The organism is Verrucomicrobiia bacterium, from assembly GCA_035765895.1.
Taxonomy (GTDB): domain Bacteria; phylum Verrucomicrobiota; class Verrucomicrobiia; order Limisphaerales; family DSYF01; genus DSYF01.
This window is the reverse complement of record DASTWL010000008.1, coordinates 1-87193: the sequence shown is the minus strand read 5'-3', so window position 1 is coordinate 87193 and position 87193 is coordinate 1. Positions and strand designations below refer to the sequence as shown.

Below are 87193 nucleotides of genomic sequence, written 5' to 3'. Positions count from 1 at the left end.
GATGACGCAGTGCGCGCCGGTGGTGAAAAATTCGGTCCAGACCGGATGTTTTGTCACCGCGAGATCAAATTGCAGCGAGGCCTGGGTTTCTCCCGGCGTGGCCAGACGCAGACGACCGTGCTCGCTGAACGCGACCAGTTGCACCTGACCGGGGGTCTCGTCGAGTTCATACACGCCCAGGCTGTGGGCCCGGAGCTGGCTACCCATGGTCTGCAACACATGCGCAAGCAACTGCTCCGGCTCGGACTCGCGCGACAACGCCGAGAGCGTGCTGGTCAGTGCCTCAACCTGGCCGCGAGCCAGGTGCTCGGAAGCCCGCAGCGCCTCGGCCGCCTGCTTGCGTTCCGTGATGTCCATCACCGCGCCCACAAATTCCACGTCCCCGGAATCGGCATGCGTCGGACGGGCGACGACGTGAACGTGTTTGATCCGGCCATCCGGCAGCAACAGCCGGTGTTCGAGGTCCAGCGCGCTCCGGTCGCCGGCCGCCTGCTCCAATTGGGCGCGGACGAACGGAAGATCGTCCGGATGCACCCGGTCGAAAACCAGGGACAGCGCCGGTTTGGCCGACGCCGCATAGCCGAGAATGCAGAAGGTTTCCGCGGACCAGACCAACTCGCCCGTGGCGATGTTCCACCCAAAACTGCCGGAGCGGCTGAGTTTTTGTGCCTGGGCAAGATAATCCTCGCTGCGGCGCAGGCGACTCTCGGCCCGTTGACGCTCCTCAACTTCACTGGTCAGTGACAGGTTCGCGGCGGCCAGCTGGTCGCGGGCTTTTTGCAGCACCGCCTGCCGCGCTTTGAGCTGCCGGACCCGCCACCCGTAACCGCCGGCCAGCATGGTCAACGACACGCCAATGCCCAGCGCCATGAACCAGCCCGTCTGATAGAACGCGGGCAGGATCTTGAAATCCACGGCATCGCCCGTTTCGTTCCAGACACCGTCGCCGTTGTCGGCGGTCACACGGAACTGATACGCGCCCGGCCGCAAATTGGAATAAAACGCCTGCCGCCGAGTTCCCGCATCCACCCAGCCCGCATCGGAACCCTCCAGCCGGTATCGGTAATGAACTTTGGCAGGGTTGTTGAAACTCAACGCGGCGTAGTCGATTTCGCAATCCCTGCTGCCCACCGGCAACGTCAGGCCGGCGAAGGCCGTGTGCCCGACGCCGCCAACGATCAGTTGTTGAATCCGCACGGGCGGCGGCAGTTGATTCCGCGGAATGTGCCGGGGATCCACCACCGCGAGGCCGGCCGTGGTCGCAAACCAGAGCCGGCCATCCGTGCTTTTGGTGGCCACGTTGCAGCCGATGCCGCGCACACCCACGGGAATGTGACGCACCTGGCCGCGCAGTCCATCCGACAGGCTCAGGGTTTCGCCGGTAATTCGCACCGCGGGGTCAGCGAGGGCGGCGCTCAGGTCACGGGTTGCCACCCGGAACAGACCACCCGGCCCGGCGAGCCAAAAACAGCCTTCATCATCCGGGAGCAACGCATAGATGTCATCGAACGGCAGACCGCGCCGGCGATCCAGAGTTTGGAAATGGTTTTGTTCAAAACCGCTGAGGCCGCCTTTGCCAGCCACCCAAAGCTGGCCCGCGGCATTCGTGGCAATGGCCGTGACCGGCCCGGTAAAGAGGCCGTCCCGCGCGGAAAAGATTTGAAAACGACCATCGACATACCGGGCCACCTCGCCCGTCGTCAACCCCAGCCAGACCTGCCCGGCCGGATCCGTGAAGGCAACCGAAACCCATCCGTCGGCTTCGCGGTGCAGCTCGGGGAATTTTTGCACGATTCCGCTGTGGAGCCGGAAAACGCCGGCATAGCGATCGCACAGCCACACTCCGCCGGCCCCGTCGCGCGTAATGGCGATGACCGTTTGCAAATCGGGCACCTCATCGAGCAGTTGCATCGGCCCGTTGGCATTCGTGCAGACGGCCACCCCAAGCCCGGTTCCCGCGAACAGCGCGCCGCCGGGATCCGCATACAGGGTGTAAAGGTTCAGCGTGCCTCCCTTTCCGCTTTTCAAGTCGAGCCACGCACGATCTTGGAATTCGCGGGCGCCGGGCTTGATTTGCATGAGACCGCGGGGCGTGGCTCCTGCCCACACGGTGCCATCCGGGGCCGCCTGCAGGCAGAGATTCTGGTCAAACGGCACCCCCTCGCGCATCGAGAGCGAGGTGATCTTGCTTTCACTGAAGGCGTCCAGTCCCGCCGACGTGCCGCACCAGATTACACCTTCCCGGTCTTCGAAGAGACAACGCACGTAATCACTCGAAAGGCCGTCCTTTTGCGTGAACTTGTCCACGTCATCGCTAAACTGTCCAATGTCGTGCTGGCTGAGCTGAGCGGTGTCCCGGACCCGCCGCAGGCCGTCGCCCAGCGTGGCAATCCAAAAGCTGCCATCCCGGTCAAAGGCGATGGCCTGGGATCCCACGTGAATTTCCGGAAACGTCCACTCGATGTGGCCGGCGCCTGGCACGAACGGACGAACCGACCGCATGGTTTGCGCCCCCCAAATCTTGCCATCCGGCGCCTGGGCCAGCATCGCGCTGGTCAGCGCGTTGGTATCCGCCATCTCGAAACGGCGCTCGCCCGGCCGGCGAAACGCCACCGCACCGTGTCCCCGGTGAGTTGTATCTTCCAAGGTCAGCCACCAGACATCACTGCGATCCAACAACAGGGCCTGCACCCGGGCGGCGGGCAAACCCAAATCGGCCGACGCCGGCTCCCATTGCTCGCCCGTGAATCGATACAAGCCCAAGGACGTTCCCGCCCAGATCGACCCGTCGGACGTCCGCCCAAACGCATTGACCCACGCCCGTTCCTCGGGATTGCGCACCGGAAAGGCGCGCGAATGGCCGTCGTGCAGCCACGTGATCCCGCCCAAGCCGCCCACCCACAAACTGCCATCCGTTCCGGGCAGCAACGCGTGCGGGACCACCGGCAGCCCGGGCTCGCCAGGCAGCGGTTCCCACGGCACGAAGCTGGCCCCGTCAAATCGGAACAATCCGTTGTCGCAGGCGACCCACAGATAGCCATCTTGCGTCTGACAAATCGCGTTGACCTGATTGATGCCGCTCGCGATGCCCCACGAACGGTGGGAGAACTGCGAGATGGCCTTCAAGGGATCCAATGCTACGGCCCGGCCGGCCGGGAAAACCAGCAACAGGGCAACCACCCAGGGCCGGAGCCCGAAGGCGACGCGGCGGGCGCAGCGGCGCGCCATCAACCGGGCACGGGCCACCCAAAAGAATTCCGGCGGAGATTGCATGTGTCGGTGGGTTGGAGAACTCAATGCGGCTTCGCGTCGCAAGCCCGGCGCCCAAACGATGCACCCAAGGCCTGCGCATGGCATCTCAGAACGGAATCCCAGAATCGTCAAGCGCAGACCACCCGAAAACCCGGCCAAGGCGCAAGGCGACCCGCGCCACCTGCCCCCGACGCGCGGGCTGGACGAAAAATCCTTCGGAGCGGAGCGTCCGCCCCGAGGGTTGGAGTCTCCGCTCCCAGGGCTGGAGCGAAATTTCTTGGGGTTGAAGCAAAAATCCCGCGGGTTTTTCGGGTCAGCCCCGGCCGGTTGGCCCGCCAAATCGCCGCTTTTCTCTCTGCGGAAACGGGTTGTGATGATTTTGGCCAGTGGCAACCGTCAGGCGACGACTTCACCCGGGTTCTCGTGCAGGACGGCGAGCAGGTCTTCCAGCCGGCAGGGCTTGGCCAGAATGGCATCGACGGTGTCGGGCCGACGGCCGGACCGTAGCACGCGCTCAGGAAAGCCGCTGATCATGACGATCCGCTGCGTTGGGTTGAGGGTCTTGATGGCTGCGGCCAGTTCGTCGCCGCGCATGTGGGACATGTTGTAATCCGTGATGACCACATCAAATCTCCCCCGCTGGTAATGCGCCAAGGCCCCGGCCCCATCGGCCGCTTCCGTGACTTCGCCACCCAAGGAGGTCAGCAGAAACCGCAACGTGTCGCGCACGCTGGCTTCGTCGTCCACCAGCAAGATTCGTTTGCCATTGATGAAATTCATGATTCACGCTCCGCCGACCTCACCCCATTGCCAGACCGCCCCAAAACCTTCCGACTGAGACAAGCAGGCGCGTGGCTGACTGGGTGGACAGCACTTTTTCCCAGCTTTGAAAGAGGCAAAAAACAGTCCATTTTCGCGGCTGCAAATCCGCGTCGCCATCTCCGTCGCGCCGTGCCCGCTCTTTATAGACGCAACGGGGCGCATTTTTGTTCCATCGAGACCGCAAAAAAATTTGCGGGCGGTCCCGGCCCTCACGCGAGCCAGTCCGGATTATGCGCGGTTCCGTCGAAGTTGGTGGAGGTTTTGAAGCGTTCGAAGTTTCCCGTGGCGGCGTCCTTCGCCGTGCGGGCCAGCAGCGCCGCGCGCTGTTCGGAAGTCAACGGTTTGAAGGAACGCACCGCCGCCAGCGCCTGGTCGAGCCGGTCCCGCGATTCCATGCCGGTGATCACCACCGACGTCGGCAGGCTCAGTGCATAGTGCAGGCACTCGGTGGCCGTCACCGTGCCGCTCCGGAGAATTGCCCCGCTGCCGAGGGGTTTCATCCCGAGCACGCCGATGCCGTCCTTGACCAGCCCGGGCACCACTTGTTCGGCAAAGCTGCGAAAGTGGGCGTCCATCACGTTCAACGGCATCTGCACGGCATCAAACTTGAAGTCGTGCGTCGCCGCCACCGCAAGCATGTGCCGGTGAATCGCCGGATCCTTGTGACCGGTGAAGCCGATGTAGCGGATTTTACCCGCCTTTTTCGCAGCCTGAATCGCTTCCATGGAACCGCCCGGCGCAAACACCTTTTCCGGATCATCGGACCGGATGACCTCGTGCTGCTGCAACAGGTCAATGTGATCGGTCTGGAGCCGCCGCAACGATTCGTCAATTTGCCGCGCGGCGCCGGCCCGGGAGTGGCTGTCGATCTTGGTCATGAGGAAAACCTTGGCCCGGTAGCCGTCCCGCAGCGCCTTGCCCATGCGGACTTCGCTCCCGCCGTCGTGGTAATCCCAGCAGTTGTCGAGAAAGTTGATGCCCTCATCGACGGCGGCGCGAATCAACGCGATGCCCTCGGCGTCATCGCGCGGGATGCCGATGTGGTAACCGCCGAGGCCGATGGCCGAAACCTTCTCGCCGCTCCGGCCCAGGGTCCGATAAATCATGCCGGCCGATTTCGCTTCATCGGCCAGCAGGCCTCCCGTCAGGCCGACCGCCACACCCGTAACGGCCAGCGACCGCACGAAGTCACGCCGGCTGACGCCCGGCATTGGTGAAGTCGAAGCTGCGCTTTTCATGGCGTCCAGCTTCGCACACGCCGCGCCCCGTGCAACCGGCTATTCGGCACGCGGCCGGCGAAGGCAGCTTGGCGGGTGGCAGCTAAAAACAAAAAAACGGCGCGGCCTGCTGGCCGCGCCGTGTGATTCAGAACGCCGCCCACGCGGCGTGAAAGTTACTTGATCGGCACCGTCGCAATCGTCTGGAGAATGCGGCTGGCGATCTTGTAGGGGTCGCCCTGGGAGTTCGGACGGCGGTCTTCCAAGTAGCCCTTGTAGCCGTTGTTCACAAAGCTGTGCGGCACGCGGACAGACGCGCCACGGTTGGCGACACCATAGTTAAACTTGTCGATGGACTGCGTTTCATGCAGGCCGGTCAGGCGCAGGTGATTGTCCGGACCATACACGGCGATGTGCTCGTTCTTGTATTTGTCGAACGCCGCCATGAGGGCCTCGAAGTATTCCTTGCCGCCGACTTCGCGCATGTGCTTGGTCGAGAAATTCGTGTGCATGCCCGAGCCGTTCCAGTCCACATCCTTGCCCAGCGGCTTGCAGTGCCAGTTCACGTCCACGCGGTATTTTTCGCACAGGCGCAGGAGAATGTAGCGGGCCACCCACATCTGGTCCGCGGCCGTGCGGGAACCCTTGCCGAAAATCTGGAATTCCCACTGGCCCTTCGCCACTTCGGCGTTGATGCCTTCATGGTTGATGCCGGCGTCGAGGCACAGGTCGAGATGTTCCTCCACAATTTGGCGGGCAATGTCGCCGACGTTCTTGTAGCCGACGCCGGTGTAGTATTCGCCCTGCGGATACGGAAAGCCGGTTTCCGGGAAGCCGAGCGGCTTGCCGTCTTGGTAGAGGAAATACTCCTGCTCAAACCCGAACCACGCGCCAGCGTCATCATGAATGGTCGCGCGGGAATTGCTCGGATGCGGCGTCTTGCCGTCGGGCATCATGACTTCGCACATGACCAGCGCGCCGTTCTTGCGGGTGCTGTCCGGGAATACGGCAACCGGCTTGAGCATGCAGTCGGAGCTGCGGCCCTCGGCCTGGCGCGTCGAGCTGCCGTCAAAGCCCCACATCGGGAGCTCTTCCAGCTTCGGAAAGCTCGCGAATTCCTTGATTTGCGTTTTGCTGCGGAGATTGGCGACGGGTTCGTAACCGTCGAGCCAGATGTATTCGAGTTTGTATTTCGCCATGTGCGTGGGTTTGTGTAATTACGTTTAGCGACGCCGGCCGGGCTTTCATGAGCCCGATTCATCGTCGGCCGCGTATCTGAGCAGGGAGGGTGCCACGCAGCAAGGATTTTGCGGCCCAAACGCCCACGAGCCGGCGAAAGGCCCGATTGGCGCGGACTTGGCAACGCACAAAATAATTCACGGTTACGCCGGCGCCGGAAAAAACTGTTCATCTCTGCCCACCACGAACAAAAAGGAGCAGCCGGGTCAGGCCCGCCACCATCCGCCTTTTCAAAGCCGCCGCCCTGCGCGATAGTGGCGCACCATTCCAGCACCATGCTCAAAGTAAAGGACACCCGGCGCGCCACCGTCAACCTGAGCTTCGACGGCCGCGTCTTCAAGGTTTATCACGGTCCCGACGCCCGGACGCGCTTCGCGAACGAGTTGCGGGTGCTGCGGTTTCTGGAAGCGCGCGGCTGTCCGTTCGTGCCGCGCCTGCTGGAGGCGGACCCGGAAAAACTGCGCATTGTGACGACCAGTTGCGGTTCCCGCGTGGAACGTCTCGACGCGCAGAGGACGCAGGAGCTGTTTGCCGAACTCGAAACCTACGGTGTGCGGCACGACGACCCCGAAATGCGCAATGTCACCTACCGGCAGACCGACGGCCGGTTTTGCATCATCGATTTTGAGTTTGCGACGATTCTGCCGGGCTTTGAATAATTGCCGCCGGCATGGACGACGCCTCTGCAAATTCCGCCCCCGCCACCCTGCTCCACTGGTCCGGCTGGACCGACCGCGGCAAGGTGCGCCCGAACAATGAGGATTCCTTCCTCGGCCTCCAGTTCGACGCCCGCGAGGTGCACCGGCTGGGAAAAATCGGCGAAGCCTCGCTGGCCCGGCAGGATTTTGTCTTTGCCGTCAGCGACGGCATGGGCGGTGCGCTGGCGGGGGAATACGCGAGCCGGATCGCGGTGGAGAAAATCACGTCGCTGCTGCCGCTGTCCTACCAACAATCGGCCGCCGGCATGCAAAGCGGTTTTCCCGACGTGCTGGCGGAATTGTTCGGCGAAATCCACAAGGCACTCGCCTACTTGGGGAGCTGTTACGAGGAATGCGCCGGAATGGAGGCCACGTTGAGCCTGTGCTGGTTCACGCCGGGCTGGATGTATTTCGGCCACATTGGCGACAGCCGGATTTATTATCTTCCGGCCCGCGCCGGCGGCCTGAAACAACTCAGCCACGATGACACGCACGTCGGCTGGCTGTTCCGCAACGGCACGATCAACGAGCGCGAAGCCCGCACGCATCCGCGCCGCAACGTGCTGCAAAAGGCGCTCGGCGGCGGCAACCAGTTTGTGGACCCGCAGGTCGGCGCGGTCGGTTGCGAGCCCGGCGACCGCTTCCTGCTGTGCTCGGACGGCCTGATGGAAGGGCTCTACGATTACGACGTGCTGGAACTGCTGAACACACCCGCGCCCGAGCTTGCTTCCCTCGCGCCCGCGCATCGCCTGGTCAAGGAATCCGTCGCCCGCAGCGGCCGCGACAACACCACGGCCCTGGTCATCCAGGTCGCCTGAACCACACGGGGATCCTGCCAAAACGAACGCGCCCACCGGAATCGTCCGATGGGCGCGTGATGAAACCGGCCGGGCGTCAGTGCACCGCTTCGTGATAGCCCTCTTCGCCGTGCTCGGCGAGGTCGAGACCGAGCGTTTCCACTTCCGCACTCGGCCGCAGGCCGATGACGGCCTTGACGATGTAGGCAATCACGATCGTCCCCACAATGGCCAGCGCGAGTGTCACGCCGATGGCCTTGAGCTGTTCAAGCCAGAGCGTCCTGCCCACGATGTCCTTGAGGTTCGTGTTGAGGTTGCCGTTCACCGTCGGGGTGGCGAGGAAGCCCGTCAGCAGCGCGCCCAGCGTTCCGCCCACGGCATGCACGCCGAAGGTGTCCAGGGCGTCGTCGTAACCGAACCAGCTCTTGACCTTCAAGCAGAAGAACCACGGCACCAAACCGGCGGCAATGCCGATGATCAAAGCGCCCTTCGCATCGATGAAACCGCACGCCGGCGTCACCACCACCAGGCCCGCCACGGCGCCGGAGCAGAAGCCGAGCACACTGGGCTTGCCGCGGGCAATCCATTCCGCCAACGGCCACACAAAGGAGGCCACCGCGGTCGCAATCGTCGTGGTCATGAAGGCGTTGGCCGCGATGCCGTCCGCCGCCACGGCGGAGCCGGCGTTGAAACCATACCAGCCCACCCAGAGCATGCCGGTGCCGATGGCGCACAACACCATGCTGTGCGGCGGCATGGGCTCCTTGCCGAACCCGAGGCGTTTGCCGAGGATCAAGCAGAGGATCAGCGCGCTCCACCCCGAGCTCATGTGCACCACGGTGCCGCCCGCGAAGTCAATCGCCTTGATTTTCGCATCGGCATTCCAGACGCCGTTCATGAGTCCGTTGACGCCCCAGACCATGTGCGCCAGCGGGAAGTAAACCACCACCATCCACAGCGCCACGAACAGCAGAATCGCTGAAAACTTCATGCGCTCGGCAATCGCGCCGAGAATCAGCGCAGGCGTGATGATGGCGAACATGAGCTGATACATGGAGAACACGTTGTGCGACACCCAGTAGGCATAGTTGGTGTTGGGCAGCGAATCGACCCCATGCAGCCACGCGAACTTCAGATTGCCGATGATCGGGCCCGAACCGTCCGCAAACACGAGACTGTAGCCAAAAACAACCCAGAGAATCGTGACGAGGCCGGCAATGCCGAAGCATTGCGCGACGACGGACAGGATGTTTTTGCGGCGCACCAGACCGCCGTAGAACAGGAACAGGCCGGGCAAGGTCATGAAGAGAACCAGCGCGGCGCTGGTCATCATCCACGCGTTATGACCCGGACCTGCCGTGGCCGATGTCGGCGTGGCCAGGCCGTTGGGAATCTTGCCGTCCTTGTCTTTCAACGCCGTGGTGGGATCGCCGTTGTTGACGTAAGCTTCCAGGGACGAGACGCGTTGCTCCAGCGTGGGGGCCGGAGCGGGCGCCGTGATGGCGTCATCCGCCCGCAGGGACGGTGTGCCCAGGGCTGTGACGATGGTCAGCAGGGTGAGAACGAGGATTTTCTTCATAGTGGTGAGCGTGGTGTGGGAATGAAATCTGTTAAACGGCCTCTTCACCCTTTTCTTCGGTGCGGATGCGCACGGCTTCGTCAACCGAGGAAACAAATACCTTACCGTCGCCAATCTTCCCGGTCTTGGCGGCTTTGACGATGGCCGCCACCGCCTGGGGCACATCGCTGTCCGCCAGCACCAGTTCCAATTTGATCTTCGGGAGGAAATCCACGGTATACTCGCTGCCGCGGTAGATTTCGGTGTGACCCTTTTGCCGGCCGAACCCTTTAACTTCGGTCACGGTCATGCCGGTAATGCCCACCTCACCAAGGGCGTCCTTCACTTCTTCCAATTTGAAGGGTTTGATAATGGCTTCGATTTTCTTCATGTCGTTGTTTTTTGCCGACGCTGCGTCAGCGATTGGTTTTATTTGCGATTCCGCTGAATCGCTTTCATGACAGGTTATGCAACTACGGTGCCAAGCATGCCCGCATATCACACAAGTAATTCACAATTAACATATTACAATCTTTTTATGCCAGCTGGCAACTAATTTACCAGCTGTTTATTTGGTTCTTTTTTCTCAGCGGGTTTCAAAAACAACACGAAGTGTCTGAATGAATTTCAACAGCCCTGCACCGTCATGCCAGTAATCCCCACCTCACCGAGGACGTCTTTCACCGCTTCTAGTTTGAAGCGTTTTATGATGGCTTCGATTTTCTTCATGTCCTTGTGGTGTGCCGACTCGGTCGGCGATTGGTTTTGGCACGTCGTCCAGAATGCGCCCGGCGCCCTTTTGCAACTACGATGCCAACGGCAGGAAACAGAACGGCAATTCAATTGAAACCAATAGATGCGCAACGGGGAAACTTTCATTCACGGCCCCTTTATGCCCTCGTTCGCTCCGTTCATTTTTTGTTAATCCTCCGGCTGGCGGGTTTTTCTGCAACCCGACTGCTTTCCCGCAGCAGTGTGACCCCGCACCCCGCCGCAAACTCGATTGAGACCGCCTCGCTAAGCGAAAGAGCCCCGGGCGAGTTGCTGATGAAAGGATACCGCAGGACGGTTGAAGCGTCGGAGCGCCGGCAAGATTAGTTTGAACATCTCCCGTGCTGAACTTATCTATGGGTCCGTGCGTCGGTGGAAAAATATCCTCTTTGCCCTGGCAGCCTTGGTCTGGCTGCCAGCTTCGGCGCACTGTCAGATCGAGGCATTGACCGGGCTGGAGTTTTTGCAGTGCGCGGAGACGACACAAACAGCCTGCCACCCCGGGCATGATTGCAACCGGCAAGGCTGTTGCAAGATTGAGCAATCCCACTACCGTTCCGAAGAATTTCGCGTCGCCCTGCCCGTTCCACTTCTCGTCACCCTCGCGACACCGCTGACGGTGCCGGACGCAAGTCTCGCGCCTCAAGAAATCCGCCCCGGCATTCTCACCGCAGCCCCGCCGCAACTGGTCACCTCCCGACATTTCCTCGTCCGCACCGCCCTGCCCGTTCGGGCGCCCGCCTTCGCTTCCTGATCGTCCCTTTCCGGACGTTGCCCTGGCCGTGGTGTGAGTTCGCACCCGTGGTTTTGTTTTCCCATTGGTTCGTCTCGTTTGTTGCTTATGAAGTTCAGGAAGTTTTGTCGTTATCCACTGCTCCTGGCTGTGGCGCTGGGTGGCGCCCACGCGCTCCCGGCGAAGGTTCAGGAAACCGTCCTCGCCGGGACAAATACGCCGGCGAACGTGCTGACTTTGTCCGCCGCCGTTGACCTGGCGCTCACAAACAATCCCTCCCTCCGCGTGCTGCGGGCGGAAATCGCGGCCGCACGCGGCGAAGTCACCACCGCAAAAACCTGGGCCAATCCCGAGGTGTCGGCGTCACCCGGCTTCAAGTCTGCGCGGAACCCCTCGGACACGATGTTTCACGGCGATTTCGGCGTGGAGCAAACCTTCGAATGGCCAGGCAAACGCGCGTTGCGTCGCGCCGTCGCCGAAACGGCCGTCAGCGCGCGGCAACGGGCGCTCGACGGCTTCCGCTCCCAGCTTGCCGTTCAAGTGCGACGCGCCTATTGGACGCTGCTCGCCGCCCGCGAAGGCGTGGCGTTGCGGGAGCAGCGGTTGACCCTCGCCCGGTCATTCGTGGCCGCGGCGAAAAAGCGCGCCGAAGGCGGATTCGCGCCCGGGTTCGAGGTCACCAAGGCGGAAGTCGAGGCGGTCGCCGCGCAAAAATCGCTGCGTGAAGCGCAAGCGCGGCAGGATGCGGCGCGCGTGACCTTGAATGCCTTGCTCGGCCGCCCGCCAGACGAGCCGCTGGCCGTCACGGGCCCGCTCCCCCGAGCGGTGATGCAGCCCGACCCGGTCGGACTGCTCGCCAAAGCGTTGGGGTCGAATCCTGCCATCCAAATTCAAGCGGCTGAAGTGGAGCGCTCCGGGTTGAAACTGCAATCCGTCCGCAAGTCGCGTCTGCCGGATTTCAAAATCGGGCCCAACATCGAATACACCCGCGACGAGCAAATCGTCGGCTTGGGCATCAGCCTGCCACTGCCGTTGTGGGACAAAAAGAAGGGCGAGATCGCCACCGCAACAGCCGCGCAGGAAAAGGCGCTGGCCGAACTCGAAAACCTCCGCCGTGAAATCCGGCGGGACGTGACCCTGGCGGCGCAAAACTTGACCGCAGCGCAGGAATCACTTGCCTTCTACACGCCCGCGGTGCGCGACAAATTGCGGGCCGCGTTGGATGCCGCCGAAGCCGGCTATGCCGACGGGCGCACGCCCCTGCTGTTGTATCTGGAGGCGCAGCGCACTTACTTCGACACGCAGGCGGACTATTTTGACGCGCTGCAAAAAGTTTTCGAGGCCCGCGCCGACCTGGAATCCGCCGTGGGCCAGCCGCTCGACGAACTGTCCCATCCTTGAACCGAACGGAAAGGCACTTTTCCATGAAACGACTGCTCCTTGTCCCTCTGCTCGTCGTCACCCTCACGGGTTGCGACAAAAAGATCGAACCCGCCGCAGAAGCGAAGCCGGAAGCTGGCCACGACGAAAACATCGTCGCGCTCACGCCCGAAAATCTGAACCACATGGACTTGAAGATCGAGTCCGCCGCCTTGGGCCAGCTCGGCATGACGCTCAAGGCCGCGGGCCGCATCAGCGCGAACTTGAACAAGACGGCCAAGGTCACTTCGACGTTTGAAGGCCGCCTGACCAAACTCAACTTCGACCTCAACGACCACGTGCAGGCAGGCGAGATCATGGCCTTGGTCGAGTCGCCGGAACTGCTCGGCCGGCCGCTGGAAATCAAAGCGCCGCAGGACGGCGTCATCATCGAGCGCACGGCAACCACCGGCGAATTGGTGGACAAGGCAACGTCCATTTACACCCTCAGCGATCCGACCCAGTTGTGGGCCATTGCCGAAGTGAAGGAGCGCGACATCGCCGCCGTGAAAACCGGCCAGGATGCCATGTTCACCGTGCTCCCGTATCCGCAGGAACAATTCCACGGCAAAGTCGTGCTCGTCGGCAACCAGGTGGAATCCGGCTCGCGCACGTTGGAGGTCCGCATCGCGGTGGACAATGCCGATGGACGCTTGAAACCCGGCATGTTTGCCGACGTGGAAATCACGACCACGATTCTGAATGATGCGCTGTTGATTTCCGACACCGCGCTGCAGACCGATGGCGCTGACCAGATCGTCTTCGTAGCGCAGGACGGCAACAAATTCGAAAAGCGGGTTGTGAAACTCGGCGAGGAACAACAGGGCCGCGTGCAAATTCTCGCTGGCTTGAAGCCCGGCGAAAGAGTGGTGACCGACGGCAGCTTCATTTTGAAATCCGAAATGCTCAAGGGCGAACTCGGAGAGGAATGACATGATCAACTCCATACTCAACTTCTCCGTCCGCCAGCGCCTGCTCGTCGCGCTGGCCGCGCTGGCCCTGGCCGGCTTTGGCTGGCTCTCACTCAAGCAGATTCCCATCGACGCATTCCCTGACGTAACCAACGTCCAGGTGCAGGTGCTCGCCACCGCGGGCGGGATGTCTCCGCCGGAAGTCGAAAAGCTCGTCACGCGTCCGATCGAAATCGAACTCGGCGGATTGCCGCGGCTGACCGAGATTCGCTCCGTTTCCAAAATTGGCCTCGGCGCGATCACCGTCGTGTTCGCGGACGGCGTGGATGATTATTTCGCGCGTCAACTGGTGTTCGAGCGCTTGCAAAGCGCGCGCGACAAATTGCCCGCCGGCGTGGACGCCGAGCTTGGCCCGATCACCACCGGCCTCGGCGAAATTTATCAATACACGCTCGTCAGCAAAGACCAGCGCTACGACGCGACCGAGCTGCGCACGCTGCAGGATTACGTCGTGCGCCCGATTCTGCGCACGGTTCCCGGCGTGACGGATGTGAATTCGTTCGGCGGAATGGTAAAGCAATATCAGGTGATCGTGAATCCCGACCGACTGACTTCCTACCACATCACGTTGCCGCAGGTTTTCGAGGCGCTGGAAAAGAACAACGAAAACGCCAGCGGCAATTTCATCGAACACAAATCCGAGCAATACGTCGTGCGCGGTTTGGGGCTGGTGAAAAATGTGGACGACATCGCGAACATCATTGTCGCCACGACGCCCGAGCATGTGCCCGTGTATGTCCGCGACGTGGCGGAGGTGAAAATCGGCGCGAAACTCCGTCAGGGCGCGGTCACGGCCAACGGCAACGGCGAAGCGGTGGCCGGCATTGTGCTGATGCTCAAAGGCGCCAGCGGCCGCGATGTGGTGAACGCGGTGAAAGCCAAATTGCCGGCGATTCAAAAAGCGCTGCCCAAAGGCGTGGAACTGGTGCCGTTTTATGATCGCACGGATTTGGTGAAAAAGGCGATTCACACTGTCACGAAGGCGTTGCAGGAAGGCGCGATTTTCGTGCTGCTGATTTTGATCGTTTTGCTGGCCGATGTGCGAAGTGCCATCATCGTGACGCTGGTGCTGCCGCTGGCGGCGTTGTTCGCGTTCATCATGATGCGCTGGCAGGGCATCAGCGCGAATCTCATGTCGCTTGGCGGTCTCGCCATCGGCATCGGCATGATGGTGGACGGCGCGGTGGTAATGGTGGAAAACATCCACCGGCATCTGACGGAAAAACCCGCGCCGAACACGAGCAAAACCGAAGTCGTGCTCTACGCGGCGAAGGAAGTGGGCCGGCCGATTGTGTTTGGCATTTTCATCATCATCGCGGTGTTTTTGCCGCTGTTTACGCTGCAAGGCTTTGAGGGCAAAATGTTCAGTCCGCTGGCGTTCACAATTTCATTCGCCTTGCTTGGCTCGCTCATTTTGTCGCTCACGCTGGTGCCGATGCTGGCGACATTTTTCCTCAAGCAGGAAGTGCACACGCGGGAACCCATTCAAATTCGCGGATTGAAACACGGTTACCGCGCCTTGCTGGAGCCGTGCGTGCGGCGGCCGTGGCTGGTCGTGATTCCAGCGGTGCTAGCGCTGGCCGGAGCGCTGGCGCTGGTGCCGCGCATCGGCACGGAATTTTTGCCGTCGCTGGATGAAGGCTCAATTGCCGTGCAAACCTTCCGCATTCCGAGCATTTCCCTGACGAAATCGCTGGAGCTGCAAACTCGGGCGGAAAAAATCCTGAAACAATTTCCCGAGGTTATTGACGTGGTTTCCAAGACCGGCCGGGCGGACATTGCGTCGGACCCGATGGGCGTGGAAGTCAGCGACGTGATCGTCACGCTCAAACCGCACGAAGAATGGACCGCCACAAAATCGAAGGAGGAACTGGTGGAGAAAATGCGCGTCGCGCTGGCGGAATTGCCGGGCGTGGCGTCGAGTTTTTCGCAGCCGATTGCACTGCGCGTGGATGAACTGGTCAGCGGCGTGAAATCGGCCATCGGCCTCAAAATTTTTGGTGACGACCTGGACGTATTGAAAGCAAAGGGCGAAGCCGTCGCGCGCGTGCTGAACACCCTTCCCGGCGCCGCCGATGTGAACGTGGAGAAAGTCAGCGGCCTGGCGTATTTGCAGGTGGAAATTGACCGCGCCAAAATCGCCCGCTACGGCATCAACGTCGCGGACATTCAGGAAGTGGTGGAAACCGCCATCGGCGGCAAGGAAGCCAGCAAGGTTTATGAAGGCATGAAAGTGTTCGGCCTGAACGTGCGCTTCCCGGAATCCGCCCGCAACGATGTCGAGCCGATTCGCAACATTTTGATCGCGTCGCCACAGGGCGCGCTGATTCCGCTCGGCCAGCTCGCGCATGTTTACGTCACCGAAGGCCCGGCGCAAATCAGTCGCGAACAGGCGCAGCGACGCATTGTGGTGGAATGCAACGTCACCGGCCGCGACCTCGGCGGCTTCGTGAAAGAAGCTCAACAGAAAATTGACGCGGCGGTTCCGTTGCCGCCGGGATATTACCTCACTTGGGGCGGCCAATTTGAAAACCAGCAGCGCGCGATGAAGCGTTTCGCCATCGTTGTGCCGATCACGATAGCCGCGATTTTCCTGCTGCTGTTCAGCTCGTTCAATTCCGTGAAACAGGCGTTGCTCATCATCCTGAACATTCCGTTCGCGCTGATTGGCGGCATTCTCGCGCTCGTCCTCGGCCACTTCAACTTGAGCGTCAGCGCCAGTGTCGGCTTCATCGCGCTGTTCGGCGTGGCCGTGCTGAACGGCGTCGTGATGGTCAGCTACTTCAACGAACTGCGGCGGGAGGGCATGAACGTGGAACTCGCCGTCGTGAAAGGTGCGGTGTTGCGGCTGCGTCCCGTGCTCATCACCGCCAGCGTCGCCGCGCTCGGCCTGGTGCCGATGCTGTTCGCCACCGGACCGGGCAGCGAAATTCAAAAGCCGCTCGCGGCCGTCGTCATCGGCGGAATCATCAGTTCCACGCTGCTGACGTTGTTCATGCTGCCGACGCTTTACCAAGTGTTTGAACGGGAGGCGGTCAAAGATACGATCGCGCATCTACCTGAACCCCCAGCGACGACGGAGCTATGAAGCTGGACTTGTGGTTCAACAATTCAAAAAGCGAACGGCAAATCGCGCCGATGTTTTTTTCGTTCAACGCAAAGCTACCAAAGAAGCCAAGGCGCAAAGGGGCAAATGCGAACCGCTGATTGGCGCTGATGCACGCTGATTCAAAACGTCGCGCCGAAGTCAGGCGGAAACAGAAAGGGCTGAAAGCCCGACAAATGACAGCCCAGGGCAACGCCCTGGGCCCATCGTCAAAAGAGATTTCAAGCCCAGTAAGGGAGGCATTCAAAGTCGTGGATCAACCGGCTCACTCTCCAATGCCAACACCCCAAAGACGGCCTCATGCACACGGCGCAACGGTTCTTTACGCACGAACCGTTCGAGCGATTCAATGCCGAGAGCGAATTCGCGAAGAGCCAGCGAACGCTTGGTAGAAAGTCCACGAGCACGAAGGCGCTCGAGATTTTTGGCCGCCGTGTATTCCGGGCCGTAAATGATGCGGAGGTATTCCCGGCCACGACATTTCACTGCGGGTTGCACCAGTCCGCGTCGGCTCCTGGCGATGAATTCCAATGGTTTCACGACCATGCCTTCGCCGCCGCGTCCGGTCAGTTCCTCCCACCAGCGGACGCCTTCGGCTTCGCTGTCGGGATTGGTCACGTCAATGACGCGAAACGGCGTGGCGATTATGATGCCGCCCGCGAGTCGCGCCAGCGTCTGCATGTGCCAGTCGTGCGGCCTATCAGTGTGGACTCTCCCTTCTGTGCCGAGCAGGTGAAACGGCGCAAGCTTCAAATCATTCACCGAGTTCACCGGCCAGCAGTAGCGGCGATAGGCTGCGATGTAATCACCCACCATTTGCCGTCGCGCGGTTGTGTGTGCCAGCAACTCGCCCACGTCGAGGCCACGCGCAGCGGCTTGCTCAAGTGCCACAACCTCGGCGGCGAGCGTTGCCTGCGCTGACGCGCCGACGGCGGCGTATTGCTGTTTCACCAGTTCCTGCGCCTTGGCCGACCACGGCATCAATTCGCAATCAAAACAAAGCCAATCCGTTTGAAACTCAGCCCAGAATCCGGCGGCTGTGGCCGCACTGCGGACACGCTCAAGGAACTCCGATTCCAAAATGGTATTGTCAAAAAACCTCCGTCCGGTGCGTGTGTAGCAAATGCCGATGCCTTCGCCGGTCACGCCAAAACTTTTTCGGGCCGCGTCTTCGTCGCGACAAATGATAACCACAGCGCGCGATCCCATGTGCTTCTCCTCGCAGACGACGCGCGGCACACCCGCGTGACGAAAATAGGCGAACGCTTCCGCCGGGTGTTCCAGTAATCCGGGCGCACAACTCGTCTCGCTCGGCGACATCGTGGGCGGCAGGTAAATCAGCCACTTGGGATTCGCGGCAAAACGGCTCATCACCTCCAGAGCGGCAGCGGCGTTCTCTTCGCGGATGGTCACGTTGCCGTGCAGGCGCGTGCTGACGATGCGTTTGCCCGTCACGTCCGCGAGGTCGAGCAAATCATCGTGCTGCTGCTGCGCGGACAAGACCGGCGCTTGATCTTCCGGCGGCAGGAATGGTTTGCGAGATTCGGCGTAGGTTTGCTTGGCGGGGACAGAAACAAGTTCCTTTTCGGGATAGCGCAAGGCCGTCAGCTTTCCGCCGAAAACGCAGCCGGTGTCAATGTTGATCGTGCGATTCAGCCACTCCGGTTCAGGCACAGGCGTATGACCATACACGACCGCCGCCGTGCCGCGATATTCGGCGGCCCAGTTGTAGCGCACGGGCAAACCAAATTCATCCGTCTCACCGGTGGTTTCGCCGAACATGGCAAACTCCCGCACCGCGCCCGAGCCGCGTCCCTGCATTGCCTCCTTCATGCCCGCGTGCGCGACGACGAGCTTGCCGTCGTCGAGAACGTAGTGGCTCACGAGGTCATCAATAAATTCCGCAACGCACTTGTGGAAATTCTCCGGCTCGCTGGCGAGTTGCGCCAAAGATTCCGCCAGGCCGTGAGTGATCTGCACGTCGCGCCCGCGTAGCTTGCGCATGAGTTTCATGTCGTGATTGCCGGGCACGCACAAGGCCGCGCCGCTCGCGACCGCGTTCATCACCAGCTTCAGCACTTGCGGGATTTTTGGGCCGCGATCCACAAGGTCGCCGACGAACACCAGCTTGCGCCCCTCTGGATGCCGTAGCAGCGGACGTGAGTCCGCTCCATCTTCCGCCACCGCACCCGCAAGAGTGAGCCGACTCACGTCGGCTGCTACTTCATATCCCAGCTTCCCCAGCAATTCCATCAACTCATCAAAACATCCATGCACGTCGCCGATGATGTCGAACGGCCCGTGTTCGTGCTTCAAATTATTCCACAACGGCTGACGCTCGATGATCGCCGCTTCGATTTCCTCCAGCGACTTCAACACATGAACATGGCGGAAACCTTCGCGTTCCAACCCACGCAGCGACCGATGCAACTGTTGCGCCTGCTGCCGAATGACGTGCGGGCCAAAATCGCGGTCGGGGCGCGCTTTGTTGCGGTCATGCGCCACATGCTCTGGCACATCCAAAACAATGGCGACCGGCAGACAATGGAACTCGCGCGCAATAGCGACGAGTGATTTGCGCGATTCCGGTTGCACGTTGGTGGCGTCAACCACGGTGAGCTTTCCCGCCGCGAGCCGCTTGCGAGCGATAAAATGCAGCACTTCAAACGCATCTTTTGTCGCCGCCTGACTGTTCTCGTCGTCCGATACCAGCCCGCGACAATAATCCGAGGACAAAATCTCAGTCGGTTTGAAATGCTTCCGCACGAACGTGCTCTTGCCCGACCCGGACACGCCAATCAGCACGACGAAGGAAAGTTCTGGAATCGTATATTTCATCGCGTGAAAACAGCCATCTGCGTTGGCGAACCAACCACCAAATCTTCCGGACCGACCGGCAAGAAGCGCACGCTGTAAGCAAAGCGGGTCGCAACGCCATTCGCCCAAGCCTGAAACTCCGAACGCGTCCATTCGAAGCGGTGGTCGCGGTGGCGGAACGTGCCGGCGGGCAGCGTTTCCCATTTCACGTTGTATTCGCGATTGGGCGTCGTGATAACGATGTGCTTTGGTTTGGCGCACTCGAACAGCACGCGCTCGAATGCCGCCAGACGTGCGGCGTCGAGATGCTCAACAACTTCCACCACCGCGGCGGCATCGAAGCCAGCAAGTCGTTGGTCGCGGTAAATGAGCGAGCCATGCAGCAGACGGATGCGTTCCTTTTGCATGGGGGGCAGGCGGTCGTAGTGCAGCCTGTCGCGGGCAATTTCCAGTGCCCGATGCGACACGTCCATGCCGGCAATTTCGGTGAACTGCCTTTCCTTCAACAGAGCTTGTAGCAAACGACCCTCGCCACAACCCAGGTCAAGCACGCGCGCCGCGCCGGCGCTTTTCAAGGCCGCGAGCACCGCGCCGAGGCGTTGCTCGTTGAGGTTGATCTTCTGCTCGACCGCTTCTTCTTCGAGTGCCTTCGTTTCCGCAACGTCGTCGGGATGGAGTTCGTTCTCGTCCACGAGTTGAGCGAGCGCATCGTCCACTAGGCTGCGCTGGTGTTTGAGGTAACGGCGCGTGATGGCTTCGCGTTCCGGATGCGACGCCAGCCAGCCCTCGCCGTGGCGCAAAAGCTTTTCCACCTCGTCATCGCCGACCCAGTAATGCTTGTCGTTGTCCAGCACCGGCACGAGGACGTAAAGATGCGAGAGCAGTTGTTGCAAGGGCAGACGCGCGGACAACTCGACTTGGAAGTAAGAGCTTTCTCCCCAGTCAGAAAATTTCTCATCCAGTGGCAACCGGCGAGCGGTTATGGTGTAACCCAGCGGCTCAAACAGTTTCCGCAAAAACTCTTCACCGCCCCGGCATGGCAGTGCGAAGAAAGTCACGCACAGCGGCAATGGAGCGTCGGCGAGTTCGGGACGCTCCTTGCTTTTGCCCGCCAGCGCGCTGCCAAAAACTTCTGCAATGGCCACGCTCAAGAACGATGAAGCAGCGTAGGGACGGTCGTTGACATATTGCTCTAACGCGCCGCCTTCGCCCTTCGGCCCGCGACGATTCCGCACCAGCCCGACAGGGTCAACTTCGACGAGCAACGCAATCATGCATCGTTCCGGCGTGGCTTCGGAGTAAAAGACATGAGCTTTGCCGAACGAGAGGCTGAATGACTGCGGACGCGCCGGGTTTTTCCGGAGCAAGAAACCGAGATCGGTGGCTACCTCGCGGGTGGAGGTCAAAGTCATCAGCATGGCCAAAGGCTACTCATTCGCGTTATTCTTGACCATTCCGAATCCCGATAGTGTCGCCCTTGCAGGGCTCGGAATTTTGTTTGACGATAAACTCAGGGCGTTGCCTTGGGCTATCATCTGCCGGGCTTCCAGCCCTGGGGAGTTTGCGTTCATCAGCGGTTGAATCACCCCACCGTTCCTTCACTCACAGCCATTCACCCACCCGATGTGGGGTAAGAATGTTTTGCGTTCGCTGCGTTCTCTTGCGGCAAATTCGTTCGCGTAGTTGGCGTGGTTTGCGGTTTCCTTCGCGTCTCCGAACCGCTGGCGACGACGGAGCTTTCCTGAGACAATTGCACCGGGGCTCCCCGGTCCGGGCGCACTTGTGGATTACAGCGTTGGCGGTTTAAACATGTTCCGGCACCATTGGCAAAACCACCATGCCGCACGTTGGAATGGAAACCTCACTGCTGATCGGCGCGGCCGCGCTCGTCGCGGCGACGCTGGCAGCCGTCACGGGCTTTGGCGGCGCGGCGGTGTTGCTGCCCGTGCTGGTCATGGCGTTTGGCGTGCGGGATGCCATTCCCATCCTCACCGTGGCCCAACTCATTGGCAACGGCAGCCGCGTGTGGCTCAACCGGCGCGAGCTGGATTATCGCGTCGTGGGCTGGTTCGCGCTGGGCGGCGTGCCGCTGGCCGCATTGGGCGGCTTGCTGTTTGCGCACGCGCCGATTTCCGCCCTCACACGCTTGCTCGGCCTGTTTCTTCTGTTGATTGTGGCGTGGCGCCGGCTGCGGCCGCAGACCCATTTTCGTCCGCCGCTGCGCTCGTTCGCTTTCATCGGCGCGGGCGCCAGTTTTCTTTCGGCATTGCTGGGCAGTGTGGGGCCGCTCATGGCGCCGTTTTTCCTCGCTTACGGTTTGGTCAAAGGCGCGTATATCGGCACGGAAGCGCTCTCAACCGTGGTGATGCACGTGACGAAGCTGATTGCCTACCGCGACGCGGCGGTGCTGCCGGAAAGATGCATCCTCATCGGCCTGGCGATGGGACCGATCATGTTCCTTGGCTCCTGGCTCGGAAAGCGCATCGTGGACCGGCTGCCCAAGCAGGTCTTCGTCATCCTCATTGAAGCCACCATGACCGTGGCCGGACTGTTGTTCTTGATCCGCGGCAGGTGATGCCAATTTGTTGCGCCGGCTTTGACCGATCACCCTGGCACACGCCGTTCATGACAAATGAAGCGGCGGCGCCGCATCCGGCCGCTGCGCGGAACATCCAACCCGTTCACCATAACCGCTGTGGTTTGATCAGCCTGCCAGAATCATCGAGCAACCGGTTGTCAGAATAGCCGATGTAGCCGTGAATCCGGCAACGTATGAATACGCTGTTGGTGTCGGTCTTGCCCAAACCCGGCGTCACCATCTCGTAGCTGCAATGCTCCGAACTGAAGGACAACCAATTCGCTCCGGCCGTCGTGCAGGGTCGGCAGGACAGATCAAAATCCTCGTGGTGGCCAGTTCGTTCGACAGGGAAACAAAATCCGATGGCAGATGGCCGTCATGCTCGTCGGGCCACAACAAGCTCGCCGCGCAAAGAATTGAGTGCATCTGATTGCTGCAATTCACCGCCTCGACGTGACGCTTGGCGGCTGGAAGGACGGCGACACCAGCCAGCACGATCAGAACAACCAACAGTGTGGTGATGATGAGCCTTCGCTTATTCATGCCGCATGTGGATCGGGCTAAGGATCAGCGACTGCCGCCGGAAACGCCCGGGCGGTGGCAACATTCGCTGAGGCATTGTCCAAGCACCCGCCGTTTTGCGTCGGTCCAGGGATAGAATCATCTTGAGCGAAGAGGGAAAAATGGTCGGAGCGACAGGATTCGAACCTGCGACGTCTTGCTCCCAAAGCAAGTGCTCTAGCCAGGCTGAGCTACGCTCCGGACCGGGCGCAGTATCCGGGGGTTCGGCAGCCTCCGCAATGCGAAATTCCAACGCAAATCCCGGCGCAGGCCCCCGCCGCACAGTGGCGCCGCCGAGTGGCGCACCCGGTCCGATTCTGACCGACTCTGGCGTTGACCGCACCCGGACCGGGTTTACTTTTCCGCCATGGATCATTCACCCGGTTTTCTGAAGCTGGTCAACGAGGAGCGCCTGTTTGTGAAGGAGATTTCCGTGGAAGAGGCACAGCGCCGTCTGGCGGCCAATCCGAAGTGCGTGCTGCTGGACGTGCGCGAGGATCACGAATGGCAGAAGGGACACGCGAGCGAAGCGGTGCATCTCGGCAAGGGCATCCTGGAGCGCGACCTGGAAAAGCAATTTCCCAATCCGGACACGGAAATTCTGATGTATTGCGGGGGCGGGTTCCGCTCGGTGTTGACCGCTTCCGCCGCGCGCCGTTTGGGGTATTGGAATTGCGCTTCGATTGAAGGCGGCTACAAGGCCATGGTCGCCGCCCACTGGCCCATGCGTTCCGACGGATGAATGGCCGCGGCGCCGACGGTGTTCACCGCAGGTTCTTCAGATACCAGTCCATCGCGGGTTTGAGTCCGGCCGCGAGGTTGAACGCCGGCTCATAGCCGAGCAGCCGGCGCGCCTTCGCGATGTCGGCCAACGAATGCCGCACGTCCCCGGCCCGAAATTCCTGATGCGCTGGCTGCGCGCCGGCCACCGCGACGCCGCGCGTTTCCAGTTCCGCCTTCAGGGCGGCGAACAGTTCGTTCAGCGAGGTTCGCTCGCCCACGGCCACGTTGTAGATTTGATTCAGGGCGGCCGGATTGTCCGTCAACGCCGCGCGCACATTCGCCTGCACCACGTTGGCCACGTAGCAAAAATCGCGGCTGGTGTGGCCGTCGCCGTTGATGAAGACCGGTTCCGCCCGGACGAGCGCCGCGACCCAGCGCGGAATGACAGCGGAATAGGCGCTGCGGGGATCCTGCCGCGGGCCGAAGACGTTGAAGTAACGCAGCCCGACCGTCGCCATCCCGTAGGCCCGGGCAAAGGTGCCGGCATAGATTTCATCCATCCACTTGGCCGCCGCGTAAGGCGAAAGCGGCTGGCCGATGTGGTCCTCCCGTTTGGGCAGTTCGACGGAATCGCCATAGACGGCGCTGCTGGACGCGTAAACAAACCGGCGGGCACCGGCATCGCGGGCGGCCACGAGCATGTTGAGAAAACCGGTCACGCTGCTGGCGTGCGTGCGGAGCGGATCGTGCAGCGACCACGGCACGGAGCCGAGCGCCGCCTGGTGCAGGACCAGTTCGACGTCCGCGCAGGCGCGCTGACAGTCTGCCGGCTCGCAGATGTCGCCTTGCTGCAGTTGAAAGCGGGCCCACTGTGCGGCCGGGAGCGCGGCGCGCACTTCATCGAGGTTCGCGGGTTTGCCGGTGGCAAAGTTGTCGAGCCCGACCACGTGCTGGTTGAGCCGCAGCAGACATTCCACCAGGTGCGAACCAATGAAGCCCGCGGCGCCGGTCACGAGCCAGCGGCGCGGCGCGGCGGACAATTGTTGCTGCACCGTTTCCCAAGGGGTTGCCATGTGCCGTCAGTTTAGGGTTCGCGCGGGCGATTGCCAGCCTGCGCTGTGCGAACAGCAGGGTTGCGCTCACCGCGCAACGGGCCGATGATGGGCCTGTCCGGTCAATGCCGAATTCTGATCTGATGCCGTATGAACGAACTCGATCAACTCAAGCAGTTCACCACCGTCGTCGCCGACAGCGGTGACTTCGCCACGCTGAAACAATATGCGCCGCAGGATGCGACCACGAATCCGTCGCTGATCCTGAAGGCGGCCACCATGCCGGAATACGCGCCCGTCCTCGAAAAGGCCATGGCCGATGCCCGGCAAACGAACCTTGCGGGCGACGCACTGGTGAAGGAAATCGTGGACCGGCTGCTGGTCTTGTTTGGCGGGGAGATTCTGAAGATCGTGCCCGGCCGCGTTTCCACGGAAACCGACGCCAACCTGTCCTTCGACACGGACGGCCTCGTCAAGAAGGCGAATAAATTCATCGCGTTGTATGCGCAGCACGGCATCCCGCGGGAACGCATCCTGATCAAGATTGCCTCCACCTGGGAGGGCATTCGCGCCGCGGAGGTGCTGCAACGCGACGGCATCAACTGCAACATGACGCTGCTGTTCTCCCTGGCCCAGGCGGTCGCCTGCGCCGAGGCCGGCGCCCGGTTGATCTCGCCGTTTGTCGGCCGGATTCTCGACTGGTATAAGGCCAAAACGAATCAGGCTTACGCGCCGGCGGACGATCCGGGCGTGACCTCCGTGAAGGAGATTTACACCTACTACAAAAAGTTCGGTCACCCGACGGAGGTGATGGGCGCGAGCTTCCGCAACAAGGGGGAAATTCTCGAACTGGCCGGCTGCGACCTGCTGACGATCAGCCCGGCCCTGCTCGGCGAATTGCAGCAGGGCTCCGGGACCGTGGCGCGAAAGCTGAGTCCCGAAACTGCCCGACAAAGCGACATGTCCCGGCTGGTCGTCACGGAGAAGTCTTTCCGCTGGCTGATGAATGAGAACGCCATGGCGACGGAAAAGACCGCCGAAGGCATCCGGCTGTTCGCGGCCGACACCGTGAAGCTCGAACAATTCATCGCCAAGCAGCTCTAACCGACCACCGATTGTGCTTGTCCACCGCACCGGATTACGGCATTACGCGCCGAATCAATTCGCCCGGCACCGGAAGCATTCCCGAGTCCCCACCATTGCATGGATTCCGACGAACGTCAGATTTGCGATTATTTGAGAAGCTGGCCCCGGCACTATCTGTCCGCGCGTGAAATCGCCCGGCGCGCCGGCGGCAAGCGGCGGTTTCGGGAGGAACCCCAATGGGCCTATCCGGTCATCTCCCGCTTGCTGGAGGAAGGGCTCATCGAAACCGATGGGCTGGGCCATTACCGTCTCAGGCAGGCCGCCCAGGAGCACAGCCAGCGGCCGCGCAAATGGGTGTCGCCCCAGGTGCGGAAGATTCTCGAACGCAGCGGCCGGGACTTTGCCGAAACGCTTGAAATCCCGGACGATGACGACCTGACCTCGCTCACCCAGCCACCAACACCACCGAACCCCACCATGCCGCCATCCTCATCGACCGGCAAAAGCTAACCTGAACCGCGCCGCCCCAGCCCGACTCGGGGCTTGAGTCAATGCATCCGGGGCGCAACTCTCAGCGGGTAACGGTATTTAACCACACAGCGCTCGGTGAGTTCCCCATCCCAGCAAACCATTGGCTGGTTGCGCCGCCTGACCATTGGCCGCAACCCGCGCGTCACGTTGGTTCGCGGCCTCGTGCTGGCGGCCGTGACGATTCTGGTCTTCAAGGGCTGCGTTCTGCCCATCCGCGTGCAGGGCGGCAGCATGGAGCCGACATATCACAATCACAGTGTCAACTTTCTGAACCGGCTCGCCTACTGGCGGCACGAGCCGCTACGCGGGGACGTGGTCGGCATCCGGTTCGCCGGGAAAAGCGTGATGCTGCTGAAACGCGTGGTTGGCCTGCCGGGCGAAACCATCGCGTTCCAGCGCGGCCGCATCGTGGTGAACGGCACACCGCTTGACGAACCGTATTTGAAGCTGGTTTCGGACTGGGAGCGGGCACCGGTCACGCTTGGCGCGGATGAATATTTCGTGGTGGGCGACAACCGCTCCATGCCGATGCAGGATCACACGTTTGGGATTGCCAAACGGGAGCGCATTCTCGGGAAAATCATGTTATGAAACTGACCTTGCGGCTGGTCCTATTGGCGGCGTTCATCGGCCTCGGCGTGTGGCTGTGGACCGTGCTCTTCCCGGGTCCGGAAACCATCATTCGCAAACATCTCACCAAGGTGGCCGCGCTGGTCTCCTTCACATCGCAGGAAGGCCAGCTGGCGCGCATCGCCAACGTGCAGCAACTGGGCGGTTACTTTGCGCCCGGGGTGGAAATCAGCGTGGACACGCCCGGGCACCCGCGCCAGACCTTCAGCGGCCGCGATGAATTGACCCAGGCGGCGCTCGGTGCCCGCACGACGTTGCCCGGGCTGCAGGTCAAATTCGTGGATCTGAACATTCAACTCGCGCCCGACCGGACGTCGGCCACGGTCGATTTGACCGGGGAGGCTCGCCTGGCCGGCGATCGTGATTTCTTCGTGCAGGAATTGAAGTTTTACTTCCGCAAGAGCGACGGCCAATGGCTCATTGTGCGGGTGGAGACGGTGCGCACGCTGACCTGAATGATCTTCGCCGTCCTCACCGCCGCGCTGTTTGCCACCTCGGTCATCTTCGGCCACCGCGCCGCGAAGCTGGCCGGCTCGCTGGAGGCCAACTTCTGGCGCGTCATTCTGGCCACCGTATTTCTCAGCCTGTTTGCCTTCACGTTTGGCGCCGGGTTGAGCGGCGGGGTGGTCGGCTGGTTCGCCCTGAGCGGGGCCATCGGGGTCGGGCTCGGCGACTTTGCCATTTACCATGCCCTGCCGATGCTGGGACCGCGCATCGCCTCGCTATGCGTTCAATGCCTGATGGCCGTGTTCGCCGCCTTGATTGAATGGCTGTGGCTCGGCACGACGTTCTCCCTGCTCCAGGGCGTGTTAAGCATCACCATCCTGGCCGGCGTGGTCACCGCGCTGGGCACGCTCGACGAAGTGCGGTCGCACGCGCGCACGCTCGGGCCGGGAATGGCCCTGGCCGCCTTTGGCGCCGCGGCAACCGCGGCCGGCGCGGTGATCAGCCGCAAGGCTTATGAAATCCTGCACGCCCACCAAACCAACCTGGATGGCCTGACAGCCGGTTTTCAACGCATGTTGGGCGGCCTGGGGGTTTCGCTGCTGTTCTACCTGGCGCTGCGGCTGCGCCAGTCCAGGAACCGCTCCACAACGGCGGGGCCACTGTTGGCGATGGCCACTCCCGAACGCCGCCGGGCCTGGGGCTGGATCATCGGCAACAGTCTGGCCGGGCAAACCCTCGGCGTCAGTTGCATGCAATGGGCGCTGGCGCGCATTCCCGCGGCGCAGGTGCTGGTGATCGTGGCCACCACGCCCATCCTCGTTATTCCCATGGCGCGGGTTTTTGAGGGCGAACGCGTCCGCCCGCGCGCCGCCGTCGGGTCCATCCTCGCCGTGGGCGGCGTCGTGGGGTTGATTCTCACGCGGCATCATTGATGATTTTCGAGTTGGCGTTCGCCCGGGACGCTGAAACCATGACGGGGCTGTTCATGGCCGCAAACGAACAATTGAACGGAGCTGTCGCCGCGCTCGGAATCGAAAAATATCGCCGGCACATTTTCCTCTGCACGGATGCCGCGGAGCCCAAATGCGCGCCGCGCGAGCAGACGTTGACCTCGTGGAATTTCCTCAAGGCGCGGCTGAAGGAGCTCCAGCTCGACGGCCCCGAACCGCTGGTCTTTCGGAGCAAGGCCAGTTGCCTGCGCGTCTGCACCCAGGGACCGATCGCGGTCGTTTATCCCGAGGGAATCTGGTATCACACCTGCACGCCGGCCGTGCTGGAGCGCATCATCCAGGAGCATCTCATCGGCGGGCGGCCGGTGGCGGAACACGCCTTCGCGCGGAACCCGAATTTTTAATCCCGGCCGGAAGCGCCCTGCTCCTTTCGCTTGGCCCTTCCGCCGGTTGAACGTATGGTGTGCCCGTGACCGTTGACCAGTTTCAAACCGAAATGGCCGCCGCGCTCAAGGCTTACGACAAGTTCATCGTCTGCCTCGAGAAGTCGTCGGGCGAATTCGAGGAGTCATTGCGCTCCCTGATGAAAAAGGCCATTCGCGCGTATGAAACCCGCGGCGAGGGCATGCGGCACGGCATCGCGCTGGATGGTCAAGTGACGGTGATTTTGAGCCAGAGTGATTCCCCGCGGCCGCTGTGCGGGATTTATTTCAACCTGCATTCCCCCTACCAGAAACAAGCCCTGCCCAAAACGGTCAAACCGCTGAAGGAACGCGGCGAGGAAGATTGACCAGCCGCTCCGGCTGGCGCGCCCGCAGCGACATCACCGGTCACGCACCTCATCCCCGGGTTTGGCTTCGCCGTCCGCAAGATCCGCGACAATGTTGTCATCCTTTTGCGGGCCGGTGATTTTGACGGCGCCCACTTTCAAGCCGTCGCGGTAAACAAACAGCTTCTGCCCCACGGCCGGCATGCGCGTCACGGGGAAATTCAACACGGCAAAGCGCCCCACGACGTTGAAGGCAATCACCTTGCCGGCCAGCATGTCCGAAGGCTTGACGATGGGAGCGTTACCGGCCGCGGATGGACCGGTCCCCGGCCCGTCAGCAAACTTTGGCGCTTTGCTGGCGCAACCAGAAACCGCCGCCAGTGCCGCCACCGCAAGGAGTTGAATCGTCAAACGCATGACGGGAGCAAAGCCCCTCGCCGCGCGCAGGTCAATCCACTTTTGGCCAAACCATGGCTCACCCTTGCCTGGCCGGCTCCGTGATGACCGTGTCGTCATGCTCGTAAGCCGGGGCGCAGCAGCAAAGCAGGCGCAAGGTTTCGCTCCCGGTGTTCCACAACTTGTGCCGCCGGCCAGGCGGGATGGCGATCGCATCACCCACCCGCACGTCGCGTTCCTCGCCTTCCATCCGCAGGCGCCCCGTGCCACTCGTGATAAAGTAAATTTCCTCGGCGCGGGGATGATAATGTTCCTGCGTGCTGCCACCTACGGGCAGCCGGGCTTCGGCCAGGCTCTGGTGACGGATGACGGAATTTCGATGGGCCAGCAACTCCCGGATTTCTGAACCGTCCCTGGTGATGAAGGCGGGAACGTCGTTCAAGTTCTTGATGTCCATGCCCACAGTGTCCGGCGAATCGGACGGCGCGCAAGGCTGGCGTCCCACCGCCCCGGAGCCGGGCAATGCCGTCGGTTGACCGGCCCGCAATTTTTCCGCACCCTTGCGGCATGGGAAACACCTTTGGCCAGCTTTTCCGCGTCACCACCTGGGGCGAATCGCACGGCGGCGGCGTGGGCGTGGTTGTGGACGGCTGCCCGCCCCGACTGCCGCTCACGGAGGCGGATATCCAGCCAGACCTCGACCGGCGCCGGCCGGGGCAATCCAAAATCGTCACCCCTCGCAAGGAAACCGACACCGTCACCATCCTGTCCGGCACATTCGAAGGGCAAACACTCGGCACGCCCATCAGCCTGCTGGTGAAAAACGAGGACCAGCGTTCCGAGGCTTACAACGAAATGGCGACCAAGTTCCGGCCGTCACACGCGGATTACACGTATCAGGCCAAGTTCGGCATCCGCGCCTGGCCGGGCGGCGGCCGCACCAGCGCCCGCGAAACCATCGGCCGCGTCGCCGCCGGCGCAATTGCAAAAAAAATTCTCCACCAGCACTTCGGCATCGAGATCCTCGCCTACGTGCAATCGGTGAAGGACATCGCTGCCGCCATCGATCGCGAACACGTCACGTTCGCCCAGGTCGAGTCGAACATCGTGCGCTGCCCGGACGCCGCCGTGGCGGAACGGATGATTGCGCTGATCGAAACGATGCGGAACGAGGGCAATACCGTGGGCGGCGTCGTTGAGTGCGTGGCCCGCAAGGTGCCCGCCGGCTGGGGGGAACCCGTGTTCGACCGCCTCGAAGCGGACCTCGCGAAAGCCATGCTGAGCCTGCCGGCCACCAAAGGCTTCGAGATTGGCTCGGGCTTTGGCAGCACGCTGCTCACCGGGCGCGAACACAACGACCCATTCCGCAACGTCGGCGGCCACGTGCGCACCATGAGCAATCGTTCGGGCGGCGTGCAGGGCGGCATTTCCAACGGCGAAACAATTTACTTCCGCACCGCGTTCAAGCCCGTGGCCACCGTAATGCATGAGCAGGACACGGTGGATGTGTCCGGCCAAAATACCACCCTCAAAGGCCGCGGCCGGCACGATCCGTGTGTGCTGCCGCGCGCCGTGGTCATGGTCGAGGCCATGACCGCGCTCGTGCTGGTGGATCACGCCTTGCGCCACCGCGCGCAATGCGGCACCTAGTCACTATGGGCGCATTCCCCGTCAGCCTCGAAAAGGAAGGCCAGCTTGCGCAACGCATGGCCGCGCTGGGCGTGCACGAAACGGACCTCGAGGAATCCTTCGTCCGCTCCGGCGGCCACGGTGGCCAGAACGTGAACAAGGTGGCCACGTGCGTCATGCTGCTCCACCGCCCGACCGGCATTCAGGTCAAATGTCAGGACACGCGCCAGCAGGGGCTCAACCGCTTCATCGCCCGCAAGCTGCTGCTCGATAAAATCGCCGGACGCCGCCAGGCTGCCGCCGCAGCCCGGCAGGCCGAACGCGAAAAACTGCGCCGCCAGAAACGTCGCCCCAGTCTCGCCGCGCGCGCCCGCAACGTGGAAACCAAACGCCAGCACGCCACGAAAAAGGCCTTTCGCCGCCGCATCTCGGATGAGTGATTTTCGCGGCCGGAACGCGGCGCCCGTTGGATCCGGACCGGCCGGGCCGGCACCGTTTCGAATTTTCCGGGAGTATGTAGATAACGCAAATTAGCACCTCAGGCCGCAGCCCCCGAAGGTTGTTATCCGAAATCTTCGAGCATTTGAACTATCCAAACGATCCACAATGCCAACGTGGCGGCTCGTTTGCGTTAAATACATACTCCCGAAAAGTTATTCGCTGGGTCCGTGAATGTCCCACCCCTTCAGCGAGACTGGTGGCGTTATGAACAACAACCGCATTGCCACCGAACAGCTCGAACTCGGATTGAACGGCGCCCGCCGGACGACCCTGCCCGGCCGGACGCCAAACCGCGCCGAGCGGGCCGCGTGGTGGTTCGCCCGGATGCGCGCCGCCGTGGATGGCGCCCTGGTGTGGACGCCCAAACCGCTGGCCCGGCCGCAGCAAATCTGGTTCGCCCAGTAGGCACCGGACGAAGACGTGCCGGCCCGGGCATGGAGGCGCTTTTTCTAGCGCCCGAAGCAGCCCACCACAAAATCGCGAATCAGATTGATTTCGACCGAGCCGGCGATGGTGTGTTCCTTGGCCAGCTCGTGCCATTGAATATTCAGCCCGGCACCCTGGAGCGTCTGAACCTGGCCACGCACATCGTCAATGGGCAGCAATGAATCGTGCGTGCCGTGGGTAACCAGCAACTTCTGTTCGCGGGCGACGGGCGACAATTCCTGCACGAGCTTTTCGGGTTCGCACACAAAGCCGCTGATGCCCACGACACCGGCGAGCCGTTGCGGATAGCGGCAGGCAACATCGATGGACATCAGGCAGCCCTGCGAAAAGCCGCCAAGGATGGTTTGTCCGCTGGGGAAGCCCGCATCGCGTTGCGCATCCAGCATTTTGAAGAGCAGCCCCCGGCTGCGCTCGACGCCCGGCACGAGATTGCCTTCAAAATCGAACCAGGAAAAGCCGCTGAAGTAATGGTCCGGCGCGTTGACGAGCAGGTAATTCATCCACGGCAGTTCAAAGACCCCCGGCATCCAGCGGTAACCGTCCACGCTGTCACCCAGCCCATGCAGCATGATCCACAAGGCCCGCGAAGACGGGTCGGCAGCCGGAATGAAGGTGGTGTCGAGGGTGGAGCGTGTTGACGACATGGGCCCAGTCAAAACCACGGCACGTCAAACTGCAATCACTTCATGCCGCGCCCGGCAGGCCGCGAAGAAATCCGTGCCGCGCACCGGTTCAAAGCCAGACCGCCCGCGCGCCCTCCGCCATGCTGTCGCAGGTGATCACGCGCGGGTGGTGCGGATAATGAAAAAGCGTGAGGATGTTCATCCCAATGTCCTTGTAGGGATCGGGAATCACCCGCACCACCAGCCCGACGCCGCACCGGTCCAGCATCTCCATGTTGCGCCCGATTTCGTCCGTGCACGCAGTGCTCATGGCGGCGAGGTGCGTGAGATCCACCAATAGTTGGAAGCCCGGCTTCAGGTGGGCCAGTTCGGCTTCGAGATCAGCGCGGCATTGGCGCAATTCCTCCCGCGTCACCGTCCCGATGTAACCAAGGAACAGCAGTTGCCTGGCCTGATTCGCGGTCACCAAAATCATGCCCGAACCTAGTCCATCCGGCCGGCAAATCGACCAGAATTGTGCGTCGAAATTTCGCCGTCTGCCCGCGCTCGACCGCACACAACATCCCTTGTCGCGGCCGGGCGCGCCATAACAAGGTGGACTGTCCGGGCAGGGTTCGGTATTCGTGAGCGACAAGTTTGGTATATGAAAAAGACCCAGCCCTCGTTGACCCAGCGCCCCGCCTGGAAAGCCCTGACGAAACATCAGGCGCAAATGCGTCGTGTGCACTTGCGTGAACTGTTCGCCCGCGACCCGCAACGGGGCGAACGTCTGACCGCCGAAGCCGCCGGCTTGTTTCTCGACTACTCCAAAAATCGCGTCACCAGCGAAACGATCAAATTGCTTCTGCGCCTCGCCAAAGAATCGGATTTAAGCGGCAAACTGCGCGCCATGTTCCGCGGCGATAAAATCAATGTCACCGAAAACCGCGCCGTCCTGCATGTCGCGTTGCGCGCGCCGAAAACGGCAAAAATTTTCGTGGACGGGCGGAACGTCGTGCCGGAGGTCCACGCCGTGCTCGACAAGATGGCCGCCTTCGCCCGGCGCGTTCGCAGCGGCGCGTGGAAGGGACACACGGGCAAGCGCATTCGCAATCTCGTGAACATCGGCATTGGCGGCTCGGACCTCGGCCCCGTCATGGCGTATGAAGCGCTCAAACATTACAGCGACCGCCGGCTCGTGTTCCGCTTCGTTTCCAACGTGGACGGCATCGATTTCGTCGAGGCCACGCGCGATCTGGATCCGGCCGAAACGCTGTTCATCGTTTCCTCCAAAACATTCACCACGCAGGAGACGATGACCAATGCCGGCAGTGCGCGTGACTGGTTGTTGAAGGGGCTGGGCGGCAATAAAAAAGCCGTGGCCAGGCACTTTGTCGCCGTTTCCACCAACGCGGAAAAAGTCTCCGCCTTCGGCATCGACACTGCCAACATGTTCGGCTTTTGGGACTGGGTGGGCGGACGTTACTCGATGGATTCGGCGATTGGTCTGTCCACGATGCTGGCCATCGGACCGGAGGATTTTCGCGCGCTGCTGAAGGGCTTTCACGCCATGGACGAGCATTTCCGCACGGCTCCGCTGGAACGCAATCTCCCCGTGCTGATGGCCCTGCTGAGCCTCTGGAACACGAATTTTCTGGGCGCCGAAACCATCGCAGTGCTGCCTTACGAAAACTATCTGAAACGTTTCCCCGCGTATCTCCAGCAGTTGACGATGGAGAGCAACGGCAAATCCATCACGCTGGCCGGGCGCCAGGTGAATTACCAAACCGGCCCGGTTTACTGGGGCGAGCCCGGCACAAACGGCCAGCACTCGTTCTACCAGTTGATTCATCAGGGCACGCGGCTCATTCCGTGCGACTTCATCGCCTTTGCGAAGGCGCTCACGCCGCTCGGGCGCCATCACGATCTCCTGCTGGCCAATGTCCTGGCGCAGGCCGAAGCGCTGGCGTTCGGGAAAACCACCGCCGAAGTCAAAGCCGAAGGCACGCCGGCCTGGCTGGTGCCGCATCGTGTGTTCGAAGGCAATCGCCCATCGAACTTGATTCTTGCCGACCGGCTCACGCCGGAAATCCTCGGCGCGCTGGTGGCGCTTTACGAACACATCGTGTTCACCCAAGGCGCCATCTGGAACGTCAATCCGTTCGACCAATGGGGCGTGGAACTGGGCAAGGCCCTGGCGCAACGCATCGTGCCCGAACTCGAAAGCAAAACCACGCCGCCGCTGCAACACGACAGCTCCACCAACAATCTCATCCGTCGCTATCGCAAGCTGAAAGCCGGCCGCTGAGAACGCGGACCGGCGCCAGGCCGGTTGACTCCAGCCGCGCACACGCCATGGCCGGAATGTTCAACTTGACGAGACAAGGTGAAGTCGGGTTACCTACGGGCGCCGTCCCGCTCGGGTCGGCATGGGGCGGGTTCATCCACACCGGCTCCGACAGTGCTGAAGCCAATGTAGCTCAGTGGTAGAGCAACGGTTTCGTAAACCGTAGGTCGTCGGTTCAATCCCGACCATTGGCTCCACTCTTTCCACCACTGCAACAAGAGGTTGGGGCGACCCTGCCCCGTGGCTGCCGTTTTGGCCAACCCGGGGGCGGTGCTGATCAGCGACATTTTGCACAGGCTGGACGCGTGAAACGGCGAATGAACCGCGGCGCGGTGAAGCCGCCGCCGTCGGCAATAACGGGCGCGGCCGAGGCATCGCAGACTTGGGAGCAGGCAATACCACCGCGAGTCACCGATCCTCGCTCGGCTCCCTGCGGCGCATCTCCGTTTCGCGCACGCTCCCATTGGCATCTGGCTTCAGCCTGGCATAAGTGGTTGAAACTGTTTTTCCGCCGTCGTCCATGAATCCACCCGGCTGAAGCCGGGTGCCAATGAAATTGCCGGGGGGAGCGACTGTGCAACACACTGAGATGCGCCCGTTCCCTGCCCCCGGCCAGACCGTGTTCGACCCAGCCGCGTCTCGCGCGGCTTCTTCCATCTGGCATCAACCCCATCGCATCTGAACGTCGTAATTCTCCCTTCAAAATCGCGGCCACCCGAATTTTGCCAGCGGTGCGAACAAAATGTGGCTCCGGGCACGCGGCCGTGGTTGGACTGAGAACTGCTTTTCAATTTTGCAGGCAAGGGTTCGCCCGCCGGCGGGCCGCGCCGCAAATACAGAGCAATGCATGCCAATCGATCTTCGTCTCCGGCTTCGCCGTCACCGTCTTCACGTCCGGAAATGGCCACACGCCGTCGTCAGCGGCTGCGCGTGCTGGCCGAGAGTCACTGGATCAGTTCGTTTCTGAGCCTGTGCGGGCGCAAAATACATCCGCGGGACCGCCACCGGTGGGAACGTCTGTGCCGCGATTACACCCGCGCGTTGCATCGATGGGAATCCCCCGCTCCGGTTTGAACTGAACGGCAACGACCGCCATTGCGCGACCCGCTTGCCCGGGAAGCGCAACGCGACTAGCTTCGCGGCACCATGGCTCAAGGTTGCCGCTTCGCGAAGTTTCCAATCATCGCCGCCATCCGCCGTCTCCTTCGTTTGCTTCCGCCGCGGCGCAGTTGGATGTTGCGCGGGCTGGCCACGCTGGGCGTCGCGCTGACCGCCACCGGCTGCGGCGGCTATGTCGCCCGGCGCATGGTGCAGGCCCCGAACACCTATCCGTCGTGGCTGGCTCCGCAAGCCCGCGTCTTTCTCGCTTTTGACGACAAATTGCTGACCCATTTCCCACCGCAGGAAATCGAAGTCGGTCCACCGCCCGCACGCCTGCAATACCGCATTGTCCCGCCGGCCGATTACCGGCTGACGGTCACCAGCAGCAACTGGACCGCTGCCCGGCATGAGCGGGCGCAATACAATTTCGACGCCGAGGTTCCCGGGGCGGCGAACACCTGGAGCCGGTCGCCGCGCGGCACGGTGGTGCTGCTGCATGGTTACGGCGAAGCACAGTTCGCGATGCTGCCGTGGGCCCTGCTGTTGGCGGAACATGGGTGACAAACCGTGCTGGTGGATTTGCGCGGCCACGGCGCCTCGAGCGGCGAACGAATTTTCTTCGGGGTGCGGGAAGCCAATGACTTGCGCGAATTGCTGGACGAACTCACCCGGCACGCGGCCGCGCCCGCACCCGTGGCGGTGCTCGGGGAATCCTACGGCGCCGCGCTCGCGCTGCGGTGGAAGGCCACGGACCCGCGGGTCGGACGCGTCGTCGCCATCGCGCCATACGCCATGCTGTCCAATGCAGTGCTGAACATTTGCGCGGAGTATGCACCGTGCCTGCCGCGCATTTTTCCCAGGGCCGGCCTGAAACAACTGCCGCGCATTCTCGGAGTCGGGCCGGCGGAATTGAATCCGATCGATGTGCTGGCGCGCGACCCCGTGGCGGCGTTGTTCATCGCCGGCGCCGAAGACGACATTGCGCCGCCGGCCGACGTGTGCGCCTTGTTCGCCCGGGCCGCGCCGCGCAGCACGCTGCTCACGATTGCCGGGGCAACCCACGAAACCGTGCCGTATCACTTCGATGAACTCGTGCAGCCTGTGTTGGATTGGCTGGCGGACCAGCGAACGTCAAAGCCCAACGACAGATGAACCGGCGCGAGCGGCCGGCCAGGAAAAGCACTCGGCCGATGTGGCTATCGGGCATCCGCTGGGTCGCTTTTGCTTCCCGCCTGAGTCACATCGGCCTGAGTCAACATAAGCCCGCGCCCTGGTTCGGCAAGTTCAGCCGCGCACAATGTGTCACTGCGGCAGACGGACACCGAAGCGGCTCACGTCCGGCAGGCTGAATGGATGCGTGAAAGCGCGCGTGCAATGGCACGGCTCAAGGTCGTCGGCGTCCGCTGCCTGCAAACCGGTTTGTAAATCACCCGTGTGCGTGCACGGCGCGGTTTCAAAGTGTTCCCCACCGCTCACCCGGATGACGAGCGCAACGGACAATTCTGGCATCATGATTTCACCGGGTTTCATGCCACAGGTTCGTCTGCGCGCGATCGGTTTTCAATGGTGCCCGGCCAACTACCAGCGCGGCTAAGGACGTCATTCAAGTGGCCTGATGCGCACCCGGAGACGGGCGGTGATTGGGCAACTCGCGCAATTTGGCGCCCCCCCGCCGCTCATTCAAGCTTGTCAGACGACGGCTCCGAATTAGGCTCCGGAGCAAACCGTCGTTACCCTGCCTGAAGCCATGAATGCCCTGCCCGTTTTGATCCGCGAGCTGCGGGCGGAATCACGGCACGATTTCACCTACTGGCTGCGCGTGCTGGGAGCGGGGGCAGTCCTGGGGGCGGCGATTTTCCTGACGCTGGGACACCGGCTGCGCGCCGAGGACGGCGGCCGGTTGTTCACCGCACTGCACGGCACGTTGCAATTGGCGATTTGGGTGCTGGTGCCGTTGCTGACGGCGGACTGTGTCAGCCGCGAACGCCGCGAAGGCACATTGGGACTGCTGTTTCTCACCCCGCTGCGGGCGCATGACATCGTGATGGCCAAAGGCCTGACGCACGCGTTGCGGGCGGCATCGCTGCTGGCGGCGGCCGTGCCGATCGTCACTCTGCCGCTGCTGATGGGTGGTGTGAGCTGGCAGCAGGCGGCGAGTTCGTTGCTGTTGAACGCCGGGGCCATTGTGCTGGCGCTCACGGCCGGCATGCTGGCATCGGCCTTGAGCCGGTCGTGGGTGCGGGCCCTGATTCTGGCGTATCTGTTCGCCGGCGGCCTGGCCTTCCTGTTCTGCGTGGGACTCGGCGGCGCACTCACCGTGTTCCTCCCGGGCAATCCTTTTTGGAATTCGGAAAGCTGGGCGGAGGTGGGCGCACAGGTTGCCGCGGGGCTGAACCCTGCACTGTTCATGAGCGGGTTTTACTATCGCAGCGGTTTTGGGCCGGTGATCGGCGCGACTTCGGTGGCGACGTTTCGGTCCATTTTGTTCACCAGCGGAAGCGCGTTGCTGATGGCCTTGTTGGTGCTGGGCCTCGCGCTCCTGACGGCGGCGCGACTGATGGCGGGCCGCTGGCAGGAAACGCCGCCGCCGCCGTGGCTGGTCCGGTGGCGCCAGCGCCTGTGCACGCCGGTGGTCATGCTCGGCCTGCTGCGACGCTGGATGAAACACAAGCTGGAGCACAATCCCGTGGGCTGGCTGGAGCAACGCACGTGGAGTGGACGGCTGGTGGTGTGGGGCTGGCTGGCCGCCATGATCTCGACCTACAGCCTGCTCCTCACAGACTCGAATTTTTACACCCGCTCCTTTGCCACCTGTCATGACATCCTCGGCTGGACGTTGGTAGTCAGCATGGCCATCAACGCCTCGTTGAGCTTCCGGCGCGAACGCGAGTCGCGGGTGTTGGAACTGCTCCTGGTGAGTCCGCTGCGCGAAGGGGAAATCATCCTCGGCCGGCTGCGCGGCTTGTGGGGCCAGTTCCTGCCGGCAATGGTGTTCCTGCTGCTGGGCTGGACCTACCTGTCCACCGCGTTGCACCGGATGGACGATGATTTTCCGACGATGCTGCGGCTGGCGGTCCGCTTCATCACGGTGCCGGTTGTGGGCCTCTACTTTTCGCTGGTGTGCCGCAATTTTCTCACGGCGCTGCTGCTGACGCTGCTGGTGGGCCTCGCGGTGCCGCTGGCGCTGCGGTCCCTCCTGGTGCAGCTCGTGATTGTCTGCTTTCTCTGGGTGCGGCTGCGGATCCGGCTGGAGCGCCGGCAATTTGCGACGGAAAGCGCTTGAGCCACCGCCCGGTTCGCGCACAAATTTGCGCATGACCTTGCTCCCCATCGTAGGACGCGAACTGCGCGTGGCGGCTTTTCGCCGGAGCACCTGGTGGTTGCGCGCGATCGTCGCGGGCTTCGCCGTCATGGCGTGCCTGCAATGGTTCAACGCCCGGCTGGTCGCGGTGAGTCCTGCGCAGGTGGGCCGCGGCTCGTTCAACATGCTTTCCATGCTGGGCCTCGTCCTGGCCTTCAGCGCCTCCCTCCTCACCGCGGACTGCATCAGCCGCGAACGCCGGGAGGGAACGCTGGGGCTGCTGTTCCTGACGTCGTTGAAGGGGCTGGATGTCGTGCTCGGCAAATACGTCGTGACCGGGCTGGTGGCCTTCTACGCCCTGCTGGGTCTGGCGCCGCTGCTGATGCTTCCGCTGGTGGCCGGCGGCGTGACCGGCGGCGAAGTGGCGCGCATGGCGCTGGTTCTGTTGACCACGCTGTTGCTGGCGCTGGCCGTGGGACTTTTGATTTCCGTGCATTCGCACAGTCAATTTCACGCCATGATCGGCGCGCTGGGCGTGCTGACCGGCCTGACCCTGGGACCGCTGGTGTTGGGCGCAGCGACCTTCCTGTGGCTTCGCGTGCCGTTGTTTTTCTTCAGCCCGATCGGCGCGTTCCTTTCCGCCCGGGCCGCAAACTACACGGCCGATCCGCTGACGTATTGGAGCGCGCTGGGTAGCACGTTCCTCGAAACAATCCTGTTCCTGCTCGCCGCCCACCACGCGCTGGCACGCAACTGGCGGAAGATTCATCTGACGCGGGCCTTGAAGGCCAGGGCGCCGGCGATGCGCCGGCTGGTGGGCGCCACCCGCGTGGTGCTGCTCAACCGCGCGAACCGGCGCCGCGCCTTCGCACCGGTGGCGCGGGCAATGTTGCGACTGCCCGGCCAGCGCAAACTGGCGTGGCTGGCGGCGGGCATTTCCTTTCTTGGTTCGCTGGCCAGCGTGTTTGCCATCCTCCGGTATGGTTCCGCGCTGGCGGGCGCCGGCTTTGCGCTCGCGTTTGCGCTGACCAGCCAGGGGTTGTTTGCCTTCGTGGCGAGCCGGTTCCTGTTTGAAGCCCGGCAGAGCGGCGAATTGGAATTGTTGCTGGTAACGCCGGTCGGCGCGCGCGGCATTCTCCGCGAACAACGGCTCGCACTGGTCCGGTTGCTCCGTGGGCCGCTTTACCTCGTGCTCGGCGGCGCCATTCTGGTCATCGTGGGGTTCATCCAGGCGTCCCCGCACCACGAAATCATGCAACTGCTGTCGGGTGGCTGCGCCACGGCGGACACGGTGCTGGGCATTCTGGCGGTGGGCATGGCAAGTTTGTGGCTGGCGACGCGTTTGCACAGCTCCTTTGCCATCGTTGGCGGCGCGGTGGCCCTGGTCACCGTGGCGCCCTTTGCTGTCCTCTGTTTGCTGCCCACATTGCTCTCAGGCAGCGCATTGGGACTTCAGATTTGGACGTTCCTCGCGCCGCCGCTGCTGGTGGTGAAAGATGTCCTGTTCATCGGTTGGGCCAGTGAACGGCTGCATCGGGAATTTCGCACGCGCGACCGGCGCTGGCGGGAACGCCTGCTCAACTGGATCCGCGCCTCCCCAAACCATCCCCCACCCGCCCTGCAACACAACTGCCCATGACGTTTCTGCCCATTGTTGACCGCGAATTGCGCGTGGCCGCCCGCCGCCGCAGCACGTATTGGCTGCGGTCCGGCATTGCGCTGGCCGTCATCATCATCGGCACCTGGATTTACGTGATGTGGCGGCGCGAGCCGCCGGCTGCCCTGAGCATGGTGATGTTCGTGGCGCTCACCATCATTGCCCAACTGTTCTGCCTTGGCGCCGGCGCGCGGGCCACGGCGGATTGTCTGGCCGAGGAGAAGCGCGACGGCACGCTGGGCCTGCTGTTCCTGACGGACCTGCGCGGCTTCGATGTGGTGGCGGGCAAGCTGGTGGCCAGCTCGCTGAACACGTTTTACGGGCTGGTGGCCATCCTGCCGATGCTGGCCATCCCGCTGCTCATGGGCGGCGTGACCGCGGTGGAATTCTGGCGCGTCACCGCGGTGCTGCTGAACACGCTGTTCTTTTCGCTCGCCGCCGGCATGCTCGCCTCCGCATTGACGAAATCCGCGCGCAACGCCGCCGGGTTGTGCATGTTCATCGTGCTCGGCTTCGCCGGGCTGCTGCCACTGATGGGCGCCATCCTCGCCGGCTATTACAACTGGCAGCAGCCGCCGCAGATGCTGCTGATTCCCAGCCCAGGCTACGCGTTCTTTCTCGCGTTTGCCGCCACTTACCGCGGACATGCCGGCGAATTCCTGAACTCGCTTGCCTTCACCCACGGGCTCGCCTGGCTGTTTCTGGTGTTGTCGTGCGCGATTGTGCCGCGTTCGTGGCAGGACAAGGCGGCCACGGTCGCCCGCCTGCGCTGGCGCGACCGCTGGCTGCGCTGGACGCTCGGTGACAGCAAGGAACGCAAGGCCTTCCGTCAACGGCTGCTGGATGTGAACGCGTTCTTCTGGCTGGCAGCGCGCTCGCGCTTGAAACCCGCGCTGGTCTGGGCGGTCATTGGCGTGCTGGGCTGCGGCTGGATTTGGGGCTGGCTGAAGTTTAAGGACGACTGGACGAACCCGGCAACTTACATCGCCACCGCGATTCTGCTGAACACGATTCTCAAGGGCTGGTTTGCCGGCGAAGTGTGCGCGCAACTGGCCGAGGACCGGCGGATCGGCGCCCTCGAACTGCTGTTGTCCACGCCGCTGGACGTGGCGGACATTTTGCGCGGGCAGTTCCTCGCCCTCTGCCGCCAATTCCTCTGGCCGGTGGTGACGGTGATTTCCCTGGAGGTGGTTTTCCTCATGGTGGGGCTGACCAGCCGCGACGTGCGCGGCGACGAAGGCAGCTGGTTGCTCACCTGGTTGTGCGGCCTGATCATGCTCGTGGCCGACCTGGCGGCGCTGTTCTACGTGGGGCTGTGGCAAAGTCTCACCGCGCGCAACGCCAATCGCGCCAACACCGCCGCGGTCGTGCGCATTCTCGCGCTGCCGTGGATTCTTTACGCCGGCTTCCTGATGTTCATCGCCATCGCCAGTTTCTCGGGACCGGGCCCGAATGTGGCCGAGGGATTTTTCATCATCGCGTGGCTGGTCATCGGCCTGGCGGTGGATGCGCTGTTTGGGATGCACGCCAAGTCCCGGCTCGAAATGGAATTCCGGGCGCGGGCCACCGCGCGCTACACGCCGCCGCCCTCGTTGTGGCAGCGCCTGTTTGGTTCCGGCACGAACACGCCAACGGATTCCTGAACCGCAATTCGAACCGCCCGCCATGACGTTTCTGCCCATCGTTGAACGGGAGCTCCGCGAAGGCGCGCGGCGCAACGCCAACCGCTACATCCGGCTCGTGGTCGCGGCGGTGGCGATGTTGATCAGTGGCGTGGTGCTGCCGTTCATGATGTTCCTCTCCCGCGGCGCCAGCCAGGGCTCCGCATTCTTCAGCATCATGACGGGCTACGCCTTCACCCTGTGCCTGCTGGCCGGCGTGTTTGTCACCGCGGATTGCATCAGCGAGGAAAAACGCGAAGGCACGCTCGGCCTGCTGTTCCTGACCGATTTGCAGGGCTACGATGTGGTGCTGGGCAAGCTGGCCTCGCAATTCATCCACCTGGGTTACGGCCTGCTGGCCATCATTCCAGCGGCCGCCCTGCCCCTGCTGCTCGGTGGCGTGACCGGCGGCGAACTGTGGCGCATCAGTCTCGCGCTGCTGAACCTGCTGTTCTTTTCGCTCGCCACCGGCCTGCTGGCCTCCACGTTGAGCCACCAGGCGGGCCGCGCCATGCTGCTGGCCGGAACGATCCTGGGATTTCTCTGCGTGGTGCTGCCCATGGCACAGAGGGTGGTCAACCAGATCGGCGGGACGGCCGTCACCGCATGGCTGCATGGGTTCAGTCCGGCGGACGCCTACTGGGGCGCGATGTCCGCCCGTTACGCGCGGCAACCGCACGCGTTCTGGCAGGCGCTCGGCGTGTCGCACGGCATTGCGTGGTTGATGATTGGCCTGGCGAGCTGGCGCCTGCCGCGTGCGTGGCAGGATCGTCCGCAGGCCACGCACCGGAGCAATCTCCTGGAGCGACTCGGCCTGCGCGCCGCGGGAACGCGCGTGCAACGCCGCCGCGAACTGCTGGGTCGCGAGCCGCTGCGCTGGGTGATCGGCGAATCGCTCTTCGCCCGCGGCGCGGCGTGGGTCATTGCCGGGTTGTGGGCATTGGGCATGGTGGCGATAGGCTATCTGCAATCGTGGGAAACACTGATGATCGTGGCGATCTACGGCCGGATGCTGTTCTTCCCCGTGAAGCTCCTTTTCGCGGTGCAGGCGACGCGGTTCTTTGCCGAAAGCCGGCGGACGGGCGCCTTTGAACTGTTGCTGGCCGCGCCCGTCAGCTCGGCCGACCTCGTCCGGGCGCAATGGGCGATGCTGAAACGGGTTTTCCTGCCGCCGTGCCTGCTCGCGGCGGGCAGTTCGCTGCTGGCCGCGCTTTACATTTTGCTGCGGCATGCCGATCCGCTGAATGGCGTGCTCCCCGGATTGGGAGTGATGGGGGTGGTGGGCTTGTTTTACATGCTCGAGGGCGTGCTCGACTTCTTTGCGATGGGCTGGCTCGGAATGTGGCTGGCCCTGACCATGCGCAAGCCGCACCTCGCCGCGGGCGCCACCATCCTGTTCGTGCTGGTCCTGCCATCCGTCGTCTGCGGCGTGGGCTTTCTGGTGGACATCGTCTTAATTGCCGTTTTCGGCTCGAAACTGCGCGCGGATTTCCGGCAACTGGCGCTGGCGCGGTCCGCGGTGCCCGCCCCGTAAAGGCCGTCTTTCGGCCCCAGAACTTCCTTGTTTTCAAGGGCTGGCAACGTCAGATTGGGCCGACAACTCGGAGATGGCTTCCAAACGATCATGAACAACTTGTCCATCTGGCAAAGACTCAACCTCGCGGTCGGTTTGCTGATTTTCCTGCTGCTGCTGGGCAGCGGTTTCGCCCTCTGGATGGAGCGCGCCGCCGCCCGGGCGGAAGAACAAAGCACCGCGCTCGGCCGGGTGGAGGAACAGGTGGCAGCCGGCCTGCGCGGGCTCGTTGATGTCAGCCGCGCAGCGCTGTTGCAGCGGGATCTCGATACGGACGGCAAACGCACCCACGAACAGGAACGCGCCCTGAATGCCACCCTCGATCAAATGCAGGCGGCGTATCAGCCTTACCCGCCGGTGCTGGCCGGTCTGAAACGCGCACGTGACTTCGCCCAACAGAACCTCACGCCCTTCAACCGGCAGGTGCTTGCCCTCTGCGCCACCGACCCGACGAATGCCGCGGCGTATTACGCCAAAAATTTCCCGGTCCTGCAGGAGCAGCAGGACAAACTGCTGGCTGAACTCGGCGCCAACGCCGAGACCGCGGCCAGCGAAGCGCTGGGCACGTCGCATAATTACATCAACTGGCAGATCGGCATCGGCCTGGCGCTCCTCATCGCCGCCTTTGTGCTGGCACGATTTCAGTCGCGCAGCGTGACCACGCCGATGCAGGTGCTCGTCGGGGCGCTGGAACAGATGCAGCGCGGCGACTTCACCCGGCGCATCGACCTGCAACGGCAGGATGAATTCGGCGTGGTGGGCAACGGCCTCAACAAGCTGGCCGATGAGCTCTCCGTGCTGGTCGGACAGGTGCAGCGCTCGGGCATTCAAGTGAACAGCACCGCCACGGAAATCGCCGCCACGGCCAAGGAACAGCAAAGCACCGCCAACGAAATCGCCGCCACGACGGCCGAGATCGGCGCCACCTCCAAGGAGATCTCCGCCACCTCCAAGGAGCTGGTGAAGACGATGAACGAGGTGAGCAACGTGTCCGAGGAAACGGCCGAGCTGGCCAGCACCGGCCAGAACGCCATTGGCAAAATGGAGTCCACCATGCGGCAGATCATGGACGCCTCGGGCTCCATCACGTCCAAGCTCGCGGTGCTCAGCGAAAAAACCGCCAACATCAACACCGTGGTCACCACCATCACCAAGGTGGCGGACCAGACGAATCTGCTTTCGCTCAACGCCGCCATCGAGGCCGAAAAGGCCGGCGAATACGGCCTCGGCTTCGCCGTGGTGGCCATGGAAATCCGGCGGCTCGCGGACCAGACGGCCGTCGCAACCTACGACATCGAAAAGATGGTGAAGGAAATGCAGTCCGCCGTGGCCGCGGGCGTGATGGGCATGGACAAGTTTTCCGAGGAAGTCCGGCGCGGCGTGGAGGAAGTCCGGCAGGTCGGCACGCATCTGGCCCAGATCATTCACCAGGTGCAGACCCTGACGCCGCGCTTCCACACTGTCAATGAAGGCATGCACGCGCAGGCCACCGGTGCCCAGCAGATCAGCGAAACCCTGGCGCAATTAAATGAAGCCGCGCAGTTGACGGCCGAGTCGTTGCGCCAGTCGAATCTCGCCATCGAGCAGCTCAACGAGGCGGCGCGCGGTTTGCAAAATGCCGTCGCCCGCTTCAAATTAAAAGGCACGGAGAGGTCGAATGGTTGAGCCAAGGCAGCCCGACACGGGGTTCGCGGGAGACACGGCAGCTTGCGTGTCTCCGGTGTGTGGCGTCGCCGCACCGCCGCCGGACGGAGGGCGCTGAATCATGTTATTCCTGCTGTTCCAAATTGGGACGGACCGTTACGCCATTGAGGCGCAACGTGTGGTCGAGGTGATTCCGATGGTCAGCTTGAAGCCCATTCCGCGGGCCGCGCGCGGCATCGCCGGCCTCTTCAACTACCGCGGCCAGGCCGTGCCGGCCCTGGACCTGTCAGAACTGACCACCGGCCAGCCGGCCACCGAACGCCTGAGCACGCGCATTCTGATTGTGCGCACCCGCGCCAGCGCCGAACCAACCCCGCTGCTGGGGCTCATTGCCGAACATGCGACTACGGTGCTGCGCAAGGAACCGTCTGATTTCATCCAGCCCGGGCTGCCGCCCGGTTCAGTGCCGTATCTGGGACCGATTCTGATGGATGAACACGGCGTCATTCAGTGGATTCAGGAGCAGAAATTGCTGCCTGAGGAACTGCAACGGCTGTTGTTTGCCCCGGCAGCCGCCGCGACAAATGCACCGAATTGAACAACGCCTGCGGGAAAGCATGGGGTTGGACGCCGAGTCCATCGGCAGTTCCTCGCTCCAGCGCATTGTCCGTCTCCGCATGCAGGCCGCGGCCGTCGCGTCGGTGGCGGAATACGAACATCTGTTGCACACCTCCGCGCAGGAGTGGAATCAACTGGTGGAGGCGGTCGTCGTTACGGAAACCTGGTTCTTCCGCGATCGGCAGGCCTTCGGCGCGCTGACCGGCATGATCCAAACCGACTGGCTGCCGGCCCACCCGACCGGGCGCGTCAACATCCTCAGCCTGCCCTGCTCATCCGGCGAGGAACCGTATTCCATCGTCATGGCCCTGCTCGACGCAGGCATCGCCCCCCACCGGTTTGCCGTGAGCGGCGTGGATCTCAGCGAGCGCATGCTGCAAAAGGCCATGGCCGGGCTTTACGGGCGCAATTCCTTCCGCGGGCAGGATGTGAAGTTTCGCGACCGCCATTTCCTCCCCGAAGGCGACGGTTACCGGGTGAAGCCCAACATCCGCGACAACGTGATTTTCCAGCAGGCCAACCTGCTGGGCGACACATTCACGCTGAACAACCTGCGCTTTGACTACATTTTCTGCCGCAACCTGCTGATCTATTTTGATCGTGCCACGCAGCGGCAGGCCTTCACCCGGCTGGAGAAACTGCTGGCACCGGGCGGAACCCTGTTCGTCGGTCCCGCCGAAGTGCCGCTCGCACTGGAAAACCATTTCACCACCGTCAACCTCCCGATGGCCTTCGCCTGCCGCCGGACGGACGAACACCAGACCCAACGGCCGCGCCCGACGACCGCGCGGCATGACCGTCACGGCATCCATCACAAGCCGGCCGGCTTCAAGCCTGCGCCCGCCGCGCCGCCGGTGCCCGCGCCGCCCCGGCCGGCGCCGGCCACGGCCGCCAGTCTGGATTCCGCGCGCGAACTGGCCGATTCGGGCCAGCTGGCCGAAGCCGAACGGCTGTGCCACCTGCACCTCGAACGGCATGGCGGTTCCGTGCAGGCCTTCTACCTGCTCGGCGTGATTCACGACGCCAAGGGCAGCCCGACCGCCCGGGAATTTTATCGCAAGGCGCTGTATCTGGACCCGAACCACTACGAGTCGCTCCTGCAAATGGCGCTGCTCGCGGAGAAGGAAGGCCGGACGGGCGTGGCGCGCAACCTGCGCCGCCGGGCCCAGCGCCTGCAACTCGAAACCTGACGTGCCGTGACTGAACGCTCCGAAACCGAACTGCCGCTGACGACGTCCACCGCGACGCCGGGCCTGCCGGTCAGCGTGGACGATTGCTGGAGCCGGATCGGCGTGCGCGGCGACGGCTCGTGTCCGGAACTGGCGAAACACACGCATTGCCGCAATTGCCCGGTGTATGCGCAGGCGGGCGCCCTGCTGCTCGAACGAGCCCTCACGCCGGGCTACCGGCAGGAATGGGCCGCGCATTTTGCCCGGCCCAAATTCACGGTCAGCCCGGGCACCCTCTCGGTCGTGTTGTTCCGCATCGGTCCGGAATGGCTCGCGCTCCCGACGGTGGTGTTTCAGGAGGTCGCCGAACAACGCCGGCTCCACTCCATGCCGCACCGGCGGAAAACGTCGCTGCTCGGCCTCGTGAATGTGCGGGGCGAACTGCTGTTGTGCGTTTCGCTGGCGCGCGTGCTCGGGCTCGCCCACACCCCTGCGCCCAACCACGGGCAACTGGCGTATCAACGGCTGCTGGTGACCAGTTGGGAGTCGCAGCGGCTCGTGATTCCCGTCGATGAGGTGCATGGCATCGAGCGCTTCGAGGCCGACCAGTTGCGCGAACCGCCCGCCACCCTGTCCAAGTCCGGCACCAGCTACACCAAGGGCGTGCTCACGTGGCACGGGCGCCTCGTAATTTACCTCGACTCCGCCCTGCTCTTCCCGGCGCTCAACCAAAGTCTGGCATGAACAAGCGCGCCTCAGAGGACTTGAGCAACTTCTCGATGTTCGACCTGTTCCGGGTCGAGGCCGAATCCCAGTGCGCCACGCTGACCGAGGGGCTGTTGCAAATCGAGCGCGGCGACGCCTCGCCGGTCATTTTGGAAAACCTCATGCGCGCCGCCCATTCCATCAAGGGCGCCGCCCGCATCATCAACGTCGCCGTCGGCGTGCGCGTGGCCCATGCGATGGAAGACTGCTTCGTGGCGGCCCAGCGCGGCGCCCTGACCCTCGGCCGCGCGCACATCGACCGGCTGCTGAAGGGCGTGGATTTGCTGTCCCAGCTTGCGATGACGGATGAACCACGGCTGGCGACCTGGGAGCAAAGCCATGCCGCCGAAGTGCAGCAATTCTTGTCCGACCTCAGCGCCGCCGCCACTGCCACCCCACCGGCCCCGCGCGAAGAACCGGCCGCACTGCCTCCCGCTCCTCCGGCGGTCCCGCCGGCCGCACCGCCACCTTCGGCAGCCCTGCCCAGCCCGCCACCACCACCTCCCCAACCACCGGAGCCCGCACCGCCGGCACCGGACGTGGTGGAGGCGGAAGCCGTCGCGGGCACGCCGAAACAGGCGGGCAATCACGAGCGCGTGCTGCGGTTGAACGCCGAGAACCTGAACCGCCTGCTGGGCCTGGCCGGGGAGTCATTGGTGGAGGCCCGCTGGATTCGTCCCTTCACCGATTCCATGACGCGGCTGAAGCGGATGCAGACGGATTTGTTCGAAGTCATCGAAGAGCTGCGGGAATCGCTGGCCGACCAGCCGCTGCCCGATCGCGCGGCCGAGAAGCTTCACACGGCACTCCAGCGCGCCACCGAATGTCGCAGCTTTCTCGGCGACCGGCTGCTGGACCTGGACATGTTCGACCGCCGGTGCGTGAACCTGACCCATCGTTTGTATCTGGAGGCGTTGCGCACCCGCATGCGGCCGTTCGCGGACGGCGTCAGCCATTTTCCGCGCATGGTGCGGGACATCGCGCGCAGTTTGAACAAGGAGGTCCGCCTCGAAATCACCGGCGCGAACACCCAGGTGGACCGCGACATTCTCGACCGGCTTGAAGCGCCGCTGGGCCATCTGTTGCGCAACGCCGTGGACCACGGTTGCGAACCGCCCGAAGTCCGCCGCCGCGCGGGCAAGCCGGACGAATGCGTCATCCGCCTCGAAGCGCGCCACGCCGCCGGCATGTTGTTGATCACCGTAAGCGACGACGGCGGCGGCATCGCCACGGAACGCGTCCGCGACATCGTGGTGAACCGCAAGCTGCTGCCCCCGGGCGCCGCCAGCCGCCTGACGGAGGCGGAGCTGCTGCAGTTCCTCTTCCTCCCCGGCTTCACGTTGAAGGATGCCGTGACCGAGATCTCCGGGCGCGGCGTCGGGCTGGATGTCGTGCACAACATGGTGCGGGGCGTGCGCGGCAACATCCGCGTTTACACCGAGCCGGGCCGCGGCACGCGGTTCATGCTCCAGCTCCCCATCACGCTGTCCGTCTTGCGGACGCTGCTGGTGGAGGTGGCGGGCGAACCCTACGCGCTGCCGTTGTCGCAGATCGTGCGGACGCGCCACCTGCGCCGCGACCAGGTTGAAAGCATCGAGGGGCACCTCACCTTCCGCTTCAACGACGAGGCCATCGGGCTGTTGTCCGCCCAGCAGGTGCTCGATTGCGGCGAACGCCCGACGCTGCCGGCGGAAATTCCGGTCATCATCCTCGGCGAACGCAAGAGCCGTTACGGCTTGGTGGTGGACAAGTTTCTGGGCGAACGCGAGCTGGTCGTCCAGCCCCTCGATCCGCGCCTCGGCAAGGTGAAGGACATCAGCGCCGCCGCGCTCATGGAGGATGGTTCGCCCGTGTTGATCATTGACGTGGATGATCTCGTCCGCTCGGTGGAGAAGTTGATTTCCTCCGGCCGGCTGGCCGGCGTGCCGCAGCAGGCCCTGATGTCCACTCAAACCCGCCGCAAACACGTCCTCGTGGTGGACGACTCGCTGACCGTCCGCGAGCTGGAGCGCAAGCTCCTGTCGGGCCGCGGTTATGCGGTCGAGGTGGCCGTGGACGGCGCCGACGGTTGGAACGCCGTCCGCGCCGGCACCTACGACCTGGTGATTTCGGACGTGGACATGCCCCGCATGGACGGCATCGAACTGACGGAACTCATCAAAAAGGATCCGCAATTGCAGTCCATCCCCGTAATGATCGTGTCCTACAAGGATCGCGAGGAGGACCGCCTCCGCGGCTTGCAGGCCGGCGCGGACTATTATCTGACGAAGGGCAGTTTCCACGATGAAACCTTGTTGCACGCCGTGACCGACCTGATCGGCGAACCCGAAGAATGAGAATCGGCATCGTCAACGACACGCTGTTTGCGGCCGAGGCCCTGCGCCGAACCGTGCTCAGCAACGGCCGTCATGAGGTCGCCTGGATCGCCCGCTCGGGCGCGGATGCCGTCGCGCGTTGTGCCCAGGACCGGCCGGACGCCATCCTGATGGATCTCGTCATGCCCGACATGAACGGCGCCGAAGCCACGCGCCGCATCATGGCCGCCACCCCGTGCGCCATCGTCATTGTGAGCGCGAACATTCATGACGACACGGCACAGGTGTTCGAGGCCATGGGCGCCGGCGCGCTGGACGCGGTCAGCGTGCCCGTGCTCAATCCCGGCGGCAGCCTCGACGGCGGACAGCCGTTGCTCCAGAAGCTCGACAAGATCAGCAAGCTCGTGACGCGCGTGGCCGCCAACGGCAACACCAAGCCGGCCGGACCACGCGCCCGGGAATCCCTGGTGGTCATCGGCGCCTCGGCGGGCGGGCCGGCGGCGATTGCCAGCATCTTGCAGGCGCTGCCGGCGCACTTTGCCCCCGCGGTGGTCATCATTCAGCACGTGGATCCCCAGTTCACGGCAGGACTGGCGTCGTGGCTCGGCCAGCACTGTCATCTCCCCGTCCGCCTCGCGGAGGAGGGCGACCGTCCGGAACCCGGAACGGTTCTGGTGGCCGCACGGGAGGAGCATCTGGTGTTCACCAACGCCACGCGGCTGGGTTACACGCGGTCGCCCGTGGATTATTCCTACCGGCCATCGGTGGACGTGTTTCTTAAGAGCGTCGCACATTTCTGGAAGGGTGAAGTGGTTGGCATCCTGCTCACGGGGATGGGCCGGGACGGCGCGGAAGGCCTGCGTTTGTTGCGGGAGAGCGGCCACCACACCATTGCCCAGGACCGCCAGAGCAGCGCGGTCTTCGGCATGCCCAAGGCCGCGGCGGATTTGAAGGCGGCCAGCGAAATTTTGGCGCTGGACAAAATCGGTCCGCGTCTGGCGAATATATTCCAGCCCGGATAAGGCAACGATGAGCGACCATTCCACAGAAATCCAGAAACAGCCGGCGGCGCCGCGACCCAACAGCTTTCTGCCCGATTACCATTTCATGGTGCTGCTGGTGGACGACCAGGCGATGGTCTGCGAAGCCGTGCGCCGGGCGCTCGCCAGCGAGGCGGACATTGATTTCCATTACGTCGCCAACGCGCGCGAGGCGGTGAGCACCGCCGTGCAAATCAAGCCCACGGTCATCCTGCAGGACTTGATCATGCCGGGCACGGACGGGCTTACACTGGTGGGCCAGTTCCGCGCCAATCCCGCCACCAAGGACACTCCCATCATCGTCCTGTCCACGAACGAAAACGCCCAGGTCAAGGCGCAGTCCTTTTCCGTCGGGGCCAATGATTATCTCGTCAAACTGCCCGACAAGGTGGAGCTGGTGGCGCGCATCCGTTATCATTCCAAGGCCTACCTCAACCAGCTTCAGCGCGACGTTGCCTACCGGGCCCTGCGGGAAAGCCAGCAGCAGCTCATCGAAAGCAACGCCCAGTTGCGGTCCCTCAACCAGCGCCTCGAGGAGGCCACGATCGCCAAGTCCGAGTTCCTCGCGAACATGAGCCACGAAATCCGCACGCCGATGAACGGCGTCATCGGCATGACGGCGTTGCTGCTCGACACCGACCTCAGCGACGAGCAGCGCGAATACGTCGAAGCCACGCGGGCCAGCGCGGACGCCCTGCTGACCATCATCATACATTCTCGACTTTTCCAAAATCGAATCGGGCAAGCTGGAACTGGAGCATCACCCCTTTGAACTGCACGCCTGCATCGAGGAGGTGCTCGAACTGCTCGCTCCCAAGGCCGCGGAAAAAAACGTCGACCTGTCGTATTTTGCGGATGACACCATTCCCAAAATCCTCGTCAGTGACGTCACCCGGCTGAAGCAAATCCTCGTCAACCTGATCGGCAACGCGGTCAAATTCACCGCCCAGGGCGAGGTGGCCATTGAAGTGAAGCCCGCCGCGCACGGCCTGCGCCGGCTCGACCCCGGCCGGGAACCCGACACCGACTTCATCCGTCATCCGCAGCAATGGCTGCTGCATTTTTCCGTGCGCGACACCGGCATCGGCATCCCGCTCGACAAACAAAGCCGGCTGTTCAAGTCCTTCCAGCAGGTGGACGCCTCCACCACCCGGCAATACGGCGGCACCGGCCTCGGCCTGGCCATTTGCAAACGCCTGGCCGAACTGATGGGCGGCAGCATCTGGGTGGAGAGCGACACCGGCAAGGGCGCCACCTTCCACTTCACCATTCTCGCCAACGCGGCTTCGTCCACCCTCCAGCCGCACTGGCAGCAGCCGCAGCCACAGTTGTCCGGCAAACGCGTCCTGATTGTTGAGGACAGCGCCACGCTCCAGCGCATCATCCGGCACCGCCTCACGCAATGGGGCATGAACGCCGAAAGCGCCACCAACCACCGCGAAGCCCTGGCCGCCCTGTCCTCGGGCAACGAGTTTGAAGTGGCCGTGATCGACCTGCAGCTGCCGGAAAAGGACGGCCTGCTGCTTATCAGCGAAATCCGCGCGCACGCCAATGGACGCTTCCTGCCGATCATCCTGATTTCCTCGAGCCGCCTGCGCAGCGACGATCCCCGCCCGAGCCGCGCCGGCGTTTCGGCCGTGATCAGCAAGCCCATCCGCCCCGCCCAGTTGCTGGAAGCCTTTGCCCAGGCCTTGAACCTGCAACTGCAACGTGAGAAGAAGACGGCCAGCACGCCGTCCCTGGACGCCACCCTGGCCAGCCGCCTGCCCCTGCGCATCCTGCTGGCCGACGACAACCTCATCAACCAGCGCGTCGGCCAGAGCGTGCTCAACAAGCTGGGCTACCGGCCGGAGCTTGCGCTCAACGGGCTGGACGTCCTCAAGGCGCTCGAACAGGAACCGTTCGACCTGCTGTTCCTCGACGTGCAAATGCCCGAAATGGACGGCCTGGAAGTGGCCCGCCGCATCAACGAGCAATGGCCGATCGAACGCCGTCCGCGCATCATCGCCATGACTGGCAACGCGCTCATGGGCGACCGGGAAAAATGCCTCAATGCCGGCATGGACGACTACATTTCCAAGCCGATCCGCATCGCAGAATTGCAGGCCGCCATCGAGCGCTGGGGCCCCACCAAGATCAAGCGCACGGCCGACACCACGAGTTTCCTCCGCCGCACCCCGCCCGCGCCGGCCGACCTGCTCGACTCGAACATCATCGCCGAATTGCGCGAGATGCCGCCCACGCAGGGCGTCAGCATGCTGCGCGAGTTGATTGACCTCTTCCTGGAATCGGCGCCGAAACGCATCGAACAGATTCGCGACACCGCGAAAGACCCGACGGAACTCGCGTTTCACGCCCACGCCCTGAAGAGCATGAGCCTGAATCTCGGTGCGCAAAAGATCGTGGAACTGACCAAACGCCTTGAGGAGATGGGCCGCCGCAGCGACACGCACGAGGCGGCCACCGTGGTCACCGAACTGCAAAATGCGTTCGTGCTGACCCGCGCCCAGTTGGAGGCCATCCGCGAAACCGCCTGAAAGCGGGCCGCTCAGGCCTGCTCAAACCACAGTTCCCCGGATTGTGCCACGGCCTTGAGGCGGTCGCCCGGTTTGACTTCGCCCTTGAGCAGCTTGGTCGCCAGCGGATTGAGCACCAGGTCCTGAATGGTCCGCTTGAGCGGACGCGCCCCAAACTGCGGGTCGTAGCCTTCCTTCGCGATGAGCTTCTTCGCGCCGGGCGTGAGTTCGAGCGTCACCTTTTGCTCCGCCAGCCGCGCCGCCACCTGCCGCAACTGCACGTCCACAATCTCCCCGATCTGCGCCTCGCTGAGGCTGTGGAAGATGATGATGTCGTCCACGCGGTTGAGAAATTCCGGCCGGAAGTTCGCCTTCAATTCCATTTTGACCACGCGTTCCAGCTCGGCCTCGTCCTTCACGGAACCGCGGTTGCCCGCGTAAAATTCCTGGATGACCGGCGAGCCGATGTTGCTGGTCATGATGACGATGGCGTTCTTGAAATCCACCGTGCGCCCCTGCCCGTCCGTCAACCGCCCGTCGTCCAGCACCTGCAACAGCACGTTGAACACGTCGTGGTGGGCCTTTTCGATCTCGTCGAACAACACCACGCTGTAGGGCCGGCGCCGGACGGCTTCGCTCAACTGCCCGCCCTCCTCGTAGCCCACGTAGCCGGGCGGCGCGCCCACCAGCCGCGACACGGCGTGCTTCTCCATGTATTCCGACATGTCGATGCGCACCATGGCGTTCTCGTCATCGAACAAAAATTCCGCCAGCGCGCGGGCCGTCTCGGTTTTGCCGACGCCCGTCGGGCCGAGGAAAATGAAGGAGCCCACCGGCCGGTTGGGGTCCTGCAAACCGCTGCGCGAACGGCGCACCGCATTGGCCACGGCCTCGATCGCCTCCCGCTGGCCAATCACGCGCTCCTGCAACCGGGTTTCCATGTGCACCAGCTTTTCGCGTTCGCCCTGCAGCATCCTGGACACCGGAATGCCCGTCCACGCCGCCACAACCTCGGCGATTTCCTCATCGGTCACCTCCTCGTGTAGCAGCCGGTGGTCGCTGGGCTTCTCCTTCAACGCCTTTTCCGCCGCCGCCAGCTTCTTTTGCAGCTCGGGAATCTTGCCGTATTGAATCTGCGCCGCCGCATTCAGGTCGCCCTGGCGCTGCGCCTTTTCCAGCTCCAGCTTTGCCTGCTCCAGCTGGCTGTTGATGATGCCCACCGCGTTGATGGACGCCTTTTCGTTCTGCCACTGCGCCTTCAGCGTCCCGGCCTTTTCCTTCAAGTTCGCCAGATCATGTTCCAGCTTCTGCAACCGTTCCTGCGACGCGGCGTCCTTCTCCTTCTTCAACGCATTCTGCTCGATCTCGAGCTGCATCACCTGCCGCTCCAACTGGTCAATCTCCGTCGGCAGCGAATCCAGCTCCATGCGGAGCCGCGACGCGGCCTCGTCCACGAGGTCGATGGCCTTGTCGGGCAGAAAACGGTCGGTGATGTAGCGATTGGACAACGTCGCCGCCGCCACGAGCGCGCCGTCCTGGATGCGCACGCCGTGATGGACTTCGTAACGCTCCTTCAAGCCGCGCAAAATCGCGATGGTCGCCTCCACGCTCGGTTCGCTGACCTGCACCGGCTGGAATCGCCGTTCCAGCGCCGGATCCTTCTCGATGTATTTGCGGTATTCGTCCAGCGTGGTGGCGCCGACGCAGCGCAGTTCCCCACGCGCCAGTTGCGGCTTGAGCATGTTGCCGGCATCGACCGCACCCTCGGCCTTGCCCGCGCCAACGATCGTGTGCAGCTCATCAATGAACAGGATGATTTTTCCCTCGCTCGACGTGACTTCCTTGAGGAACGCCTTGAGCCGGTCCTCGAATTCGCCGCGATACTTCGCCCCGGCGATCATCGCGCCGATGTCCATCGCCACGAGCCGCTTGTTCTTGAGCGACTCCGGCACATCCCCGCTCACGATGCGCCGGGCGAGTCCCTCCGCGATGGCCGTCTTGCCCACGCCCGGCTCGCCAATGAGCACCGGATTGTTCTTTGTCCGCCGCGACAACACCTGCATCACGCGCCGGATTTCCTCGTCGCGGCCGATGACCGGGTCAATCTTGCCCTGCCGCGCGAGGGCCGTGAGATCCTTGCCGTATTTCTCCAGCGCCTGGAACTTGTCCTCCGGATTCGGATCCGTGACCCGCTGATTGCCGCGCAATTCCATCAGGGCCTTGAGCACCGCGTCGCGGTTCAGCCCCACGGCGGCCAGCGTCTTCTTCAACGACCCGCCGGCGGTTTCCACGATGCCCAGAAGCAGATGCTCCGTGCTGATGTAATCATCCTTGAGCTTGCGCGCCTCCGTCTCGGCGGCATCGAGTGCCTTGCGCAACGTCTGTCCCGCGAACGTGTCCGCGCCGCCCTGCACCTTGTGACGGCGGGCGAGTTCCTGGTTGAGGTCCGCGGTAAGTTTGGGGGTGGCGACGCCGAGCTTCTCCAGCAATTCCGGCACGAGACTCTCCGGCTGCTGGGTCAACGCCAGCAGCAGATGTTCGGAATCCAGTTCCTGATGGGAGAATTCGCGCGCGAGGTTCTGCGCCGCCTGCAACGCCTCCTGCGCCTTGATGGTGAGCCGATCCATTTGCATAGCTGTTAATCAATTAAATCCAAACGCCAAAAATTCAAGGGACGATGCCGGACAGGATTAACAAGATGATGCTGGATTGAATGAAGCCCGGTCCCAACCGGGAAATCCTGTCCATCCTGTTAATCCTGTCTTTTCCCGGTGTCAGGCCATCAACCATCAGCCAAAACCCCTCAACCGTTTTCAGCCACCGATGAACACGGTTGAAACGCGGATTTCCTCGCCGCATGCATCCATCGATCATCAACTTTTATCCATCGACCAGACAATCACGCTCCATGCCAAAGATTCGAAAGCCTAAAGGGCTGAAAAAGGGTGTGCTTTCCCCAGAAAGTGTGACAGCGAGTGTGCCAAACACTGTGCCACGCCAGCGAAAAGTGGAACAAGATGCCCCAGTTTGATAGCGGAAGCTGATAGCGGAAGCCCAAGGCTGGCTGTGACCAGCCAACCTTGGGCGCTTGAAATCTAACAGTGATTACTGTTTGCCAATTTGTGCCTGTGCGCGCAACAAACCAACCTCGACAGTATCGTAAAGACTCTTCCAGCACAGTAGACTCTTGCCCACAGCGTTTGGTTTCCGTCCGTATTCTTCAGCGTAGGCAAGTAACGTCTTAACCAAGTCATTGCTGATGGCTCGGCAAACCTGCATTGGGTCAGCAACTTTCCATTTTGCAACTTCTCCAGAGTAATCAACCAGTGGACGCATCGCTGCAACGATGGGATACAGGTAGCCGGTTGGCCAACCAGACTTAACGGTCTTTCCTGTGATCGGCAATTCACGCGGGCCTGACAACTCCTTCATCGCACGACCACGAGACTTGCCGTCCTTTGTCCCGTTTTCCTTCTCTTCAGTTGCTTTCAGAGCTTGGAGTCCGCCAATGCGACGGCGAGCCTCGTCGGCCTCCATCTCGATTTCTTCGCTGAACCGGAGGAGGTCCGGTGCAAGATGAATGATTTTTCCAAAACCCTTCTTCCATGCGGTTGAATCTGGTGATTTGGAGTGAGCCTTCTGCCATTCATCATGGTAGAGCTCAACGCAGCTTGCTCTCGATGTGTATGCCTTCATCGGGTGGCTGCTGCCATCGGCATACGTCGGGTGAAACAGCGTGCAAACCGCCAGAACTTCTTCGACGGTCATCTTCTTGTTCTGCTCGTTTTGCCGGAATGCAATCAAGTCTTCTATTTTCGCTTTGCGCAGGTGATGCCGAATATCGTCGAAGACTCCTTCAAGCGCATATATAGCAGAATCACGAACCGCAGCGACCGAATTCCTTGCGGAGATAATGTCCGAAGCGATCTCGTCGTAACCAGCAAGCACTTCGACATGCACAAAAGCATTTGGCGCCTCAAGACCAGCGTCGAGCCGCTTTTGAACAACTTGTTCGATCGCGCGGAAAGTATGGCCTCCATCAATAACGCCGTGGCGCTTTGGATCTCGAAGCAGGATCGTGAAGGTTTTACTTTGCGAGTCGTAGCGAAAGCCGTTCGACAGCACTGTAATTCCACGATTGAGCGGATGCATGGTGTCGGGACGCTCGTCCAGCGTGCGAATGATGTCTTTTGCAATTGAAGACCCCATTTTCTGCTCGCGCACGTTTGCCCCCAGCCATTCCTTGAGACCGCAATCAAATACCGTGTTAACCGGCAGGCAGAGGATTGCCCTAGATTTTGACTTTGGTTCGATTGGGTCGACCAAGACACGGACTTGGTCAGGATGAGCGGGGATCTGAACGGAGGTGTCGCTGCTAACTACACTAGTATGTGGACTAGTCATTTTGACATTCCGCGGTTTCGCTGCGACTAGAAGTTTTTCAGGCAAGCAACACTTAGCTCACTCTGACACAAACCGCTTACTCTAATCGAGGGTTGCGCACTACTTGCCGACGGGGCATTCGCACTGCAACTGGAAGAACACCTACCCACATCATTCAGATCGTGCAACAACAATATTGAAAAAACTGGCGCTCATCTACGTCGCAGGAATCCGTTCGCATTCGCGGCATTGAGGGCAGAAGCGGTCAACGTGCGGCTCGCCACTTCGCAGTCGCATTCCGTGTTCCCCCCGCAGCTTGAACGAACCGCAGGCCACTTTCACCGCAAAGGCGCGGAGGTGAATTCAATCTCTGCGTTCTCTGTGCCTCTGTGGCCAATCCCACCCACCCCTGGCCCCTCCAAGGAGGGGAACTGCTCTTCCGCGTCCCGGCGTCTCCGCGGTTGATTGATGTCACCCGCCCGGCCCGAAGTGTGACATCTTCTTGGGTTATGGCACACAAGCTGCGATTGAGATTGTTCAATAAGTGCTCAATTGAGCGCCCGGCCAAGCGGTTGGGCACAGTAAAACAACAGAAAGAAGTCATCGCCATGGGTCTTGCCGCCTACATTCAATCCATCATCAATGACCAGGGGCCGAACTCCATGCTCCGGGGGCGGCTTGAATTGGCACGAGATCAAGCGCGGACATTGGAAGATCAGGTGGCGCAACTGCAGGCAGGATATGGCAGCGCATATCGCGCTCTCGCGAACAATTCGGTTTCGACCTCGTTTGTCGAGCACCGGGGCGCACTGTTCAAACGGACCGGCAGCGGCAGTTATGAGAAGCGGGTGTTTTGCCCCAGTTGCAAGTTACCAATGACCTCCATCAAGCGGGTGCTTCCCTATTCCTGCAACCGCTGCCAATACTCAGCGGAGTTTGCCGGAATCGATCTCCAAGCAGTCATGATGACGCTTTGAGCGCGGGAAACTGCTCCGCGCCTCAGCGTCTCTGCGGTGAGTTGAAGACTCCCCCGCCTTGGGCTGAGTGCTTTGAACCCCGTTGATGTTCATCCGTGTCCACCTGAGTTCATCTGTGGTTTAAGATTCTGCCACTTCACCGGCATCCGTTCGCATTCGCGGCATTGGGGGCAAAAGAGGTAAACGTGCGGCTCGCCCGCTTCGCGGTCGCCTTCCGTGCTCCCCCACAGCTTGAACGAACCGCCAGGCGACTTTCACCGCAGAGGCGCGGAGGTGGATTCAACCTCTGTTCCTCTGTGGCCAATCCCACCCACCCCTGGCCCCTCCAAGGAGGGGAACTGGTCTTCCGCATCCCGGCATCTCCGCGGTTGATTGATGCCACCCGCCCAGCCCGAAGTGCGACATCTTTGTGGGTAATGTCACACAATCTTAAGCCGCCGTCAGAGCGGCGCGGGCGTCTTCGAGGGCGTTGGTCTTCTCCAGGAAATAGTCGTAGCCACCGGCATAAATCGAGACCTGGCCGGCGTTCACGTGCAGCACCTTCGTCGCAAGCTTGCGGATGAAATGCACGTCGTGGGAGATGAAGACGAGCGTGCCTTCGTAACGCTCGAGCGCCAGCGTGAGCGATTCGACCGTGTGGATGTCCAAGTGCGTCGTGGGCTCGTCCATGAGCAGGAGATTCGGCGGGTCCACGAGAAACTTCACGAGATTCAAACGGCTCTTCTCGCCACCGCTGAGCACCTTGGTCTGCTTGAAAATGTCGTCCTTGCGAAACATGAAGGAGCCGAGCACGGCGCGCGCTTCGTCATCCCGCATCATGGGCGCGCTGGCGATGACTTCGTCCAGCACGGAACGCTCGGGGTCGAGCGTGGCAGCGCGATGCTGGCTGAAGTAACCGATCTTCGCGTTGTGTCCGAGGTCGCGCTCGCCCTGCTGGAATTCCACGACACCCGCCAGAATCTTGAGCAGCGTGGACTTCCCCGCGCCATTGGGCCCGACGAGCACCGTGCGCTCACCGCGTTCGATCTGGAGATCAAGCCCCTGATAGACCTTGGTCGCGCCATAGGCCATGTGAATGCCCTTGAGCGTCGCGGCGCGCTGGCCACCGCGTGGCGGCGGCGGAATCTGGAAGCGGAACGGTTTGCGCGGCGCGAGCGGCTTCTCGATGAGTTCCATGCGCTCGATCTGCTTGAGCTTGGCCATCGCCTGAGACGCCTTCGAGGTCACCGAGCGGAAACGGTCGGCAAATTCCTGCAACGCCTTGATCTCCTTCTGCTGGTTGTTGTAGGCGGCCAGCTGCTGTTCGTAACGCTCCTCGCGCTGGCGGAGGTAATCGGAGTAATTGCCCGTGTAAGCGATGAGCTTCTTCTCGGAGATCTCGTGCACCTGCGTGATGATCTCGTCCATAAACTCGCGGTCATGGGAAATGAGCAGCACGGCGCCGGAATAGTTCTTCAGGTAATTTTGCAACCAGAGCAACGCCATCAAATCGAGGTGGTTTGTCGGTTCGTCGAGCAGCAGGAGGTCCGGCTCCATGACCAGCAACCGTGCCAGACGCGCCCGCATGATCCAGCCACCGCTCATTTCCCTGGCCTTGCGGTTGAAGTCTGAATCGCGATAGCCCAGGCCACGCAACATCTTCTTCGCCTTTGTCTCGACTTCCGGATCATTCAACTTGTCGTGTTTCGCGTGTGCTTCGAGGTATTCGGGTGACGAAACATCGCCCGCCTTCTCCAGTTCATGCAGGCGCGCCTCGAGTTGCGGCAATTCCTCCACGCGGCCCGTGGCGACATCGAGAATGGTTTCGTCGCCGTGCGCTTCACCTTCCTGCGGGAGATAACCGACCATGGTCCATTCATCGCGTTCCACGACGCCGGCGTCGGGTGCGCGCTGCCTGAGGATGATGGAGAAGAGCGTCGTCTTGCCCGCGCCGTTCGGGCCGACGAGTGCGACGCGGTCGCCGTAGTTGACACCAAAGGAGGCATTCTCGAAGAGCGTGCGCCCGCCGAGCGTCATTTTCAGTTCACGAATGTTGAGCATGGAAACAAATTGTTCGCCGGCCAAATGGCCGTCACTGAACGGAGGGAGATTGGATACAACCCCGCAGGAGCCGGGGCGCTGAATACTGCCTGCGGCGACGAGTGGGAAAGACTATTGGCAAATCAATCGGCGTCAATGGCCCATTTGCATGTCTGCACTTGCCTCAGAAGCTGACGCTGCCACACTTCGCCGCCTTCGATGCATTGGGTTGTCGCCAGCCTCGTCGCCGCGTTTTTTCTCGGCCTCTATGAACTTTGCACCAAGCACGCTGTCCACCAGAACGCCGTGCTGCCGGTGTTGTTTCTCGCGAACGTGGTCAGCGCCGGATTGTGGGGCACGCTCATCCTCCTGCAACGCGCCCAGCCGCAGCTGCTGCCGGCGATGTTCACGGTCGCGCCGCTGTCCGCACCGCAGCACCTGCAACTGGCGTTGAAATCATTCATCGTGGCGTGCTCGTGGGTGGCCACCTATTTCGCGTTGAAACATCTGCCACTCTCCATCGCCTCGCCCATCCGCGCCACCGCACCGGTGTGGACGCTCTTTGGCGCCCTGCTCATCCTCGGCGAACGGCCGACGGCGCTGGAAATGGTGGGCATCGCGGTGACGCTCGGTTCGTTCCTGGTGTTGTCGGTGGCGGGGCAGCGTGAGGGAATCCATTTTCACCGCAACAAGTGGGTGGGCTGGGCGGTGCTCGGGATGCTGCTGGGCGCGGCGAGCACGCTTTACGACAAATACCTGCTGGGCCGGGCGGGCTTTGACGCGCCCACGGTGCAGGCGTGGTTTTCGATTTACCTGGCGCTGCTGTTCCTGCCGCTGGCCATCGGCTGGAAGCTGCGCTGGTGGACCCGCCACGAATTCCACTGGCGCTGGAGCATTGTCGGGCTGACGCTGGCGCTGCTGGTGTCGGATTACGTTTACTTCAGCGCGTTGCGCGATCCGGCGGCGTTGATTTCCCTCGTGGCCAGCCTGCGGCGCGGCAACACGCTGGTGGCGTTCACGGGCGGGCTGCTGTTCTTCGGCGAGGTGTGCAACCGGCGCAAGGTGCTGGCCGTGCTGGGTGTGCTCGCGGGCATCGTCATCACGCTGCTGGGATGAAATCCGACAAGCGCAAACCGGGGTTGCGCCCATGGCGCGAATTTTCACGAATTGATTTTGCATTGGCCACCATTGGCGCCGTTCGCGTAAAACTTTTCCCCCATTGCGGCTGCGGCCCGTAAATTTGCATGAACAAACCAGCGGTCATTGAAGCCATCGTCGCCCGGCTGGGCGAGGAGTTGCAGGTTTACCTCAACGCCGCCCACGCCTCGCGCGCCGAGGCGACGCATGAATCCAGCAAGGCCGAGAACAAATACGACACCCGCGGGCTCGAAGCCTCGTATCTCGCGCGCGGCCAGTCCCGGCAGATCGCCGAGCTCGAAGCCGCCGTGCAGGAGTTTCAGAAGCTCGGGGCGCGTGCGTTCCAGCCCGGCGACCCAATTGACGTCGGGGCGCTGGTCGAACTCGAACAGGGCCGCGAGCGGAGCTTTTACTTCATCGGCCCGCGTGCCGGCGGCACGGAGGTGGCCTTCGGCGGGCACGAGATTCTCGTCATCACGCCCCAATCGCCGCTGGGTGCGCAACTGGCGGGCAAAAAACAGGGCGACGTGCTCAAGCTCACCCTGCCCGGCTCGCAGAACAAATACCGGGTGGTAAACGTTTCCTGATTGATCTGGCCCCGGGAATCGGGAGGCATTTCGGCCGGCAGGTTTGCAACTGAACAACCGCCCGGCTCCACCGGCGGTCAGCACGGGTTCCTTGGCGGGAGCGCGAATTCAGCCCTTCCTGATTTCTTGAGTTTCAAATTTGAAAATATTTTCAGAACCCGGTTGCGATGCGCCGCCGGTTCAGGCAAAACAGCGGCCCGTGTTGGCCGCATCATGAGCAAGAAAACGAAAAATTCATCCAAGCCGAAGAAGAACGACGAAGCCGCGTTGCTGGAACTGCTGAAGCGCGTGCTGCCCAAGGCCGCGCCCGATCCGGAAATCGCCGGACGGATCTACGAGGCGGTGGAGCAGGAGCTGAAGGCCAAGTCCCGCGTCACGGCGTTTGAAAAGTTTTGCGACCGCGTCGAGCTGCCCGATCTGGAGGAGAAATCGATCGATGACGTGCGCCTGCAACTCGCCGCGTCGTTCGGCAACGGTGACATCACCGTCAAGCCCGACCGGAAGGAAAAGGCGCTGGCGGTCGAGGTGGCGCTCCCGGATGGCTCGCAATTCCAGGGCCACATCAAGGTGCGTCCGTTGGGCGAAGACGGCGACGGCGAGCCGGAGGTGACGCTGAAGTTTGTCCCCTTCCCCGTGAGCCTGCCCGGCGATCCGGAACTGGTCTGGCTGCTGGCCAAACGCGAGAATCTTTCCGCCGAGGAAGCCGGCATCGCGGTGGCCAAGGTGGAGGAAGAGTTTTGGGCCTCGAAGCAGGGCCAGAAGCTCCTGCGCGACCGCGTGGAACGGAGCTTCCCGGAATTTGTCGCGCGGGTGCCGGCCGGGATGTTGAGCGAGGCGGGCTTGAAACGACATTACAAGACGCCGGAACCGGTCAAGGTGCTGCGGCCGCTCAAGGCGCAGAAACCGGCCGCCGTCGCGGCCTGAGACGGCGCGGAACCGGACATTGACGCGCGCATCATCGACACACGACACTGACGCATGGCCACGGCACTACAAATCGAAAAACTCACGACCGGCAACGGTCCGGCCGCGCGCCGGGGCGCCGCGGTCACGGTGCATTACACCGGCTGGCTCACCACCGGCGAGAAGTTCGACAGCTCGGTGGACCGCAACGACCCGTTCCAGTTTGTGCTTGGGGCGGGCCAGGTCATTGCGGGCTGGGATCAGGGCGTCGCGACGATGCGCGTGGGTGACAAGGTGAAACTGACGATTCCTGCCCCGCTGGCCTACGGCGAACAGGGCTACCCCGGCTGCATTCCCCCGAACGCGACGTTGATCTTCGAGGTGGAATTGCTCGCGGTGGACTGAAGACGGCCCGCGTTGCCGCGGACGTCCGGAAACGAACAACCTCTCCCGGCTCAAGCTCCGGCCATCCACGACCAGGCAGTTCGAGCCTTCCCCGCATTCAGTAACTCGTTTTGTCGAGCTTCACCTTGCCGCGGAAAATCCAGTAAATGCTCACCGTGTAAGTCAGCACAATCGGCACGCCGATCAGGGCGATCGTCAGCATGATGCCAAGGGTCTTGCGCGAGGAGGCGGCGTTGTAAATGGTCAGGCTGTTGGCCGCGTCGGGGTTGCTCAACACCATGTGCGGGAACATTTCCAGGCCGAACAAGGTCATGAGTGCAATCATGGCCGCACAGGAGGAAAGGAAGGCGTTGAAATCCCGGCCGTGATGAATCTCCCGCGGGATGTTCGCAATGGCGAGCATGTTGGCGAGCGCCACGCTGAACAACCACGGATGCGCCCGCACCCGCGCCGCCATGTGCGGCACGTAGAGCAGCGTGGCCATGGTGGTCACGGCGTAGCAGATGATGAAAAAGATGATGCAGTTGTTGACCCAGCCGCGCACCTTGTCGTGCAGTTCGCCCTCGGTTTTCATCACCACGTAGAGCGCGCCGTGCATCGTGAACAGCGCCACGGTGGTGACGCCCAGCAGTATGGCGTAGGGGTTCAGCAGCCCCAGAAACGTGCCGGCAAACTCACCGTGCGCATCGATGGGAATGCCCCAGGCGATGTTGCCCATGGCGACGCCGATCAGGAAACTGGACAACACGCTGCCCGTCGCAAAGCCGACATCCCACATCTGCCGCCACCAGCGCATCGGCTGTTTGCTGCGAAATTCAATGGCCACGGCGCGAAAAATGAGCGCGACCAGCAACAGCATGAAGGCCAGGTAAAAACCGGAGAACACCGTCGCATACACCGCCGGGAACGCGGCAAAAAGCGCGCCGCCACCGGTCACCAGCCAGACTTCGTTGCCATCCCAGACCGGGCCGATGGCGTTGAGCATGATGCGGCGCTCGTCATCCTTTTTCGTGAACAGATGCAAGGCCCCCACGCCGAGATCAAAACCATCGAGCAGCGCATAACCCGTGAACAGCACGCCCACGAGGACGAACCACACCGCGTTCAAATCGAGCCAGTCAGGGTAATTCATGCCTTGTCCTTCAGCGGCAGGGCCAGCTTGCCGTGCGGTTGCAGGTCCGCCTCATCGGGACCGTGCTGGATTTTGTCGTTCAGCAAATAAACGAACGCGGCAAAAAGCAGCAGGTAAATCAGAGTGAACATGATGAGCGACGTCAGCACGACGTTGGCCTTGACCGCCGCGGACAGGCCGGCGGAGGTGCGCAGCAAGCCATAAACCACCCAGGGCTGCCGGCCGACCTCGGCGGCGAACCAGCCAAACTGGTTGGCCAGCTGCGGGCCGATCACGGAAAGCACCATCAGCCACAGCAGCCAGCGTTGCTGGAACAGGCGGCCCCGCCACCATTGCACCACGCCCAAAACCGCGATGGCCATCAACGCCATGCCGATGGCAATCATGCCGTGATAAAACTGAAACGACGCGTTGACCGGCGGCCGGTCTGCCGGGGCGAATTCGTTCAATCCCTTGATGGGCTGGTCAGAGCCAAGAATCATCCGGCTCATGGGTTTGGGCAGCGCAAGTCCGGCTTCAACGCGCTCCGATTGTTCATCCACCCAGCCGAACAGATACATGGGCATTTCCTGTGTTTCGTAATGCCCCTCGAAGGCCGCCATTTTGGCCGGCTGATTCTCGATGACGCCCATGGCGCTTTCGTGGCCCGTCACGATTTGCAGCACGGATGCCACGAGCGCCATGCCGAGCCCGACCTTGAGCGACTGCCGGGCGAACGCTTCGTGCCGCCGCTTGAGCAGATACCACGCGCTCACGCTGACCACCAGAAACGCCCCCGCCTGCCAGGCCCCGCACAAGGTGTGGGACAACCGGTCCATCGAGGAGGGGTTGAAAACCATCGCCCAAAAGTCAGTGATCTCCGCCCGGGCGCGCAGCCCCTCGCCCACAATGTGGAATCCCGCCGGGGTCTGCTGCCAGGAATTGGCAACGATGATCCAGATGGCGCTGAAATGGGCCCCCAGGCAAACCATGCACGTCGCAAAGAAGTGCACGCCGCGGCTGACCTTGTTCCAGCCGAACAACAGCACCGCCAGAAAACCGGATTCGAGGAAGAACGCGAAAATGCCCTCCGCCGCCAGCGCGCTGCCGAACACGTCCCCAACGTATCGCGAGTAGGTGGCCCAGTTGGTGCCGAACTCGAATTCGAGCACGATGCCCGTCGCCACCCCAATGGCAAACGTCAGCGCAAAAATCTTGGTCCAGAAACGGGCCATCTGATGGTAGATGGTCTGGCCCGTCTTGAGCCACAAGGCCTCCATGATGACGAGGGCCACCCCCAACCCGATGCTCAGGGGCGGATAAAGATAATGAAACGAACAGGTCGCCGCGAACTGGATGCGGGATAACGTCAAAACATCCATCACGCGGGCAGTTTACACGAAGCAAGGGAGTTACGCCAAGCGGCGCCCACAGATAGTCGGTTCGCTGATACGCTGATTAACCCCGCTTTAACGGGGGTTGCCTTGGGCCGAAGTCCCGGCCCGGCGGGCATTTGCGGCCCGCCCAGTGGACAATTTATGGTCGCAAAAAGCTGCGCGAATGGTGCTTGCATTTTTCGGCCGGGCCTGTCAGCGTCAGCCCGTCTGGTAGATAGCTAGTTGCTTCCACGGCATGGTGAATCTTCAAGTGAACTCCGTTCAGTGATGATTTGAAACCCGGCAGTCGGGAACAGTGTGGAGAAAGCAAGGTTAGTCGCCGACAGTAAGATCAAATGAGCACCAAGTTGTTTGTAGGAAATCTTTCCTTCAAAACCACTGAGAACGACCTCCAGGACGCGTTTGCCGCCCACGGCACCGTGCTGGAAACCAACCTGATGATGGACCGCATGACGGGCCGCCCCCGCGGCTTCGGGTTCGTCACCATGAGCACCCCCGAGGAAGCCCAGAAGGCGATTGAAGCCATGCACGGCGCCCAACTCGATGGCCGCCCCTTGACCGTCAACATTGCCCGTCCGCGCGAAGATCGCCCTCCGGGTGGTGGTGGTGGTGGTGGTGGTGGTGGATTCCGTGGCGGTGACCGTGGCCCGCGCCGCGATTTCCGTGGCGGTGGCGGCGGCGAACGCCGCGAACGCTACTAAGCCAAAGCCTTTTCAACCCAAGCGGAGTCTGATTCCTCAGGCTCCGCTTTTTCTTTGTCAATCGCGTTGGCCCGCACCGCCGCCTCTGGTATTCGTCCCGCGTGCAACCGCGCCGCCTCGATCAAATCCTCGCCAACTACGGCTATTGCAGCCGCAGCGAAGCCAAGAGCTGGATTCGCCAGGGCCGCGTCACGGTCCATGGTGAAGCGGTAATCGATGCGAGCCGAAAATTTGCCCCCGACCTCGTGCATGTGGATGGCGAACCGGTGGATTGTCCGGCCGGCATTCTCGCGTTGCTGCACAAACCCGCGGGCTACGTCTGCTCCCACGACGCCGGCGAAGGACCGACGGTTTACGATTTGCTCCCGCCGCGCTGGGGCCGCCGCAACCCGCCCGTGACCACCATCGGCCGGCTCGACAAGGACGCCACCGGCGTCCTGCTGCTGACCGATTGCGGCGAACTGGTGCATCGCTGGACATCGCCCAAGCACAAGGTGGCGAAAGTTTACGAGGTGACGGTCAATGCGGATTTGTCCACGGCCCTCGTGCCGTTGTTCTCCGCCGGAACGCTGCGGCTTGACGGCGAGGACAAGCCCTGTCGGCCCGCGAAATTGGAAATTCTTTCGCCACGTGAGGCCCGGCTCGAACTGACCGAAGGCCGCTACCATCAGGTCAAGCGCATGTTCGGCAGTCAGGGCTGCGAAGTCACCCGCCTTCACCGGAGCCGTTTTGGCGAATTCGAGTTGGGCGATTTGGAGCCCGGCCAATGGCGCTTGCTGTCGTTGCCGGAGGCGTAATCCCACCTGGAGGAGGCAAGCCCCAGGGACTGAATTTGCCAGCCTTTCCACAACGTCCCTCCGCTTTTACATGCGGCATCGCACAAGAATCGCTTTGACTGTCCGGCGTCCGCTGCCTACCTTTCGTCCGCGATGAACAACACGAACCTGCGACTTTCGCTGAACGCGCTGCTGCTGGGCAGCGTGGCAGTCGGGGTCTAGGTTCATCCAAAACGATTTTCCCAAACCCCACTGCCTGATGGCGGTGGGGTTTTTGTTTTGCCTCGCCGCCGACGGCCCAAAACAACACAATGAAAACCGCAATGCACAAGAACCCGTCCGCGAAATACCGACCGTTCCCGCCGGTGGCGTTGCCCGACCGGCAATGGCCCAATCGTGTCCTCACCCACGCGCCCCGCTGGTGCAGCGTGGACCTGCGCGATGGCAACCAGGCCCTGGCCGTGCCGATGAACGTGTCGCAGAAGCTCGAGCTGTTTCACACGCTCGTGAAATGCGGTTTCAAGGAAATTGAAGTCGGGTTCCCCTCCGCCTCGAACACGGAGTTCACCTTCAACCGCCGTCTCATCGAAGAGAAGCGCGCCCCGGACGACGTCTGGTTGCAGGTGCTCGTGCAGGCACGGGAGGATTTGATCGAGCGCACCGTCGAATCGTTGATCGGTGCCAAGAAGGTCATCATCCACCTGTATAACTCGACTTCGCCCGCCCAGCGCCGCGTCGTGTTCGGGAAATCGAAGGACGAAATCAAAGCCATCGCGGTGAAGGGCGCGCAGATGATCAAGGACCGCCTGCCCCGGCTCAAGGGCACCGAGGTCATGCTCCAGTATTCGCCGGAAAGTTTCAGCATGACCGAGGTGGAATTCGCCAAGGAAATATCCGAAGCCGTCATGGACGTGTGGCAGCCCACGCCAGAGCGGAAGATGATTTTGAATTTGCCGGACACCGTCGAGGTCGCCATGCCGAACGTGTATGCCGACCAGATCGAGTGGATGTGCCGCAATCTCAAGAACCGCGATTCGCTCATCATCAGCCTGCACACGCACAACGACCGCAGCACCGGAGTGGCCGCAACCGAGTTGGGCCTGCTTGCCGGCGCCGAGCGCGTCGAGGGCACGCTCTTCGGCAACGGCGAACGCACCGGCAATTTGGACATCGTCACCGTGGCGTTGAACCTTTACATGCACGGCATCGAGCCAAAGCTGGATTTCTCGGATTTGAATGCCGTCGTGGACGTTTACGAGCGTTGCACCGGCATGACCGTGCCGCCGCGCCAGCCTTACGCCGGAGAACTCGTCTTCACCGCCTTCAGCGGCTCGCACCAGGACGCCATCAAGAAGGGCCTGGCCGAATGGGAAAAAGGCGGGCGTTCGCACTGGGATGTGCCGTATCTCACGATTGATCCGGCGGACATCGGCCGCGAATATCGCGAAGTCATCCGCGTGAACAGCCAGTCCGGCAAGGGCGGCGTGGCCTACCTGCTCGAATCCGAATTCGGCGTCGTGCTGCCCAAGGACATGCAGCGGGAGTTTGGCCCCATCGCCAACGACGAAGTGGACCGCCTCGGCCGCGAGGTCCACGGCGCAGAACTCAAGGCGATGTTCTGGCGGGAATACATCGAACGCGATTTTCCGTGGCAGCTCGAAGGGTTTGAAACCGAGAGCCGCAACGGCGTCGTCCGCTGCCGGGCGCGTCTGCTGCGTGATGGCAAGCCAGTGGAGATATCCGGCGAAGGCAACGGTCCGCTCGCCGCCCTCGTGCAGGCGTTCACGGCCGCCGGGACCGCGAAATTTGAGATCGCCAACTATAGTGAACACGCCTTGAGCGCGGGCGAAACCGCTTCCGCCATCGCCTACATCCAGGTGAAGCACGCGGACGGCCGTCTGCGCTGGGGCGCGGGTGTGGACACGAACATCGAGCTGGCATCGATCCGTGCCGTGCTGAGTGCGCTGAATCGGAGTTGACCTGGCCGGGCCCCGTTTGGTGCTGGCGCCAAACGGGGTTATTCGTTAGCTTCAAAAGCCATGCAAAGCTTTCTCTCGAAGGTGCTCGCTGTGGGCCTTCTCGGCACGGCCTGCCTGACGGCCGTCGCGCAAGTTTCTCCGCCGGCGCCCACCGCCGCCCCCGCCCCGCCCGTGGTCCCGTTCCTGCCTCCCGCCGTGCCGCCACCGCCTGCCGCGGCGCCGAATGCCGCGGCGCTGCCCAACGACGTCGTGGCGTGGGACGCCAACGACAAGGCCACGAATGTCACCTTCGGCGAACCGGCCGCCCAATTCACCTTCGCCCTGACCAACGTGTCGAAGGAGCCCGTCACCATCGTGTCGGTGCATACCTCGTGCGGCTGCACAACCGCCCAGCTGCCGCCAATGCCCTGGAAACTGGATCCCGGAGCCAATGGTGAGATTCACATCAACATGAACCTCGCCGGCAAGAGCGGCACGGTCATCAAGTCCATCACCGTGGCCACGGACAAGGGCACCAAGTTTCTGCTGGTGCGGACGATCATTCTCCCGATGCCCAGTTCGGCGTCAACCGCCCCCGGAATGCGCGAGCAAAACATGATGCTGGCCCGGGCGGACCGGCAGGCCGTGTTCAAGGGCGATTGCGCCAGCTGCCATGCCGAACCCGCCAAGAACAAGGAAGGGAAGGAACTTTATGCGGCCGTGTGCGGCGTCTGCCACGAGGCGGAGCACCGCGCCAGCATGGTCCCGGACCTGCACGTCGCCAAAACGGAGCGCAACGAAGATTACTGGCGGAACTGGATCACTCACGGCAAGGAAGGTTCGCTGATGCCGGCGTTTGCCCAGTCGGCGGGGGGCATCCTGACACCCCAACAAATCGACTCCCTTGTGGCTTATCTGTCGAAGGCCATGCCCGCAAAGCCGGTGACCACCCAGGCCGCCGTTCGCCCCCGGAATTGACCGGCCGGGCGCGGACTGCGACATTGCGCCCGGAACTGCGTTCGGGTATGCATGGCCCACGCGTTTGCCCAAAGTGAAGCGCCTAACATGATGAAGAACTCGAAAATTTACCTGACCCTGTCACTGGTGCTGCTCGGCGTCGGCATCATGGCCATTGTGACCCGGCAGGCGGACGCCATGCCGCTGCTGTATGTGCCGCTGCCGGTCGGCGCCGTAATGTTCGGCCTTTTCCTCGTCTCGCGCGTCATCGGCAAGGAAGCCGAACATTTCGCCGAGGAACAGCACCAACTGGAGCAGGCCACCGATTCCCAGGCCCGGAAGCACTGAAGCGTCGCGGCTCCTCGCCCAACACCGTTCCCACGCGGTCATAAGCCGGCATTCAGCTCGCCGCGCCGTTTCTCAGTTTGATTCTACCGTCCCCCGTCCCGGCACGCGGCCGCCTTTCGCATAGGCCATGTAATACAAGATGGGCACCGCCATGCGGCTGATGAAGAGCGACGCCACTTCACCAGCCATCAAGGAAATCGCGAGCCCCTGAAAAATGGGATCCGCCAAAATCACCGCCGCGCCCACCACCACGGCCAGCGCCGTCAATAGCATGGGTCGGAAACGCACCGCCCCCGCATCGACCACCGCCTCGGCCAGCGGCATGCCTTCCCGCAGGCGCAACTCGATGAAATCCACCAGAATGATGGAATTGCGGACCACAATGCCGGCTCCCGCCATGAAACCGATCATGGAGGTGGCGGTGAAGAACGCCCCCATGGCTCCGTGCGCGGGCAGGATGCCCACCAGTGAAAACGGAATGGCCGCCATGACGATCACCGGCGTCAGGAACGAGCGGAACCAGCCCACCATCAGGACGTAGATCAACACCAGCACCGCAGCGAAGGCGGTTCCCAAATCGCGAAACACCTCGATGGTGATGTGCCATTCGCCGTCCCACTTGATGGCCGGCTGGAATTCGGTGAAGGGCTGGACCGCGTTGTAGATTTTCACCGCCGGCACGGAGCCGCCAAATTCACGCGCATCCAACCGGCGCAATGCCTCGTTCATTTTGAGAATGGCATACACGGGACTCTCCACCACTCCGGCCACGTCCCCAATGACATAAGTCACCGGCATCAGATTTTTGTGGTAGATGCTCTTGTCCGCGATGGTGTGTTCGACCTTCACGAGTTCGCGCAACGGCACCAACGGCGCCTGTCCCGTCGCGCCAGGCTCGGGCAGTCCATTGGCGTCGCCCGAACGCACACGGATGGCGAGAAGATCCTCCGGCGTGGACCGCAGGGACCGCGGAAATTCCAGCACCAGATCCACATCCTCCTTCTCGTGCGGTTGATGAACCAGATCAACGGATTCGCCGCCCGCGGCGATGCGCAGCGTTTGCGAAATGGTCTCGGCACTGATGCCGTGCAGGGCCGCCTTTTCCTTGTCGATGACAAAACGCGCTTTGGGCTGATCCGCCTCGATATACCAATCGACATCCACCACGCCGGGCGTTTGCTTGAACACGTCGATCACCTTGCGGGCCAGCGCGTGGCGGGAGGCTTCATCGGGTCCGTAAACCTCAGCCACGAGGGTTTGCAGGACCGGTGGACCGGGCGGCACTTCCGCCACCGCAACACGGGCGCCGTAACGTGCGGCGATGGCCGCGACACGGGGCCGGACCCGTTTGGCAATGTCGTGGCTCTGGGCGCGGCGGTCTTGCTTGTTCACGAGGTTGACCTGCAAATCCGCGATGTTCGCCCCGCGCCGCATGAAGTAGTGCCGCACCAGTCCGTTGAAATTGAATGGCGAAGCCACCCCCACATAAACCTCGTAGTCCGTCACCTCCGGCTCGGTGCGCACCGCCGCGGCAATTGCACGCACCGCTTCCGCCGTGCGTTCGAGCGAACTGCCCTCGGGCATGTTCAGAATCACCTGGAATTCACTTTTGTTGTCGAACGGAAGCATTTTGACTTTGACCCACCCCACGCCGACCAGCGCACACGCCAGCAGCAGCAGCACCGTGATGCCGGCCAGAAACACATGCCGCCACCGGCGCCGCGCGATGAGCGGACCCATCAATTTCCGGTAGAGTCGCGTGAAAAAATCCTCCTCGTGTTCAAAATGCCCGTGCGGCGTCTGCCCTTCGGTGACGCACGCGGCGCCCCCGGTCAGGCAGGAATATTTGCGGCCCCAGCGCAGAATGCGAATCGACGCCCACGGCGTGACGACAAACGCCACCATCAGCGAGAACAACATCGCCGCGCTGGCGCCCACGGGAATCGGCCGCATGTAGGGCCCCATCAAGCCGCCCACAAACGCCATCGGCAACACCGCGGCAATCACCGCAAACGTGGCGAGAATCGTCGGATTCCCAACTTCACCGACGGCCTCCACCGCAATGCTGCTCCACGTGCGCCCCCGGTTGTGCGGCAGATGAAAATGCCGGACGATGTTCTCCACCACCACGATCGCATCGTCCACCAGGATGCCGATGCTGAAAATGAGCGCGAACAGAGTAATGCGGTTGAGCGTAAAGCCTTCGAGATAGAAAACGAGCAGCGTGAGCGCCAGTGTCGCCGGAATGGCGATGCCCACGATGCCCGCTTCGCGCCAGCCCAGCGTCAACCAGATGAGGACCATCACGCCCACCACGGCGATGCCCATGTGCAGCAGCAATTCGTTGGATTTATCCGCCGCGGTTTCGCCGTAATTGCGCGTCACCGTGATGAGCACATCCGCGGGAATGATCCGCCCCTTCAGGGTATCCACCTTTTTCAACACCGCGTGTGCCACGGAAATCGCGTTGGCACCGGGCCGCTTTGCGATGCTCAAAGTCACCGCTGGCTGTTCTCCGGCCGCTTGGGCAACGGCCGCGCCCTGCCCGAAAAAGACATACTGACCCGGCTCCTCCGCCCCATCAACGACGGTCGCCACCTCCCGCAGGTAAACCGGCCGCCCGCCGAACACGCCCACCACCACGTTGCCCACATCGGCCGCGCTCGTTAGAAAGGCGCCGGTCTCGACAGCCACCTCGTGGTTGTCGCTGGTCAACTCGCCCGCCGCCAGCTGACGATTGGCCTGTTGCAACATCGGCACGATGCCCGCGGGGCTCAGCCCGCGGGACGCCAGCTTGATGGGATCCAGTTGCACGCGCACCTGCCGCCGCGCGCCGCCGATCAACGTCGTCTCCGCAACCTGCGGCACCTGCTTGACCGCGTCGTCCACCTGCGCCACCAGCCGGCGCAGGGTGAGATGGTCATAGCGGGCGCTGTGAAAAGTGAGCGCGAGGATGGGCACATCGTCGATGGATCGCGGCTTGATGAGCGGCTGGGACACCCCGTGCGGAATACGGTCGTAGTTCATTTGCAGCTTCTGGTTCAACTTTACCAGGCTGCGTTCCATGTCCTCCCCCACCTTGAAGCGCACAATGGCCAGCGACTGGCCTTCGCTCGACGTGGAATAGATGTATTCGACGCCGGGAATCTCCCAGAGCAGCTTCTCCATGGGGCGGGTGACGCGTTCCTCAACCTCCTTGGCGCCGGAGCCCGGCATCGAGACGAGAACATCAATCATCGGCACCTTGATCTGCGGCTCCTCCTCACGGGGCAGGAGCAGAATGGCGCCCACGCCCAGCAACACGGACGTGATGACAATAAGCGGCGTCAGCTTGGAGTTGACGAACAGCCGGGCGATGCGTCCGGCAATCCCCGGCCCGCCGCCTTCGTTCTGCCGGGGTTCGCTCATGGTTTCTCCCGCAACGGTTGGCCATCCTGCAATCCGGCCGCGCCTTCGGCCACCACGCGCTCGCCGTCGTCGAGTCCCGAGACAATCTCCACGTCACCTCCCGTCCGGCGGCCGGTTTTAATCAAGCGCAGTTGCGCCATGTGATCGTGATCCACCACCACCATTTCCATCTGCCCGCGCACGATGACGGCGTTGGTCGGGAGCCGCAACGCGTTGCGCTCGCCCAACGGCACGGCCACCCGCACGAACTGGCCGAGGCGAAGATCTGATCCCGCCGGCAAATCCAGTTTCACCAAAAAGGTCCGGCTGGCGGGATCGGCGGCGGGCGCCACTTCGCTGATGGTCCCGCTAATCGGGCGGTGGGCCTCGGCGGCCGACACTGGCAGCCTGGCGCCAAGCTTGATGAAGTTAATCAGCCCCTCGGGCACATTGGCTTCCACGCGCAGCGCCACGGGATCTTCCAGTTCCACAATGCCCCGCCCTACCGCCGCCAGATCGCCCACGTCGGCGATCTTGCGGGTGATCACGCCGTCAAACGGCGCGACGACCCGCGCGTAGCCCAGCATGGTTTCCGCTTCGTCCACCGCGGCCTTGGCCACGCGTTGCCGCGCCTCGGCCGCATCGTATTCGGCCTTGGTTAGCACGTTCTGCTTGATCAACGCGGTGAAGCGCTCCAAATCACGGTTCGCCTGCTCCAGCGTCGCGCGCGCCTGGTCCAGCCGGGCCTGCACCTCGCGCACATCCAGCTGCGCAATCAAGTCACCCTTCCTGACCAACTGCCCCGCGCTCACCGCCAATTCCTCGATGCGCCCGCCCACCCGCGCTTCGATGACTGCCCGGGTCTTGGAGCGGACGGTGCCCACGACCTCTTCAATGGCCGGCGAAGGAGTGGTTTTCGCCACGATCATGCTCACCGTCGCCGGCGGGAGCGATGCGGCATCTGCCGGAGTTGGCCGATGATCGCAGCCGGCCGCGGCCAGCAAGCCGATGGCCAGCATGGCGTGGAGTTCTTTGACAGTCATAAGCATTGCAAACAGGTCATGATTCTGGTTGAGGATATCCTCGGTGGAGGGATTCAGGACCGTTGGTGATGGCCGGCGCACCCGCGCCGGGCTGAACGTGTGCCGAACGGGCGTTGGCGCCAGCAGGAGTTCACACCTACGGACTTTATCGCCCCCCGCATCTCGTTCTGCCCCCCGAACGCATTGGCTCCCCACCCTGCACCATCACGAGGAGGTGGATGCGCAACAGGACGTGCCGGATTTCCCAATGCCCAGGCGGGCAAAGATTTTTTCCGCCGGGCAGAATCCGGTGAACGCGGATTGAATCAGATTGCAGCCGACAAACGCGGCCAGCAGCAACCACCACTCGCTCACCCAATGCGCCAGGCTGATGCTGATCAGCACCATCGTTCCCGCCATAATGCGGATGGCATTTTCCATTTTCATAGTCTCGTCACAGTTTTTTTGCCCGGCCAACGGCAACCGGGCGCCGCTTCGTTAATTACTGTATAGGCATATAGTTAATTTGCAAGCGTCCTCGCACCCCCATCCACGTGGCCCGCTTGGGGCTTGTCATTCGGACCTTCGCCGGCATTCTTCGGCGCGTCATGCGCAGACTGATGTCATTGCTCAAGCCGGACGGCCGATTCGTCCTCCTGACGGCCCTGTGCCTGTCGGCGGGTTTCATGGGGTGCGTGACCCTGGAACCGTCGCCGGTCACCGGCGTCCAGATCAGTTCCCAGGCGGGCAAGCTGAGCGTGTCCATCGACGGTCTTCCCTTCACCGAATATCGCTTCAACGGCGTGCCCAAGCCCTGCCTGTATCCCTTGACCGGTCCGACCGGCGACGGGATGACGCGCAATTATCCCTTCAACAATCCCCCCGGCGAGGAGCACGACCATCCGCATCATCGCTCGGTGTGGTTTGGACATGGATCGGTGAACGGGGTGGATTTCTGGACGGAGTCATCCGGCACCGGGCGCATTGTGCATGACAAGTTCACCGCCATCCGTGGCGGTCAAAACAAGGGCATCATTGCCAGTCACAACCGTTGGGTGCGTCCCGACGGCCAGGTGGTCTGCACTGACGATCGCACGCTGACCTTCTACAAAACCCCGGCGACCGTGCGAATGTTTGATGTGGAAATTACCCTGCACGCCGATCATGGCGACCTCGTGTTGGGTGACACCAAGGAGGGCACGATGGCAATCCGGGTGGCGGAATCCATGCGGGTCACCCGCGCGGATGGCAGCCGCAACCCCTCGGCACACATCGTCAACAGCGAAGGCGTGCGCGACCTCGAAGCCTGGGGCAAGCGCGCCCGCTGGTGTGACTATTCCGGGCTGGTCAATGGCCGGCCAGCCGGCATTGCCATCTTCGATCATCCACAAAATCCGCGCTTCCCGACCTGGTGGATGGTTCGCGATTACGGCCTGTTCGCGGCCAATCCCTTCGGCCAGCACGCGTTTGAGAAACTTTCCGATGCGCACGTCGGCGATCTGAAGATTGCCGCGGGTGGCAGCGTCACCTTCCGCTACCGCGTCCTCCTCCACACGGGCACCGCCGACCAGGCCGGCCTCGCCGAACGTTACCGGGAATTCGTTGGCAACGGTGGCGAGTAGCCGCCGTCAGCTCAAATCCGCTTCTCGTCGGCGTCGATCAGATCGACGAACGTTTTTACGTCCTCACGGTAGCCGATGCCAGCCTGCTCCTTGCGCAACTTCAGCCGGTCTTGCGCCGCGACGTCGTCAGGTTTGGGACGCGAAAGAATGTCGTCACGATGCGCGGCCTTTTCCGCAAACGAACGCTTCACGTTCTGCCGGACCCAGTCGCACACCTGGCCATCGGTGAGGGTCTGCTTCACGACGGCGATGAACTGCTCATGCGTAAGGCCCGCCGCCGCGAGCCACATGCCGTCGAAGCCCTTGCCGAAATTGGCCTGGTAGTCCGGATGCAGTTTGCCCGCCAGGTGCAGGCGAACCTTGTCCACGTAACGCGGCAGGTGCATCCAGCCATCCATCGTCTCGCGCGGGCTGCGGGGAAAAACAATGTCGTTCATCGGCGGAAAGATTTTCGAGGCATGCCGCAAAGTCAATCACCACACGCGCCCCTTGCCACGGCCGCCTACGTCTCCCATCTTGGCCGCATGCGTGCAACGCAACGGAGACATGATTACGACGTGGCCATATTGGGCGCGGGCAGCGGCGGCTTTGCGGCGGCCCGCACGGCGGCGGCGGCCGGGTTGAAAACGGTGGTCATCGAAGGCGGCGCCGAAGTGGGCGGATTGTGCATCCTGCGCGGCTGCATGCCGTCCAAAGCCCTGCTCTACGCCGCCGAAGTGCTGCATCTCGCCCGCCACGCCCGCACGTGGGGGCTGCGCGTGCCACGGGCGGGCTTCGATTTCGCGCAGGTCATGGCGCGCAAGGACCGGATGATCGAGGACTTCGCGAGCCATCGCCGGCAGCAACTGGCCAATGCCCGGTTCAAATTCCTCCGCGCCCGCGCCCGCTTCCTCGATCCACACACGCTGACCTTGAGTCCGGTGCAGGCGTTGGGGGAAGGGGTGAAGCGGGGCTCTTCCCGCACGTTGCATGCGCGGCACTTCGTCATCGCCACCGGCTCGACAGTTTCGGCGCCGCCCCTGCCCCAGCTGGGCGAGGTGGGCTGCCTCACCAGCGACGACATGTTGACGCTCAAGAAGCTGCCGCGCTCAGTCATCGTGCTCGGCGGCGGCGCGATTGCGTGCGAACTCGCCCAGTTTCTGGCCCGTTTCGAGGTGAAGGTGACAATGATTCAGCGCAGCCCGCACATTTTGCGCGAATTTGATCCCGATACCGCCGCCGCGGTGGAGACGGCGCTGCGACGCGACGGCATTCAACTCTTCACCGACACGCAGTTGCTGGACGCCCGCCGCGAGCGCCGCGGCAAAACGGTGACTTTTGCCCACGCGGGCAAAAGGATGCGGGTCAAAGCGGACGAAATTCTGTTTGCCCTCGGTCGCACGCCCAACACCGCCGGGCTCGGTCTGGGCGACGCCGGCGTTAAGCTCGACGGTGCCCGCGTCATCACCAACGAGTGCATGCAGACAAGCGTGCCGCACATCTTTGCGGCCGGCGATTGCACCGGGCCGCATGAAATCGTGCACATCGCCATCCAACAGGGGGAGATCGCCGCACATAATATCGCCCGGCCACTCAAGCCCAGGAAGACCGATTACCGGCTGCTGACGAGCGTGGTATTCACCGACCCACAAGTCGCCATCGTCGGCCTGACGGAGAAGACGGCCGCCGCCGCGGGGGTGCCCTGCCTCACGGCCAGCTATCCCTTCAACGACCACGGCAAGTCACTCATCATGGAAGCACTGGATGGTTTTGTGAAGTTGCTCGCCAATCCGCGCACGGGAGAAATTCTGGGCGGCGCCTGCGTCGGCCCCGCCGGCGGCGAACTGATCCACGAAATCACGGCCGCCATGGCCAAACGCATGACCGTTCACGAGCTGGCGGCGATGCCGCATTACCACCCGACCCTGGCCGAGATCTGGACCTATCCGGCCGAGGAACTCGCGGAGAAAATTCCCGTCCGACGCCGCTGATGCCGGCCGGGACGGGACATCATGTTGCGGGCACCATCGCCGCGCCATCCAGGCAGGCGCGGACCATGGCGGCGAGTTCCGGAGGACGATAGGGCTTGGAGAGAAACAAGCCGTCGAGCTTGTCGGCGTCGCCGGTAATCAGATCCGCGCTGTAGCCGCTGGTGTAGATGACTTTCAGATCAGGCTTGCGCTTGCGCAACATGATGGCGAGTTCGCGACCGTTCATGCCGTCCGGCATGACCATGTCCGTGAGCAGCAGATCAATCCGGCCGTCCGCCTCGTCCCACATCTTCAGCGCATGCACGCCGCTGGCGGCTTCGACTATCTTGTAGTCGTAACCGATGAGAATCTCGCGGACCATTTCCCGCAGGTCCGGCTCGTCCTCGACCAGCAGGATGGTTTCCTGGCCGCCTTTGACTTCGTGCGTGAGGAAGGTGGTTTCGCCGCCGGGCTGCGCCACGCCGTCATACACGGGCAGGTAGATGTTGAACGTGGTGCCGACCCATTCCTTGCTGGTGACTTCGATCCAGCCGGCGTGCTGGTTGACGATGCCGTAAACGGTTGCCAACCCCAGCCCGGTGCCCTTCCCCACCTCCTTGGTCGAGAAAAACGGTTCAAAAATGCGGCTGAGCGTTTCGGCGTTCATGCCGCATCCGGTGTCGTTGACACGCAGGCACAGGAACTCGCCGGGCCGGGCGTTCGGATGCTGTCGGGCGGCTTCGTCCGAAACAGTCACCACCGCGGTGCTCAGGCTGAGGAGCCCGCCCTGGGGCATCGCGTCACGGGCGTTCACGGCGAGGTTCATGATGATCTGTTCAATCATGCCCGCGTCGGCTTCGGTGTTGGGCAGTCCGTCGGCATACTCGACCTTCAAACGGATGTCCTCACCCAGCAGGCGTGCGAGCATCGACGTCATGTTCCGGATCAGCGAATTCAAATCCAGAACCTTGGGTTGGATGACCTGGCGACGGCTGAAAGCCAGCAACTGCCGCGTCAGATTGGCCGCGCGCTTGGCCGCGTCGGCGATCTGGCGGACCTGGTGTGTCACGGAGGCGTCGTCCTTGCACTGGGTCAGCAACCGGTCCGAGTAACCCTGGATGACGGTGAGAATGTTGTTGAAGTCGTGCGCGACGCCGGCGGCCAGCTGCCCCACCGATTCGAGCTTCTGGGCGTGACGGAACTGGGCCTCCAAGTTGACGATGTCCGTCACGTCGGCGCCGTAGCAATGCACCACGTCGTTCGCCGGCACGGGGAAGAAGGACCAGGTCAACGTGCGCCCGGCAAGGTTGACCTGTTCGCGGTAATGATTCTGCCCCGAGGCGAGGCAGCTTTTGATGATGTCGCCGAAGCCCGGCGGCAGAATGGACGCAAGCGTGAGCTGGCCGAGTGATTCGACCATTTTCCGGGCGGCGTCGTTGGCGTAACTCAGCGAACCATCCCGAAAGAACTCGAGCACGGGATTGGGATTGACCCGCGGAAACGCGGCCAGCTTTTGAATCTGCAGTTCGGCCTGTTTGCGGGCCGTGATGTCGTTCAGGCTGCCGGACGTGCCCAGCAACGCGCCGTCGTGGCCCAGCCGCACCCGGGTATAGACTTCGAGCCAGCGGGTCTGGCCGTCCTTGGTCAGGAACCGCGCCTCGTAACGGCAATACTCCATGCGGCGCTCGACGAGCTGCAGGAAAATGTGGCGGTTCTCCTCGCGGTCATCATGGTGCAGGTAATCGATGAAAAACGTGCCCAGCGATTCGGCCACGGAAAAGCCGGTGACCTCGGCCCAGGCCGGATTCAAAAACGTCCAGTGCCCGAATTCATCCGTCTGGAAGATGACCTCGCGAATGGACTCCACCACCGCGCGATACTTGCCTTCACTGTCGGTGAGCGCCTCGTTGAACCGCTTGCGGTCGATGGCCAGGGCGACGCCATGCGCCACCGAGCCCAGTTCCTGCAGGATGGTTTCCGCCAGCGGCTGATCGGAAAAAAGTGACATCAACCCGACAAACCGATCCTCCAGCCGCAGGGGCAGCGCGGCGAAGGAAACGAGATTGTGGCGCGCCACCCATTCCGGATCGGCCAGGGTTTGACCGGCGTGCAGGTCCTTCACGAAGACGGCTTTGCCCTGCGCCAGTCCGGGCAGGTCCAGCGTCAGCGCCGGTGGCGGCGCGGCATCCGGCCCGGTCAGTGCGGGACCAAAGGCCGCCACCGGCTGCAATTGTTTCTGCTGCGCGTGGTAAACCCAGACCTGCGCCAGGGAGGCGTTCAAGAATTGCACCATCGCCTTGGCACAGTCAGTCAACATTTCGGGCAGCGTGGCGGAACCGGTCAACGCCAGCCCCACGTCGGCGCCGAACGCGGAAAGGCGGGCCTGGTCAAATGCCGCCTGGGCCGCCGCGCGTTTGCGTTCGATGGCGTAACGAATCGAACGCTCGAGCTGGCTCGCATTCAGGCCGCTCTTGACCAGATAGTCGGCCGCGCCGGCCTTCATCGCCGCCACATCCACTTCATGTTCCCCCATGCCGGTCAGGAGAATGATGGGCGATTGACAGCCGCCAGCGATGGCCTTGCTCATGAGTTCGAGTCCGTCGTGCGCGCCCAGCCGGTAATCCAGCAGGCAGACGTCGTGCCGGTTTTCGGTCATGGCACGCAACCCGGCCTCGTAGGTCCGCACCCAATCGAGCGTGAAGGCGCGCCCTTTGAGATCGGCGATCAGCCCCTGCGTGATGATGTAGTCGTCCTCGTCGTCCTCCACCAACAGAAGTTTGATATGCGGTATTTCGGTCATGGTTTCAGCGGCACGACATTGACGGCAGTTCCACGATGCCCAGCCAGTAGCGGGACATGACGTCCAGGGTGTTGACGAGCGCGTCGTAGGCCACCGGCTTGGTGACAAAGGAATTCGCGCCCAGATCGTAAATCAGGGAAATGTCCGTGTCCGCCTTGGAAGTGGTGAAGACAACCACGGGAATGCGCCGCAATTCGGGATGGGCGCGGATTTCCCGCAGCGCCTCCCGGCCGTCTTTGCGCGGCATGTTCAGGTCGAGCAGGATCAAATCGGGCCGGGGACTGCTGGCGTGATCGGTGAACTTCCCCCGACGCACCAGGTAATCCATGAGTTCCTCGCCGTCATCGACAAAGCGCACCCGCTCGGCGAGCCGATGCTCGGGATGACACTCGGCAAGGGCGTCCTTGACGAGCAAACGATCGTCGGGATCGTCGTCCGCCATCAGAATCATCAACTGCTTGGAAATGGTCATTCGTCGCCCTTGGTTTTCGCCACGGCGCTGGCCGGCAGCGTGACAATGAAAGTCGCGCCTTCGCCAGGCTTGCTGTGGGCCGTGATGCGGCCGCCATGCCGGTCCACGATCCGGCGGCAGACCGCCAGCCCGATGCCGGTGCCTTCGTATTCCTGACGCCCGTGCAGGCGCTGGAACACCGCAAAAATGCGATCGAGATATTTTTCATCGAACCCGATGCCGTTGTCCTTGACGGTGAGTTCACAGTAAGTTGTCCCGGCGGAGTGACTGGGTGCCTCGGAGCCCACCGGCCCCTTCGCGTCCAGCGGCGCGGGAATCATGCGCGCCGACACCTCCACCACGGGTGATTTGCCGGGCGCATGAAACTTGAGGGCGTTCCCGATGAGATTCAACAGCAGTTGCCGCATCTGGGGCGCATCGGCCTCGATGGTGGGCAGGTCGCCCAGTTCAATCTTCGCCCCGGATTTTTCGATGCGCACTTCGAGATCGCCGATGACTTCCTGCGTCACGCGCTTGAGATCGACAGGCACAAATGGTTCGTTGCGGCTAATGACGCGCGAGAACGTGAGCAGGTCGTAAATCAGCGTCTGCATGCGGGCCGCCGCGTTTTGCATCCGGTCCAGATAATCCCGGCCATCCTGCAGGTTCACCGCGTCGCACTTGGCCTTGAGGCGGTCGCCAAACGCCTGAATCTTCCGCAACGGCTCCTGCAAGTCGTGGGAGGCCACGAAGGCGAACTGCTCCAGTTCGGCGTTGGAACGCGCCAGCTCCGCCGCCTTTTGGGCAAGGCTTTCCTCGGAGCGTTTGCGTTCAGTGATGTCCTTGAACATGAGCACTTCGCCGATGATGCGCTCGTTTTCCCGGATGGGTGTGCGGACGTATTCCGCCGTGAAGCGGGTCTGGTCGGTGCGGGTGACGGTCACCACCGAGGGTTGGTTGCCCTCGCCTGCCCCGGCCGCATTGCCGCCGGGCACGAGGTGCGGGAAAACGGTTTGCGCCGTTTTGCCCACCAGCTCGGAAACCTTGGTGCCCAGCATTTTGGCCGCGGCCGGGTTGGCGAAAGTCACCTTGCCCTCGCCGTCCAGACCGCAGATGCCTTCGCCGGCCGAATTCAAAATCAATTCATAGGCGCGCTGAAGTTTTTGCAACTGCTGGGTGCGGGCCTGCACGTGCAATTCGAGCACGTCCTTGGAGCGCACCAGTTCGCGCCGTTGATGGGAGAACACCTCCTCGGCAACCTTCAAGCGGTTCATCTCCTCCTGCAACTGTGTGTGCGACTTCGCGAGCGTGGCGAGTTTCGCCTGCAGGTCGAACTGCTGTTCCTTGAGTCCGATCTCGACCTTGCGTTTTTCACCGAGCTGCGTTTTCAAATCGCGCACCAATTCGGACCACCGGGCGCTGCGCTCGTCCCATTCGCCCTCCCACTCGCGCCGGGCCCGCTTCAAGGCCGCCGCCGCCAGCGCGATCAGAACCACCCCGATGCCCGCGGTGAACAAGGTGGCACTGAGCTGCCAGTCGCTGAGATCCTGAATTCGCCGGTGGATATCCTGGTCCACCTTGGCCGTGCTGCCGACCAGGCCGGGCTGGGACAAAAGTTTCGCCACCTCCACATGCAGCGAGTAACCGCCCACCAGGGTGACGACCACCAGCAACGCGAGCAGCGCCACGGAAATGCCCGGCAAAGACACGCTGGGCCGGCCCGTCAAGGCGGGCTCGGAACTTTCCACGTCATCCGGACTATTGATCAAAGTTGCTTGACTGATTTCGCTCATGGCGATGCTGGAGCCTGAGACCACGGCGGCAGAATCACAGCCGACCGGCTGATTCTCAAAACCGCGCTTGATTCTGCGCAGCAACCCTCAAGCCATGGTAAGTCAGCGGTGCAAAATTGGTTGCCGCCTGCCTGCCCCGCGCTTTTGGCTGCATCTCACCGGTTTACAACCGGCCGGCTTTGGCCCTATTTTAGACGGCCTTTGCACCGCTGCGAGACAGCGGCGGAATAAACCGCGCCGGCCGGCGGGCTCTTCCGAACGTGGCGGCGGCCGGCCATGCCCGGTTTTGCAACAGTTGGTTGAATCGTGCCCCATTTCGAGCTTATGAACCAGCCCCCCGAATCGCTCGGCCTCATCGCCGGCAACCGCTCCCTGCCGCTGGCCCTGGCCCGCGGCGCACGGCAGGCCGGGGTCAAACGGCTGGTGGCCGTGGCCTTTGAAGGGGAAACCGATCCCGCGCTGGCCGAATTGGTGGACGACATCGTGTGGCTTCGCGTTGGGCAGTTGTCGAAGATGATCCGGGCATTCACGGACCGGGGCGTCCGCCAGTGCGTCATGGCCGGCCAAATCGCGCCGAAGAACCTTTACGACCTGCGGCCCGATCTGCGCGCCGTCGCCCTGCTGTTCAAGCTGAAGGAGAAGAACGCCCACACCATTTTTGCGGCCATTGGCGAGGAACTGAAGAAAGACGGCGTGGAACTGGTGGAAGCCACGCCGTGGTTGCGTTCCCTCATGCCCGGTTCCGGCTTCACGCTCGGCCCCCGGCTCACGGCTGAACATGCGGACGACGTGCAATTTGGCCTGCGCATTGCGAAGGAAGTTTCCCGGCTGGAAATCGGCCAGACGGTCGTCGTCAAACGCGGCACGGTGCTGGCCGTCGAGGGCTTTGAAGGCACCGACCGCTGTCTCGCCCGCGGCGGCGAACTGGCGGGCCAGGACGGCGGCGCCGTGGCGGTCAAGGTGGCCAAGGAACACCACGACATGCGCTTCGACATTCCCTGCCTCGGCCCCGAGACGCTGGAAACCTGCGCCCGGGCCGGTGTGGCCGTGCTGGCCTTTGAAGCTGGCCGGTCCCTGCTTCTGGAACAAGAGGCTTGCGAGGCACTGGCCCAAAAAAATAAGCTCTCCGTCCTGACTGTGGGCTGACTGTCGCGCGCCCACCCGGGACACCGAACTGAGATTTTGAATTTACGATGCTGACCTCACACGAACTGCTGGGTTTCATGTCGCCCTCACTGGCGAATGACATCCTGAACTGGACCTACGAAGCGGAACGGTCCACCTACAAGGCCACGCTGCAAGCCGTGGCCGAAGCCCGCCGGTTGCGCCCGGTCTTTCTCGAACGGCAGGCGCGCCCGCAACGCCACGCCACCATGGTCGCGGCCTTGAACCGGCCGAACCTCGAAATGGTCGCCGGCACGCTGCTCCGCACGTGGCTCATCAAGAAATACAAGGACATGCTGGTGGACTTCCTGAACTCGCTCGGCATCGCCCACGAGGACGGCGTCGTCGAGAACCTGCCCGAAACCATGGAGGACGCAAAGTTGAAGGTCGCCGTGGAACTGCTGCTCGGCAAGTATCCGCACGAGGTGGTGGCAGTTTACCTGAATGCCTTCAACGACATGAACGAGGCCAACTGGTCCAACTTGAAGACCCTGCTCGAAGAGGATGCACGGCTCCAGCTGGGGCAAAATGGCTGAGCGGCACAGTTGGCGTTGGCTTTCGTTGCGCAGCGGAACACGTCTTCATTTCGCAGGTTCGCCGGTGTTCAACGGACGGCTTCCGCGGGCAAAGGAAATTCGGGTTCCCTGCCCGGCGACGTAGCCGTGCGTCATGAACGATTGTTCTCTGTTCTCTGCAATTTTGCCAATTCCTTCTCAAGGGGCGTTACATCTTCTGGAGTTTTTGCCCGACGCTGCCACTTTTCATATCCACAACGGATTACGTGGAGCCCACGAGAAGTCAGATCAGCAGATTCTAGGACGAAGTCCTTATCAACTTGTCCTTCGGCGTTTGTAAGCCGCCGAGTCGCCAAACCATTCCGGTCCAAGAACGATGCAAGTGCCGACAGTCTTCTAATAACAATTTCCGGGCCGTGAAAATCCTCTCCCGCGGCTGACAGTCGATTCTCAATGCTTTGTTCAGCCTCAAAGCTAGTAATCCAAAATGATTTATCCGCCATAACAATTACGGTTGTCTTCTAACCTCAGAAGTGCCTTGAACGGGCACGAGATTTCCAGTTTCTCGATCACGGATGACTCATCAAGTTGGAGTAGGCTGTGCTTTCGCTTGGTTCAACAGCCGAGAAGCCAATTCAGCGTTTAATCTCTTGGCATGGCTGCTGCCTTGGTTGGCGTGTGCCGTTCACAACTGCGTTCCCCAGCCGTCATACATAGTCGGTCCTGAAAAATGGTTTTAAGATGTGGCTGACAATGGCCGTGTCTGGCTGATGGCAAGGAGGTGGATCCACTGAAGCCAAAAAAGAGCGGCCGCCCGGAGCC

At 62.5% G+C, this 87193-nt stretch carries 75 protein-coding genes, 2 tRNA genes and 2 pseudogenes; 50 read left to right on the top strand and 29 right to left on the bottom strand.

All coding sequences use genetic code 11. The annotated features are described in order from the left end of the window. The 4 genes from VFV96_01660 to VFV96_01645 all read right to left on the bottom strand — a co-directional run. Positions 1-3273, bottom strand: a 3273-nt coding sequence (locus tag VFV96_01660; protein ID HEU5069098.1) for a two-component regulator propeller domain-containing protein, incomplete at its 3' end; no start/stop codon positions are given. A gap of 375 nt (positions 3274-3648) precedes the next feature. Next, positions 3649-4032: a response regulator gene (locus VFV96_01655; protein HEU5069097.1), complete on the bottom strand. Its 384-nt coding sequence runs from the start codon at positions 4030-4032 to the stop codon at positions 3649-3651. Between the two features lie 251 nt (positions 4033-4283). Next, positions 4284-5312 (bottom strand): aldo/keto reductase, encoded by a 1029-nt coding sequence (locus tag VFV96_01650; GenBank protein ID HEU5069096.1) that lies wholly within the window; start codon positions 5310-5312, stop codon positions 4284-4286. 155 nt (positions 5313-5467) lie between these two features. Beyond that, on the bottom strand, positions 5468-6490 hold the full coding sequence (locus tag VFV96_01645) for a glutamine synthetase beta-grasp domain-containing protein (protein HEU5069095.1): 1023 nt from the start codon (positions 6488-6490) through the stop codon (positions 5468-5470). Between the two features lie 315 nt (positions 6491-6805). Here VFV96_01645 and VFV96_01640 point away from each other — a divergent pair, with 315 nt between their 5' ends. After that, complete coding sequence (locus VFV96_01640; GenBank protein ID HEU5069094.1) at positions 6806-7189, top strand: serine/threonine protein phosphatase; 384 nt, start codon at positions 6806-6808, stop codon at positions 7187-7189. Positions 7190-7200: 11 nt separating this feature from the next. Beyond that, a complete protein-coding gene (locus VFV96_01635; GenBank protein HEU5069093.1) occupies positions 7201-8046 on the top strand; it encodes a protein phosphatase 2C domain-containing protein in 846 nt (281 codons plus the stop codon). A gap of 76 nt (positions 8047-8122) precedes the next feature. Here VFV96_01635 and VFV96_01630 read toward each other — a convergent pair whose 3' ends face one another. From VFV96_01630 to VFV96_01620, 3 genes and pseudogenes are all read right to left on the bottom strand, one after another. Next, positions 8123-9604, bottom strand: coding sequence for an ammonium transporter (locus tag VFV96_01630; protein HEU5069092.1), 1482 nt, complete (start codon positions 9602-9604; stop codon positions 8123-8125). Between the two features lie 31 nt (positions 9605-9635). Then, positions 9636-9974 carry a P-II family nitrogen regulator gene (locus VFV96_01625; protein ID HEU5069091.1) on the bottom strand — a complete coding sequence of 113 codons (339 nt, stop codon included), beginning with the start codon at positions 9972-9974 and terminating at the stop codon, positions 9636-9638. A gap of 248 nt (positions 9975-10222) precedes the next feature. Continuing rightward, positions 10223-10312, bottom strand: a pseudogene (locus tag VFV96_01620) (P-II family nitrogen regulator). A 370-nt stretch (positions 10313-10682) separates the two neighbouring features. Here VFV96_01620 and VFV96_01615 point away from each other — a divergent pair. The 4 genes from VFV96_01615 (at position 10683) to VFV96_01600 (ending at position 16565) form a co-directional block, all read left to right on the top strand. Then, complete coding sequence (locus VFV96_01615; protein ID HEU5069090.1) at positions 10683-11108, top strand: hypothetical protein; 426 nt, start codon at positions 10683-10685, stop codon at positions 11106-11108. Positions 11109-11195: 87 nt separating this feature from the next. Then, positions 11196-12488: a TolC family protein gene (locus tag VFV96_01610; GenBank protein HEU5069089.1), complete on the top strand. Its 1293-nt coding sequence runs from the start codon at positions 11196-11198 to the stop codon at positions 12486-12488. Positions 12489-12511: 23 nt separating this feature from the next. Continuing rightward, positions 12512-13438: an efflux RND transporter periplasmic adaptor subunit gene (locus tag VFV96_01605; protein ID HEU5069088.1), complete on the top strand. Its 927-nt coding sequence runs from the start codon at positions 12512-12514 to the stop codon at positions 13436-13438. Between the two features lies 1 nt (position 13439). Continuing rightward, positions 13440-16565, top strand: a complete 3126-nt coding sequence (locus VFV96_01600) for a CusA/CzcA family heavy metal efflux RND transporter (GenBank protein ID HEU5069087.1) — start codon at positions 13440-13442, stop codon at positions 16563-16565. Positions 16566-16826: 261 nt separating this feature from the next. Here the strand turns inward: VFV96_01600 and VFV96_01595 are convergent, their stop codons facing one another. Together VFV96_01595 and VFV96_01590 are read right to left on the bottom strand one after the other, a co-directional pair. Then, positions 16827-19421: a polynucleotide kinase-phosphatase gene (locus VFV96_01595; protein HEU5069086.1), complete on the bottom strand. Its 2595-nt coding sequence runs from the start codon at positions 19419-19421 to the stop codon at positions 16827-16829. Continuing rightward, positions 19418-20818, bottom strand: coding sequence for a 3' terminal RNA ribose 2'-O-methyltransferase Hen1 (locus tag VFV96_01590; protein ID HEU5069085.1), 1401 nt, complete (start codon positions 20816-20818; stop codon positions 19418-19420). The genes VFV96_01595 and VFV96_01590 overlap by 4 nt, the downstream gene beginning before the upstream one ends. Before the next feature lie 434 nt (positions 20819-21252). Between VFV96_01590 and VFV96_01585 the strand changes: the two genes are divergently transcribed. Together VFV96_01585 and VFV96_01580 are read left to right on the top strand one after the other, a co-directional pair. Next, positions 21253-21975 (top strand): sulfite exporter TauE/SafE family protein, encoded by a 723-nt coding sequence (locus tag VFV96_01585; GenBank protein ID HEU5069084.1) that lies wholly within the window; start codon positions 21253-21255, stop codon positions 21973-21975. A gap of 423 nt (positions 21976-22398) precedes the next feature. After that, positions 22399-22542, top strand: a complete 144-nt coding sequence (locus VFV96_01580; protein ID HEU5069083.1) for a hypothetical protein — start codon at positions 22399-22401, stop codon at positions 22540-22542. Between the two features lie 120 nt (positions 22543-22662). Here VFV96_01580 and VFV96_01575 read toward each other — a convergent pair. After that, positions 22663-22740 (bottom strand) — tRNA-Pro (locus tag VFV96_01575). Between the two features lie 166 nt (positions 22741-22906). On the opposite strand from VFV96_01575, the gene VFV96_01570 reads away from it, so the two are divergent. Beyond that, positions 22907-23281 carry a rhodanese-like domain-containing protein gene (locus VFV96_01570; GenBank protein HEU5069082.1) on the top strand — a complete coding sequence of 125 codons (375 nt, stop codon included), beginning with the start codon at positions 22907-22909 and terminating at the stop codon, positions 23279-23281. Between the two features lie 22 nt (positions 23282-23303). Here VFV96_01570 and VFV96_01565 read toward each other — a convergent pair whose 3' ends face one another. Next, the gene (locus VFV96_01565) at positions 23304-24335 is read right to left on the bottom strand and encodes an SDR family oxidoreductase (protein HEU5069081.1); all 1032 of its coding nucleotides are present in this window, start codon (positions 24333-24335) and stop codon (positions 23304-23306) included. A gap of 129 nt (positions 24336-24464) precedes the next feature. Between VFV96_01565 and tal the strand changes: the two genes are divergently transcribed. The 7 genes from tal to VFV96_01530 all read left to right on the top strand — a co-directional run bounded on the left by tal (position 24465) and on the right by VFV96_01530 (position 28748). Then, positions 24465-25418 carry a transaldolase gene (tal, locus tag VFV96_01560; GenBank protein HEU5069080.1) on the top strand — a complete coding sequence of 318 codons (954 nt, stop codon included), beginning with the start codon at positions 24465-24467 and terminating at the stop codon, positions 25416-25418. A 99-nt stretch (positions 25419-25517) separates the two neighbouring features. Next, positions 25518-25910: a hypothetical protein gene (locus VFV96_01555; protein ID HEU5069079.1), complete on the top strand. Its 393-nt coding sequence runs from the start codon at positions 25518-25520 to the stop codon at positions 25908-25910. 96 nt (positions 25911-26006) lie between these two features. Next, complete coding sequence (lepB, locus tag VFV96_01550; GenBank protein HEU5069078.1) at positions 26007-26522, top strand: signal peptidase I; 516 nt, start codon at positions 26007-26009, stop codon at positions 26520-26522. Further along, positions 26519-27016 (top strand): hypothetical protein, encoded by a 498-nt coding sequence (locus VFV96_01545; protein ID HEU5069077.1) that lies wholly within the window; start codon positions 26519-26521, stop codon positions 27014-27016. The genes lepB and VFV96_01545 overlap by 4 nt, the downstream gene beginning before the upstream one ends. Then, complete coding sequence (locus VFV96_01540) at positions 27017-27940, top strand: DMT family transporter (protein ID HEU5069076.1); 924 nt, start codon at positions 27017-27019, stop codon at positions 27938-27940. A 53-nt stretch (positions 27941-27993) separates the two neighbouring features. After that, positions 27994-28362 carry a (2Fe-2S) ferredoxin domain-containing protein gene (locus tag VFV96_01535; GenBank protein ID HEU5069075.1) on the top strand — a complete coding sequence of 123 codons (369 nt, stop codon included), beginning with the start codon at positions 27994-27996 and terminating at the stop codon, positions 28360-28362. Positions 28363-28421: 59 nt separating this feature from the next. Then, the gene (locus VFV96_01530) at positions 28422-28748 is read left to right on the top strand and encodes a hypothetical protein (GenBank protein ID HEU5069074.1); all 327 of its coding nucleotides are present in this window, start codon (positions 28422-28424) and stop codon (positions 28746-28748) included. 33 nt (positions 28749-28781) lie between these two features. Here the strand turns inward: VFV96_01530 and VFV96_01525 are convergent, their stop codons facing one another. Continuing rightward, a complete protein-coding gene (locus VFV96_01525) occupies positions 28782-29003 on the bottom strand; it encodes a hypothetical protein (protein HEU5069073.1) in 222 nt (73 codons plus the stop codon). Positions 29004-29202: 199 nt separating this feature from the next. Beyond that, entirely contained in the window at positions 29203-29580 is a 378-nt protein-coding gene (locus VFV96_01520; GenBank protein HEU5069072.1) for a cupin domain-containing protein, read from the bottom strand. Positions 29581-29690: 110 nt separating this feature from the next. On the opposite strand from VFV96_01520, the gene aroC reads away from it, so the two are divergent. The 3 genes from aroC (at position 29691) to VFV96_01505 (ending at position 31658) form a co-directional block, all read left to right on the top strand. Continuing rightward, a complete protein-coding gene (aroC, locus tag VFV96_01515; protein HEU5069071.1) occupies positions 29691-30773 on the top strand; it encodes a chorismate synthase in 1083 nt (360 codons plus the stop codon). Between the two features lie 5 nt (positions 30774-30778). Beyond that, positions 30779-31192 carry a peptide chain release factor-like protein gene (locus tag VFV96_01510; protein HEU5069070.1) on the top strand — a complete coding sequence of 138 codons (414 nt, stop codon included), beginning with the start codon at positions 30779-30781 and terminating at the stop codon, positions 31190-31192. A gap of 265 nt (positions 31193-31457) precedes the next feature. Further along, on the top strand, positions 31458-31658 hold the full coding sequence (locus VFV96_01505; protein HEU5069069.1) for a hypothetical protein: 201 nt from the start codon (positions 31458-31460) through the stop codon (positions 31656-31658). 44 nt (positions 31659-31702) lie between these two features. On the opposite strand, the gene VFV96_01500 is transcribed toward VFV96_01505, so the two are convergent. Then, entirely contained in the window at positions 31703-32344 is a 642-nt protein-coding gene (locus tag VFV96_01500) for a hypothetical protein (GenBank protein ID HEU5069068.1), read from the bottom strand. Positions 32345-32432: 88 nt separating this feature from the next. Then, a complete protein-coding gene (locus VFV96_01495) occupies positions 32433-32798 on the bottom strand; it encodes a hypothetical protein (protein ID HEU5069067.1) in 366 nt (121 codons plus the stop codon). Positions 32799-32966: 168 nt separating this feature from the next. Between VFV96_01495 and pgi the strand changes: the two genes are divergently transcribed. From pgi to VFV96_01475, 4 genes are all read left to right on the top strand, one after another. Then, positions 32967-34610: a glucose-6-phosphate isomerase gene (gene pgi, locus VFV96_01490; GenBank protein HEU5069066.1), complete on the top strand. Its 1644-nt coding sequence runs from the start codon at positions 32967-32969 to the stop codon at positions 34608-34610. Between the two features lie 161 nt (positions 34611-34771). After that, positions 34772-34846: transfer RNA gene (locus VFV96_01485), tRNA-Thr, on the top strand. 949 nt (positions 34847-35795) lie between these two features. Then, entirely contained in the window at positions 35796-36311 is a 516-nt protein-coding gene (locus VFV96_01480; protein ID HEU5069065.1) for a hypothetical protein, read from the top strand. A 6-nt stretch (positions 36312-36317) separates the two neighbouring features. Further along, positions 36318-36902, top strand: coding sequence for an alpha/beta fold hydrolase (locus tag VFV96_01475; protein HEU5069064.1), 585 nt, complete (start codon positions 36318-36320; stop codon positions 36900-36902). A 150-nt stretch (positions 36903-37052) separates the two neighbouring features. Here VFV96_01475 and VFV96_01470 read toward each other — a convergent pair whose 3' ends face one another. After that, positions 37053-37262, bottom strand: coding sequence for a hypothetical protein (locus VFV96_01470; protein ID HEU5069063.1), 210 nt, complete (start codon positions 37260-37262; stop codon positions 37053-37055). 235 nt (positions 37263-37497) lie between these two features. Here VFV96_01470 and VFV96_01465 point away from each other — a divergent pair, with 235 nt between their 5' ends. From VFV96_01465 to VFV96_01405, 13 genes and pseudogenes are all read left to right on the top strand, one after another. Further along, the gene (locus VFV96_01465) at positions 37498-39033 is read left to right on the top strand and encodes a hypothetical protein (protein HEU5069062.1); all 1536 of its coding nucleotides are present in this window, start codon (positions 37498-37500) and stop codon (positions 39031-39033) included. A gap of 31 nt (positions 39034-39064) precedes the next feature. Then, positions 39065-40690, top strand: a complete 1626-nt coding sequence (locus VFV96_01460; protein HEU5069061.1) for an ABC transporter permease subunit — start codon at positions 39065-39067, stop codon at positions 40688-40690. Further along, positions 40687-42351 (top strand): ABC transporter permease subunit, encoded by a 1665-nt coding sequence (locus tag VFV96_01455; protein ID HEU5069060.1) that lies wholly within the window; start codon positions 40687-40689, stop codon positions 42349-42351. The genes VFV96_01460 and VFV96_01455 overlap by 4 nt, the downstream gene beginning before the upstream one ends. Positions 42352-42373: 22 nt before the next feature. Continuing rightward, positions 42374-43903 (top strand): hypothetical protein, encoded by a 1530-nt coding sequence (locus VFV96_01450; protein HEU5069059.1) that lies wholly within the window; start codon positions 42374-42376, stop codon positions 43901-43903. 90 nt (positions 43904-43993) lie between these two features. Then, the gene (locus VFV96_01445) at positions 43994-45607 is read left to right on the top strand and encodes a methyl-accepting chemotaxis protein (protein HEU5069058.1); all 1614 of its coding nucleotides are present in this window, start codon (positions 43994-43996) and stop codon (positions 45605-45607) included. 100 nt (positions 45608-45707) lie between these two features. After that, positions 45708-46184, top strand: coding sequence for a chemotaxis protein CheW (locus VFV96_01440; protein ID HEU5069057.1), 477 nt, complete (start codon positions 45708-45710; stop codon positions 46182-46184). Further along, entirely contained in the window at positions 46171-47394 is a 1224-nt protein-coding gene (locus tag VFV96_01435) for a CheR family methyltransferase (protein HEU5069056.1), read from the top strand. The genes VFV96_01440 and VFV96_01435 overlap by 14 nt, the downstream gene beginning before the upstream one ends. A 6-nt stretch (positions 47395-47400) precedes the next feature. Continuing rightward, on the top strand, positions 47401-48117 hold the full coding sequence (locus VFV96_01430) for a chemotaxis protein CheW (protein ID HEU5069055.1): 717 nt from the start codon (positions 47401-47403) through the stop codon (positions 48115-48117). Beyond that, positions 48114-50474: a hybrid sensor histidine kinase/response regulator gene (locus VFV96_01425; protein HEU5069054.1), complete on the top strand. Its 2361-nt coding sequence runs from the start codon at positions 48114-48116 to the stop codon at positions 50472-50474. Before VFV96_01430 ends, VFV96_01425 begins: the two co-directional genes overlap by 4 nt. Beyond that, positions 50471-51475 (top strand): chemotaxis response regulator protein-glutamate methylesterase, encoded by a 1005-nt coding sequence (locus VFV96_01420; protein ID HEU5069053.1) that lies wholly within the window; start codon positions 50471-50473, stop codon positions 51473-51475. The genes VFV96_01425 and VFV96_01420 overlap by 4 nt, the downstream gene beginning before the upstream one ends. Before the next feature lie 85 nt (positions 51476-51560). Further along, positions 51561-52004: pseudogene (locus VFV96_01415) on the top strand (response regulator). Then, on the top strand, positions 52002-52265 hold the full coding sequence (locus VFV96_01410; protein ID HEU5069052.1) for a histidine kinase dimerization/phospho-acceptor domain-containing protein: 264 nt from the start codon (positions 52002-52004) through the stop codon (positions 52263-52265). The pseudogene VFV96_01415 and the gene VFV96_01410 overlap by 3 nt, the downstream one beginning before the upstream one ends. 22 nt (positions 52266-52287) lie before the next feature. Next, positions 52288-54030 carry a response regulator gene (locus VFV96_01405; protein HEU5069051.1) on the top strand — a complete coding sequence of 581 codons (1743 nt, stop codon included), beginning with the start codon at positions 52288-52290 and terminating at the stop codon, positions 54028-54030. Between the two features lie 11 nt (positions 54031-54041). On the opposite strand, the gene clpB is transcribed toward VFV96_01405, so the two are convergent. Continuing rightward, positions 54042-56642: an ATP-dependent chaperone ClpB gene (clpB, locus tag VFV96_01400; GenBank protein ID HEU5069050.1), complete on the bottom strand. Its 2601-nt coding sequence runs from the start codon at positions 56640-56642 to the stop codon at positions 54042-54044. Between the two features lie 472 nt (positions 56643-57114). Then, on the bottom strand, positions 57115-58335 hold the full coding sequence (locus tag VFV96_01395; GenBank protein HEU5069049.1) for an AIPR family protein: 1221 nt from the start codon (positions 58333-58335) through the stop codon (positions 57115-57117). A gap of 566 nt (positions 58336-58901) precedes the next feature. On the opposite strand from VFV96_01395, the gene VFV96_01390 reads away from it, so the two are divergent. Continuing rightward, entirely contained in the window at positions 58902-59369 is a 468-nt protein-coding gene (locus tag VFV96_01390) for a hypothetical protein (protein ID HEU5069048.1), read from the top strand. A 429-nt stretch (positions 59370-59798) separates the two neighbouring features. Here VFV96_01390 and VFV96_01385 read toward each other — a convergent pair whose 3' ends face one another. Continuing rightward, positions 59799-61409, bottom strand: a complete 1611-nt coding sequence (locus VFV96_01385) for an ABC-F family ATP-binding cassette domain-containing protein (protein ID HEU5069047.1) — start codon at positions 61407-61409, stop codon at positions 59799-59801. Positions 61410-61607: 198 nt separating this feature from the next. Here VFV96_01385 and VFV96_01380 point away from each other — a divergent pair, with 198 nt between their 5' ends. The 4 genes from VFV96_01380 to VFV96_01365 all read left to right on the top strand — a co-directional run bounded on the left by VFV96_01380 (position 61608) and on the right by VFV96_01365 (position 64420). Beyond that, positions 61608-62504 carry a DMT family transporter gene (locus tag VFV96_01380; protein HEU5069046.1) on the top strand — a complete coding sequence of 299 codons (897 nt, stop codon included), beginning with the start codon at positions 61608-61610 and terminating at the stop codon, positions 62502-62504. Between the two features lie 128 nt (positions 62505-62632). Further along, a complete protein-coding gene (locus tag VFV96_01375; GenBank protein ID HEU5069045.1) occupies positions 62633-63112 on the top strand; it encodes a GreA/GreB family elongation factor in 480 nt (159 codons plus the stop codon). A gap of 213 nt (positions 63113-63325) precedes the next feature. Beyond that, a complete protein-coding gene (locus VFV96_01370; protein ID HEU5069044.1) occupies positions 63326-64036 on the top strand; it encodes a hypothetical protein in 711 nt (236 codons plus the stop codon). A gap of 54 nt (positions 64037-64090) precedes the next feature. After that, a complete protein-coding gene (locus tag VFV96_01365) occupies positions 64091-64420 on the top strand; it encodes an FKBP-type peptidyl-prolyl cis-trans isomerase (protein ID HEU5069043.1) in 330 nt (109 codons plus the stop codon). 97 nt (positions 64421-64517) lie between these two features. On the opposite strand, the gene cydB is transcribed toward VFV96_01365, so the two are convergent. Together cydB and VFV96_01355 are read right to left on the bottom strand one after the other, a co-directional pair. Further along, on the bottom strand, positions 64518-65552 hold the full coding sequence (cydB, locus tag VFV96_01360; GenBank protein HEU5069042.1) for a cytochrome d ubiquinol oxidase subunit II: 1035 nt from the start codon (positions 65550-65552) through the stop codon (positions 64518-64520). Beyond that, the gene (locus VFV96_01355; GenBank protein ID HEU5069041.1) at positions 65549-66913 is read right to left on the bottom strand and encodes a cytochrome ubiquinol oxidase subunit I; all 1365 of its coding nucleotides are present in this window, start codon (positions 66911-66913) and stop codon (positions 65549-65551) included. Before VFV96_01355 ends, cydB begins: the two co-directional genes overlap by 4 nt. A gap of 350 nt (positions 66914-67263) precedes the next feature. Between VFV96_01355 and VFV96_01350 the strand changes: the two genes are divergently transcribed. The 5 genes from VFV96_01350 to VFV96_01330 all read left to right on the top strand — a co-directional run bounded on the left by VFV96_01350 (position 67264) and on the right by VFV96_01330 (position 71668). Then, complete coding sequence (locus tag VFV96_01350; protein ID HEU5069040.1) at positions 67264-67629, top strand: RNA-binding protein; 366 nt, start codon at positions 67264-67266, stop codon at positions 67627-67629. A gap of 101 nt (positions 67630-67730) precedes the next feature. Further along, entirely contained in the window at positions 67731-68426 is a 696-nt protein-coding gene (locus VFV96_01345; GenBank protein ID HEU5069039.1) for a pseudouridine synthase, read from the top strand. A gap of 290 nt (positions 68427-68716) precedes the next feature. Further along, complete coding sequence (gene leuA, locus VFV96_01340; protein ID HEU5069038.1) at positions 68717-70384, top strand: 2-isopropylmalate synthase; 1668 nt, start codon at positions 68717-68719, stop codon at positions 70382-70384. Between the two features lie 60 nt (positions 70385-70444). Beyond that, complete coding sequence (locus VFV96_01335; protein ID HEU5069037.1) at positions 70445-71341, top strand: DUF1573 domain-containing protein; 897 nt, start codon at positions 70445-70447, stop codon at positions 71339-71341. A gap of 90 nt (positions 71342-71431) precedes the next feature. Further along, positions 71432-71668, top strand: coding sequence for a hypothetical protein (locus VFV96_01330; protein HEU5069036.1), 237 nt, complete (start codon positions 71432-71434; stop codon positions 71666-71668). 72 nt (positions 71669-71740) lie between these two features. Here VFV96_01330 and VFV96_01325 read toward each other — a convergent pair whose 3' ends face one another. The 3 genes from VFV96_01325 to VFV96_01315 all read right to left on the bottom strand — a co-directional run bounded on the left by VFV96_01325 (position 71741) and on the right by VFV96_01315 (position 76524). Next, positions 71741-75076, bottom strand: coding sequence for an efflux RND transporter permease subunit (locus tag VFV96_01325; protein ID HEU5069035.1), 3336 nt, complete (start codon positions 75074-75076; stop codon positions 71741-71743). Continuing rightward, positions 75073-76098, bottom strand: a complete 1026-nt coding sequence (locus tag VFV96_01320) for an efflux RND transporter periplasmic adaptor subunit (protein HEU5069034.1) — start codon at positions 76096-76098, stop codon at positions 75073-75075. The genes VFV96_01325 and VFV96_01320 overlap by 4 nt, the downstream gene beginning before the upstream one ends. 204 nt (positions 76099-76302) lie before the next feature. Beyond that, the gene (locus tag VFV96_01315; protein HEU5069033.1) at positions 76303-76524 is read right to left on the bottom strand and encodes a DUF2892 domain-containing protein; all 222 of its coding nucleotides are present in this window, start codon (positions 76522-76524) and stop codon (positions 76303-76305) included. 161 nt (positions 76525-76685) lie between these two features. Here VFV96_01315 and VFV96_01310 point away from each other — a divergent pair, with 161 nt between their 5' ends. Continuing rightward, positions 76686-77699 (top strand): PmoA family protein, encoded by a 1014-nt coding sequence (locus tag VFV96_01310; protein ID HEU5069032.1) that lies wholly within the window; start codon positions 76686-76688, stop codon positions 77697-77699. 11 nt (positions 77700-77710) lie between these two features. On the opposite strand, the gene VFV96_01305 is transcribed toward VFV96_01310, so the two are convergent. Then, a complete protein-coding gene (locus VFV96_01305) occupies positions 77711-78136 on the bottom strand; it encodes a DUF5069 domain-containing protein (GenBank protein ID HEU5069031.1) in 426 nt (141 codons plus the stop codon). Between the two features lie 21 nt (positions 78137-78157). Here VFV96_01305 and VFV96_01300 point away from each other — a divergent pair, with 21 nt between their 5' ends. Beyond that, positions 78158-79669, top strand: coding sequence for an NAD(P)/FAD-dependent oxidoreductase (locus VFV96_01300; protein HEU5069030.1), 1512 nt, complete (start codon positions 78158-78160; stop codon positions 79667-79669). A gap of 19 nt (positions 79670-79688) precedes the next feature. On the opposite strand, the gene VFV96_01295 is transcribed toward VFV96_01300, so the two are convergent. Genes VFV96_01295 through VFV96_01285 form a run of 3 tightly spaced genes read right to left on the bottom strand, consistent with a single transcriptional unit; the run spans position 79689 to position 84692 of the window. Further along, the gene (locus VFV96_01295; protein HEU5069029.1) at positions 79689-82448 is read right to left on the bottom strand and encodes a response regulator; all 2760 of its coding nucleotides are present in this window, start codon (positions 82446-82448) and stop codon (positions 79689-79691) included. A gap of 4 nt (positions 82449-82452) precedes the next feature. Beyond that, entirely contained in the window at positions 82453-82920 is a 468-nt protein-coding gene (locus tag VFV96_01290) for a response regulator (GenBank protein HEU5069028.1), read from the bottom strand. Then, a complete protein-coding gene (locus tag VFV96_01285) occupies positions 82917-84692 on the bottom strand; it encodes an ATP-binding protein (GenBank protein HEU5069027.1) in 1776 nt (591 codons plus the stop codon). The genes VFV96_01290 and VFV96_01285 overlap by 4 nt, the downstream gene beginning before the upstream one ends. 324 nt (positions 84693-85016) lie before the next feature. Here VFV96_01285 and lpxI point away from each other — a divergent pair, with 324 nt between their 5' ends. Both lpxI and VFV96_01275 read left to right on the top strand, forming a co-directional pair. Beyond that, positions 85017-85838, top strand: coding sequence for a UDP-2,3-diacylglucosamine diphosphatase LpxI (gene lpxI, locus VFV96_01280; GenBank protein HEU5069026.1), 822 nt, complete (start codon positions 85017-85019; stop codon positions 85836-85838). A 47-nt stretch (positions 85839-85885) separates the two neighbouring features. Then, on the top strand, positions 85886-86392 hold the full coding sequence (locus VFV96_01275; GenBank protein HEU5069025.1) for a hypothetical protein: 507 nt from the start codon (positions 85886-85888) through the stop codon (positions 86390-86392). Between the two features lie 131 nt (positions 86393-86523). Here the strand turns inward: VFV96_01275 and VFV96_01270 are convergent, their stop codons facing one another. After that, positions 86524-86874: a hypothetical protein gene (locus tag VFV96_01270; GenBank protein HEU5069024.1), complete on the bottom strand. Its 351-nt coding sequence runs from the start codon at positions 86872-86874 to the stop codon at positions 86524-86526. Positions 86875-87193 lie beyond the last annotated feature (319 nt).

Excerpts from the sequence above, each read along its gene's own strand:
- VFV96_01655 (HEU5069097.1), bottom strand. The coding sequence starts at position 4,032 with ATGAATTTCATCAATGGCAAACGAATCTTGCTGGTGGACGACGAAGCC.
- VFV96_01650 (HEU5069096.1), bottom strand. The coding sequence starts at position 5,312 with ATGAAAAGCGCAGCTTCGACTTCACCAATGCCGGGCGTCAGCCGGCGT.
- VFV96_01645 (HEU5069095.1), bottom strand. The coding sequence starts at position 6,490 with ATGGCGAAATACAAACTCGAATACATCTGGCTCGACGGTTACGAACCC.
- VFV96_01640 (HEU5069094.1), top strand. The coding sequence starts at position 6,806 with ATGCTCAAAGTAAAGGACACCCGGCGCGCCACCGTCAACCTGAGCTTC.
- VFV96_01635 (HEU5069093.1), top strand. The coding sequence starts at position 7,201 with ATGGACGACGCCTCTGCAAATTCCGCCCCCGCCACCCTGCTCCACTGG.
- VFV96_01630 (HEU5069092.1), bottom strand. The coding sequence starts at position 9,604 with ATGAAGAAAATCCTCGTTCTCACCCTGCTGACCATCGTCACAGCCCTG.
- VFV96_01625 (HEU5069091.1), bottom strand. The coding sequence starts at position 9,974 with ATGAAGAAAATCGAAGCCATTATCAAACCCTTCAAATTGGAAGAAGTG.
- VFV96_01610 (HEU5069089.1), top strand. The coding sequence starts at position 11,196 with ATGAAGTTCAGGAAGTTTTGTCGTTATCCACTGCTCCTGGCTGTGGCG.
- VFV96_01605 (HEU5069088.1), top strand. The coding sequence starts at position 12,512 with ATGAAACGACTGCTCCTTGTCCCTCTGCTCGTCGTCACCCTCACGGGT.
- VFV96_01600 (HEU5069087.1), top strand. The coding sequence starts at position 13,440 with ATGATCAACTCCATACTCAACTTCTCCGTCCGCCAGCGCCTGCTCGTC.
- VFV96_01595 (HEU5069086.1), bottom strand. The coding sequence starts at position 19,421 with ATGAAATATACGATTCCAGAACTTTCCTTCGTCGTGCTGATTGGCGTG.
- VFV96_01590 (HEU5069085.1), bottom strand. The coding sequence starts at position 20,818 with ATGCTGATGACTTTGACCTCCACCCGCGAGGTAGCCACCGATCTCGGT.
- VFV96_01585 (HEU5069084.1), top strand. The coding sequence starts at position 21,253 with ATGGAAACCTCACTGCTGATCGGCGCGGCCGCGCTCGTCGCGGCGACG.
- VFV96_01570 (HEU5069082.1), top strand. The coding sequence starts at position 22,907 with ATGGATCATTCACCCGGTTTTCTGAAGCTGGTCAACGAGGAGCGCCTG.
- VFV96_01565 (HEU5069081.1), bottom strand. The coding sequence starts at position 24,335 with ATGGCAACCCCTTGGGAAACGGTGCAGCAACAATTGTCCGCCGCGCCG.
- tal (HEU5069080.1), top strand. The coding sequence starts at position 24,465 with ATGAACGAACTCGATCAACTCAAGCAGTTCACCACCGTCGTCGCCGAC.
- VFV96_01555 (HEU5069079.1), top strand. The coding sequence starts at position 25,518 with ATGGATTCCGACGAACGTCAGATTTGCGATTATTTGAGAAGCTGGCCC.
- VFV96_01545 (HEU5069077.1), top strand. The coding sequence starts at position 26,519 with ATGAAACTGACCTTGCGGCTGGTCCTATTGGCGGCGTTCATCGGCCTC.
- VFV96_01540 (HEU5069076.1), top strand. The coding sequence starts at position 27,017 with ATGATCTTCGCCGTCCTCACCGCCGCGCTGTTTGCCACCTCGGTCATC.
- VFV96_01535 (HEU5069075.1), top strand. The coding sequence starts at position 27,994 with ATGGCCGCAAACGAACAATTGAACGGAGCTGTCGCCGCGCTCGGAATC.
- VFV96_01525 (HEU5069073.1), bottom strand. The coding sequence starts at position 29,003 with ATGCTGGCCGGCAAGGTGATTGCCTTCAACGTCGTGGGGCGCTTTGCC.
- VFV96_01520 (HEU5069072.1), bottom strand. The coding sequence starts at position 29,580 with ATGGACATCAAGAACTTGAACGACGTTCCCGCCTTCATCACCAGGGAC.
- aroC (HEU5069071.1), top strand. The coding sequence starts at position 29,691 with ATGGGAAACACCTTTGGCCAGCTTTTCCGCGTCACCACCTGGGGCGAA.
- VFV96_01510 (HEU5069070.1), top strand. The coding sequence starts at position 30,779 with ATGGGCGCATTCCCCGTCAGCCTCGAAAAGGAAGGCCAGCTTGCGCAA.
- VFV96_01505 (HEU5069069.1), top strand. The coding sequence starts at position 31,458 with ATGAACAACAACCGCATTGCCACCGAACAGCTCGAACTCGGATTGAAC.
- VFV96_01500 (HEU5069068.1), bottom strand. The coding sequence starts at position 32,344 with ATGTCGTCAACACGCTCCACCCTCGACACCACCTTCATTCCGGCTGCC.
- VFV96_01495 (HEU5069067.1), bottom strand. The coding sequence starts at position 32,798 with ATGATTTTGGTGACCGCGAATCAGGCCAGGCAACTGCTGTTCCTTGGT.
- pgi (HEU5069066.1), top strand. The coding sequence starts at position 32,967 with ATGAAAAAGACCCAGCCCTCGTTGACCCAGCGCCCCGCCTGGAAAGCC.
- VFV96_01480 (HEU5069065.1), top strand. The coding sequence starts at position 35,796 with ATGGCTCAAGGTTGCCGCTTCGCGAAGTTTCCAATCATCGCCGCCATC.
- VFV96_01470 (HEU5069063.1), bottom strand. The coding sequence starts at position 37,262 with ATGATGCCAGAATTGTCCGTTGCGCTCGTCATCCGGGTGAGCGGTGGG.
- VFV96_01465 (HEU5069062.1), top strand. The coding sequence starts at position 37,498 with ATGAATGCCCTGCCCGTTTTGATCCGCGAGCTGCGGGCGGAATCACGG.
- VFV96_01460 (HEU5069061.1), top strand. The coding sequence starts at position 39,065 with ATGACCTTGCTCCCCATCGTAGGACGCGAACTGCGCGTGGCGGCTTTT.
- VFV96_01455 (HEU5069060.1), top strand. The coding sequence starts at position 40,687 with ATGACGTTTCTGCCCATTGTTGACCGCGAATTGCGCGTGGCCGCCCGC.
- VFV96_01450 (HEU5069059.1), top strand. The coding sequence starts at position 42,374 with ATGACGTTTCTGCCCATCGTTGAACGGGAGCTCCGCGAAGGCGCGCGG.
- VFV96_01445 (HEU5069058.1), top strand. The coding sequence starts at position 43,994 with ATGAACAACTTGTCCATCTGGCAAAGACTCAACCTCGCGGTCGGTTTG.
- VFV96_01440 (HEU5069057.1), top strand. The coding sequence starts at position 45,708 with ATGTTATTCCTGCTGTTCCAAATTGGGACGGACCGTTACGCCATTGAG.
- VFV96_01435 (HEU5069056.1), top strand. The coding sequence starts at position 46,171 with ATGCACCGAATTGAACAACGCCTGCGGGAAAGCATGGGGTTGGACGCC.
- VFV96_01425 (HEU5069054.1), top strand. The coding sequence starts at position 48,114 with ATGAACAAGCGCGCCTCAGAGGACTTGAGCAACTTCTCGATGTTCGAC.
- VFV96_01420 (HEU5069053.1), top strand. The coding sequence starts at position 50,471 with ATGAGAATCGGCATCGTCAACGACACGCTGTTTGCGGCCGAGGCCCTG.
- clpB (HEU5069050.1), bottom strand. The coding sequence starts at position 56,642 with ATGCAAATGGATCGGCTCACCATCAAGGCGCAGGAGGCGTTGCAGGCG.
- VFV96_01390 (HEU5069048.1), top strand. The coding sequence starts at position 58,902 with ATGGCACACAAGCTGCGATTGAGATTGTTCAATAAGTGCTCAATTGAG.
- VFV96_01385 (HEU5069047.1), bottom strand. The coding sequence starts at position 61,409 with ATGCTCAACATTCGTGAACTGAAAATGACGCTCGGCGGGCGCACGCTC.
- VFV96_01380 (HEU5069046.1), top strand. The coding sequence starts at position 61,608 with ATGCATTGGGTTGTCGCCAGCCTCGTCGCCGCGTTTTTTCTCGGCCTC.
- VFV96_01375 (HEU5069045.1), top strand. The coding sequence starts at position 62,633 with ATGAACAAACCAGCGGTCATTGAAGCCATCGTCGCCCGGCTGGGCGAG.
- VFV96_01370 (HEU5069044.1), top strand. The coding sequence starts at position 63,326 with ATGAGCAAGAAAACGAAAAATTCATCCAAGCCGAAGAAGAACGACGAA.
- VFV96_01365 (HEU5069043.1), top strand. The coding sequence starts at position 64,091 with ATGGCCACGGCACTACAAATCGAAAAACTCACGACCGGCAACGGTCCG.
- cydB (HEU5069042.1), bottom strand. The coding sequence starts at position 65,552 with ATGAATTACCCTGACTGGCTCGATTTGAACGCGGTGTGGTTCGTCCTC.
- VFV96_01355 (HEU5069041.1), bottom strand. The coding sequence starts at position 66,913 with ATGGATGTTTTGACGTTATCCCGCATCCAGTTCGCGGCGACCTGTTCG.
- VFV96_01350 (HEU5069040.1), top strand. The coding sequence starts at position 67,264 with ATGAGCACCAAGTTGTTTGTAGGAAATCTTTCCTTCAAAACCACTGAG.
- leuA (HEU5069038.1), top strand. The coding sequence starts at position 68,717 with ATGAAAACCGCAATGCACAAGAACCCGTCCGCGAAATACCGACCGTTC.
- VFV96_01335 (HEU5069037.1), top strand. The coding sequence starts at position 70,445 with ATGCAAAGCTTTCTCTCGAAGGTGCTCGCTGTGGGCCTTCTCGGCACG.
- VFV96_01330 (HEU5069036.1), top strand. The coding sequence starts at position 71,432 with ATGAAGAACTCGAAAATTTACCTGACCCTGTCACTGGTGCTGCTCGGC.
- VFV96_01325 (HEU5069035.1), bottom strand. The coding sequence starts at position 75,076 with ATGAGCGAACCCCGGCAGAACGAAGGCGGCGGGCCGGGGATTGCCGGA.
- VFV96_01320 (HEU5069034.1), bottom strand. The coding sequence starts at position 76,098 with ATGACTGTCAAAGAACTCCACGCCATGCTGGCCATCGGCTTGCTGGCC.
- VFV96_01315 (HEU5069033.1), bottom strand. The coding sequence starts at position 76,524 with ATGAAAATGGAAAATGCCATCCGCATTATGGCGGGAACGATGGTGCTG.
- VFV96_01310 (HEU5069032.1), top strand. The coding sequence starts at position 76,686 with ATGCGCAGACTGATGTCATTGCTCAAGCCGGACGGCCGATTCGTCCTC.
- VFV96_01305 (HEU5069031.1), bottom strand. The coding sequence starts at position 78,136 with ATGAACGACATTGTTTTTCCCCGCAGCCCGCGCGAGACGATGGATGGC.
- VFV96_01300 (HEU5069030.1), top strand. The coding sequence starts at position 78,158 with ATGCCGCAAAGTCAATCACCACACGCGCCCCTTGCCACGGCCGCCTAC.
- VFV96_01295 (HEU5069029.1), bottom strand. The coding sequence starts at position 82,448 with ATGACCGAAATACCGCATATCAAACTTCTGTTGGTGGAGGACGACGAG.
- VFV96_01290 (HEU5069028.1), bottom strand. The coding sequence starts at position 82,920 with ATGACCATTTCCAAGCAGTTGATGATTCTGATGGCGGACGACGATCCC.
- VFV96_01285 (HEU5069027.1), bottom strand. The coding sequence starts at position 84,692 with ATGAGCGAAATCAGTCAAGCAACTTTGATCAATAGTCCGGATGACGTG.
- lpxI (HEU5069026.1), top strand. The coding sequence starts at position 85,017 with ATGAACCAGCCCCCCGAATCGCTCGGCCTCATCGCCGGCAACCGCTCC.
- VFV96_01275 (HEU5069025.1), top strand. The coding sequence starts at position 85,886 with ATGCTGACCTCACACGAACTGCTGGGTTTCATGTCGCCCTCACTGGCG.
- VFV96_01270 (HEU5069024.1), bottom strand. The coding sequence starts at position 86,874 with ATGGCGGATAAATCATTTTGGATTACTAGCTTTGAGGCTGAACAAAGC.